The 114,593-nt window shown below is 72.3% G+C and carries 93 protein-coding genes, 4 tRNA genes and 1 pseudogene (2 of these 98 cut by a window edge); 53 read left to right on the top strand and 45 right to left on the bottom strand.

Annotation, left to right across the window (positions count from 1 at the left end; all coding sequences use genetic code 11):
• The 3 genes from ACH4S8_RS12810 to ACH4S8_RS12820 form a co-directional block, all read left to right on the top strand.
• Window positions 1–478, top strand: partial view of a LacI family DNA-binding transcriptional regulator gene (locus ACH4S8_RS12810; RefSeq protein WP_398392937.1) — the 3' end only. 572 nt of this gene lie to the left of the window's left edge; only the last 478 of its 1,050 coding nucleotides appear in the window; its start codon lies off the left edge, out of view; its stop codon occupies window positions 476–478.
• A 523-nt stretch (window positions 479–1,001) separates the two neighbouring features.
• A complete protein-coding gene (locus ACH4S8_RS12815) occupies window positions 1,002–1,937 on the top strand; it encodes a GNAT family N-acetyltransferase (protein WP_398392939.1) in 936 nt (311 codons plus the stop codon).
• Between the two features lie 322 nt (window positions 1,938–2,259).
• On the top strand, window positions 2,260–3,162 hold the full coding sequence (locus ACH4S8_RS12820; RefSeq protein WP_398392941.1) for an MHYT domain-containing protein: 903 nt from the start codon (window positions 2,260–2,262) through the stop codon (window positions 3,160–3,162).
• Here ACH4S8_RS12820 and ACH4S8_RS12825 read toward each other — a convergent pair.
• From ACH4S8_RS12825 to ACH4S8_RS12840, 4 genes are all read right to left on the bottom strand, one after another.
• The gene (locus ACH4S8_RS12825) at window positions 3,143–3,772 is read right to left on the bottom strand and encodes an RBBP9/YdeN family alpha/beta hydrolase (RefSeq protein ID WP_398392943.1); all 630 of its coding nucleotides are present in this window, start codon (window positions 3,770–3,772) and stop codon (window positions 3,143–3,145) included. The genes ACH4S8_RS12820 and ACH4S8_RS12825 overlap by 20 nt on opposite strands.
• Window positions 3,773–3,934: 162 nt before the next feature.
• Complete coding sequence (locus tag ACH4S8_RS12830; protein WP_398392945.1) at window positions 3,935–5,194, bottom strand: Gfo/Idh/MocA family protein; 1,260 nt, start codon at window positions 5,192–5,194, stop codon at window positions 3,935–3,937.
• Window positions 5,195–5,303: 109 nt separating this feature from the next.
• Complete coding sequence (gene aroA / locus ACH4S8_RS12835) at window positions 5,304–6,542, bottom strand: 3-phosphoshikimate 1-carboxyvinyltransferase (protein WP_398392947.1); 1,239 nt, start codon at window positions 6,540–6,542, stop codon at window positions 5,304–5,306.
• A 4-nt stretch (window positions 6,543–6,546) separates the two neighbouring features.
• The gene (locus ACH4S8_RS12840) at window positions 6,547–7,452 is read right to left on the bottom strand and encodes an EamA family transporter (RefSeq protein WP_398392949.1); all 906 of its coding nucleotides are present in this window, start codon (window positions 7,450–7,452) and stop codon (window positions 6,547–6,549) included.
• A 122-nt stretch (window positions 7,453–7,574) separates the two neighbouring features.
• On the opposite strand from ACH4S8_RS12840, the gene ACH4S8_RS12845 reads away from it, so the two are divergent.
• Together ACH4S8_RS12845 and ACH4S8_RS12850 are read left to right on the top strand one after the other, a co-directional pair.
• On the top strand, window positions 7,575–8,486 hold the full coding sequence (locus ACH4S8_RS12845) for a LysR family transcriptional regulator (RefSeq protein ID WP_398392951.1): 912 nt from the start codon (window positions 7,575–7,577) through the stop codon (window positions 8,484–8,486).
• Window positions 8,487–8,815: 329 nt separating this feature from the next.
• Window positions 8,816–10,693 carry a glycoside hydrolase family 3 protein gene (locus ACH4S8_RS12850; protein ID WP_398392953.1) on the top strand — a complete coding sequence of 626 codons (1,878 nt, stop codon included), beginning with the start codon at window positions 8,816–8,818 and terminating at the stop codon, window positions 10,691–10,693.
• Between the two features lie 93 nt (window positions 10,694–10,786).
• On the opposite strand, the gene ACH4S8_RS12855 is transcribed toward ACH4S8_RS12850, so the two are convergent.
• The gene (locus ACH4S8_RS12855; RefSeq protein ID WP_398392955.1) at window positions 10,787–12,259 is read right to left on the bottom strand and encodes a S28 family serine protease; all 1,473 of its coding nucleotides are present in this window, start codon (window positions 12,257–12,259) and stop codon (window positions 10,787–10,789) included.
• Between the two features lie 87 nt (window positions 12,260–12,346).
• A complete protein-coding gene (locus tag ACH4S8_RS12860) occupies window positions 12,347–12,736 on the bottom strand; it encodes a hypothetical protein (protein ID WP_398392957.1) in 390 nt (129 codons plus the stop codon).
• A 184-nt stretch (window positions 12,737–12,920) separates the two neighbouring features.
• On the opposite strand from ACH4S8_RS12860, the gene ACH4S8_RS12865 reads away from it, so the two are divergent.
• On the top strand, window positions 12,921–13,397 hold the full coding sequence (locus tag ACH4S8_RS12865; protein WP_398392959.1) for a hypothetical protein: 477 nt from the start codon (window positions 12,921–12,923) through the stop codon (window positions 13,395–13,397).
• Here ACH4S8_RS12865 and ACH4S8_RS12870 read toward each other — a convergent pair.
• Together ACH4S8_RS12870 and ACH4S8_RS12875 are read right to left on the bottom strand one after the other, a co-directional pair.
• Window positions 13,381–17,109, bottom strand: coding sequence for an ABC transporter ATP-binding protein (locus ACH4S8_RS12870; RefSeq protein WP_398392961.1), 3,729 nt, complete (start codon window positions 17,107–17,109; stop codon window positions 13,381–13,383). The two genes, ACH4S8_RS12865 and ACH4S8_RS12870, sit on opposite strands and share 17 nt — an antisense overlap.
• Window positions 17,110–17,288: 179 nt before the next feature.
• On the bottom strand, window positions 17,289–18,212 hold the full coding sequence (locus tag ACH4S8_RS12875) for a serine hydrolase (RefSeq protein ID WP_398392963.1): 924 nt from the start codon (window positions 18,210–18,212) through the stop codon (window positions 17,289–17,291).
• A gap of 188 nt (window positions 18,213–18,400) precedes the next feature.
• Here ACH4S8_RS12875 and ACH4S8_RS12880 point away from each other — a divergent pair, with 188 nt between their 5' ends.
• Window positions 18,401–20,701, top strand: a complete 2,301-nt coding sequence (locus tag ACH4S8_RS12880) for a glycosyltransferase family 39 protein (RefSeq protein ID WP_398392965.1) — start codon at window positions 18,401–18,403, stop codon at window positions 20,699–20,701.
• 200 nt (window positions 20,702–20,901) lie between these two features.
• Window positions 20,902–21,705, top strand: coding sequence for an endonuclease I family protein (locus ACH4S8_RS12885; RefSeq protein WP_398392967.1), 804 nt, complete (start codon window positions 20,902–20,904; stop codon window positions 21,703–21,705).
• A gap of 58 nt (window positions 21,706–21,763) precedes the next feature.
• Here the strand turns inward: ACH4S8_RS12885 and ACH4S8_RS12890 are convergent, their stop codons facing one another.
• Together ACH4S8_RS12890 and speB are read right to left on the bottom strand one after the other, a co-directional pair.
• Window positions 21,764–23,449, bottom strand: a complete 1,686-nt coding sequence (locus ACH4S8_RS12890) for a thiamine pyrophosphate-binding protein (RefSeq protein WP_398392969.1) — start codon at window positions 23,447–23,449, stop codon at window positions 21,764–21,766.
• A complete protein-coding gene (gene speB / locus ACH4S8_RS12895; protein WP_398392971.1) occupies window positions 23,446–24,414 on the bottom strand; it encodes an agmatinase in 969 nt (322 codons plus the stop codon). The genes ACH4S8_RS12890 and speB overlap by 4 nt, the downstream gene beginning before the upstream one ends.
• A gap of 268 nt (window positions 24,415–24,682) precedes the next feature.
• Between speB and ACH4S8_RS12900 the strand changes: the two genes are divergently transcribed.
• The gene (locus ACH4S8_RS12900) at window positions 24,683–26,380 is read left to right on the top strand and encodes a PucR family transcriptional regulator (protein WP_398392973.1); all 1,698 of its coding nucleotides are present in this window, start codon (window positions 24,683–24,685) and stop codon (window positions 26,378–26,380) included.
• A 107-nt stretch (window positions 26,381–26,487) separates the two neighbouring features.
• The gene (locus tag ACH4S8_RS12905; RefSeq protein ID WP_398392975.1) at window positions 26,488–27,276 is read left to right on the top strand and encodes a phosphatase; all 789 of its coding nucleotides are present in this window, start codon (window positions 26,488–26,490) and stop codon (window positions 27,274–27,276) included.
• Between the two features lie 134 nt (window positions 27,277–27,410).
• Here the strand turns inward: ACH4S8_RS12905 and ACH4S8_RS12910 are convergent, their stop codons facing one another.
• The 4 genes from ACH4S8_RS12910 to ACH4S8_RS12925 all read right to left on the bottom strand — a co-directional run bounded on the left by ACH4S8_RS12910 (window position 27,411) and on the right by ACH4S8_RS12925 (window position 31,207).
• On the bottom strand, window positions 27,411–28,382 hold the full coding sequence (locus tag ACH4S8_RS12910; protein WP_398392977.1) for a cation diffusion facilitator family transporter: 972 nt from the start codon (window positions 28,380–28,382) through the stop codon (window positions 27,411–27,413).
• Between the two features lie 23 nt (window positions 28,383–28,405).
• Window positions 28,406–29,278, bottom strand: a complete 873-nt coding sequence (gene tesB / locus ACH4S8_RS12915; protein ID WP_398392979.1) for an acyl-CoA thioesterase II — start codon at window positions 29,276–29,278, stop codon at window positions 28,406–28,408.
• Window positions 29,279–29,313: 35 nt separating this feature from the next.
• Window positions 29,314–30,471 (bottom strand): acyl-CoA dehydrogenase family protein, encoded by a 1,158-nt coding sequence (locus tag ACH4S8_RS12920; RefSeq protein ID WP_351861650.1) that lies wholly within the window; start codon window positions 30,469–30,471, stop codon window positions 29,314–29,316.
• A gap of 109 nt (window positions 30,472–30,580) precedes the next feature.
• Entirely contained in the window at window positions 30,581–31,207 is a 627-nt protein-coding gene (locus tag ACH4S8_RS12925; RefSeq protein WP_398392982.1) for a TetR/AcrR family transcriptional regulator, read from the bottom strand.
• Window positions 31,208–31,303: 96 nt separating this feature from the next.
• Here ACH4S8_RS12925 and ACH4S8_RS12930 point away from each other — a divergent pair, with 96 nt between their 5' ends.
• The 8 genes from ACH4S8_RS12930 to ACH4S8_RS12965 all read left to right on the top strand — a co-directional run bounded on the left by ACH4S8_RS12930 (window position 31,304) and on the right by ACH4S8_RS12965 (window position 42,221).
• A complete protein-coding gene (locus tag ACH4S8_RS12930) occupies window positions 31,304–32,920 on the top strand; it encodes a carboxyl transferase domain-containing protein (RefSeq protein WP_398392984.1) in 1,617 nt (538 codons plus the stop codon).
• Window positions 32,921–32,928: 8 nt separating this feature from the next.
• Window positions 32,929–34,857: an acetyl/propionyl/methylcrotonyl-CoA carboxylase subunit alpha gene (locus ACH4S8_RS12935; protein ID WP_398392986.1), complete on the top strand. Its 1,929-nt coding sequence runs from the start codon at window positions 32,929–32,931 to the stop codon at window positions 34,855–34,857.
• Entirely contained in the window at window positions 34,854–35,813 is a 960-nt protein-coding gene (locus ACH4S8_RS12940; RefSeq protein ID WP_398392988.1) for a hydroxymethylglutaryl-CoA lyase, read from the top strand. Before ACH4S8_RS12935 ends, ACH4S8_RS12940 begins: the two co-directional genes overlap by 4 nt.
• A gap of 11 nt (window positions 35,814–35,824) precedes the next feature.
• Window positions 35,825–36,985, top strand: a complete 1,161-nt coding sequence (locus ACH4S8_RS12945) for an acyl-CoA dehydrogenase family protein (RefSeq protein WP_398393180.1) — start codon at window positions 35,825–35,827, stop codon at window positions 36,983–36,985.
• A gap of 323 nt (window positions 36,986–37,308) precedes the next feature.
• Window positions 37,309–38,358 carry an ABC transporter substrate-binding protein gene (locus tag ACH4S8_RS12950; RefSeq protein ID WP_398392990.1) on the top strand — a complete coding sequence of 350 codons (1,050 nt, stop codon included), beginning with the start codon at window positions 37,309–37,311 and terminating at the stop codon, window positions 38,356–38,358.
• 39 nt (window positions 38,359–38,397) lie between these two features.
• Window positions 38,398–39,300: a siderophore-interacting protein gene (locus ACH4S8_RS12955; protein WP_398392992.1), complete on the top strand. Its 903-nt coding sequence runs from the start codon at window positions 38,398–38,400 to the stop codon at window positions 39,298–39,300.
• A gap of 178 nt (window positions 39,301–39,478) precedes the next feature.
• Window positions 39,479–40,945: a lysine decarboxylase DesA gene (desA, locus tag ACH4S8_RS12960; RefSeq protein WP_398392994.1), complete on the top strand. Its 1,467-nt coding sequence runs from the start codon at window positions 39,479–39,481 to the stop codon at window positions 40,943–40,945.
• Window positions 40,929–42,221 (top strand): lysine N(6)-hydroxylase/L-ornithine N(5)-oxygenase family protein, encoded by a 1,293-nt coding sequence (locus tag ACH4S8_RS12965; RefSeq protein ID WP_398392996.1) that lies wholly within the window; start codon window positions 40,929–40,931, stop codon window positions 42,219–42,221. Before desA ends, ACH4S8_RS12965 begins: the two co-directional genes overlap by 17 nt.
• 50 nt (window positions 42,222–42,271) lie before the next feature.
• Here the strand turns inward: ACH4S8_RS12965 and ACH4S8_RS12970 are convergent.
• Window positions 42,272–43,448 (bottom strand): annotated as a pseudogene (locus tag ACH4S8_RS12970) (RNA-guided endonuclease InsQ/TnpB family protein); the annotation flags it as partial.
• 121 nt (window positions 43,449–43,569) lie between these two features.
• On the opposite strand from ACH4S8_RS12970, the gene ACH4S8_RS12975 reads away from it, so the two are divergent.
• On the top strand, window positions 43,570–44,115 hold the full coding sequence (locus ACH4S8_RS12975) for a GNAT family N-acetyltransferase (RefSeq protein ID WP_398392998.1): 546 nt from the start codon (window positions 43,570–43,572) through the stop codon (window positions 44,113–44,115).
• A complete protein-coding gene (locus ACH4S8_RS12980; protein ID WP_398393000.1) occupies window positions 44,112–45,884 on the top strand; it encodes an IucA/IucC family protein in 1,773 nt (590 codons plus the stop codon). Before ACH4S8_RS12975 ends, ACH4S8_RS12980 begins: the two co-directional genes overlap by 4 nt.
• Before the next feature lie 324 nt (window positions 45,885–46,208).
• Here the strand turns inward: ACH4S8_RS12980 and ACH4S8_RS12985 are convergent, their stop codons facing one another.
• Window positions 46,209–47,795: a beta-N-acetylhexosaminidase gene (locus ACH4S8_RS12985; protein WP_398393002.1), complete on the bottom strand. Its 1,587-nt coding sequence runs from the start codon at window positions 47,793–47,795 to the stop codon at window positions 46,209–46,211.
• A gap of 149 nt (window positions 47,796–47,944) precedes the next feature.
• Here ACH4S8_RS12985 and ACH4S8_RS12990 point away from each other — a divergent pair, with 149 nt between their 5' ends.
• Window positions 47,945–48,826 carry a DUF4429 domain-containing protein gene (locus tag ACH4S8_RS12990; protein ID WP_398393004.1) on the top strand — a complete coding sequence of 294 codons (882 nt, stop codon included), beginning with the start codon at window positions 47,945–47,947 and terminating at the stop codon, window positions 48,824–48,826.
• A 120-nt stretch (window positions 48,827–48,946) separates the two neighbouring features.
• Here ACH4S8_RS12990 and ACH4S8_RS12995 read toward each other — a convergent pair whose 3' ends face one another.
• On the bottom strand, window positions 48,947–50,515 hold the full coding sequence (locus ACH4S8_RS12995) for a purple acid phosphatase family protein (RefSeq protein ID WP_398393006.1): 1,569 nt from the start codon (window positions 50,513–50,515) through the stop codon (window positions 48,947–48,949).
• Window positions 50,516–50,679: 164 nt separating this feature from the next.
• Between ACH4S8_RS12995 and ACH4S8_RS13000 the strand changes: the two genes are divergently transcribed.
• Both ACH4S8_RS13000 and glmS read left to right on the top strand, forming a co-directional pair.
• Entirely contained in the window at window positions 50,680–50,937 is a 258-nt protein-coding gene (locus tag ACH4S8_RS13000) for a hypothetical protein (protein WP_398393008.1), read from the top strand.
• A gap of 14 nt (window positions 50,938–50,951) precedes the next feature.
• Window positions 50,952–52,769 carry a glutamine--fructose-6-phosphate transaminase (isomerizing) gene (gene glmS / locus ACH4S8_RS13005; protein ID WP_398393010.1) on the top strand — a complete coding sequence of 606 codons (1,818 nt, stop codon included), beginning with the start codon at window positions 50,952–50,954 and terminating at the stop codon, window positions 52,767–52,769.
• A gap of 150 nt (window positions 52,770–52,919) precedes the next feature.
• On the opposite strand, the gene ACH4S8_RS13010 is transcribed toward glmS, so the two are convergent.
• A complete protein-coding gene (locus ACH4S8_RS13010; RefSeq protein WP_398393012.1) occupies window positions 52,920–53,483 on the bottom strand; it encodes a GPR1/FUN34/YaaH family transporter in 564 nt (187 codons plus the stop codon).
• A 231-nt stretch (window positions 53,484–53,714) separates the two neighbouring features.
• Window positions 53,715–54,242: a universal stress protein gene (locus ACH4S8_RS13015; RefSeq protein WP_398393014.1), complete on the bottom strand. Its 528-nt coding sequence runs from the start codon at window positions 54,240–54,242 to the stop codon at window positions 53,715–53,717.
• A gap of 1,360 nt (window positions 54,243–55,602) precedes the next feature.
• Between ACH4S8_RS13015 and ACH4S8_RS13020 the strand changes: the two genes are divergently transcribed.
• The 4 genes from ACH4S8_RS13020 (at window position 55,603) to ACH4S8_RS13035 (ending at window position 58,373) form a co-directional block, all read left to right on the top strand.
• A complete protein-coding gene (locus ACH4S8_RS13020) occupies window positions 55,603–56,844 on the top strand; it encodes a helix-turn-helix domain-containing protein (RefSeq protein ID WP_398393016.1) in 1,242 nt (413 codons plus the stop codon).
• Window positions 56,845–56,999: 155 nt separating this feature from the next.
• Window positions 57,000–57,602 carry an oligoribonuclease gene (orn, locus tag ACH4S8_RS13025; protein ID WP_398393019.1) on the top strand — a complete coding sequence of 201 codons (603 nt, stop codon included), beginning with the start codon at window positions 57,000–57,002 and terminating at the stop codon, window positions 57,600–57,602.
• Between the two features lie 110 nt (window positions 57,603–57,712).
• Window positions 57,713–57,785: transfer RNA gene (locus tag ACH4S8_RS13030), tRNA-His, on the top strand.
• Between the two features lie 81 nt (window positions 57,786–57,866).
• Window positions 57,867–58,373 (top strand): GNAT family N-acetyltransferase, encoded by a 507-nt coding sequence (locus ACH4S8_RS13035; RefSeq protein WP_398393021.1) that lies wholly within the window; start codon window positions 57,867–57,869, stop codon window positions 58,371–58,373.
• Window positions 58,374–58,741: 368 nt separating this feature from the next.
• Here the strand turns inward: ACH4S8_RS13035 and ACH4S8_RS13040 are convergent, their stop codons facing one another.
• Window positions 58,742–59,797 (bottom strand): LacI family DNA-binding transcriptional regulator, encoded by a 1,056-nt coding sequence (locus ACH4S8_RS13040; protein WP_398393023.1) that lies wholly within the window; start codon window positions 59,795–59,797, stop codon window positions 58,742–58,744.
• 388 nt (window positions 59,798–60,185) lie between these two features.
• Here ACH4S8_RS13040 and ACH4S8_RS13045 point away from each other — a divergent pair, with 388 nt between their 5' ends.
• From ACH4S8_RS13045 to ACH4S8_RS13060, 4 genes are all read left to right on the top strand, one after another.
• Complete coding sequence (locus ACH4S8_RS13045) at window positions 60,186–61,508, top strand: ABC transporter substrate-binding protein (protein ID WP_398393025.1); 1,323 nt, start codon at window positions 60,186–60,188, stop codon at window positions 61,506–61,508.
• On the top strand, window positions 61,505–62,533 hold the full coding sequence (locus ACH4S8_RS13050; RefSeq protein ID WP_398393027.1) for a carbohydrate ABC transporter permease: 1,029 nt from the start codon (window positions 61,505–61,507) through the stop codon (window positions 62,531–62,533). The genes ACH4S8_RS13045 and ACH4S8_RS13050 overlap by 4 nt, the downstream gene beginning before the upstream one ends.
• Window positions 62,530–63,441 carry a carbohydrate ABC transporter permease gene (locus ACH4S8_RS13055; RefSeq protein ID WP_398393029.1) on the top strand — a complete coding sequence of 304 codons (912 nt, stop codon included), beginning with the start codon at window positions 62,530–62,532 and terminating at the stop codon, window positions 63,439–63,441. The genes ACH4S8_RS13050 and ACH4S8_RS13055 overlap by 4 nt, the downstream gene beginning before the upstream one ends.
• Before the next feature lie 107 nt (window positions 63,442–63,548).
• The gene (locus ACH4S8_RS13060) at window positions 63,549–64,979 is read left to right on the top strand and encodes a GH1 family beta-glucosidase (protein ID WP_398393031.1); all 1,431 of its coding nucleotides are present in this window, start codon (window positions 63,549–63,551) and stop codon (window positions 64,977–64,979) included.
• Between the two features lie 285 nt (window positions 64,980–65,264).
• On the opposite strand, the gene ACH4S8_RS13065 is transcribed toward ACH4S8_RS13060, so the two are convergent.
• From ACH4S8_RS13065 to ACH4S8_RS13075, 3 genes are all read right to left on the bottom strand, one after another.
• Window positions 65,265–66,749 (bottom strand): cellulose binding domain-containing protein, encoded by a 1,485-nt coding sequence (locus ACH4S8_RS13065; RefSeq protein WP_398393033.1) that lies wholly within the window; start codon window positions 66,747–66,749, stop codon window positions 65,265–65,267.
• A 225-nt stretch (window positions 66,750–66,974) separates the two neighbouring features.
• The gene (locus ACH4S8_RS13070) at window positions 66,975–68,351 is read right to left on the bottom strand and encodes a sensor histidine kinase (RefSeq protein WP_398393035.1); all 1,377 of its coding nucleotides are present in this window, start codon (window positions 68,349–68,351) and stop codon (window positions 66,975–66,977) included.
• Window positions 68,348–69,052: a response regulator transcription factor gene (locus ACH4S8_RS13075; RefSeq protein ID WP_398393037.1), complete on the bottom strand. Its 705-nt coding sequence runs from the start codon at window positions 69,050–69,052 to the stop codon at window positions 68,348–68,350. The genes ACH4S8_RS13070 and ACH4S8_RS13075 overlap by 4 nt, the downstream gene beginning before the upstream one ends.
• Window positions 69,053–69,208: 156 nt before the next feature.
• On the opposite strand from ACH4S8_RS13075, the gene ACH4S8_RS13080 reads away from it, so the two are divergent.
• Entirely contained in the window at window positions 69,209–69,754 is a 546-nt protein-coding gene (locus ACH4S8_RS13080; protein WP_398393039.1) for a hypothetical protein, read from the top strand.
• Window positions 69,755–69,853: 99 nt separating this feature from the next.
• On the opposite strand, the gene ACH4S8_RS13085 is transcribed toward ACH4S8_RS13080, so the two are convergent.
• Together ACH4S8_RS13085 and ACH4S8_RS13090 are read right to left on the bottom strand one after the other, a co-directional pair.
• Complete coding sequence (locus ACH4S8_RS13085) at window positions 69,854–70,759, bottom strand: spermidine synthase (protein ID WP_398393041.1); 906 nt, start codon at window positions 70,757–70,759, stop codon at window positions 69,854–69,856.
• 65 nt (window positions 70,760–70,824) lie between these two features.
• Window positions 70,825–71,259: a hypothetical protein gene (locus tag ACH4S8_RS13090; RefSeq protein ID WP_398393043.1), complete on the bottom strand. Its 435-nt coding sequence runs from the start codon at window positions 71,257–71,259 to the stop codon at window positions 70,825–70,827.
• 299 nt (window positions 71,260–71,558) lie between these two features.
• Here ACH4S8_RS13090 and ACH4S8_RS13095 point away from each other — a divergent pair, with 299 nt between their 5' ends.
• On the top strand, window positions 71,559–73,124 hold the full coding sequence (locus ACH4S8_RS13095) for a hypothetical protein (protein WP_398393045.1): 1,566 nt from the start codon (window positions 71,559–71,561) through the stop codon (window positions 73,122–73,124).
• A gap of 19 nt (window positions 73,125–73,143) precedes the next feature.
• Here the strand turns inward: ACH4S8_RS13095 and ACH4S8_RS13100 are convergent, their stop codons facing one another.
• Complete coding sequence (locus ACH4S8_RS13100) at window positions 73,144–73,740, bottom strand: histidine phosphatase family protein (RefSeq protein ID WP_398393047.1); 597 nt, start codon at window positions 73,738–73,740, stop codon at window positions 73,144–73,146.
• Between the two features lie 244 nt (window positions 73,741–73,984).
• Between ACH4S8_RS13100 and ACH4S8_RS13105 the strand changes: the two genes are divergently transcribed.
• The 7 genes from ACH4S8_RS13105 (at window position 73,985) to ACH4S8_RS13135 (ending at window position 80,772) form a co-directional block, all read left to right on the top strand.
• Entirely contained in the window at window positions 73,985–74,986 is a 1,002-nt protein-coding gene (locus ACH4S8_RS13105) for a phosphatase PAP2 family protein (RefSeq protein WP_398393182.1), read from the top strand.
• Window positions 74,937–76,133 (top strand): hypothetical protein, encoded by a 1,197-nt coding sequence (locus ACH4S8_RS13110; protein WP_398393049.1) that lies wholly within the window; start codon window positions 74,937–74,939, stop codon window positions 76,131–76,133. Before ACH4S8_RS13105 ends, ACH4S8_RS13110 begins: the two co-directional genes overlap by 50 nt.
• Window positions 76,124–77,716 carry a hypothetical protein gene (locus tag ACH4S8_RS13115; RefSeq protein ID WP_398393051.1) on the top strand — a complete coding sequence of 531 codons (1,593 nt, stop codon included), beginning with the start codon at window positions 76,124–76,126 and terminating at the stop codon, window positions 77,714–77,716. The genes ACH4S8_RS13110 and ACH4S8_RS13115 overlap by 10 nt, the downstream gene beginning before the upstream one ends.
• On the top strand, window positions 77,713–79,047 hold the full coding sequence (locus tag ACH4S8_RS13120) for an AAA family ATPase (protein WP_398393053.1): 1,335 nt from the start codon (window positions 77,713–77,715) through the stop codon (window positions 79,045–79,047). Before ACH4S8_RS13115 ends, ACH4S8_RS13120 begins: the two co-directional genes overlap by 4 nt.
• Window positions 79,048–79,202: 155 nt before the next feature.
• Window positions 79,203–79,580: a hypothetical protein gene (locus ACH4S8_RS13125; RefSeq protein ID WP_398393055.1), complete on the top strand. Its 378-nt coding sequence runs from the start codon at window positions 79,203–79,205 to the stop codon at window positions 79,578–79,580.
• 327 nt (window positions 79,581–79,907) lie between these two features.
• Complete coding sequence (locus ACH4S8_RS13130) at window positions 79,908–80,708, top strand: hypothetical protein (RefSeq protein WP_398393057.1); 801 nt, start codon at window positions 79,908–79,910, stop codon at window positions 80,706–80,708.
• Window positions 80,699–80,772, top strand: a tRNA-Lys gene (locus ACH4S8_RS13135). Before ACH4S8_RS13130 ends, ACH4S8_RS13135 begins: the two co-directional genes overlap by 10 nt.
• A 126-nt stretch (window positions 80,773–80,898) precedes the next feature.
• Here the strand turns inward: ACH4S8_RS13135 and ACH4S8_RS13140 are convergent.
• Window positions 80,899–82,512 carry a M6 family metalloprotease domain-containing protein gene (locus tag ACH4S8_RS13140; protein ID WP_398393059.1) on the bottom strand — a complete coding sequence of 538 codons (1,614 nt, stop codon included), beginning with the start codon at window positions 82,510–82,512 and terminating at the stop codon, window positions 80,899–80,901.
• Window positions 82,513–82,865: 353 nt separating this feature from the next.
• Here ACH4S8_RS13140 and ACH4S8_RS13145 point away from each other — a divergent pair, with 353 nt between their 5' ends.
• Window positions 82,866–84,794 (top strand): putative bifunctional diguanylate cyclase/phosphodiesterase, encoded by a 1,929-nt coding sequence (locus tag ACH4S8_RS13145; RefSeq protein WP_398393061.1) that lies wholly within the window; start codon window positions 82,866–82,868, stop codon window positions 84,792–84,794.
• Here the strand turns inward: ACH4S8_RS13145 and ACH4S8_RS13150 are convergent.
• Window positions 84,785–85,900 (bottom strand): LLM class flavin-dependent oxidoreductase, encoded by a 1,116-nt coding sequence (locus ACH4S8_RS13150; protein WP_398393063.1) that lies wholly within the window; start codon window positions 85,898–85,900, stop codon window positions 84,785–84,787. The two genes, ACH4S8_RS13145 and ACH4S8_RS13150, sit on opposite strands and share 10 nt — an antisense overlap.
• A 289-nt stretch (window positions 85,901–86,189) precedes the next feature.
• Complete coding sequence (locus tag ACH4S8_RS13155; protein ID WP_398393065.1) at window positions 86,190–86,945, bottom strand: decarboxylase; 756 nt, start codon at window positions 86,943–86,945, stop codon at window positions 86,190–86,192.
• Window positions 86,946–87,189: 244 nt separating this feature from the next.
• On the opposite strand from ACH4S8_RS13155, the gene ACH4S8_RS13160 reads away from it, so the two are divergent.
• From ACH4S8_RS13160 to ACH4S8_RS13190, 7 genes are all read left to right on the top strand, one after another.
• Window positions 87,190–88,173, top strand: coding sequence for a D-2-hydroxyacid dehydrogenase (locus ACH4S8_RS13160; protein WP_398393067.1), 984 nt, complete (start codon window positions 87,190–87,192; stop codon window positions 88,171–88,173).
• Between the two features lie 85 nt (window positions 88,174–88,258).
• Complete coding sequence (gene ehuB / locus ACH4S8_RS13165) at window positions 88,259–89,200, top strand: ectoine/hydroxyectoine ABC transporter substrate-binding protein EhuB (protein ID WP_398393069.1); 942 nt, start codon at window positions 88,259–88,261, stop codon at window positions 89,198–89,200.
• Complete coding sequence (ehuC, locus tag ACH4S8_RS13170; RefSeq protein WP_398393072.1) at window positions 89,197–89,865, top strand: ectoine/hydroxyectoine ABC transporter permease subunit EhuC; 669 nt, start codon at window positions 89,197–89,199, stop codon at window positions 89,863–89,865. The genes ehuB and ehuC overlap by 4 nt, the downstream gene beginning before the upstream one ends.
• On the top strand, window positions 89,862–90,512 hold the full coding sequence (gene ehuD / locus ACH4S8_RS13175) for an ectoine/hydroxyectoine ABC transporter permease subunit EhuD (protein ID WP_398393074.1): 651 nt from the start codon (window positions 89,862–89,864) through the stop codon (window positions 90,510–90,512). Before ehuC ends, ehuD begins: the two co-directional genes overlap by 4 nt.
• Window positions 90,502–91,302, top strand: a complete 801-nt coding sequence (locus ACH4S8_RS13180; protein ID WP_398393076.1) for an amino acid ABC transporter ATP-binding protein — start codon at window positions 90,502–90,504, stop codon at window positions 91,300–91,302. The genes ehuD and ACH4S8_RS13180 overlap by 11 nt, the downstream gene beginning before the upstream one ends.
• Window positions 91,303–91,555: 253 nt before the next feature.
• On the top strand, window positions 91,556–92,314 hold the full coding sequence (locus ACH4S8_RS13185) for an IclR family transcriptional regulator (RefSeq protein ID WP_398393078.1): 759 nt from the start codon (window positions 91,556–91,558) through the stop codon (window positions 92,312–92,314).
• Between the two features lie 100 nt (window positions 92,315–92,414).
• Window positions 92,415–92,488, top strand: a tRNA-Lys gene (locus ACH4S8_RS13190).
• Between the two features lie 95 nt (window positions 92,489–92,583).
• Here ACH4S8_RS13190 and ACH4S8_RS13195 read toward each other — a convergent pair.
• The 6 genes from ACH4S8_RS13195 to ACH4S8_RS13220 form a co-directional block, all read right to left on the bottom strand.
• Window positions 92,584–93,894 (bottom strand): M18 family aminopeptidase, encoded by a 1,311-nt coding sequence (locus tag ACH4S8_RS13195; protein ID WP_398393080.1) that lies wholly within the window; start codon window positions 93,892–93,894, stop codon window positions 92,584–92,586.
• 787 nt (window positions 93,895–94,681) lie between these two features.
• Window positions 94,682–96,361, bottom strand: a complete 1,680-nt coding sequence (locus tag ACH4S8_RS13200; RefSeq protein WP_398393082.1) for an AMP-binding protein — start codon at window positions 96,359–96,361, stop codon at window positions 94,682–94,684.
• Between the two features lie 111 nt (window positions 96,362–96,472).
• Window positions 96,473–96,982, bottom strand: coding sequence for a DUF3592 domain-containing protein (locus tag ACH4S8_RS13205; RefSeq protein ID WP_398393084.1), 510 nt, complete (start codon window positions 96,980–96,982; stop codon window positions 96,473–96,475).
• A gap of 119 nt (window positions 96,983–97,101) precedes the next feature.
• On the bottom strand, window positions 97,102–97,755 hold the full coding sequence (locus tag ACH4S8_RS13210) for a lytic polysaccharide monooxygenase (RefSeq protein ID WP_398393086.1): 654 nt from the start codon (window positions 97,753–97,755) through the stop codon (window positions 97,102–97,104).
• 229 nt (window positions 97,756–97,984) lie between these two features.
• Entirely contained in the window at window positions 97,985–99,172 is a 1,188-nt protein-coding gene (locus ACH4S8_RS13215) for an SPFH domain-containing protein (RefSeq protein ID WP_398393088.1), read from the bottom strand.
• A 60-nt stretch (window positions 99,173–99,232) separates the two neighbouring features.
• Window positions 99,233–100,573 carry a peptidoglycan-binding protein gene (locus ACH4S8_RS13220; RefSeq protein ID WP_398393090.1) on the bottom strand — a complete coding sequence of 447 codons (1,341 nt, stop codon included), beginning with the start codon at window positions 100,571–100,573 and terminating at the stop codon, window positions 99,233–99,235.
• 182 nt (window positions 100,574–100,755) lie between these two features.
• Between ACH4S8_RS13220 and ACH4S8_RS13225 the strand changes: the two genes are divergently transcribed.
• Window positions 100,756–100,829: transfer RNA gene (locus tag ACH4S8_RS13225), tRNA-Lys, on the top strand.
• A 475-nt stretch (window positions 100,830–101,304) separates the two neighbouring features.
• Here the strand turns inward: ACH4S8_RS13225 and ACH4S8_RS13230 are convergent.
• The 5 genes from ACH4S8_RS13230 to ACH4S8_RS13250 all read right to left on the bottom strand — a co-directional run bounded on the left by ACH4S8_RS13230 (window position 101,305) and on the right by ACH4S8_RS13250 (window position 106,290).
• Window positions 101,305–101,970, bottom strand: a complete 666-nt coding sequence (locus tag ACH4S8_RS13230; RefSeq protein ID WP_398393092.1) for a class F sortase — start codon at window positions 101,968–101,970, stop codon at window positions 101,305–101,307.
• 1 nt (window position 101,971) lies between these two features.
• Window positions 101,972–102,541, bottom strand: coding sequence for a hypothetical protein (locus tag ACH4S8_RS13235; protein ID WP_398393094.1), 570 nt, complete (start codon window positions 102,539–102,541; stop codon window positions 101,972–101,974).
• A 135-nt stretch (window positions 102,542–102,676) separates the two neighbouring features.
• A complete protein-coding gene (locus ACH4S8_RS13240) occupies window positions 102,677–103,456 on the bottom strand; it encodes an HAD-IIA family hydrolase (RefSeq protein ID WP_398393096.1) in 780 nt (259 codons plus the stop codon).
• Between the two features lie 207 nt (window positions 103,457–103,663).
• On the bottom strand, window positions 103,664–104,623 hold the full coding sequence (locus ACH4S8_RS13245; protein ID WP_398393098.1) for a hypothetical protein: 960 nt from the start codon (window positions 104,621–104,623) through the stop codon (window positions 103,664–103,666).
• A gap of 416 nt (window positions 104,624–105,039) precedes the next feature.
• Entirely contained in the window at window positions 105,040–106,290 is a 1,251-nt protein-coding gene (locus ACH4S8_RS13250) for an ROK family protein (protein ID WP_398393100.1), read from the bottom strand.
• Between the two features lie 87 nt (window positions 106,291–106,377).
• Between ACH4S8_RS13250 and ACH4S8_RS13255 the strand changes: the two genes are divergently transcribed.
• On the top strand, window positions 106,378–107,469 hold the full coding sequence (locus tag ACH4S8_RS13255; protein ID WP_398393102.1) for a Gfo/Idh/MocA family oxidoreductase: 1,092 nt from the start codon (window positions 106,378–106,380) through the stop codon (window positions 107,467–107,469).
• Window positions 107,466–107,939 carry a heme-degrading domain-containing protein gene (locus tag ACH4S8_RS13260; RefSeq protein ID WP_398393104.1) on the top strand — a complete coding sequence of 158 codons (474 nt, stop codon included), beginning with the start codon at window positions 107,466–107,468 and terminating at the stop codon, window positions 107,937–107,939. Before ACH4S8_RS13255 ends, ACH4S8_RS13260 begins: the two co-directional genes overlap by 4 nt.
• A gap of 142 nt (window positions 107,940–108,081) precedes the next feature.
• Here ACH4S8_RS13260 and ACH4S8_RS13265 read toward each other — a convergent pair whose 3' ends face one another.
• The 4 genes from ACH4S8_RS13265 to ACH4S8_RS13280 all read right to left on the bottom strand — a co-directional run bounded on the left by ACH4S8_RS13265 (window position 108,082) and on the right by ACH4S8_RS13280 (window position 111,011).
• Window positions 108,082–108,939 carry a fumarylacetoacetate hydrolase family protein gene (locus ACH4S8_RS13265; RefSeq protein ID WP_398393106.1) on the bottom strand — a complete coding sequence of 286 codons (858 nt, stop codon included), beginning with the start codon at window positions 108,937–108,939 and terminating at the stop codon, window positions 108,082–108,084.
• A 147-nt stretch (window positions 108,940–109,086) separates the two neighbouring features.
• Entirely contained in the window at window positions 109,087–109,854 is a 768-nt protein-coding gene (locus ACH4S8_RS13270; RefSeq protein ID WP_398393184.1) for a YidC/Oxa1 family membrane protein insertase, read from the bottom strand.
• 194 nt (window positions 109,855–110,048) lie between these two features.
• Window positions 110,049–110,357 (bottom strand): DUF6412 domain-containing protein, encoded by a 309-nt coding sequence (locus ACH4S8_RS13275; protein ID WP_398393108.1) that lies wholly within the window; start codon window positions 110,355–110,357, stop codon window positions 110,049–110,051.
• A gap of 66 nt (window positions 110,358–110,423) precedes the next feature.
• A complete protein-coding gene (locus ACH4S8_RS13280; protein ID WP_398393110.1) occupies window positions 110,424–111,011 on the bottom strand; it encodes a winged helix-turn-helix transcriptional regulator in 588 nt (195 codons plus the stop codon).
• Window positions 111,012–111,161: 150 nt separating this feature from the next.
• Between ACH4S8_RS13280 and ACH4S8_RS13285 the strand changes: the two genes are divergently transcribed.
• Window positions 111,162–112,610 carry an MFS transporter gene (locus ACH4S8_RS13285; RefSeq protein WP_398393112.1) on the top strand — a complete coding sequence of 483 codons (1,449 nt, stop codon included), beginning with the start codon at window positions 111,162–111,164 and terminating at the stop codon, window positions 112,608–112,610.
• A gap of 80 nt (window positions 112,611–112,690) precedes the next feature.
• Here the strand turns inward: ACH4S8_RS13285 and ACH4S8_RS13290 are convergent, their stop codons facing one another.
• Window positions 112,691–113,497, bottom strand: a complete 807-nt coding sequence (locus ACH4S8_RS13290) for a class E sortase (RefSeq protein ID WP_398393114.1) — start codon at window positions 113,495–113,497, stop codon at window positions 112,691–112,693.
• A 318-nt stretch (window positions 113,498–113,815) separates the two neighbouring features.
• Between ACH4S8_RS13290 and ACH4S8_RS13295 the strand changes: the two genes are divergently transcribed.
• On the top strand, window positions 113,816–114,593 hold the 5' portion of the coding sequence (locus ACH4S8_RS13295; protein WP_398393116.1) for a beta-1,6-galactanase. The gene runs 698 nt beyond the window's last position; the window shows 778 of its 1,476 coding nt (coding positions 1–778); it begins with the start codon at window positions 113,816–113,818; its stop codon lies off the right edge, out of view.

Raw genomic sequence — 114,593 nt, forward strand, 5'->3', positions numbered from 1 at the left:
CGGGCACCGGCGGCTCGGATACATCGCGGGCCCCGAGGAACGCACGACGACCCGGCACCGGCTGGAGGGCCACCGGGCCGCGCTGGACGCCCACGGCGTCGAGGACGACCCCCGGTGCACCGTGCACGGCCGCTACGACCGCCGGTCCGGTTACGAGGCGACGCTCGAACTCCTGCGCCGCGAACCGTCCTTGACGGCCGTCGTCGCCGCGAACGACACCGTGGCACTGGGCGCCTGTGCCGCCCTGCGCGACTCCGGGCTGCGCATCCCGGGCGACGTGTCCGTGGCGGGCTTCGACGACCTGCCGTTCAGCATCGACGCGGTGCCCGCCCTCACGACCGTACGGCTGCCGCTCTCCGAGGCGGGCGCCCGTGCCGGCCGGATCGCCATGGGCCGCGAGGAGCCGCCGCCGGGCGGGATCGCGACGGTGCGCGGCGAGTTGATGGTACGAGGGTCCACCGGGGTCCCCCGCACCTGAGATCCGCTGCCCCGAGGGGCCCCGGGGCCGGGTTCCCGGGGCTTCCCAGCTCCGAGGCCCGGGTTTCTTGGGCTCCCGGGGCCTCAACCATTTTTTCGCCCCCTCCGCCCCTACCCGTCCCGTACCTGGGGCTCCGCCCCAGACCCCGCTCCTCAAACGCCGGAGGGGCTGAATTTTCCCGGGCTGAAACGTCACGCCCGCGAGGGACGGCACCCAAGCCACGACGCACCCGCAGCCGGGTACGCGCGGGAGGGGCCGTGCCGGTACATCAGATGCCCGCAGGCCGGACGGATCGTCACCCACGCCCACTTCGCGACGCCGGTGGGATCCGTCCGGATGCGGGCGGATGTACCGGCACGGCCCCGCCCCACCCACCGGACCCGACCCGCACCCACCGCAACGGAAAGGTAGGCGCGGGAGTCCCGGCGGTTCTATGCTCGGGGTGGCGATATATCTGACTGAGTCAGCTATCGAGGCCGAGCAGGCCACCGCGACCGCGTACAGCCGACCTCCGGGACCGATCATGACCGTCCAGGACATCCGCTCCTTCAACCGCTTCTACACGAACGTCATCGGCGCGCTCGACTACGGCCGCCACCTCTACGCGCCGTACACGCTGACCGAATCCCGTGTCCTCTACGAACTGGCGCACACGCCGCAGGCGGACGCCGCCGACCTGCGCACCGAACTCTCGCTGGACTCGGGCTACCTGAGCCGGATCCTGAACAAGTTCGAGCAGGACGGACTGGTCGAGCGCACCGCCTCCGACAAGGACCCGCGGCGCCGCCGGATCACGCTCACCGCACGCGGCCGGGACGCCGCCGCACTGCTGGACGAGCGGGCGCGCGAGACCGTGGGCACGCTGCTGGCGACCGTGCCGCCCGCCGACCGGCCCCGGCTCGCGGAGGCGATGCGCACGGTACGCACGCTCCTGGGCGGCGGCCGGACCGGGCCGCGCCCCGAGGACGTCCTCCTGCGCGAGCCGGGCCCCGGCGACCTCGGCTGGATCGTGCAGCGCAACGCCGCGCTGTACGCCGCCGAGTACGGCTGGAACGCCGACTACGAGGGCCTGGTCGCACGGATCGTCGCCGACTTCGCCGAGGACCACGACCCCCACCTGGAGCGGGTGTGGATCGCCGAGCTCGAGGGGCGGCCCGTCGGCTGCGTGATGTGCGTACGGGACGACGCTCCCGGGACCGCCCGCCTGCGGCTGCTGCTGGTCGAACCGGAGACGCGCGGGCTCGGCATCGGGGACCGTCTCGTCGGAGCCGTCACCGAGTTCGCGCGCGGCGTCGGGTATCACGATCTCGTCCTGTGGACCAACGACGTCCTGGCCGCCGCCCGGCGCATCTATCAGCGCCACGGCTTCGTCCTGGTCGCGGAGAAGCCGCACCGGTCCTTCGGCGCGGACCTGACGGGCCAGGACTGGCGGCTGGACCTGCGCACCGATCCGGACTGACACTGGCCACATGGGTCACACTGCTCGCGCCGGGCACTCGCCGGAACTCGAAGGGCGCCCGCCGGAGCCCACAGGAGCACCCGCAAGAACCCGTAGGGGCACTCGCCGGACCCCGAAAGGGGCACCCGCCAGGCCCCGCAGGAACGCCCGCCAGAACCCGAACGGGCGTCCGCCTGTCCGGAGTTCGGACAACCCGTCCGCGCGCTGAACGAAGCCGCATCGCAGAGTTAACTCAAATACCAACCGGAAGGAACCGCTCGCGCAACCTGGGTGCGGGACCTTACTCCCCCAAGCAACCCGTTTCCAGGGGGAGTTGGCATATATGCAAGGCACCGTGGACGACTTCGCGTTCGGGGCGGTGACTCCGGCGGCCTCCTACCTCGTCGCCGGCGTGAGCAGCGCCCTGGGGCTGCGCTGCGTCGTCCGTTCTCTGATCAACCGCCAGTCTTGGAAGCCCGGTTGGCTGGCCCTCGGGGCGGCGACCATCGGCTGCGGCATCTGGACCATGCACTTCGTCGCGATGGTCGGCTTCAGGATCCAGGGGATCCCGATCGACTACGACTCCCGCCTGACCTCGCTCAGCCTCGTCGTGGCGATCGTGACGGCCGGTGCCGGCGTCTTCGTCGTGGGATACCGCGGAGCAACCCCCGTCACACTGACCGCGGCCGGCGTCCTCACCGGGCTCGCCGTGGTGGCCACGCACTACACCGGCATGGCCGCGCTCGAACTGAACGGGTCCCTGGAGTACGACTCGCTCACGGTCACGGCCTCCGTCCTGATCGCCGTCACCGCCGCCACCGCGGCCCTGTGGACCGCCGCCTCCTACCGGGGTTTCCCGGCCGCCCTCGGCGCCGGTCTCCTCATGGGCGTCGCCCTGACCGGAACCCACTACATCGGCATGTCCGCCCTGGCCGTGCATCTGCGCGGCGCGACCGACGCGTCGTACATGACCGGGCTGTACGGCAACAGCTCACCGGCCTCGATCCTGCTGCCCCTGCTCATCGGGCCGGTGGTCTTCCTGATCCTGGCCGGAGTGATCGTGATGTTCGACCCCCAGCTCGTCCTCGGCGGCGGGGACCGGAGCCTGGCCACCCCCCGCCGGCGCCGGGCCACGGCCGTCGCGCCCGAGCGCCCCGCGCATCCTCCGCAGACCGCGCAGACCGCCTCCCTCTTCGAGCCCCGGGACCAGCCGGTGGGCCGGCACGCTAGCCCGCGCGGGCGGTGAGCCGCGCCGTCCCGTCCAGACACCACTCCAGCACGGCGGGCCAGGGACCGTACCCGGCGTCCATGCCGAGGTGCCCGGCCCCGGACAGGATCTGTGTCGGTACGCCCAGCGGGTCGCCGTAGACGGTGCCGGCGCCCTCGGGGCAGTACGGGTCGTCGTCGCCGGCGACCAGCCGGGTGGGCCCGGGGAGGGTGAAGTCCGTTTTCTCCAGGGCGAATCCGGCGATCTCCGACAGTCCCGCGAGGACGGACGCGGACGGCGGGGCGACGAGCAGCACCCGGTCGACACCGGTCGTGCCCGGCAGCGCGCGGGCGGCGGCGTGGAACCACAGCACGGCCGAGAGGCTGTGGGCGACGACCACGCGCTCGGACCCGCGCAGGGCGTCCAGGTGGCGGGTCAGCTCCGCCAGCCACACCTCCAGGTCCGGGTCGTCGGGGTCCGGGAGCTGCGGATAGACGACGTGCTGCCCCAGTTCCCCGAGCCGTCCGGCGAGCCAGCGCTGCCAGTGGCCCTCCGGACGGTGGTTCTGCCAGCCGTGCAGGATCAGGAAGGACCGCGGGGCCGACGCGGGGCCGCCGTCCCCGAGGTCATCGGTGTCATACGTGCTCATGACACCGATCGTTCCCGATCACCGGCCCCCGGTCCAGTGACTCCGGCGATCCGTCCCGCACGGCGGCCTCGAAGTCTGCCGGCAGCCCGACGCCGCCCCCGCGTCCGTGCGCCGGACCGATCACGTCCGCCGCGATTCCCGCGGGGGGCCCGTGTCCGGAGGTCATACGTCCTCGACGGTGCCCGCACGCCGGGCGCGTTCGGCGGCCAGGACGGTGAGATGGCTGGTGAGGGACTCCCGGGGGCCGGACTTCACGAGGCCGGGATTCCCGGTGGCGACGGCGGCGACGAAGGCGTCCATCAGGGCGGCGTCGCCTCCGCCGTGGCCGCCCGCCGCGTCCATGGCGCCCGTGGCGGTCAGGTCGACGGCCTCCTCGGTCCGGGTCAGGAAGTCGTAGACGCTCAGGCTCCCGCCGTCGCCGCGCAGTTCGCCGCGGGTCCCGAAGATCCGGGTCCGGCGGTCGGCCTGTTCGGTGAAGGCGGTCATGGTGAAGGTGGCGGTGGCCCCGGAGGCGAACTCCATCGACACCACCTGGTGGTCGACCACGTCGTTGTCGCAGGCGTACACGCACCGCCCGTACGGGCCCTCGCGCAGGGCGGTCTCCAGGGCCTCGGGGGTGAAGTCGTCGACCACCACGCTCAGCGGCCAGTGGTGGGCGCCCCGGGCGAGCCGGTCGCCGTACTCGCGCCGGGCGGAGTAGGGGCAGGTCTTCTCCACCGAACAGTCGAGGCAGCGGTCGGCGGCGCCCTCGGGCCTGTTCTCGGGCCGGAAGTGCGAGAGGCGTCCGAAACTGGAGACGCGGACGGGAGGTTGTCCGAGGACGTACTGCAACCAGTCGATGTCGTGGCAGGACTTGGCCATCAGCATGGTCGTGGACCGGTCCGTGCGGCCCCAGTTGCCGCGGACGAAGGAGTGGGCCTGGTGCCAGAAGCCGACGGGTTCCAGGTGCTGGACGTTGACGACGTCACCGAGCCGGCCGGAGTCCACGACCTCCTTCACGGCGCGGGTGTACCGGGTGTAGCGCAGGACGTGTCCGACCGCGAGGATCACCCCGGCCTTCTCCACCGCGTCGACGATCCGCCGGCACTCGTCCTCGGTCAGGGCCATCGGCTTCTCCAGCAGGATGTGGTAGCCGAGGGCCGCGAACTCCAGGACCGGTTCGAGGTGTTCGCGGTCGAGGGTGCAGATCAGCACGGCGTCGGCGATCCGGCCGCGGGCGGCCAGCACCCGCCAGTCGTCCACCGCGGCGTCCGGTTCCAGGCCGTGGGCGGCCGCAAGGCGCTCGCGCCGGGTCCGCCGGGGTTCGGCGACGGCCACCACCCGGGCCCGTTCCGGGTGGTCGAGGGCCCAGCGCGCGTGACCGGTCCCCCGGTCCCCGGCACCGACGACGGCGAGTGTGACAACGGAGGCGACGGAGTGCATCTTGGACCGCTTTCCCAGTCGGGTCGCAGGCGCGGTTGGCGCCGTCCGCCGGGAAGCTATCCGTCCCGGGTGCCCGCGACAAGACGGCCGCAGGGCTCCTCGTGCCCGCTCAGCGGTCCCCTCCGGCCGCGGCCCAGGCCTCGAACACCTTGTGGAAGGCCGGGAACGTCTTGCGGACGCATCCGGGATCGTCGAAGCCGATGCCCGGAGCGCGCAGCGAGGTCACCGCGAAGGCCATGACGATGCGGTGGTCACCGTACGTCCTGATCTGGGTGGCGGCGGGGACGCCCGGGTGGATCTCGATCCAGTCGGGGCCGGTCTCCACCCGGACGCCGAGCGCCCGGAGGTTCTCCGCGCAGGCCTCCAGGCGGTCGCACTCCTTGACCCGCGTGTTGGCGACGTCCTCGATGCGGACCGGCCCCGAGGCGAAGGGCGCGATCGCGGCGAGCGTCGGCATGGTGTCGGAGATGTCCCGCATGTTGACGGTGAGGCCGCGCAGTTCGCCGGTGCCCCGCACCGTCGTGCGGTCGGGTCCTCTCTCCACGTGCGCGCCCATCCGGCCGAGGACGTCCACGAAGGCGAGGTCGCCCTGGAGCGCCCCCGCGCCGAGGCCGTGCACGGTGACCTCGCGGCCGGTCAGGGCGGCCGCCGCGAAGAAGTAGCTCGCGGTGGAGGCGTCGGGTTCGACGGGGTAGGTGGTGGCCCGGTAGCCGCCGGGCGCCACCTCGAAGACGTCTCCGTCCACCGTCACGTCCGCTCCGAAGGCGCGCATCATCGCGAGGGTGATGCCGATGTACGGGGCGGAGACCAGGTCGGTGACCTCGATGCGCAGGCCCGTGCGGGTCAGCGGGCCGAGCAGGAGCAGTGCGGTGAGGTACTGGGAGGACTGGCCGGCGTCGAGGGTGACCGTGCCGCCCTCCACCCCGGACGCCACGATGCTCAGCGGATGGTGGCCCTCCGCCTCCTCGTGCCTGAGGTCCACGCCCAGGTCGCGCAGCGCCCGCGACAGGGGTCCGAGCGGCCGCCGGCGCATCTGGGCGGAGGCGTCGAAGCGGTAGGTGCCGTGGCCGGCGGCGGCGAGCGTCGGCAGGAAGCGGGCCGTGGTCGCGCCGTCCCGGCAGTACACGTCGGCCCGCGCCGCCGCCGGACCCTGCGGACGGCCGTCGATGTGCCAGCTGTCCGGGGTCCGGCCGACGCGGTAGCCGAGCCGGGTCAGGCCCTCCGCGAAGCCCTCGGTGTCGTCCGAGCGGAGCGGGCGGACGAGACGGGTGACCCCGTCCGCCGCCGCGGCCAGGAAGAGCGCGCGGGCGGTGATGGACTTGGAACCGGGAATGTCGACGACGGCCATGGGGTCATGCTGGCGCCCCGGCCCGTTCCGGCGCCGGAACGTCCGCCGACTGGACCTTCCGTGGCATCCGCGAGGTGAGCGCCACCCCGCCCACCAGCAGGGCCGCCGCCGCCCACCGCAGCGGACCGACCGACTCGTGCAGGAACAGCGCCGCCGACGACATCCCGAAGACCGGGACGAGCAGCGAGAAGGGGGCGACGGTGGACGCGGGGTGCCGGTGCAGCAGCCAGCCCCAGGCGCCGAAGCCGAAGACGGTCGTGATCCAGGCGACGTAGACGACGACTCCGGCGCCCTGGAGGTCCAGGTTCTCGAGCGCGTCGAGGTCGCGGGAGGGCCCCTCGGTGAGCAGGGACAGGCCGAGCAGCGGCAGGACGGGGACGGTGCTCACCCACACCATGAAGTTCAGCGGATCGGGCGGGGACGCCTTGCGGGTGAGGACGTTGGACACTCCCCAGCAGGCCGCCGCCGCGACGACCAGGCCGAAGGCGCCGAGGGGGCCGGACGTGCCCTCGTCGACGGCGGCCAGGCCCACACCGGCGAGGGCCACCGCCATGCCGTACAGCCTGACGCGGCCGGGGCGCTCACCGAGGAAGGCGAAGGCGAAGACCGCGGTGAAGACCGCCTGGATCTGGATCACGAGGGAGGAGAGTCCGGCGGGCATCCCCGCGTCCATGGCGATGAACAGCAGCCCGAACTTCGCGACGCCGAGGGCGAGTCCCACCCCCACGATCCACTTCCAGGCCACCTTGGGGCGGCCCACGAAGAACACGGCGGGCACGGCCGCCGCCAGGAAGCGCAGGGCCGAGAAGAGCAGGGGCGGGAAGTGGTCGAGTCCGACCTCGATGACGGTGAAGTTCACGCCCCAGACGGCGGCGACGAGGACGGCGAGGCTGATGTGTACGGGTCGCATGTGACGAGCATCGGATGCCACCACCATGTAGCACCAGCGCGAATGTCTGCAGGGATGGATGAAGCAACGCTTACGTAAACTGGGGGGGCGGCCGAGCCCGCACCGAGAACCGGGAGGCATCCATGCTCGATCTCCAGCGGCTGCGCGCCCTGCACGCCGTCGCGGTGCACGGCACGGTCGGCGCCGCCGCGGCGGCCCTCGGCTACACCCCGTCCGCCGTGTCCCAGCAGATCGCGAAACTGGAGCGGGAGACCAGGACCGTCCTGCTGGAACGGCGCGGGCGTGGCGTCCGGCTCACCGAGCAGGCCGAACAACTCGCCTCCACCGCACAGGAGTTGCTGGCGATCGTGGAGCGGGCGGAGACCGAACTGGAGGAGCGCCGGGGAATGCCGGCGGGGCGGCTGACGGTGGCCGCGTTCGCCTCGGCGGCCCGCGGCCTCATGCCCGCGGTCCTGGCCGATCTGGCCGCCCGGCACCCGGCCCTGGACACCCGGCTGACGGAGATCGACCCGCACCTGTCGGTCGACCTGGTCGCCAGGGGCGCGGTCGACCTGGCCGTGGCGCACGACTGGGACATCTCCCCGCTGCCCGCCCCGCCGGGAGTGGAGCAGGCGGTGATCGGGGACGACCTGTGCGATCTGCTCGTCCCGGCCGGACACCCCTTCACCGGGCGGGCGTCGGTACGGCGCGAGGACCTGGGCGGCCAGCGGTGGATCTGCCAGCCGCCCGGCCGGGTCTGCCACGACTGGCTGGTGCGCACCCTGCGCGCGGCGGGCAGCGAGCCGGACATCGTCCACCAGGCCGAGGAGAACCCGACCCTCATCGCCCTCGTGGCGGCCGGTCTCGGCGTCGCCCTCATCCCGCGCCTCGGCCGCGGACCCCTTCCCGAAGGGGTGGTGGAGGTGCCGCTCGACCCGCTGCCGGTCCGCCGGCTGTACGCGCTGTGGCGCGCGGGCGCGGCCCGCAGGCCCGCCATCGCCGAGACGGTCCGCACGCTCCGGTCGCACTGGCCCGCGGTGGCGGAGCGCCCCTGACACCCGCAGCCGGGATACAACGCGAGGGGCCGTGCCGGTACATCGATGCCCGTCGCCACCGACGCCCACACCTCACCCGACAGCGACGGGCTGATGCACCGGCACGGCCCCGGCCCACCCACCGGACCGGAGCCGAACCCGCGACGGTCGGCGCAGCGGACCCGCCCCGCCCCCGGAACACGACCGACGGCACACCGTCACCGGCGCGCCCCCTCCGACCGCGCCGGCGACGGCCCCTTCCCGGAGTACTGTGCACACTCTTGACTGGAAGAAACTTCCCGGATAATCGTGATTCCTCGGAAGTTTCCTTCACGAGGGAAGGAGCGCTTGTGCGCGACTCCAGCACGGGAAGCACCGCAAGACCGTCCGGACCGCCGGATCCGGACAGACCGTCAAGGCCCTCCCGGCGTACGGTTCTCGCCGCCACGGCGGGCATCACCGCCGCGCTGGCCGCCGGCCCCCGCGCCCACGCGGCGGGCGCGACGGACGCCCGCCCGGCCTCCGACAGGGCCCTGCGCGCCCTGATCTCCCGTATGACACTGGAGGAGAAGGTCGGCCAGCTCTTCGTCATGCGGGTGTACGGCCATTCGGCCACCGCGCCCGATCAGGCCGACATCGACGCCAACCTCAAGGAGATCGGCGTCCGCACGGCCGCCGATCTGATCGCCAAGTACCGCGTCGGCGGCATCATCTACTTCGCCTGGGCGCACAACACCCGCGATCCGCACCAGATCGCCGCGCTGTCGAACGGGATCCAGCGGGCCTCGCTGGAGCAGCCGCGCGGGCTGCCGGTGCTGATCTCCACCGACCAGGAACACGGGATAGTGGCCCGGGTGGGCAAGCCCGCGACGCTGTTCCCCGGCGCGATGGCGCTGGGCGCGGGCGGTTCGCGGGCCGACGCCCGGACGGTGGGCCGTATCGGCGGGGCCGAACTGCGCGCGATCGGCATCCGCCAGGACTACTCCCCCGACGCCGACGTGAACGTCAACCCGGCCAACCCGGTGATCGGCGTCCGCTCCTTCGGCGCCGATCCGGACGCGGTGGCGGGCCTGGTGGCGGCCGAGGTGAAGGGGTACCAGAGCTCGGGGGTCGCGGCCACGGCCAAGCATTTCCCCGGCCACGGCGACACCGCCGTGGACAGCCACTTCGGCTTCCCCGTCATCACCCACAGCCGCGAGCTGTGGTCACAGCTCGACGCGGTGCCGTTCCGGGCCGCGATCCGCGCCGGCATCGACTCGATCATGACCGCGCACATCATGGTCCCGGCGCTCGATCCCGCCGGCGACCCCGCCACCCTCTCCCACCCGATCCTGACCGGCATCCTGCGCGGTGAACTCGGCTACGACGGCGTCGTGGTGACGGACGCGCTCGGCATGGAGGGCGTGCGGACGAAGTACGGCGACGACCGCGTCCCCGTCCTCGCGCTCAAGGCCGGTGTCGACCAGCTCCTCAACCCGCCCGACCTGGGCGTCGCGTGGAACGCGGTGCTGAACGCGGTGCGCGGCGGCGAGCTGACCGAGACCCGGCTCGACGAATCGATCCTGCGCGTCCTGCGGCTCAAGGCGAAGCACGGACTGCTGAGCGACCCGTACGTCTGCGAGGCGGACGTCGACCGGGTGGTCGGCGTCCCGGCGCACCTCAGGGCCGCCGACCGGATCGCCGAGCGGACCACGACCCTGCTGGTCAACAAGGAGGGGCTGCTCCCGCTGTCCCGGCGGCGCACCCCGAGGGTGCTGGTGGTGGGCGCCGACCCCGCCTCGCCGTCGCTGTCCGACGGGCCGCCCACCACCGTCATGGCCGCAGCCCTGACCGGGCTGGGCTTCACGGCGACGGCCCTGTCCACCGGCACGGCGCCGTCGGCCGCCGCGATCGACAAGGCCGTCGCCGCGGCGGCCGGCGCGGACGCGGTGGTCGCCCTGACGTACAACCTGACGGCTGCCGGGTCCCAGAGGACCCTGGTCGAACGGCTGGTCGCCACGGGCGTCCCGGTGACCGCCGTGGCCGTCCGCAACCCGTACGACGTCGCCCAGGTCCCGGGCGTCGGCGCCTGTCTGGCCTCCTACTCCTGGACCGACGTCGAAGTGCGCGCCGCCGCCCGGGTGATCGCCGGCCGGGTGCACCCGCGCGGCCGGCTGCCGGTGGCGGTGCAGCGGGCGGACGACCCGGCGCAGGTGCTGTATCCGATCGGGTACGGGCTGAGGTACTAGGGCCTGTCCGACGATTCCCGTGCGCGTGCCCGGCGGAAGGCCGGTGGGCCGCGCCCGCCCGTGTGAACGCGGGCGGGCGCGGCCCCGGTCCGGTCACGGGCGCAGGGTCATGTCCCGTTCGGTGTCACGGCGGTCCAGCTTCGCGTCGAACCGCGCGAGCGGCCGAGCCACCGACGGGTTCGCCCGGACCGCCGCGGGGGCGACCCCCGCCCAGTCGAGGATGCGGGCGGTGGCGAGCGCCTTCTCGTCGGCGACGAGCCCGGCGACATTGGCGCCGTGGTTCAGGCCCGGGGCCGTGAAGACGTAGGAGTCGCGCGCCCCGGAGCCGAGACGGAACCGTTCGGCCCCCCACGGGTCGTTCTGGCCGTAGACGAACAGCATGTGGTGGGCGTGCCGGCGGACCCAGCCGTCCACGTCACGCATCGCCGACGGCCGGAACTTCATCGGGATGGAGCGCGGCACGAAGGTGCGCGGCGACTGGTAGCCGTAGCGGACGTACTTCTTCTCGATGGACGGGAAGTGGATGGTGGGCGCGCCCAGTTGGGTGCCCGCCTGGTAGTAGTACGGGGTGTACGGCTCCAGTCCCTGGTCCGTGTAGAACGAGAAGCCGGAGATGGTGTCGACGGAGTTCCAGATGTCGTCGTCGCTCGCGTGGGCGGCGTCCGCCGGGATCGTGTCGCAGTCCTTCAGCAGGCTGTACTGCCAAAAGCCCCACACGTAGTCGAGCACGACCGCCTCGTACGCCTTGTCCAGGCTGCCGACCGTGGTGAAGGTGTAGCCGTTGTCGGCGGCGTACGCGGCGTACTTCTTCTCCAGGGGCTCCCGGCGCACCAGGGCCTCGCGCTGCACGGCGTTCAGCCGGTCGCGGCACTCCTTGGTGCCGACCTGCGCGAAGAAGCGGTCGTACGCCGAGTCCTCGTCGTTCACGACGTCGTTCGGCGCGACGTAGGCGACGACGCCGTCCATGTCGCGGGGGTAGAAGCGCTCGTAGTACGTGGCGGTCATGCCGCCCTTGGAGCCGCCGGTGGAGATCCACTTCTGGCCGTAGATCGGCTTCAGCGCCTGGAAGATGCGGTGCTGGTCGCTCGCGGCCTGCCAGATGTCGAGCTTCGACCAGTCGGCCGGTTCGGGCCGGGACGGCGTGAAGTAGCGGTACTCCATGGAGACTTGATTGCCGTCCACGATCTGGGTCGGCTCGCGCCGGCTCGGTGTGGTCGAGACGTTGTAGCCGCCGGTGTAGAAGACCGTCGGGCGCGCGGTGTCCTTGTGCAGCACGGTGATCCGCTGCTGGAACGTGCCCTTGGACGGGTGCCGGTGGTCCACGGGCTGGGTGTAGTTCAGGACGAAGAAGCGGTAGCCGGTGTACGGCTTCTCCTGGACGAGGCTCATGCCCGGGACCGCGAGAAGCCGGTCCAGGATGTCCTTGCTGTCGTCGGCCGTGCCCGTGGTGCCGGTGGTTCCTGTGGTGCCGTGGGCCTCCGGCTGGACGGCGGTGGCCGTCCCGGCCGTGCTCAGCGTGCCGATGAGCACCGTGAGCACGAGCAGCCCTCTGAGCGCCTTGCGCATGCACCCTCCCCTGGGAATACGCAGCTGTCCGCCGGAACCTAACGGAGCAACTCCCGTGACACCAGGGGGTCTTGGGTCATCCGTGGTTCAGCACAGGATCCAGCCGGAACTCACCGATCCCGAGCCGACCGAGCCCTTGATACGGACACAGCGGTGGCCCGCGTACAGGGTCACCGGGCCCGCGTGATGCGCGAAGTGCCCGGAGTCCATCACCGGCCGGCCGCCGCGGGCCTGCACGCTGACGGACATCCGCTTGCGCGAGCCGTGCGCCTCGGGGAAGGTCACGGCGCAGACATAGCCGCTGCGCTTGTACACCCGCACGGAGCCGGTCGTGAAGGACAGGGTGCGGACCTTGTGTCCCGAGCAGGAGCCGGAGGCGGCCTGGGCGCTGCCCGGACTCATGAAGGCGAGCAGTCCGGCCGAGGCCAGCACGGCCAGGCCGAGCGCCAGGCGTCGGCGTATCGCACCACTGTCCACTGTCGTCCCTCCCGCAGCAATCAGCGTACTGGTGTACGGACGCAGAACACGCGGCGGATGGTTGCGTACCGCTACGACTTCGCTGTCGGGCGCGTCTCACCCATGCGATGTTTTTTCCTTTTCGGACACAACCGTGCCCGTTTCTCCTCGGTCCAACGAAGCAGGAAACGAAAGGCGGTTACTCATGTCCGGCATCAAGTCCTCGTCCACGACCGGCCGCGCGGCCATCGCCGCGGCCCTTCTGATCGCCGTCGGCGCCTCGGTGCCGGCCGTCGCGAGTTCCACCGCGGCGCCGCCCGCCCGCAGCGGCAGCAACGGTCCCGCCTACGACCGCGTGGCCGACTTCTACGGCGCCTACATCGACGCCGTGACCGACGGGGGCTCCGGCACCCTGAGCACCCGGCTGCGGACCTTCTACCTGACCCCGGCGCTGCGCACCCAGCTGGCCGGCTGGGAGCACCGGCAGCACGCCGACGGGGTGCTGCGCGCCCAGGACGTGCCGAACGCCTGGAAGGTGACGGCGGGCGACAGCGGCGCCGGGCACACCTGGTCGACGGTCCGGCTGACCTGGGGCTCCGCCGCGCACCCGACGTACACCTATCTGACGGTGCAGTCGGACCTGGCGACGAAGAAGATCTCCGGCATCAAGCCGAGGAGCTGACGGGCTCCTCGGGCTCGGGGGAGCCCACGAAGGTCCGCCACAGCGCCGCGTAACGGCCGCCCAGGCGGAGCAGTTCCTCGTGGGTGCCGTCCTCGGCGACCCGGCCGCGGTCCATGACCACGACCCGGTCGGCGCGGGCGGCCGTCGTCAGCCGGTGGGCGACCACCAGCGTCGTACGGCGGCCCGCCAGCCGGTCGGTGGCCTGGTTGACCAGGGCCTCGGTCGCCAGGTCCAGGGCCGCCGTCGCCTCGTCGAGCAGGAGCACGTCCGGGTCGACCAGTTCGGCGCGGGCCAGCGCGATCAGCTGGCGCTGGCCGGCGGAGAGGTTGCGGCCGCGCTCGGCGACCTCGTGGAGATAGCCGCCGTCCAGCGTGGCGATCATGTCGTGCGCTCCGACCGCGCGGGCGGCGGCCTCCACCTCGGCGTCGCCCGCGCCCGGACGGCCGTAGGCGATGGCGTCGCGGACGGTCCCCGGGAAGAGGTAGGCCTCCTGGGGGACGACACCGAGCCGGTGCCGGTAGGAGGTGATGTCCAGGTCGCGCAGATCCGTGCCGTCGACCGTCACCCGTCCGGCCGTCGGGTCGTAGAACCGGGCGACGAGCTTCACGAGCGTCGACTTGCCCGCGCCGGTCTCGCCGACGAAGGCGACGGTCTGCCCGGCGGGGATGCGCAGCGACACCGCGCTGAGCGCCTCCTCGGCGTCGTCCTCGCGGCCGTACGCGAAGCCGACGTCCTCGAACGCGACCTCGCCCCGCAGCGACGCGACCTGCCGCGGCTCGGCGGCGGACTTCGTCGAGGCCGGTTCGCGCAGCAGTTCCTGGATGCGGCCGAGCGAGACGGTGGCCTGCTGGTAGCCGTCGAACACCTGCGAGAGCTGCTGCACGGGCGCGAAGAACAGGTCGATGTAGAGGAGGTAGGCGACCAGGGCGCCGGTCGTGAGCGTGCCGGAGTCGATCCGGTGGGCGCCCACGATCAGCACGGCCGCCGCGGCCCCCGACGCCAGCAGCTGGACGAACGGGAAGTAGACGGAGATCAGCCACTGGCCGCGGATGCGCGCCCTGCGGTAGCTGTCGCTGCCCTCCGCGAACCGCCGTCCGCTGCTCTCCTCGCGCCGGAACGCCTGGAGGATCCGCAGCCCGGACACCGACTCCTGGAGGTCGGCGTTGACCACCGAGACCCGCTCGCGGGCCAGCTCGTACGCCTTGACGCTCGCGCGGCGGAAGAAGAAGGTGCCGATGACGAGCGGCGGCAGGGTCACGAAGACGACCAGTGCCAGCTGTACGTCGATCACCAGCAGGGCGGCCATGATGCCGAAGAAGGTGACGACGGAGACGAACGCGGTGACGAGTCCGGTCTGCAGGAACGTCGACAGGGCGTCGACGTCGGTCGTCATCCGGGTCATGATCCGGCCGGTGAGCTCGCGCTCGTAGTAGTCGAGTCCCAGGCGCTGGAGCTGCGCGAAGATCTTCAGGCGCAGCGCGTACAGGACCCGCTCGCCGGTGCGGCCGGTCATCCGGGTCTCGCCGATCTGCGCGGCCCACTGGACGAGGACGGTGACCAGCGCGAGGGCCGCCGCCGCCCAGACCGCGCCGAGCGCGAGGCGGGTGACGCCCTGGTCGATGCCGTGCCGGATCAGGATCGGCAGCAGCAGGGTCATCACGGCGTCGACGGCGACCAGCGCGAGGCTGATGAGCAGCGGGGCGCCGAAGCCGCGCAGCAGCCGGCGCAGTCCGTAGGAGTCCTCGGCCCCGACCGCGCGGGCCTCGTCGACGTCCGGCACGTCGGTGGCCGGGGGCAGCGCCTCGACCTGGGCGAGGAGTCCGGGGGTGGCGGGCATGCCGTCGAGCGCGTTGTCGCGGGGCTCGCGGTCGCCGGTCCACAGGTGCGGGGTCACTCCGCGCTCGGCGTCGAACTCGGCGTCCAGCTCCTCGCGTACGGAGGTGTCCTCCCGCGGCGCCGCCGGCAGGGCGTGTCCCGGGGAGACGCCGCCCAGTTCGTCGGGGTCGGTGAGCAGCCGCCGGTAGAGCGCCGAGCGGGCCTGGAGCTCCTCGTGGGTGCCGATGTCGGCGAGCCGCCCGCCGTCCAGGACGGCGATGCGGTCGGCGAGGTTGAGGGTGGAGCGGCGGTGCGCGATCAGCAGGGTCGTACGGCCCTCCATGACCTGTCCGAGCGCCTCGTGGATCTCGTGCTCGACCTGGGCGTCGACGGCGGAGGTGGCGTCGTCGAGGACGAGCAGCCGCGGGTCGGTGAGGATGGCGCGGGCGAGCGCGACGCGCTGGCGCTGGCCTCCGGAGAGGGTGAGGCCGTGCTCGCCGACCTTGGTGTCGTAGCCGGCGGGCAGCTCGGCGATGAAGCGGTGCGCCTGGGCGGCGCGGGCGGCGGTCTCTATCTCGTCCTGGGTGGCGTCCGGGCGGCCGTAGGCGATGTTCGCGCGGACGGTGTCGGAGAAGAGGAAGGAGTCCTCGGGGACGAGCCCGATCGCGGCGCGCAGGGACTCCGCCGTCAGCTCGCGGACGTCGTGCCCGCCGATGAGGACGGCGCCGTGCGTCACGTCGTAGAAGCGGGGCAGCAGCAGCGAGACGGTCGACTTGCCGGAGCCGGAGGAGCCGACGACGGCGAGGGTCTCGCCGGGCCGGATCTCGAAGCTCAGCCCGTCCAGGACGGGCCGGTCCTTCGCGTATCCGAAGGACACGTCGTCGAACTCGACGGTGGCGGGCGCGTCGGCCGGCAGGGTCTTGGTGCCGTCCTTGATCGACGGCTCGGTGTCGATGAGCTCCAGCACGCGCTCGGCGCCGGCGCGGGCCTGCTGTCCGACGGTCAGCACGACGGCCAGCATCCGCACCGGTCCGACGAGCTGCGCGAGGTAGGTGGAGAACGCCACGAACGTGCCCAGCGTGATCTGGCCGCGCACGGCCAGCCAGCCGCCGAGGGCGAGCATCGCGACCTGGCCGAGCGCGGGGACGGCCTGGAGGGCCGGGGTGTACTTCGCGTTGAGCCGGATGGTGCGCAGCCGGCCCGCGAAGAGCCGCCGTCCGACCTCGCGCAGTTTGCCGGTCTCCTGCTCCTCCTGGCCGAAGCCCTTCACCACGCGGACGCCGCTGACGGCGCCGTCGACGACACCGGCCACGGCGGCGGCCTGCGCCTGCGCGTACCAGGTCGCGGGGTGCAGCCGGGAGCGGCTGCGCTTGGCGACGAACCACAGGGCCGGGGCGACGGCCAGCGCGACCAGGGTGAGGGGCAGGGAGAGCGCCGCCATGATCGCGAGGGAGATCAGGAAGAGCAGGACGTTCCCGATGGTCATCGGGAGCATGAACAGCAGGCCCTGGATCAGCTGGAGGTCGCTGGTCGCGCGGCCCACGACCTGCCCGGTGGACAGTTCGTCCTGGCGCCGTCCGTCGAGCCGGGTGATCGTCTCGTACATGTCGGTACGGAGATCGTGCTGGACGTCGAGGGCGAGTCGGCCGCCGTAGTAGCGGCGGACGAAGGTGAGGGCGTAGACGAGGACGGCGGCGCCGAGCAGCACTCCCGCCCAGGGCGCCATGCCCCGGCTGTGGTCACCGATGACGTCGTCGATGATCACCTTGGTGACCAGCGGGACGACCGCCATCAGCGCCATGCCGCCCAGCGAGGAGCCGAGCGCGAGCACCACGTCCTTCGGATACCGCCAGGCGTACCCGGCGAGCCGCCGTGCCCATCCCCGTTCCGTCGCCACCGCGGCACCTTCCGTAGATCTCACTCCGCCGGAAGGCACCAACACCGAGCGAAGCGGATTTCATCCCTCCGCAACAATTCGTCCGTCCGTCCCCGCGACGAACGTCCGCCCGCCGGGCACGGTGGCCGGGCGGGCGGACGGGAAAGCACGGGCGTTCGGACGCCGGGGGACGGCCCCGGTCAGCCCGCCGGGACGGCCGGGATGGCCTCCGCCGGCTGCGAGGTCGGCGTGAACCGCTGGGGTGCGACGGTGGTCGGCACGAGGTCCTTGTGGATGGCCTTGGCGACGGCCTGGATGGTGGCGACGCCGTAGTCCATGGTGCTGCTGCCGACGGTGAGCACCGACATCATGTAGTCGTGGCCGCCGCCGTTGAAGGTGCCGAGGCTGTGCACCCGCCACGCGTTCGTGGAGCGCGAGAGCCAGCCGTTCTTGACGTGCACGGCGACCGTCGAGGGCGCCCCGGCCGGTGTCCCCCAGCGCTGCGAGGAGATGACCTGGCCCATGAGCTTGAGGATGTAGGCGCGCGAGCTGTCGCTCAGCACCGTGTTCTTGGCGGTGACGAGCTTGAGCAGCTTCTGCTCGTCGGTGACGTTGATCTGTGTCAGGCCCCAGTAGCCGCCGGTGCCCGGTGTGGTCTTCGTCATCCCGGCCGCGGTCAGGAAGCCCTTGATCTTCGTCAGACCGAGCTGGTTCCACAGCTTGGTCGTCGAGGCGTTGTCCGACTGGGTGATCATCTTGGTGGCGAGCGACGTCTCGGTGCTCGTCAGATAGCGGTTGTGCTTCTTCGCGTCCCACAGCAGCGTGGCGAGGACGGTGACCTTCACCGTGCTGGCCGAGTCGAACGAGGTGGTGGCGCGGAGCGTGCAGGTGGTGTTGGTGGAACGGTCGTACAGACCGACCGCGACGGTGCCCCTGCGGTTGGCGAGCGCCGCGGTGATGTCCGTCTGCAGCTTGGCGGCCAGACCCGCCTTGCTCGACGTGCAGCTGACCGTCGGCGCCGGCGCGGCGCCGGCCGGGGCCGCGGCGATCGCGATCGGCAGGATCACCGCGGCGCCGAGGCTCGTCGCGAGCACACGGGCAGCCCGGGATATCCGGTGAGTCATTGGAGGCTTCCCATCCCCTTGAGCGATAGGAACGCGCCAAGGGCGCGCTCGCCTCACATGACTCACAGGGGTGCCCGATGGTTGTACACGTGTTCCGGGTACGGGAGTTCGGGTGCGAGGCCCGGATGCACAGGTCACGCCCAGGCGGGCCACAGTCCGCGCCCATCACCGGGCGACAGGGTGCGATGGTGACGTCTGCCACTGACCCATCGCCCGACGCCCCCACGACTTCCCCCGCCCCGCCGCCGGTCCCGCTGCCGGCGGGGTCCGCGGAGCGGGCGCCGGCCGCACCCCGCTGGTCGCCGCCCGCACTGCTCGCGATCCTCGTACTGGCCGCGGTGCTCTACTCCTGGAACCTGTCGGCCTCCGGCCTCAACAGCTTCTACAGCGCTGCGGTGCTCAGCGGCACCCAGAGCTGGAAGGCCTGGTTCTTCGGTTCGCTCGACGCGGGCAACTTCATCACCGTCGACAAGCCGCCGTTCGCGCTCATGACCATGAGCCTGTCCTGCCGGGTGTTCGGCTTCGGCACCTGGCAGATGATGGCGCCCGTGGTCGCCGCCGCGCTCGGCACGATCTGGATCCTGCACGCGAGCGTGAAGCGGTACTTCGGGCACGCGGCCGCCGCCGTCGCGGCGCTCGTCCTCGCCCTCACGCCGATCACGGTCGCCATCGACCGGGACAACAACCCCGACACGCTGCTGGTGTTCCTCATGGTGGCGGGCGCGGCCCTCGCCCTGCGGGCCACCCGCGACGGCAGGCTGCCCGCGCTGCTCGGCTCGGCGGTGTGCTTCGGGCTCGCGTTCAACACCAAGATGCTCCAGGGGTACATCGCCCTGCCCGCCGTCTTCGCCGTGTACGTGTACGCCTCCCGGCTTCCGTGGGCGAGGAAGGTCCGCGACCTGGCGCTCGCCGCCGTGGCCCTGGCCGTCGCGAGCTTCTGGTGGGCGGCGGCCGTCTCACTCGTGCCGGCCGCCGACCGCCCGTACATCGGCGGCTCCACGGACGGCTCCGCCTGGGACCTGATCATGGGCTACAACGGCCTGGGCCGGGTGCTGGGCGGCGAGGGCAACGGCGGCGGGGGCGGCATGGGCGGCGGCTTCTCCGGAACCGCGGGCCTCGGCCGGATGTTCAACGACATCCTCGGCGGCCAGATCTCCTGGCTGCTCCCCTTCGCCGCCATCGCCCTCGTGGGCGGTCTGGTGCTGTGCGGACGCGCGCCGCGCACCGACCCGACGCGCGCCGCACTGCTGCTGTGGGGCGGCTGGACCGTCCTGCACTACCTGACGTTCAGCATGGCCGAGGGCACCATGCACCCGTACTACACGACCGCGCTCGCCCCCGGCATCGCGGCGCTGACCGGCGCGGGCGGTGTCATGCTGCTGCGCGCCCTGCGCGGACCGGACACCCGCTGGGTGTGGGTGCTGCCCGCCGGGCTCGTGGTCACCGCCGTCTGGGCGATCGTGCTGCTGCGCCGGGCCGCCGACTGGAACGGCTGGCTGTGGCCGGCCGTCGCGGTGGTCATGGCACTGTCCGTCGCGGGGCTGGTCGTCTTCCGCTCCGGCAACCGCGCCCGGCTGTTCACCGCCTCCGTGGCCGCGGCGGTCGTCGCGGCCCTCGCCGGTCCGGCGGCGTACGCCGTCTCCGAGCCCGTGTCCGCCGGCAGTGGTGCGGGCGGTGGCATGGGGGGCTCCAACCCGACCGCGGGGCCGACCACGGGCGGCGGTCTCGGTGGCGGTCCCGGTGGCGGTCCCGGCGGCGGCCGGGGCGGTTTCCCCGGAGGCGGTCAAGCACCCGGCGGCAACGGCGAACTCCCGCAGGGCGGTTTCCCGGTCGGCGGTCAGGCACCCGGCGGGAACGGCGAACCGCCCGAGGGGGGCTTCCCCGGCGGCGGCCAGAACGCGGGCGGACCGGGCGGCACGAACGGGGAGCTCCCCGGCGGCGGCCAGGCGGCCGGCGGCAACGGCGAACCGTCCCAGGGCGGTACGGGTGACCGGCCGGGCGGCGCGGGCGGCTTCGGCGCAGGCGGCATGGGCGGCACCGCGAGCAGCGCGATGGTCTCCTATCTGGAGAAGCACCAGGACGGCGCCAAGTGGCTGCTGGCCGTGTCCAATTCACAGAGTGCGGCCCAGCTGATCGTCGGCACCGGCAAACCCGTCATCTCCATGTTCGGCTTCACCGGCTCCGACCGGGCCATGACCCTCGCCAAGCTCGAGGAGCTGGTGCTCAAGGGCGAGTTGCACTACATCCAGCTCGGCGGCGGCATGGGCGGCGGGACGGGCGGGAACAACACGCTCAACACGCAGATCACCGCCTGGGTGGAGAAGAACGGCACGGCGGTGAAGCAGAGCGCCTACGACAAGTCGGCTTCGTCCGGCTCCACTTCGACGTCCGGATCGGCCACCGGGTCCAACTCCGGCTCCGGGTCCTCCGCGAAGAACGGCGCCCAGTCCTCGACGCTCTACCGACTGGACCCGTCCGACCTGGACTGACCGCGCATCCGGCCCGCCCGACGGCCCCCGACCCCACCGGTCGGGGGCCCTGTCCGTTCCGTCGTCTCCCGCCCGGAACAGCCGAGTTGTTGAATCCCGACACAGAATCAACACCTCCCCTTAACCCGCCGAACCTCATGTCCATGTCACCCTCCCGATTACCCGCTCCATTCAACCCGCGTAGAACGGACACCCCCACGATGCCCGCCACGCACACGCACCGCTGGAAGACCCTGGCGCTGAGCACCTCCGCGGTCCTCGTCGGCCTCACCCTGCCGACGATGACCGCGACCCCCGCGAGCGCGACCACGACCGCGTACGACAGCACGTACTACAAGAACGCGATCGGCAAGACCGGCACAAGCCTGAAGTCCTCGCTGCACACCATCATCAGCAGCCAGACCAAGATCTCGTACTCCGCCGTCTGGAACGCGCTGATGGCCACCGACCAGGACCCGAACAACAGCAACAACGTGATCCTGCTGTACAGCGGCGTCTCGCGCGCCAAGTCCCTCAACGGCGGTGACGTCGGCGACTGGAACCGCGAGCACACCTGGGCCAAGTCCCACGGCGACTTCGGCGAGGTGACCGGCCCCGGCACCGACCTGCACCATCTGCGCCCGGCGGACGTCCAGGTCAACAGCATCCGGGGCAACCTGGACTTCGACAACGGCGGCAGCGCGGTCACCAACGGCGGCGGCAGCAAGGTCGACTCCGACTCCTTCGAGCCGCGCGACGCCGACAAGGGCGACGTGGCCCGCATGATCCTCTACATGGCGGTCCGCTACGAGGGCGACGACGGCTTCGCGAACCTGGAGCCCGACGAGAAGGTCAACAACGGCAGCGCCCCGTACATCGGCAAGCTGTCCGTGCTCAAGGCGTGGAACGAGGCGGACCCGCCCAGCGCCTTCGAGGAGAAGCGCAACCAGGTCATCTACGACTCCTACCAGCACAACCGCAACCCGTTCATCGACCACCCGGAGTGGGTCGAGGCGATCTGGTAGACGGCGCGGTCCGGCCACCGGCCCGGGCGGACCGGTGGCCGGACCCGACGGCCGACCCTCAGTCCAGGTGGGTCGGCGCGAACATCCGCAGCAGGGCCGGCAGGACGACCACCGATGGGCCGGGAGTGGCCAGCGCCTCGGCCAGGTCCTTCTCCAGCGTCCCGGGGGTCGTACGCACCCCCGGGACGCCGAAGGACTCGGCCAGGGCCACGAAGTCGGGGCGGTCCAGCTCCGTCGCCGTGGCCTCGCCGAACGCGTCGGTCATGTACGTGCGCAGGATGCCGTAGCCGCCGTCGTCGACGATCAGCCAGGTGACGTTCAGGCCGTGCTGCCGGGCGGTGGCGAGTTCGGCGACCGAGTACAGCGCGCCGCCGTCGCCGGAGACCGCGAGGACGGGCTGGGAGGGGTCGGCCACCGCCGCGCCGAGCGCCGCCGGGAAGGCGTAGCCGAGGCCGCCCGCGCCCTGGGCGGAGTGCATGGTGTTCTTTCCGCGCGGGTCGAAGGCGGACCAGGCCCAGTACGCCAGGATCGTCATGTCCCAGAAGGACGGCGAGGCGGTCGGCAGGGCACGGCGGACGGAGGCCAGCACCCCCTGTTCCAGGGTGAGTTCCTGTGCGTCGAGGCGCTGTGCCACCCGCGCGAGGACCGCGCTCACGCGGTCCGCCGCCGCGGGGTCGGGGCGTTCCTCCACCGTCTCCAGGAGGGCGGACAGCGCGAGGCGCGCGTCCGCGTGGATGCCGATCGCCGGGTGGTTGGACTCCAGCTTGCCGAGGTCGGCCTCGATCTGGATCACCCGGCCGCGGGGCTTGAACGTGTGGTAGTTCGAGGACAGTTCACCGAGGCCGGAGCCGACGACCAGCAGGACGTCCGCGTCCTCCAGGAAGTCCGTGGTGTGCCGGTCCTCCAGCCAGGACTGCAGCGAGAGCGGGTGGGTCCAGGGGAAGGCGCCCTTGCCGCCGAAGGTGGTGACGACCGGCGCGTTCAGCTTCTGGGCCAGCGACCTCAGCTTGCCGGACGCGTCCGCCCGGACGACACCGCCGCCCGCGATGATCGCCGGGCGGGCCGCGGTGGACAGCAAGTGGGCCGCCAGCGCGGTCAGTTCGGGGCGCGGGACGACGTCCTCCGGGGTGGCGTCCATCGCCGTGACCGGCGGCAGGTGCGTCTCGGCGAGCAGGACGTCCTGCGGGATCTCCACCCAGACCGGGCCGTGCGGGGCGGTCAGCGCCGACTCCCAGGCCGCCGCGATGGCGGAGGGGATCTGCGACTGCGTACGGACCGTGTGGACGGACTTCACGACACCCTTGAACGACGCCTGCTGGTCGGGGAGTTCGTGGAGATAGCCGTGCCGGCCGCCGCCGAGTCCCGCGGTCGGGATCTGGCTGCTGATGGCGAGGACGGGCGCCGAGGCGGCGCGCGCCTCCTGGAGCGCGGCGAGCGAGGTCAGCGCTCCGGGGCCGGTGGAGAGCAGCAGCGGGGCGGCCTCGCCGGTGATCCGGCCGTAGGCGTCCGCCGCGAAGCCCGCGTTGTTCTCGACGCGCAGTCCGACGTACCTCAGCGAGGAGCGGCGCAGCGCGTCGAACATGCCGAGCGCGTGCTGGCCCGGCAGCCCGAAGACGGTCGTCGCGCCGAGGCCGGAGAGGGTCTCCACGACCAGGTCTCCGCCGTTGCGGCCGGGAGGCGGGTTGAGCGCGGCCTCCGTCTGCGCCGCCGTCGGGCGGAGAACCAGGTCGTGGTCGTGGGTCACTTGCCCCGGGCCTCCGCGATCTGGCGGGACATGATCGTGGTCAGTTCGTACGCGGTGTGGGAGGCGGCCACCGCGGTGATCTCGGCGTGGTCGTAGGCCGGGGCGACCTCGACGACGTCGGCCGAGACGAGGTTGCAGGACGACAGTCCGCGCAGGATCTCCAGGAGCTCGCGGGAGGTCATGCCGCCCGCCTCCGGGGTGCCGGTGCCGGGCGCGTGCGCCGGGTCGAGGCAGTCGATGTCGATGGAGATGTAGAGCGGGCGGTTCCCGATGCGCTGGCGCAGCTGGTCGGCGACCTCGTCGGCGCCACGGCGGTAGATGTCCGCCGAGGTGACGATGCCGAAGCCCATCTTCTCGTCGTCGGTGAGGTCCTGCTTGCCGTACAGCGGGCCGCGGGTGCCGACGTGGGAGAGCGCCGAGGTGTCGAGGATGCCCTCCTCGACGGCGCGGCGGAACGGGGTGCCGTGGGTGTACTCGGCGCCGAAGTAGGTGTCCCAGGTGTCGAGGTGCGCGTCGAAGTGGAGCAGCGCGACCGGGCCGTGCTTCTTGGCGACGGAGCGCAGCAGGGGCAGCGCGATGGTGTGGTCGCCGCCGAGCGTCATCAGGCGGGCGCCGGTGCCGAGCAGCTCGTCGGCGGCGGCCTCCACCGTCTCCACGGCCTCGTTGATGTTGAACGGGTTCGCCGCGATGTCACCGGCGTCCGCGACCTGCGCGAGGGCGAACGGGGAGGCGTCCTGCGCCGGGTTGTAGGGGCGCAGCAGGCGGGAGGCCTCGCGGATCGCGTTGCCGCCGAAGCGGGCGCCGGGCCGGTACGAGACGCCGGAGTCGAACGGCACACCGACGACGGCGACGTCGGCGGTGCCGACCTCGTCGAGGCGGGGCAGCCGGGCGAAGGTCGCGGGACCGGCGTACCGCGGGACGCGGGAGGAGTCGACGGGGCCGCGGGGCGTCTCGTTGCTGCTCATGGGGTATTGCCTTCTTTCCTACGCCTGATCACACAAGTATGACCGGGTACGAGTGACACGACTCTCCCGACGAAGTCCGGGACCGGTCAGGACCGGAGCTCGCGGGTGGGCGACGACGTGCCGTGCGGGGACGCGGGGGCGAGCCGGCGACTGGTCACGAGGACAACCGCCGACGGCCGTCCGCACCCGCGACTGCGGGGTCGACACGACCCTAGGTGGCCGGAGAGCGACTGCGAAGTGTACGTTTCATCCATTCGACCCGCACGGGATGGAGGATCTGTCCACCATGCCGGACTCACCGTCACCGTCCGCCCCGGCCGTGTCCGCCCCGGCCGTGCCGCCGACCCCTCCGGTGCCGCTGTCGGCGCTGCTGGCCCGCGAGGACCTGGGCCTGCGTCTGATCGCCGGGTCCGCGGAGCCCGGCACGGTGATCCACTGGGCGCACACCTCGGAGATGGCCGACCCCTATCCGTACCTGCTGGGCGGCGAGCTGCTGCTGACGGCGGGGGTCCACGTGCCCGCGACGGCCGGCCGCGACGGGGGCTCCCCCGGCCCGGACGACTACTTCGACGGCTACGTCTCCCGGATCGTCGCGGCGGGCGGCGCGGCCCTGGGGTTCGGCCTGGCGCCGGTCCACGACACGGTCCCGCCCGCCCTCGTCGCGGCCTGCGACGCCTACGGGCTGCCCCTGCTGGAGGTCCCGCCCCGGACCACGTTCTCCGGGGTCGCCCGCGCGGTGTGGCAGCTCATGGCCCAGGCCCGGCTGGCCGAGCTGCGCCGGGTGACCGAGGCCCAGCAGAGTCTGGCGGCCGCCGCCGCCCGCCCCGATCCGGTTCCGGCGGTCCTGCGGCAGCTGGCCCGGCGGGTGAGCGGCTGGGCGGCCCTGTACGGCCCGGAGGGAACGGAACTGGCCCATGCGGGGCGACTCCCGCCCCCGGGCGGGCCGGGCCCGGCCCGCCCGGCGCGGGCGGCGGCGACCCACCCCCCGGAGCCACCCCGTCCGACCGACGCGGCCCGCCCGCCGGGCGCGGCAGAACCGGCGGACGCGGGCCGCGCGGGAGAAACGGGCCGCGCGGGAGACGCCGGGTCTCCCGAAGAGGCCCTTGCCCGGCTCGCCGGGATCGTACGGCCCCGGGGGGCCCAGGGGCCCGGCCCGGCCTCCGCCACCGACACCGTGGGCGATGTCCATCTCGCGGCCTACGCCCTCGGCAGCGGCCAGGGCTTCGTCCTGGGCGTCGCGGCTCCGCGCCGCGACCCCGGCGACCACACGATCGCCTCCGTCGCGTCCGTACTGCTCTCCCTCCTCACCGGGGAGCACCAGAGCGCCACCGGGGCCGCGCGGTCGGCGGCCCTGGTGCGGCTGCTGCTCGGGGCGGCGCCCGAGGCGGTGGCACCGCTGCTCGGCGGCGAACAGTGGGTGGTCGTGCACGCGCGCCCCGCCGGGGACGGCCCCTCCCCGGACGCCGTCTCCGCGTCCGCGCTGGCGGCCGCGCTGGGCTCCGCGCTGGTGGACGCGGGCGGCGACGTCGTCCGCGTCCTGGTCCCCGGCGACCGCGCGCCCGCCGCGCAGCCGGGCTGGATCTGCGGGGTCAGCGCGCCCACGGGCCCGCACGGGTGGGCGGCGGCCGACACCCAGGCGGCCCGCGCGCTGGCCCGCGCCCGCGCCACCCGGGCGGCCCTGGTCCGGCACGGCGACCGTCCCGCGCTCGCCGACCTCGTCCCCCCGGCGGACGCCGAGGACCACGCCCGGGCCCTTCTCGCCCCGGTCGCCGGGACCCCGGCACTGACCGAGACCCTGCGCACCTGGCTTTCCCTGCACGGCAGTTGGGACCGCACGGCGGTGGCCCTGTCCGTCCACCGCAACACCGTCCGCCAACGCATCTCCCGCTGCGCCGCGTTGCTGGACACCGACCTCGACGACCCCGACGTACGCATGGAGTTGTGGTTCGCGCTCAGGGACGGCTGAACGCGGGACGCGCGGACCGGCCCCGGCGCCCGCCGGCCCGAGTGACGCGCGTCCCAGCGACGGGGACAGCCGCGCCTTCGGCTCGAAGGCACCGGCACAATGGTGCTATGCCGATACCCGGGACGCCCAGCCGCGCCGAACTCGTCGACCATCTCGTGAAGACCCGTATCGCGGGCGATGTCGCCACACCCCGCGAGAACAACCTGTCCCACTACCGCAAGCTGGCGAACGGCGAGCGCAACTGGTGGCTCGGCCTGGAACTCGGCGACCGCTGGAGCGACGAGCAGGACGTGCTCGCGGTGATGGCGGAGCGGGTCGGTGTCAACGACGACCCCGAATACCGCTACGGCCAGGACACCATCGACCCCGAGCTGACCGTGGAGGCGCTGGACCGTCTCGCGGCCCGGCTGCGCAAGGCGGCCGAGGACCGGCAGCGGGTGCTGTTCGCGACCGGCCACCCCGGCGGGCTGCTGGACGTGCACCGGGCCACGGCGGCCGCCCTGCGCGCCGCCGGCTGCGAGATCGTGGTGATCCCGGACGGACTGCAGACGGACGAGGGGTACGTCATGCAGTTCGCGGACGTGGCGGTCCTGGAGCACGGTGCCACGCTGTGGCACACCCACTCGGGCGAGCCGATGCGCGCGATCCTGACCGCGCTGGAGCGGGAGGGCCGCCCGCTGCCCGACCTGGTCGTGGCCGACCACGGCTGGGCCGGCTTCGCGGGGCAGCACGGGGTGGACTCGGTGGGCTACGCCGACAGCAACGACCCGGCGCTCTTCCTCGCCGAGTCGGAGGGCACGCTCCAGGTCGTGGTCCCGCTCGACGACCACGTCCTCAGCCCGCGCCACTACGACCCGATGACGGCGTACCTGCTCGCGGAGGCGGGCCTGGCCTGAGCCACGCCCCACCGCCCCCGGTCCCGGCGGCGGACCCGGGGGCGCGCCCGGCACGGGCGGCCCCCCGGCCGGCGTCCGCCCTCCCGCGCCCCCGAACCGCCTCGCCCGCCCCGGTCGCCGGGCCCGCCCGCCTCTCACGGCCAGGGATTCAGCCCCTCGGACCGCCGCTGGACATAACCCGGTGTCGGGTCCAGGTACACCCGGCTCACCGAGGGGACCACCGACCGGATCCGGTCCTCGGCCCGCTCGCAGGCCCACTCGATCTGGGCGGCGGTCGACGCGTCCCGGAAGTCGACCTTGGCGGCGACGAGCGCCTCGCGCGGCCCCTGCACGAGCGTGATCAGTTCCAGTACGGCCTCGACGTGCTCCAGCTCCAGCAGCTCCGCCCGGATCCGCTCCCGTACGGGCCGGGGCAGCGGCCGTCCGATCAGCAGCTCGGCGTTGGAACGGCCGAGCACCCAGGCGACGTAGAGCAGCAGGAGCCCGATGAGCAGCGAGGCGATGCCGTCGAAGACGCCCGATCCGGTGAGCTGGCCGCCGAGCAGGCCGCCCGCGGCGAGCAGCAGTCCGACGAGCGCGGCCGAGTCCTCCATGACGACGGCCTTGACCGCGGTGTCGGGGGTGCGCCGGAGGTAGGTCCGGAAGGGGGCGTCGAGGCGGGCGGCCTCGCCGCGCGCCTGCCGCAGTCCCGTCCGCAGGGAGAAGCCCTCCAGGCAGAAGGCGACGGCCAGCACGATGTACGACACGAGCGGGTCGCCGGGCTCCTCCCCTGCGACCAGGGTGTGGAGGCCGTCGTAGATGGAGAAGACCGCTCCGCCGACGAAGGTGGCGACGGCGGCGAGCAGCGCCCAGATGTAGCGCTCGGGGCCGTAGCCGAGGGGGTGGTCCTCGTCGGCCGGTTTCTCGCTGCGTTTGAGCGCGGTGAGCAGCAGCAGTTCCGTGACGGTGTCGGCGACGGAGTGGGCGGCCTCCGACAGCATCGCGCTGGAGCCGCTGATGACGCCGGCGACCGCCTTGGCGAGGGCGATCCCCAGGTTGGCGGCGGCGGCGACGATCACCGTGGAGACGCTCTCGCCGCTGCCGGTGTCCTGTGCTGCGTCGGTCATGCCCCAGTCTTACCGGGGAACGCCTACCGCGGGACGCGGACCACGCCCTCCTGGATCACCGAGATGGCCAGCCGGCCGTCCTGGGTGTAGATCCGGGCCTGGCCGAGGCCCCGGCCGCCCGACGCGGACGGCGACTCCTGGTCGTAGAGCAGCCATTCGTCGGCGCGGAACGGGCGGTGGAACCACATCGCGTGGTCGAGCGAGGCGCCGACGACGTCGCCGGTCACCCAGCCGCCGCGCCCGTGCGCGAGCAGGATGGAGTCGAGGAGCGTCATGTCCGAGACGTAGGTGGCGAGGACGACGTGCAGCAGCGGGTCGTCCGCGAGCTTGCCGTTGGTGCGGAACCACACCTGGGAGCGCGGCTCGCGGGGCTCGCCGACGGTGCCGTACGGCGGCGGGTCGACATAGCGCAGGTCGACGGACTCACGGGCCTCCAGGATGCGCTCCACGACGTCGGCGTCGGTGAAGACGTCGGCGTACAGCGGGAGCAGCTCGGCGGCCGTGGGCAGCGTCTCCGGGTCGGGCGCGGGCGGCATCGGGGCCTGGTGCTCCATGCCCTCCTCGTACGCCTGGAAGGACGCGGAGAGGTGGAAGATCGGCTGTCCGTGCTGGACCGCGACCACCCGGCGGGTGGTGAAGGAGCGGCCGTCGCGGATGCGGTCCACCGAGTACACGATGGGTGCGCCGGGGTCGCCGATCCGCAGGAAGTACGCGTGCAGGGAGTGGGCGAGCCGGTCCTCGGGGACCGTTCGCCCGGCGGCCACGAGGGCCTGTGCCGCGACCTGTCCGCCGAAGACCCGTGGGACGACGGCGGACCGGGAACGGCCGCGGAAGATGTTCTCCTCGATCCGCTCGAGGTCGAGCAGATCGAGGAGGGACTGAAGTGCCTCGTTCATAAGGCAGTTGTACCGCGCAGCCTTTTTTCGTGGACCTACAGGCCCATGTCCTTGGCGATGATCGTCTTCATGATCTCGCTGGTGCCGCCGTAGATGCGGTTGACCCGGTTGTCCGCGTACAGGCGGGCGATCGGGTACTCGTTCATGAAGCCGTAGCCGCCGTGCAGCTGGAGGCAGCGGTCGATGACGCGGTGCGCGACCTCGGTGCAGAACAGCTTGGCGCTGGCGGCCTCGGCCGGGGTCAGCTCACCGGCGTCGAGGGCCTCCAGGGCGCGGTCGACGACGGCCTCGGCCGCGTCCACCTCGGACTGGCAGGCGGCCAGCTCGAACTTGGTGTTCTGGAAGTGGGCGACCGGCTTGCCGAAGACGGTGCGCTCCTGGACGTACTCCTTGGCGAACCGGACCGCGGCCTTGGCCTGCGCGTAGGCGCCGAAGGCGATGCCCCAGCGCTCGGAGGCGAGGTTGTGGCCGAGATAGTAGAAGCCCTTGTTCTCCTCGCCGAGCAGGTCCTCGACGGGCACCTTCACGTCGACGAACGCCAGCTCGGCGGTGTCGGAGGTCTTCAGGCCGAGCTTGTCGAGCTTGCGGCCGATGGAGTAGCCCTCGGACTTGGTGTCCACGGCGAACAGCGAGATGCCGTGGCGGCGGTCCTCGGCGGTGGGCGCGGAGGTGCGGGCGCAGACGATCACGCGGTCGGCGTGAACGCCGCCGGTGATGAAGGTCTTGGCACCGTTGAGGACGTAGTGCGTGCCGTCCTCGGAGAGCTTGGCGGTGGTCTTCATGCCCGCGAGGTCGGAGCCGGTGCCCGGCTCGGTCATCGCGAGGGCCCACATCTCCTCACCGGAGACGAACTTCGGCAGGAACCGCTTCTTCTGCTCGTCGCTGGCGAGCATCTTGATGTAGGGCAGGCCGAGCAGCACGTGCACGCCGGAGCCGCCGAAGGTGATGCCCGCGCGGGCGGTCTCCTCGTACACGATGGCTTCGAACTTGTACGAGTCGATGCCGGCGCCGTCGTACTCCTCGTCGACGCGGATGCCGAAGACGCCGAGCTCGGCGAGCTTGTAGTAGAAGTCGCGCGGCGCCTGACCGGCGGCGAGCCACTCGTCGTAGACCGGGACGACCTCGGCCTCGATGAAGGCGCGCAGGGTCTCCCGGAACGCCTCGTGGTCCTCGTTGAACACAGTACGGCGCACCGCCGCCACCTCCGCCTGGATACCTGGTGTTATGTCTAAGCGCTTGCTCAGATATGAGGTTACCCGCCGGTCACGAGCGCCGTCCAGGGGTCACCCCCCGAGACGCTCGTCACGCACCGGGAGTCACAGCGGCCGCTCCGAACGCCCCCCGCGCCATCCGGTGCAGCAGCTCGGCCGTGCCCGCGCGCCCGGGGAGCACGCCCGGCCGCCCCAGGTGCGGGGTCGAGTTCAGCAGGCCGAAGACCGAGTGCACGGCCGAGCGGGCGGCGGGCTCGGTCAGTTCCGGATAGACCTCGCGGACCACCTCCACCCACAGTTCCACGTACTGGCGCTGGAGCTGGCGCACGAGCTTGCGGTCGCTGTCCCGCAGGCGGTCCAGCTCACGGTCGTGCAGGGTGATCAGAGGGCGGTCGTCGAGCGCGAAGTCGATGTGCCCCTCGATGAGCGAGTCGAGGAGGCCCTCGGCGCCCCGCTCGGCGCCTCCCTCGGAGTCCGTCCGGGCCTCCGCCACCCTGCGCCGGCCGCCCGTGAGCAGCTGTCCGCTGATCCCCACCAGCAGCTCGGCGAGCATCGCGTCCTTGCCGGCGAAGTGCCGGTAGAGACCGGGGCCGCTGATACCGACCGCCGCTCCTATCTCGTCCACTCCCACGCCGTGGAAACCGCGTTCGGCGAACAGCCGCGCGGCCTCCCTGAGGATCTGCTCGCGCCGGGTGGGGGCGTCGGTTCTGGTGGCCATGAAAACAATTCTAGACATCGCGGTTAGCGGTCGTTAACCTGAAGGAGTTGCGTTAACGCTCATTAACTAGTGGACCACTGGTGAGGGGACCGCAGGATGCAAGAGGCACCGGAGCTGACGAGCGCGGCGGACCCCGCGTCGGAGGCCTGGAGGGCCAACGAGGCGGCGCACCGCGCGCTGGGCGAGGAGCTGCGCCGAAAGCTGGCCGCGGCTCGGCTCGGCGGCGGTGAGAAGGCACGCGCGCGGCACACCGCGCGCGGCAAGCTGCTGCCCCGCGACCGGGTGGACGCCCTGCTCGACCCCGGCTCCCCGTTCCTGGAACTGGCCCCCCTCGCCGCCGACGGGATGTACGACGGAGCGGCCCCGGCCGCCGGTGTCATCGCCGGGATCGGCCGGGTGAGCGGGCGCGAGTGCGTGATCGTCGCGAACGACGCCACCGTCAAGGGCGGCACGTACTACCCGATGACGGTCAAGAAGCACCTGCGCGCCCAGGAGGTGGCGCTGGAGAACCGTCTGCCGTGCGTCTACCTCGTGGACTCCGGGGGCGCCTTCCTGCCCATGCAGGACGAGGTGTTCCCCGACCGCGAGCACTTCGGGCGGATCTTCTACAACCAGGCGCGGATGTCCGGCGCCGGCATCCCGCAGATCGCGGCCGTCCTCGGCTCCTGCACGGCCGGCGGCGCCTACGTCCCGGCGATGAGCGACGAGGCCGTGATCGTGCGCAACCAGGGCACGATCTTCCTGGGCGGTCCGCCGCTGGTGAAGGCCGCCACCGGTGAGGTCGTCACGGCCGAGGAGCTGGGCGGCGGCGAGGTCCACTCGCGCGTGTCGGGCGTCACCGACCACCTCGCCGAGGACGACGCGCACGCGCTGCGGATCGTGCGGAACATCGTCGCCACGCTCCCCGCGCGCGGAAAGCTGCCCTGGGAGGTCACCGCGGCCACCGAGCCCAAGGTGGACCCGCTCGGGCTGTACGGCGCGGTGCCGGTCGACTCCCGCACCCCCTACGACGTGCGCGAGGTCATCGCGCGCGTGGTCGACGGCTCGCGCTTCTCCGAGTTCAAGGCCGAGTTCGGGCAGACCCTGGTCACCGGCTTCGCGCGGATCCACGGCCACCCGGTCGGGATCGTCGCCAACAACGGCATCCTGTTCTCCGAGTCGGCCCAGAAGGGCGCCCACTTCATCGAGCTGTGCGACCAGCGCGGCATCCCGCTGGTGTTCCTGCAGAACATCTCCGGGTTCATGGTGGGCCGCCAGTACGAGGCGGGCGGCATCGCCAAGCACGGCGCGAAGATGGTGACGGCCGTCGCCTGCACCCGCGTGCCGAAGCTGACCGTCGTGATCGGCGGTTCGTACGGCGCGGGCAACTACTCGATGTGCGGCCGGGCCTATTCGCCGCGCTTCCTGTGGATGTGGCCCGGGGCCAAGATCTCCGTGATGGGCGGTGAGCAGGCCGCCTCTGTCCTCGCCACCGTCAAGCGCGACCAGATCGAGGCGCGCGGCGAGTCCTGGCCGGCCGCGGACGAGGAGGACTTCAAGGACCCGATCCGCCGCCAGTACGAGCAGCAGGGCAACGCCTACTACGCGAGCGCCCGGCTCTGGGACGACGGTGTGATCGACCCGACGGAGACCCGGCAGGTCCTCGGACTCGCCTTGACCGCCTGCGCCAACGCGCCCCTGGGTGACCCCCAGTTCGGCGTCTTCCGGATGTGAGGGGACCCATGTTCGACACAGTGCTCGTGGCCAACCGGGGCGAGATCGCCGTACGGGTCATCCGTACCCTGCGCGCGCTCGGCGTGCGCTCGGTGGCCGTCTTCTCGGACGCCGACGCCGACGCCCGGCACGTCCGGGAGGCCGACACCGCGGTGCGGATCGGACCGGCGCCCGCGTCGGAGAGCTATCTGTCGGTGGAGGCGCTGCTGGAGGCGGCGGCCCGCACCGGCGCCCAGGCGGTCCACCCGGGGTACGGCTTCCTCGCCGAGAACGCCGGTTTCGCGCGGGCCTGCGCCGAGGCCGGACTGGTCTTCATCGGCCCGTCCGCCGAGGCGATCTCCCTGATGGGCGACAAGATCCGCGCCAAGGAGACGGTGAAGGCGGCCGGTGTCCCGGTCGTCCCCGGCTCCTCGGGCAGCGGTCTGACGGACGCGGAGCTGATCGCGGCCGCCCGCGAGATCGGCGTCCCGGTGCTCCTGAAGCCGAGCGCGGGCGGCGGCGGCAAGGGCATGCGTCTGGTGCGCGACACCGGGGTCCTGGCCGACGAGATCGCCGCCGCCCGGCGCGAGGCGCGGGCCTCGTTCGGCGACGACACGCTGCTCGTCGAGCGCTGGGTCGACCGGCCCCGGCACATCGAGATCCAGGTCCTGGCGGACGGGCACGGCAACGTCGTGCACCTGGGCGAGCGCGAGTGCTCCCTCCAGCGCCGCCACCAGAAGATCATCGAGGAGGCGCCCAGCGTCCTCCTCGACGAGGCCACGCGCGCCGCGATGGGAGAGGCGGCCGTCCAGGCGGCCCGCTCCTGCGGCTACCGGGGCGCGGGCACGGTGGAGTTCATCGTCCCCGGCGGCGACCCGTCCTCGTACTACTTCATGGAGATGAACACCCGTCTCCAGGTGGAGCACCCGGTCACCGAGCTGGTCACCGGCCTCGACCTCGTCGAATGGCAGCTGCGGGTCGCCGCCGGCGAGCACCTGCCGTACGCGCAGGAGGACATCACCCTCACCGGCCACGCGGTGGAGGCCCGGATCTGCGCCGAGGACCCGGCGCGCGGCTTCCTCCCCTCGGGCGGCACCGTGCTCGCCCTGCACGAGCCCCAGGGCGACGGGGTGCGCACCGACTCGGGCCTGACGGAGGGCACCGAGGTCGGCAGCCTCTACGACCCGATGCTCTCCAAGGTCATCGCGTACGGCCCCGACCGCCCGACGGCGCTGCGCCGGCTCCGGGCCGCCCTCGCCGAGACGGTCACGCTCGGCGTCCAGACGAACGCGGGCTTCCTGCGCCGGCTGCTGGCCCACCCGGACGTGGTGGCCGGCGACCTGGACACCGGTCTGGTCGAGCGGGAGGCGGACGGCCTGGTCCCGGACGGGGTGCCGGAGGAGGTGTACGAGGCGGCGGCGGCCGTCCGGCTCGCCGCGCTGGCCCCGGCGGCCGAGGGCTGGCAGGACCCGTTCTCGGTGCCGAGCGGCTGGCGGCTCGGCGGCACCCCGAAGCCGGTGGGCTTCTGTCTGCGGGTCCTGGACCCCGTGGAGTACACCCCGCGCGGCACCCACACGGTCACCGCCGACCGGGTCGCGGTGACGCTCGACGGGGTGCGGCACACCTTCCACCGCGCGGCCGACTGGATCGGCCGCGACGGCGACGCCTGGCACGTGCGCGACCACGACCCGGTGGCCGCGTCGCTCACCGGTTCCGCGCACGCCGGTGCCGACTCGCTGACCGCGCCCATGCCCGGCACGGTGACCGTCGTGAAGGTCGCCGTCGGCGACGAGGTGGCGGCCGGACAGAGCCTGCTCGTGGTCGAGGCGATGAAGATGGAGCACGTCATCTCCGCGCCGCACGCCGGGACGGTCAGCGAGCTGGACGTCACACCGGGCACGACGGTCGCCATGGACCAGGTCCTCGCGGTCATCACCCCCGCGGAGGAGACGGCGTGAACACCTCCGAACTCGGCCTGCCGATGGCCGTACCGACCCAGGACCTGCCCGCCCGGGTACGGATCTACGAGGTCGGCGCGCGCGACGGGCTCCAGAACGAGAAGGCGACCGTACCGACCGAGGTGAAGGCGGAGTTCATCCGGCGCCTCGCGGACGCGGGCCTGAGCACGATCGAGGCCACCAGCTTCGTCCACCCCAAGTGGGTTCCCCAACTGGCTGACGCGGAACAGCTTTTCCCGCAGGTGGCCGATCTGCCGGTGGAGCTTCCGGTGCTGGTGCCCAACGAGCGCGGGCTGGAGCGCGCGCTCGCGCTCGGCGCCCGGCACGTGGCGGTCTTCGCCAGCGCGACGGAGTCCTTCGCGAAGGCCAACCTCAACCGCACGGTCGACGAGTCGCTCGCCATGTTCGAGCCGGTGGTGAACCGCGCGAAGGAGGCGCGGCTCTCCGTGCGCGGCTATGTCTCGATGTGCTTCGGCGACCCGTGGGAGGGGCCCGTCCCGGTCCACCAGGTCGTCCGCGTCTGCAAGGCGCTCACGGACATGGGCTGCGACGAGCTGAGCCTCGGCGACACGATCGGGGTGGCGACACCGGGCCACGTGCAGACCCTGCTCGCCGAACTGAACGAGGAGGGCGTGCCCACCAGCGCGCTCGGCGTGCACTTCCACGACACCTACGGCCAGGCGCTCTCCAACACCCTGGCCGCCCTCCAGCACGGCGTCGCCACCGTCGACGCCTCCGCGGGCGGCCTCGGCGGCTGCCCGTACGCGAAGTCCGCGACGGGCAACCTCGCGACGGAAGACCTCGTATGGATGCTCCAGGGCCTCGGTATCGACACCGGGGTGGACCTCGGCCGCCTCACCGCCACAAGCGTGTGGATGGCCGGACAACTGGGCCGACCCAGCCCTTCCCGCACCGTCAAAGCACTCGGTAAAACGACTCAGTCCCACCAGGAGTGAACACCATGTCCCTGGACCACCGCCTCTCCCCCGAGCTCGAGGAACTCCGCCGCACGGTGGAGGAGTTCGCCCACGACGTCGTCGCACCGAAGATCGGCGACTTCTACGAGCGGCACGAGTTCCCGTACGAGATCGTGCGGGAGATGGGCCGCATGGGCCTGTTCGGACTGCCGTTCCCCGAGGAGTACGGCGGCATGGGCGGCGACTACCTCGCCCTCGGCATCGCCCTGGAGGAGCTGGCCCGCGTCGACTCGTCCGTGGCCATCACCCTGGAGGCCGGCGTCTCGCTGGGCGCCATGCCGATCCACCTCTTCGGCACCGAGGAGCAGAAGCGTCAGTGGCTGCCGCGGCTGTGCTCCGGCGAGATCCTGGGCGCCTTCGGTCTGACCGAGCCGGACGGCGGCTCGGACGCGGGAGCGACCCGCACGACGGCCCGTCTCGACCCCGAGACGAACGAATGGGTCATCAACGGCAGCAAGTGCTTCATCACCAACTCCGGCACGGACATCACGGGTCTGGTGACCGTCACCGCGGTGACCGGACGCAAGCCGGACGGCAAGCCGCTGATCTCCGCGATCATCGTGCCCTCGGGCACCCCCGGCTTCACGGTCGCGGCCCCGTACTCGAAGGTCGGCTGGAACGCCTCCGACACCCGTGAGCTGTCCTTCGCCGACGTGCGCGTCCCGGCGGCCAACCTGCTCGGCGAGGAGGGCCGCGGCTACGCGCAGTTCCTGCGCATCCTGGACGAGGGCCGCATCGCCATCGCGGCGCTGGCCACGGGTCTGGCACAGGGGTGCGTCGACGAGTCGGTCAAGTACGCCAAGGAGCGGCACGCGTTCGGACGGCCGATCGGCGCCAACCAGGCGATCCAGTTCAAGATCGCCGACATGGAGATGAAGGCCCACATGGCCCGCGTGGGCTGGCGCGACGCCGCGTCCCGCCTGGTGGCGGGCGAGCCCTTCAAGAAGGAGGCGGCGGTCGCCAAGCTGTACTCCTCCACGATCGCCGTCGACAACGCCCGTGACGCCACCCAGGTCCACGGCGGCTACGGCTTCATGAACGAGTACCCGGTCGCCCGCATGTGGCGCGACTCCAAGATCCTGGAGATCGGTGAGGGCACGAGCGAGGTCCAGCGCATGCTGATCGCCCGGGAGCTGGGGCTCACGGGCTGAGCCTCGCGCACGACCGGCAGAACCGCGGCCACCGGCCGGGCACCCGCCCACCGGTGGCCGCGGCACGTCCGGCACCACCCGCGGGAGGCGACCCGGCCTAGGCCTCACGGCGCCCGGCGGCGGAGCGGGGACGGCCATGTCTCCGCGTCAGCGGGCGTACCACGCAGGCGGATCGGGGACTCCGGGAGTTTCCGCCCCCGCCGCGGCCGCACCGCCGGCCGGGTGCGGCACCCACCCTCTGGACAACTAGTGAGGTTAGGCTAACCTACCTTTGAACTCGTCCGGCGGGTGCTTCCCGCCCCGTGCCGAAAGCAGCCACACTCATGCCCAACGCCCGTGCCACCCACCTCACCCGTCGCGGAATCCTCGCCGCGGGCGGCGCCCTCGGCCTCGGGGCCGTCCTCGCCGCCTGCGGCGACGGCAACGACTCGAAAAGCGGTGGCCCGGAGTCGACGAAGGCCGCCGACAAGTCCGGCCCCTGGACCTTCAAGGACGACCGCGGCACGACCGTGAAGCTGGACAAGGTCCCGGCGAACATCGTCGCCTTCACCGGTGTCGCCGCCGCCCTGTTCGACTACGGCGTCGAGGTCAAGGGCGTGTTCGGCCCGACGACGACCAAGGACGGCAAGGCCGACGTCCAGGCCGGCGACATGGACGTCAGCAAGCTGACGGTCCTCGGCAACGAGTGGGGCCAGTTCAACATCGAGAAGTACGCGGGCCTCGCCCCCGACGTCCTGATCTCGACGATGTTCGACACCTCGGGCACCCTCTGGTACGTCCCCGAGGAGTCCAAGGACAAGATCCTCAAGCTCGCCCCGAGCGTCGGCATCTCCGTCTACGACCGCCAGATGCCCGCGTCGCTGGAGCGCATGTACGCGCTCGCCGGGTCGCTGGGCGCCGACCTGAAGTCCGCGAAGATCGCCGAGGCGAAGAAGAAGTTCGAGACGGCCGCCGAGCGGCTGCGCAAGGCCGCCAAGGCCCGTCCGGAGATCAAGGTGCTCGCCGGCAGCGCGAGCCAGGACATCTTCTACGTCTCCGGCTCCAACCTCTCCATCGACCTGGAGTACTTCAAGGCGCTCGGCGTAAACATCGTCGAGCCCCCCGCCAAGGCCCTGAAGGCCAGCGGCGGCTGGTTCGAGAACCTGAGCTGGGAGAACGTCGACAAGTACCCGGCCGACATCATCATCATGGACGACCGCAGCGCGACCATCCAGCCGGCCGACATCACCGAGGCCACCTGGAAGAAGCTGCCCGCCGTCAAGGCCGGCCAGGTCATCGCCCGGACGCCCGAGGCGATCCTGTCGTACGACAAGTGCGCCCCGATCCTCGACAAGCTCGCCGAGGCCATCGAGAACGCGAAGAAGGTCGCCTGACCCCCTCCGTGACCGCCTGACGCCACCTCAGGAGCACTCATGACGACGGCCGTGGCCGCCCCGTTCCGTTTCTTCTCCCTCAGGGTCGTGACGGCGAGGCGGCTCGGTCCGTCTCTGGTCCGGGTGACCTTCGCGGGGCCCGATCTGCACGCGCTCCACTCCCACGGGCGCGACCAGTCGCTCTCGCTGTTCCTGCCGCACCCCGGCCAGAGCGAACCCGCCGTGCCCTTCGAACTCGGATGGGGGTCCCCCCGCTCGAGCGAAGCCGAGAGTGGGGGAGGCTGGTGGCAGGGCTGGCGCGAACTGCCCGACGACGTGCGGGCGGTGATGCGCTCGTACACCCTGCGGGCACTGCGCCGCGACCCCGACGAGATCGACATCGACTTCGCGCTGCACGGCCTGGAGCCGGGCGCGACCGTCCCCGCGGGGCCCGCCTCGCGGTGGGCGTCCCGCGCGCGGGCCGGTGACCGCGTGGTGCTGCTCGGACCCGCCGTCGAGGACAACCGCGCCATCCGCTTCCGGCCGCCCGCGGGCACCGACCTCGTGGTCCTGTGGGGCGACGAGACGGCCGTCCCCGCCGTCTCCGCCATCCTCGAGACCCTGCCGGCCGGCCTGCGCGTCCGGGCCTGGCTGGAGGTGCACCACGCCGCCGACATCCAGGACCTGGCGACGGCGGCCGACGCGGAGATCACCTGGCTCGTCCGGGACGAGCGCTCCGGCGCGGGCTCCCCCGGCGCTCCCTTGGCCCTCGACGCACTGCGGGCCGCCCGGCTCCCGCCCGCCGAGGCCCCGTACGCCTGGATCGCGGGCGAGTCCGGCCGCGTGAGGGAGCTGCGCCGCCATCTCGTGCGGGAGCGCGGCATCGACCGCCGGCAGGTCACCTTCGTGGGCTACTGGCGGCAGGGGCTGAGCGAGGAGCAACTGCGGGAGCGGGGAGAGTAGTTCGCGAAAATCCGGCGCGCTTTCCGGAAACCTCCGCGGAGCGAGACGTGGATCACGAAAGGCGCAGGTGGGGCGGGGTCGCCGTTCAACTTAGGTTAGGCTAACCTAAGTTGAACGCCGCGGCTTCGCCCCTTCTTCTTGTCCCGCTCGGACTCTCCCCCGCACGGAGGACCCCCACATGCGCTCGCACCTGCTCAACGACACCACCGCGGACCGGTACCGCCGCTCCGTGACCGAAGGCGTCGAGCGGGTGGCGGCCAGACTCGCCACCACCGACCGCCCGTTCACGGGTGTCGCGGTCGACGACCTCGCTCCCCGCATCGAGCGGATCGACCTCGACAAGCCCCTGCACGACACCACGGCCGTCCTCGACGAGCTGGAGGAGGTCTACCTCCAGGACGCGGTCTACTTCCACCACCCCCGCTACCTCGCCCACCTCAACTGCCCGGTCGTCATCCCGGCCGTGCTCGGCGAGGCCGTCCTGTCCGCCGTCAACTCCTCGCTGGACACCTGGGACCAGTCGGCCGGCGGCACCCTCATCGAGCGCCGGCTCGTCGACTGGACCAACGAGCGGATCGGTCTCGGCCCGGCCGCCGACGGGGTGTTCACCAGCGGCGGCAGCCAGTCCAACCTCCAGGCCCTGCTGCTGGCCCGCGAGGAGGCGAAACTCGGCGGAGAGGACGGGCAGGCCGCCGCCAACCTCGGCCGACTGCGCGTCTTCGCCTCCGAGGTCAGTCACTTCAGCGTCAAGAAGTCCGCCAAACTCCTCGGCCTCGCCCCCGACGCGGTCGTCTCGGTCCCCGTCGACCACGACAAGCGCATGCAGACCGTCGCCCTCGCCCGCGAGCTCGAGCGCTGCCGGCAGGACGGTCTCGTCCCCATGGCCGTCGTCGCCACCGCGGGCACCACCGACTTCGGCTCCATCGACCCGCTGCCCGAGATCGCCGAACTGTGCTCGCAGTTCGGCGCCTGGATGCACGTGGACGCGGCCTACGGCTGCGGACTGCTCACCTCGCTGAAGAACCGGGACCGCCTCGACGGCATCGAGCGGGCCGACTCCGTCACCGTGGACTACCACAAGTCCTTCTTCCAGCCCGTGAGTTCCTCGGCCGTGCTGGTCAAGGACGCCTCGACGCTGCGCCACGCCACCTACCACGCGGACTACCTCAACCCGCGCCGCATGGTCACCGAGCGCATCCCGAACCAGGTCGACAAGTCCCTCCAGACCACCCGCCGCTTCGACGCGCTGAAGCTGTGGATGACGCTGCGCACGATGGGCGCCGACGGCATCGGCGAACTCTTCGACGAGGTCTGCGACCTGGCCGTCGAGGGCTGGAAACTGCTCGCCGCCGACCCGCGCTTCGACGTCGTCGTCCAGCCCTCGCTGTCCACCCTCGTCTTCCGGTACATCCCGGCCGCCGTCACCGACCCGGCCGAGATCGACCGCGCCAACCTCTACGCCCGCAAGGCCCTGTTCGCCTCCGGCGACGCCGTCGTCGCGGGCACCAAGGTCGGCGGACGCCACTACCTGAAGTTCACCCTGCTCAACCCCGAGACCACGACGGACGACATCACCGCCGTCCTCGGCCTGATCGCCGGCCACGCCGAGCAGTACCTGGGAGAGTCCCTTGACCGCGCTTGCTGAATCCACGCACCCGACCCACGACTTCGTGGGGATAGGGCTCGGGCCCTTCAATCTCGGCCTCGCCTGCCTCACCGAGCCGATCGCCGAACTCAGCGGTGTCTTCCTGGAGTCGAAGCCCCACTTCGAGTGGCACTCCGGCATGTTCCTGGACGGCGCGCACCTGCAGACCCCGTTCATGTCGGACCTGGTCACCCTCGCCGACCCGACCTCCCCGTACTCCTTCCTCAACTACCTGAAGGAATCGGGCCGCCTGTACGCGTTCTACATCCGCGAGAACTTCTACCCGCTGCGGGTCGAGTACGACGACTACTGCCGCTGGGCCGCGGGCAAGCTGAGCAGCGTCCGCTTCGGGACGACGGTCACGGAGGTGACGTACGACGAGAGTGAGGAGCTATACGTCGTACGGACGCGAGGAGGCGACACTTACCGCGGCCGGCGGCTCGTCCTCGGCACCGGCACCGTGCCCTTCGTCCCGGAGGCCTGCCAGGACCTCGGCGGCGACTTCTTCCACAACGCGCAGTACATGCAGCGCAAGGCGGAGCTCACCGGGAAGAAGTCGATCACGATCGTCGGCAGCGGTCAGAGCGCCGCGGAGATCTACTACGAGCTGCTCTCCGAGATCGACATCCACGGCTACCAGCTCAACTGGGTCACCCGCTCCCCGCGGTTCTTCCCGCTGGAGTACACCAAGCTGACCTTGGAGATGACGTCCCCGGACTACATCGACTACTTCAGCGCGCTGCCCGAGAACACCCGCTACCGGCTGGAGAAGCAGCAGAAGGGCCTGTTCAAGGGCATCAACGGCGACCTCATCGACTCGATCTTCGACCTGCTGTACCAGAAGAACGTCGAGAGCGGCGACCGCCCGGTCCCCACCCGGCTGCTCACCAACTCCACGCTGCGCAGCGCCCGTCACGAGAACGGCACCTACCGGCTGGACCTGCGCCAGGACGAGCAGGGCAAGGACTACGGGATCGACACCGAGGGCCTGATCCTGGCCACCGGCTACCACTACGAGGCCCCAGCCTTCCTGGAACCGGTCAAGGACCGTATCCGCCTCGACGGCCACGGCCGCTACGACGTGGCCCGCAACTACTCCATCGACATCACCGGCCGCGGCATCTTCCTCCAGAACGCCGGTGTGCACACCCACAGCATCACGTCCCCGGACCTGGGCATGGGCCCGTACCGCAACAGCTACATCATCCGCGAGCTGCTCGGCACCGAGTACTACCCGGTCGAGAAGACCATCGCGTTCCAGGAGTTCGCCGTTTGACATCTCCCCGTCCCGTGGAACGGGGACTCCCACAGCTCACGCCATGAGCTTTCCTGCTTCGTCGCCGAATGCCCGCCCGGAAGGATTCCGTTGAGGTCTTACACCGGCTCCACAGGCCGACACCGCCTGCCCGGCGGCCAGAATGTTCTGCGCGGCGTTGTGGTCCCGGTCATGACGGGTACAACACCCGTCACAGCTCCACTCACGGACATCCAAAGCCACCGGACCACGTACGAGACCACAGGCCGAGCACATTCTGCTGGACGGAAAGAAGCGATCCACGACGACAAGTTCCCGCCCATACCAAGCACACTTGTATTCCAGCATGCCACGCAAGTCCGCCCACGATGCATCGGCAATGGACCGGGCCAGCGATCGATTACCCATCAGATTCCGTACAGGCAGGTCCTCGATCACGACCAGTTGGTTCTCCTGGACGAGTCGAGTCGAAAGTTTGTGGAGAAAATCGCGTCTCCAGTCAGCGATTCGCGCATGAATCACGGCCACCTTCCGGCGGGCCTTGGCCTGGTTACTGGATCCCTTCTCCTTGCGGGCCAGCTCTCGCTGCGCCCGCGCCAGGCGACCGGAGTCACTCCTCCCGAACTTGGGGTGGGTCACCTTTTCGCCGGTGGACAAAGTCACGAGGTTGTGGAGTCCCACATCGATCCCCACCGCCACATCGGTGGTCCGGTTTCGCAGGGGTTGGTCCTCGACCAGGACACAGACGAACCAGCGTCCAGCCGCGTCACGCGACACTGTCACGGTGGTCGGCTGGGCATCCAGGGGCAAGGAACGCGACCAACGAATGTCCAACGGCGCTTCCATTTCCGCAAGGGTCAGCTCGCCGTTTCGCCACCTGAAGGCGGACCGCGTGTACTCCGCCGACGTTCGGGATCGCTTCCGGGACTTGAAACGCGGGTAGCCGGAACGCTTGGCGAAGAAGCCTTCGAAGGCCGACTGCAAGTGACGCGGAGCCTGCTGGAGCGGAACCGAGGACACGTCACGAAGGTAGGAGAACTCGCCGCACTTCTTCCATTCGGTCAGCATCACGGAAGTCTCCGGATAGCGGACGTGGCGATGCTCCTCGATCCAAGCACGACTGCGCGCCTCCAGTGCCATGTTGTAGACCTTGCGTACACATCCGAAGGTCTGCTCCAACTGCTCGGCTTGGTCCGGCGTCGGATAGAAGCGGTACTTGAACGCTCGCTTGACTCGTTGTTCCCCCACCTCTCGAAAGCTAGCCTCCGGCTGAAATCCGCGACGCAGCTTTCCTCAATCTGACACCCGAACTGATGAACGCGCACGCCCTCCCCTCCACAGTAGAGAACATGCGCTCAAGGAGTTTCCAATGAGCACCGCAGCCGAGCTCGGCACCTTCACCGTCCGCCCCCTCGACCCCGTCGGGGACGCGCCGCTGCTGCACGGGTGGGTGACGCATCCCAAGGCCGCCTTCTGGATGATGCAGGGGGCGAAACTGCACGACGTGGAGCGCGAGTACATGGCCATCGCGGCGAGCGAGCACCATGAGGCGTTCCTCGGACTCCTGGACGGCGAGCCCGTGTTCCTGATGGAGCGCTACGACCCGCGGTACGTCGAACTCGTCGGCCTGTACGAGCCGGAGCCGGGCGACGTCGGCATGCACTTCCTGGTCGCCCCGAGCGACACGCCCGTGCACGGCTTCACCCGGGCCGTGATCACCGCGGTGATGGAGCACCTGTTCGCCGACCCCGCGACCGAGCGCGTCGTCGTCGAGCCCGACGTGGGCAACACGGCCGTGCACGCCCTCAACGAGACCGTCGGCTTCGTGCCCGTACGGGAGATCCAGAAGCCGGAGAAGAAGGCCCTGCTGAGCTTCTGCACCCGGGAGCGGTTCGCGAAGGCGGTGGCCGCGTGAGCCTCGCCGAGAACGTCGCCCACCTCTCCCCCGAGCGCTGGGCGAGGGCCGAGCGCCTCCTCGTCCGCAAGGCGCTCGCCGAGTTCGCCCACGAGCGGCTGATCACGCCGCGGAGCCTGCCGGACGGCCGCTACGAGGTCACCGGCGACGACGGGCTGACGAGCTACCGGTTCACCGCGACCCGGCGCCTGCTCGACCACTGGCAGGTGGCCGCCGAGTCCATCACCCGGCACCGGGACGGCACCGAACTCCCGCTGTCGGCGCTGGACTTCTTCATCGAGCTGAAGGAGTCGCTCGGCCTGAGCGACGAGATCCTGCCGGTCTACCTGGAGGAGATCTCCTCCACCCTCGCGGGCACCTGCTACAAGCTCACCAAGCCGCAGGTCCCGGTCCGCGAGCTGGCCGGCTCCGGTTTCCAGGCCATCGAGACCGGCATGACCGAGGGGCACCCCTGCTTCGTCGCCAACAACGGGCGGCTGGGCTTCGGTGTGCACGACTATCTCGCCTACGCTCCCGAGACCGCGAGCCCGGTCCGGCTGGTGTGGCTGGCGGCGCACCGCTCCCGGGCCGCCTTCACGGCGGGCGTCGGCATCGCGTACGAGTCCTTCGTGCAGGGCGAGCTGGGCGCGGAGACGGTCGAGCGGTTCGACGCGGTCCTGCGCGGGCAGGGGCTCGACCCCGGGGACTACCTCCTCATACCCGTCCACCCCTGGCAGTGGCACAACAAGCTGTCCGTGACGTTCGCCGCCGAGGTCGCCCAGCGACGCCTGGTCTGTCTCGGCGAGGGCGACGACGAGTACCTGGCCCAGCAGTCCATCCGGACGTTCTTCAACGCCGGCAGCCCGCACAAGCACTACGTGAAGACGGCGCTGAGCGTCCTCAACATGGGCTTCATGCGCGGTCTGTCCGCCGCCTACATGGAGGCGACCCCGGCCATCAACGACTGGCTGGCCCAGCTGGTGGAGAGCGACCCGGTGCTGAAGTCCACCGGTCTGTCGGTCATCCGGGAGCGGGCGGCCGTCGGCTACCGGCACCTGGAGTACGAGGCGGCCACCGACCGGTACTCCCCGTACCGCAAGATGCTGGCCGCGCTGTGGCGCGAGAGCCCGGTCCCCTCGCTCCAGGAGGGCGAGTCCCTGGCGACGATGGCCTCCCTCGTCCATGTCGACCACGAGGGCGCCTCGTTCACCGGCGCGCTGATCGAGCGGTCGGGCCTGACACCGGTGGAGTGGCTGCGCCGCTATCTGCACGCCTACCTCACCCCGCTCCTGCACAGCTTCTACGCCTACGACCTGGCCTACATGCCGCACGGTGAGAACGTCATCCTGGTCCTGGAGGACGGGGTCGTGCGGCGGGCGGTCTACAAGGACATCGCCGAGGAGATCGTGGTGATGGACCCGCAGGCGGTGCTGCCGCCCGCGGTCGAGCGGATCCGGGCCGACGTCCCCGAGGACACGAAGCTGCTGTCGATCTTCACGGACGTCTTCGACTGCTTCTTCCGCTTCCTGGCGGCCCAGCTCGCGGACGAGGGGATCCTCGGCGAGGAGGACTTCTGGCGGACGGTCGCCGAGTCGGTGCGCACGTACCAGGAGGCGAATCCCGAACTCGACGACAAGTTCCGGCAGTACGACCTGTTCGCGCCCGAGTTCGCGCTGTCCTGCCTCAACCGGCTCCAGCTGCGCGACAACCGGCAGATGGTCGACCTGGCGGACCCCTCGGGCGCCCTGCAGCTGGTCGGCACCCTGAGGAACCCGATCGCCGGGTTCTGAGCGGCGGGCTCGGCGAGGGGCTGTCGTTTGGATCAGGCGGCGTCGAGCTGTGATGACCTCTCGACTGGGCCGAGCGGGGCAGGGTGCGTGCAGCTGCAAGGCGGAGGAGGGCGACGACGCGGTGGGGGCACCTCCCGGCCGAAGGCTGGGGGACGTCGGCAACCGACGACAACGCCGCTGGGGGTCCCCCTGCTCGAAGAGCTCGGGGGAGTGCGTGCCCTGCCCCGCGTCCCGCCGCATGATCCAAACGGCAGGCCCTGGGAGCCCCGAAGACGGGCGGGCGCCCCGGAGACGGTCCTCCGGGGGCGCCCGTCGGCTTTCCGCCTAGCTCGCGGGCCAGGGGACCTGGGGCGAGCGGTAGTACGCGATGCCGAGCGCGTCCCAGCGGGGCGCCTGGGCGGCGAGGCGCACCTTGTAGGTGTCCCAGTCGTGCGTGGAGGCGGGGGACCAGCCGAGTTCGGCGGCCCCGGGCAGCCTCGGGAAGGCCATGACGTCGATGTCGGCGGAGTTTCGAATCGTCTCCGTCCACAGCGGCGCCTCGACGCCCTTGACGGCCGAGGCCGGCACCCCGGGGAGGTAGTTCCCCGGGTCCCAGTCGTAGGCCCGCCGCACCTCCACGAGACCGGCCCAGTCCTGGCCGAGCGGGGTGTCGGCGGTGTACTTCATGTCCAGGTAGAGCCGGTCCGCGGGCGACAGCACGAGCCCGGTCCCGTTCCGCGCGGCCGCGGCGACCTGCGCCTTCTCCTCGGCGCTCGTGTCGTCGAGCCCCCAGTACTGCGCGAGGGCGCCCTTCGCCGGGGTGGCCCCGGTCAGCTGGTGCCAGCCCATCACCTTCTTGCCGTACTTGGTGACGATCGGCTGGACCTTGTCCATGAAGGTCACGTAGTCGGCGTGGCTGGTGGAGTGCGCCTCGTCGCCGCCGATGTGGAGGTACGCGCCGGGGGTGATCGCCGCCAGCTCGCGGACGACGTCCTCCACGAAGGTGTACGTCACCGGCTTGCCGACGCACAGCGAGCTGAAACCGACGTCGGTGCCGGTGTAGAGCGGCGGCGCGACGCCGTCGCAGTTCAGCCCGGCGTACGAGGACAGGGCCGCGTTGGTGTGTCCGGGCATGTCGATCTCCGGGACGACCTCCAGATAGCGCGAGGCGGCGTACCGGACGATCGCGCGGTAGTCGGCCTCGGTGTAGAAGCCGCCGTGTCCGCCGCCGACCTCGGTGGAACCGCCGTGGGCCGCCAGCTTCGGCCAGGAGTCGACGGCGATGCGCCAGCCCTGGTCGTCGCTCAGGTGCAGATGCAGCTTGTTGACCTTGTACAGGGCCAGTTCGTCGATGTAGCGCTCGACCTGGGCGACCGTGAAGAAGTGCCGGGAGACGTCGAGCATGGCCCCGCGGTAGGCGTAGCGCGGAGTGTCCTCGACGGTGCCGCCGGCGATCAGCCAGGGGCCGCGCTGGACGGACTTCTTCTCGACGGCGGCGGGCAGCAGCTGACGCAGGGTCTGGACGCCGTGGAAGAGGCCCGCGGGCCGGCCGGCCGTGATGGTGACGCCCGAGGCCCCGCTGTGGAGCCGGTAGCCCTCGTCGCCCAGTCCCTTGCCGCCGAGGCGGAGGCTGATCCCTCCCGCTCCGTGCGGGTCCACCGGCAGCCGGTAGCCGGTGGAGGGCCGCAGGATGCCCGCGAGGTAGGCGCCGACCGCGCGGGCCCCGGGCGAGCCGTCGACGCGGATGCGGGTGCCGGCCGTGATGCGGTACGGGGCTCCGCCCGGGACGGCGGAGACGGGGGCCGGGACGACGCGGCCCAGCGGAACGGCGGCGGCCCGGGTGTGCGGTGCCGCGCCGACGAGAGAGAGGCCGGCCGCCGCCACGAGCAGCAGCGTTCCGAGAAGGCGGGGCGTTCTGTGGTGCTGTCTCACATGCGCTCCCTTCGGTGCCCGGCGAAGACCTCCCGGCCCGTCCTCGGCCGCTGCCTCCGCCGTGCACTTCGATCCGGTCAAGGCGTCCGACGGGTACGCCTGATTGGTCGAGACCACTCTGCCGCAGACACGGTGGAACAATCCTCTCCATGGCGGAAATCATCCAGCGGGACGGCACATGGATCTTCGACGGGGACGCGCTGCGGCTGGCCCCGGGTCGGGACAAGAACGTCAGCCTGCTGCGCCGCACGCTGGGTGAACTCACCGTGCCGCTGGGCGCGTTGGCGGGCATATCGCTGGAACAGGGCAGGAGGGCGGGGCGGCTCAGACTCCGGCTGCGCGACGGCGCCGACCCGCTGCTCCAGGCGACCGGGGGCAAGCTCGCGGAGCCGAACGACCCGTATCAGCTGACGGTGGAGGCCGACCGGCTCGGCGTCGCCGAGTACTTCGCGGACGAGGTCCGGGGCGCGTTGCTGCTCGACCAGGTTCCCTCCGGTCCGGTCGACCGCTATCTGCTGCCCGGCCCGGCGGTACCGCTGTCCGCGTCCGCGGGGGACGGCACGGCGAGCTTCGACGGTGAGCGCGTACGCCTGGAGTGGAACTGGAAGACGGAGGACGCGAAGTCCGCGTCGGGCGCCCGCACCCTGGCCCTCGGGAACATAGCGGCCGTCGAGTGGCGGCCCGCGGCCGGGCTGGAGAACGGCTGTCTGCGCTTCACGGTGCGCGGCGGCGACGCCCAGGCGCCGCCGAAGTACGACCCCAACTCCGTGGAGCTGTGGGGCTTCAAGAGGGACCCGCTGATGGCGCTGGTCGCGGCGGCCGTGCAGGCGAGGCTGCCGCATCCGGCGGCGGGCGGCGCCCGGCCCGCCGAGGAGCCGGCCGGGGCGGCGGCGGTCCCGGGGCCGGGCCCCGAGGCCGACCACGACGCCCTCCTGCGCAGGCTGCGCGAACTGGGCGAGCTGCACAAGGAGGGCGTCCTGACGGACGAGGAGTTCACACTGGCCAAACAGGCGGTCCTCAAGCGCCTCTAGGAACGGGCGGACGGCGCTCGCGGGAGCCGGCCCGGAGGCGGTGCGCCCCGCCTTCCGGGCGTACCCGGCGCCTGCCGGGCCGGCCGTATCCCGCGCGCCCGGCCGTCCGGGCCCGGGGAACTACTTGGCCCGGCGCGCGATCGTGAAGCGGTCGACCTCGGCACCGGTCTCGGCGATGCCGCGGACCGTCAGGGTGGCCAGGCGTCCCTTGGACGCCGGCTGGACGTCGACGCGCAGGAACGAGTAGTTGAGGTAGCGCACGCGCGACCAGGTGACCGTCTCGTTCTGCTTGCCGTCCTTGAGGTTGACGAAGGAGGCGACGGACTCGACCTCGTTCTCCTTGCCCTCGTAGGACTCGGGGGCGGTGAACGCGTAGAGGCTGCGGCCGGCCGCGCCCGCCGTCACGTACACGACACCCTCGGTCTCGGTGTACGCCGTGCCGCCGATCGGCAGCTTCTTGGTGACCGCGTTCCCCTTGATGACGTCCGTGCGCTCGTACTGGTGGTTGTGGCCGTTGATCACCAGGTCGACGGTGTACTTCTCGAACAGCGGCACCCACTCCTGTCGCACGCCCCCCTCCGAGGCGTGCGCCGTGGAGGTGCAGTACGCGCAGTGGTGGAAGAAGACCACGACGAAGTCCACGTCCTTCGAGGCGCGGAACTTCTTGAGCTGGGCCTCCAGCCACTTGGTCTGGGTGCCGCCGGAGATGCCGAGGTTGGCCGGGATCTCGAAGGAGATGTCGTTGGCGTCCAGCGAGATGATCGCCGTGTTGCCGTGGACGAAGGAGTAGACGCCGGGCAGGTTGGCCTTGTCGGGGCCGTTGTCCGGAAGCGTCCAGCGGGCCTCCTCGCCGCCGTAGCCGTTGGGCGAGTACCAGGCCTCCATGTCGTGGTTGCCGTACGCCGGCATCCACGGCACCTGCTTGGCGACCGTCTCGGTCTGGGCGAGGAACTGGTCCCAGATGCGCGAGTCGAAGCCGGTGTCGGCGGTCTTGCCCGCGCCGGACGGGTCCGCGTACGCGATGTCGCCGGCGTGCAGGTGGAAGGCGGGGTTCTGGGCGAGCAGCAGGGCGTCGTTGGCGAGGCCGTGGTAGCCGACGCCCTCGTCGCCGAAGGCGGTGAAGGTGAACAGCTCGGCGTGCGCGGGCGCGGTGGTGAAGGTGCCGAGCGTGCCGAGGAGGTGCGGGGCGGCCGGGTCGAAGCCGGCGTGGCCGACGCCGTAGTAGTAGGTCCTGCCGGGGCGCAGGTGGGTGAGCTTGGCGTGCAGGTAGTACTGGGTGTGGTCGCCGCTCGCGCCCACGCCGGCCGGGGTGTAGAGGGTGCGCACCTCGGCCTCGATCTTGCGCGAGAGGTCCCAGGGGTGGGCGCCGATGCGGATGTAGGGCTTGCCGACCGCGGCCGGCACCTGCCAGGAGACGGTCATCTCGGTGCGCGGGTCGTTGCCGAAGGCGAGGTGGCGGCCGAAGGGGGCGACGAGCGCGCCGTCGACCTTCTCGGCCGCGGCCGGGGCGGCCGTCCGCTGCGCCGGGACGGCGGCTTGTGCGGCGCCGGGCACGAAGGCCCCGCCCGCGACGGCGCCGATGGTCACGGCGCCGCCTCTGATCATGTTGCGCCGGGAGAACTTGGCGCGAAGGTACTCGTACTGCTCGGCCATGGTCATCTTCTCGGCGAGCTGCTCGGGTACGCCCATGCGTGGAGTGTCCATGGCTCCAGAAGTTGCTCTCGGCAATCGACGCGGCGCAAGACGCCGGATGGACAGCCTGTAAACAGCGACCCATAAGAGATTCAACACCCGCTTGCCCGATATCGGGCAAGATTCTTGCGAATCGTCTCCGGGTGCCCCAGGATCAACGGGTGCACGACGAACTCGTTGATCATTTGACGCGGTCGACCCCCCTGAACCGGGGTGAGGCGCTGCGGGTGATCCAGGACGTTCTCGCCTATTTCGACGAGACGGCCCAGGAGTTCGTCCGCCGCCGCCACCGCGAACTCCAGGCCCAGGGCCTGGTGAACGCGTCGATCTTCGAACGGATCGAGGCGGACCTGAAATATCGCGCGGTCGCGCCGCCGGAGCTCACCCTCAGGCAGCTGCGCCGCATCGTTTACGGCTGAGGGACTTTACCTGTATGTGCGGAATCGTCGGATACATCGGCAGGCGTGATGTGACCCCGCTGCTCCTCGAGGGCCTGCAGCGCCTCGAGTACCGCGGCTACGACTCGGCGGGCATAGTCGTGACCTCCCCGAAGTCGGCCGGCCTGAAGATGGTCAAGGCGAAGGGCCGGGTCCGCGACCTGGAGGCCAAGGTCCCCAAGCGCTTCGCCGGCACCACCGGTATCGCCCACACCCGCTGGGCCACGCACGGTGCCCCCTCCGACGTGAACGCGCACCCGCACATGTCCGCCGACAGCAAGGTCGCGGTCGTCCACAACGGCATCATCGACAACGCCTCCGACCTGCGTAAGAAGCTCGAGGCGGACGGCGTCGAGTTCCTCTCCGAGACCGACACCGAGGTCCTCACCCACCTGGTCGCCCGCTCCCAGCACGACAAGCTGGAGGACAAGGTCCGCGAGGCGCTGCGGGTCATCGAGGGCACGTACGGCATCGCGGTGATGCACGCCGATTTCCCCGACCGCATCGTGGTGGCGCGAAACGGCTCCCCCGTCGTGCTCGGCATCGGCGAGAAGGAGATGTTCGTCGCCTCGGACATAGCCGCCCTGGTCACCCACACCCGCCAGATCGTCACGCTGGACGACGGCGAGATGGCCACGCTCAAGGCCGACGACTTCCGGACGTACACCACCGAGGGCACCCGGACGACGTCCGAGCCGACCACCGTCGAGTGGGAGGCCGCGTCGTACGACATGGGCGGCCACGACACGTACATGCACAAGGAGATCCACGAGCAGGTCGAGGCCGTGGACCGCGTACTGCGCGGCCGGATCGACGACCGGTTCTCCACGGTCCACCTCGGCGGTCTGAACCTGGACGCCCGTGACGCGCGCGCCGTGCGCCGCGTGAAGATCCTCGGCTGCGGCACCTCGTACCACGCGGGCATGATCGGCGCCCAGATGATCGAGGAGCTGGCCCGTATCCCCGCGGACGCCGAGCCGGCCTCCGAGTTCCGCTACCGCAACGCGGTCGTCGACCCCGACACCCTCTACATCGCGGTCTCCCAGTCCGGTGAGACGTACGACGTCCTGGCCGCGGTCCAGGAGCTCAAGCGCAAGGGCGCGCGGGTCCTCGGTGTGGTCAACGTCGTCGGCTCCGCGATCGCCCGTGAGGCGGACGGCGGCATGTACGTGCACGCGGGCCCCGAGGTCTGCGTCGTCTCGACGAAGTGCTTCACCAACACCACCGTCGCCTTCGCGCTGCTCGCCCTGCACCTCGGCCGCACCCGCGACCTGTCGGTCCGCGACGGCAAGCGGATCATCGAGGGCCTGCGCAGGCTCCCCGCCCAGATCGCCGAGATCCTGGAGCAGGAGGACGAGATCAAGAAGCTGGCCGAGCAGTACGCCGAGGCCCGCTCGATGCTCTTCATCGGCCGCGTCCGGGGCTACCCGGTGGCCCGTGAGGCCTCCCTCAAGCTCAAGGAGGTCTCGTACATCCACGCCGAGGCGTACCCGGCCTCCGAGCTCAAGCACGGCCCGCTGGCGCTCATCGAGCCGGCGCTCCCGACCGTCGCGATCGTCCCCGACGACGACCTGCTGGAGAAGAACCGCGCCGCCCTGGAGGAGATCAAGGCCCGCAGCGGCCAGATCCTCGCCGTCGCGCACCAGCACCAGGAGAAGGCCGACCAGACGATCATCGTCCCGAAGAACGAGGACGAGCTCGACCCGATCCTGATGGGCATCCCGCTCCAGCTCCTCGCGTACCACACCGCGCTGGCGCTCGGCCGGGACATCGACAAGCCGCGCAACCTCGCCAAGTCGGTCACCGTCGAGTAGCCACCGCCGGGCGGTCGTCCGCCGCCCCTTCGCCGTCGCGCAACTCCCTTGCGGGCGGCCGGACATGAACGGTCCCCGTGCGCACCACCCGCGCACGGGGACCGTTCTTCGAGGGGCCGGAGCCGCCCAATACCCCGGCCCGCGCCGAGGTCAGCCGGTGGCCGTCACCCCCCGGCCGGCGGCGCGTCGCGGAAGTGCGGTGGGCCAGTGGGCGAGGGCCGCGGTCGCCGCGTACCAGACGACCGCGCCGGCCGCGACGGAGAACCAGCCGCCGGCCTTGCCCAGACCGCTGCTGTCCGCGAAGCGGCCGATGGCGAGAAGCAGCAGGGAGACGAAGAACAGTCCGTAGGCGCCCTGGCCGAGGGTGTCCCCGCCCGCGAGGGCGAGCGAGAGCACGACGAGCGCGAAGAGCAGCAGGAAGAGTCCCGCCGCGTTGTCGGAGGCCTGGCCGCCGGCCGAGACGGCCCAGGTGAACCAGAAGGCGCCGAGTCCCGTGAAGGCCGTACCGCTTGCCGTGTCACGGTCACGGAAGGCGAGCAGACCGGCGACGAAGAGCGCAACGCCGCCTACGTAGTGGGCCAGTGACACGGCGTCGGCCGCCGTCACTCCGTCGATCAAGTCGGTGTACCCGAGGCCGAAAGCCAGCAGGGTGACACCGAGCGCGAGTCTTCCGACGATCGTGGTGGTGCTTCCCGCAGAGACGTCGTTGTCCACGGCGGGCTCCCTTCATGCCTGTGCAGTTGTGCTGCGCCGTACCGGTCGCCGCGTAGGACCGGCGTCCGGATATATGCCCTTCACAAAGGCACAAACACCTCTACGCGCCAGTAGGTTCACTCACCGAACAGAGAATGCCGGCCGGGCGCCGGACCGGCCCCGGCGGGCGCGCAGGGCGTCGCGCCACCGCGTCCCACCGGGACTTACGGGGCGCCGGGGAAGAACGGGTCGTCAGGGAATGACGATGACCGGGCGCTTGGCGCGCTTGGCGAGCCGTCCCGCGACCGAGCCGAAGATGCGCCCGACGATGCCGTGCGTGGAACCCACGACTATCGCGTCCGCCTCGTACTCCCGGCCCACTTCCTCGAGTTCGTGGCAGATGTCGCCGCCGCGCTCGACCAGGATCCAGGGCACTTCGGAGAGGTACTCGGCACAGGCGAGTTCGAGACCCAGCACTTCGGTGCGGTGGTCGGGAACGTCGACGAAGACAGGTGGCTCGCAGCCCGCCCACACCGTGGTGGGCAGCCGGTTGGCCACATGGACGATGATCAGGCCCGAGCCCGAACGGTGGGCCATCCCGATCGCGTAGGCGAGAGCACGCTCGCTGGACGTCGAGCCGTCGAAACCGACGACGACGCCGTGCTTGAAGGCGGGATCGCAGGAATGGCGGGGCTCATCCGCCGCCAAGGGCTCGGCCGCCGTGGGATCGGCGAGCGGGCGCTTGCGGTCCGCGGGATCGAAGAATTCGTGACCGGCCATGGGTGTCTCGGCGTTTGGATCCTCGTGGTGGGGACGACAACGAACGGCAGAGCTGTGTCTGGGAAACATCTTCCCAACCCCATACCCCCAAGGGTACGGCGGCACGCCTCCTCTGCCCAGATCCCGCGCGCCTTACGCGGCATTCCAGGGAGCATGCACGAGAGGATGCCCGCAACGCAATGGTTGCTGCCCCGTACAGGCGGTTTGCGCAGGGCTCCCGGTGAATTTGCACCGGCACCCGCGATCAAGGGATTCCGTCGCCGTACGGGACCGGGCGCCCCCCTTTCGGACACGCGCCCCACCGGCCGGGCAGTGACCGGCGGGCCGAACGCGCGTTGAACCGTCCGCGGCCGCCGCGGACACGGCACGCCGCGGAGATCAGCCGCGCGGACGGCACGGAGAACACCGGAGTACTAGGGAGCAGCACGTGCCCGGACCCGACACCGCCCCCCGCTCCCGCACACCCTCCGCACCCTCCGCCCCGCCGGCCCGCCCCGCCGCCCGCCCTTCGTGCGCGGCGCCTCCCGGATCGCACTCCGGATCGCGATCGGGAACATGCACCGCCGCACACCCCTCCGCGCCCGCCGCGGCGGACACGGTCGGCGACGTGGTCCGCTGGGCGGCCTTCAGCTGCGTCCTGGTCCCCGCGGTCCTCCTCTGGTGCGGCAGCTCGCTCGCCGGCGCGGCCGGTACGGCCCTCGGTCTCGCCGCTGTGACCGGAGTCTGTGTGATCCTGCTGCGCCGGTCCGAACGGGGGGCGGCGCTCCTGGCCGACGAGCGGCGGGGCACGCCGGGCTCACGGGCGCACCGGCGCGCCGCTCGGCAGCGGGGACGGCACGGGAGGAGCGACCCGGGGAACACGGGCGGCGGGGGGTTCGCGGGGCGCGGGAGCGGAGCGGGGCCGCGGCTCGGCCCATGGGGCGGGAACGGCACGGGAGTTCACCGAGGCGGACGTCACACCGGGGGGAACAAGCCGGTCGACTGACCGGTTTGCGCGTACACCTACGCTGGTTTTCAGCCAACTTCCGGCAGTGGCGCATCCCTTGCTCGAACGACCCCTCAACCCCCGTTCGACCTGCACCTAAAGGGGTACCGGGGGCGCGCGCACCCTACGTGGATTGGCCACCGCCACGAGGCGCACTTCCCTGCGGCGCCCACGAGTGCAACGCTTCGTGATCGAATGCTTCACGCCAAGTTGCCATGTCGACATTCTGCGGAGTACCGAACTGGTCACCTTGGCGTCACGGGACACAGTAGATTCGATCTTGTCTTACGGCGGGGGAACTCGTGCAGGACCGAGGGGAAACGTGCAGGAGCGACACGACCGAGGAGCCGCGACCACCGAGGGGGGCTTAGCAGGATGAGCCACGACTCCACTGCCGCGCCGGAAACCGCGGCCCGGAAACTGTCCGGGCGACGCCGCAAGGAGATCGTCGCGGTGCTGCTGTTCAGCGGCGGCCCCATTTTCGAGAGTTCCATTCCGCTGTCGGTGTTCGGGATTGACCGCCAGGACGCCGGCGTGCCGCGCTACCGCCTTTTGGTGTGTGCCGGCGAGGAAGGCCCGCTGCGGACCACAGGGGGCCTGGAACTCACCGCACCACATGGCCTGGAAGCGATCTCCAGGGCCGGCACGGTCGTCGTGCCCGCCTGGCGGTCGATCACCTCGCCACCACCGGAGGAGGCGCTCGACGCACTGCGCCGCGCTCATGAGGAAGGCGCCCGCATAGTCGGGCTGTGCACCGGTGCCTTCGTGCTCGCGGCGGCCGGGTTACTGGACGGCCGTCCGGCGACCACCCACTGGATGTACGCGCCGACGCTGGCCAAGCGCTACCCGTCGGTGCACGTCGATCCCCGCGAGCTCTTCGTGGACGACGGCGACGTGCTGACATCGGCGGGTACGGCCGCCGGGATCGACCTCTGTCTGCACATCGTGCGGACGGACCACGGCAACGAGGCGGCCGGCGCGCTCGCCCGGCGTCTGGTCGTCCCACCGCGGCGCAGCGGAGGCCAGGAGCGCTATCTCGACCGGTCACTGCCGGAGGAGATCGGCGCCGACCCCCTCGCGGAGGTCGTCGCCTGGGCGCTGGAGCATCTCCACGAGCAGTTCGACGTCGAGACACTGGCGGCTCGCGCCTACATGAGCCGCCGCACGTTCGACCGCCGGTTCCGCTCGCTCACCGGAAGCGCTCCCCTGCAGTGGCTGATCACTCAGCGCGTCCTGCAGGCGCAGCGTCTCCTGGAGACGTCCGACTACTCGGTGGACGAGGTCGCGGGCCGCTGCGGCTTCCGTTCGCCGGTCGCGCTGCGGGGTCACTTCCGGCGGCAGCTGGGGTCGTCCCCGGCCGCGTACCGGGCGGCGTACCGAGCCCGCAGGCCGCAGGCCGACCGGTCCACGGATCCGGACGGCCCGACGGGTCCGATCGGACCGCCGCCGTCCCTGCACCAGGAGCACTCGGGGCCGGTCCCGATGCAGACCCGCCGCACGGCGACGGCCGGCGCGCTGGGCGCGGCGGCGTCGCTCTCCGCGGAGGCGATGCGGGAGCGGGCGGAGCTGTACGCCGCGGGCAGGCCGAGCCTGCCCGGACAGCGCAGCGCGCCGTAGTCCGGCACCGAGGAACACGCGGGTGAAGAACGCGCGGGGCCCGCACCTTCGGGTGCGGGCCCCTTCGCATGCGGGCCACGGCCCGGCGCGATCCGCCGCCCCGGCGGGACGCACGGGCGGGTCCACGGAAGGGGGCGGGCCGTAGGGTGAGACACATGAACGATCGCATGGTGTGGATCGACTGCGAGATGACCGGACTCTCGCTGTCGGATGACGCGCTCATCGAAGTGGCCGCGCTGGTCACCGACTCTGAGCTGAACGTGCTCGGCGAAGGGGTGGACATCGTGGTCCGCCCGCCGGACGCGGCCCTGGAGACGATGCCGGACGTGGTGCGCCAGATGCACACGGCCTCCGGTCTGCTGGAGGAGCTCGCCGGGGGCACGACCCTGGCGGACGCCGAGGAGCAGGTCCTCTCCTACGTACGTGAGCACGTCAAGGAGCCGGGCAAGGCCCCGCTCTGCGGGAACTCCGTCGGAACGGACCGCGGCTTCCTGCTGCGCGACATGCCGACGCTGGAGGACTACCTCCACTACCGCATCGTGGACGTGTCCTCGATCAAGGAGCTGGCCCGCCGCTGGTACCCCCGGGCGTACTTCAACAGCCCGGAGAAGAACGGCAACCACCGCGCGCTGGCCGACATCCGCGAGTCGATCGCCGAGCTCCGCTACTACCGCGAGGCGATCTTCGTCCCGCAGCCCGGCCCCGACTCGGACACCGCCCGCACCATCGCGGCCAAGCACGTCCTGCCCACCGAATAGGCCTTTGACGGGGCCCTGGTGGGCCCCGCAAAAAGGTGTGCGCGAGCACCCCTCAGAACCCTGTACACTTTTTCTCGGCCGGTCAGGGAAAACTCCGAAGACCGGACATGGTGGGTGTAGCTCAGTTGGTAGAGCACCTGGTTGTGGTCCAGGTGGCCGCGGGTTCAAGTCCCGTCACTCACCCTGAGTGATCAGCCGGTGACCTGGTGAACAGGTCACCGGCTGATTGCGTTTCCGGGCCCTGCGGCCCCTACGCTCCCCCTCGTGACCTGGCCCACAGAACCTTCCGCCACCGCCCGGCTCGAACTCCTCCCGCTGCGGGTCGGGCACGCCGACGAGATGGCCGGGGTGCTGTCGGATCCGGCGCTGCACGCGTTCACCGGCGGGGCGCCGGACACTCCCGAGGCACTGCGGGCCCGGTACGAGCGCCTGGTCGCGGGCTCGCCCGACCCCGGCGTCCTGTGGTGCAACTGGGTGCTGCGGGAGCGTGCGACGGGATCGCTCGTGGGGACGGTCCAGGCGACCGTCTCGGGAGAGACTGCCGAGGTCGCCTGGGTCGTGGGCACGCCCTGGCAGGGCCGGGGGTACGCGGTGGAGGCGGCGCGGTCACTGGTCCGGCACGTGATCCGGGCGTACCCGGTCCGCACGGTCGTGGCCCATGTGCACCCCGGCCACCACGCGTCCGCCGCCGTCGCCGCGGCGGCGGGACTCACCGCGACCGGCGAGCTCCACGACGGCGAGATCCGCTGGGAACTGACGGTACGACGGTGAACGCGCCGGTCCCGGCGCGCCGGCCGGGCCGAACCGCCCCGCCCCGCCCGGCACCGCACCACCGCCCTCCGGGCGAGGAGGACCGCCCTCCGGACGAGAACGGCAAACGACAGCGGACCGGCCGAGGCGGACGGCGAACCCGCCGAGAACGACAACCGGCCGAACGGCAACCACAGCCGACCGCCCGAGGACAGCAGCCGACCGGACGGCAGCGGCGGGCCACCGGCCGAGAACGACGACGGCAGGCGACCGGCAGGCGACCGGCCCGCGACAGCAGCCGACCGGCCGAAGGCGGCAGGCGACCGGCGACCGGCCGGGGACGGCGGCGGTTCTCCGGTCCGGTGCCCGGCGGACGCCGTGCGTGAGCCTCAGGAGGAGGCCCGCACCACCAGTTCCGCCGGCAGCACCAGCTGCCGCTTCTCCAGCCCCCGGGAGGCCGCCGGGCGGCGGTCCGCGATCTCGCCGAGGAGGAGGTCGATCATGGCCCGGCCCATCTCCTCGATGGGCTGGCGGACGCTGGTCAGGGGCGGGTCCATGTGACGGGCTATGGCGGAGTCGTCGTAGCCGATGAGCGCCACGTCGTCCGGGATGCGCCGGCCGCTCTCGCGCAGCACCTGGCGGGCACCCGCCGCCATGACGTCGGAGCCGGCGAAGACCGCGTCGATGTCGGGGAAGCGCTCGAGGAGCAGGGTCATCGCCCGCCGCCCCCCTTCCTCGGTGAAGTCGCCGGGGACGATCAGCCGGTCGTCCACCTCCCGGCCCGCGTCCCGCAGACCCTGGCGGTAGCCGTCGACGCGCCGCTGGGCGCCGTAGACGTCCATGCGGCCGGCGAGGTGGCCGATTCTGCCGCGCCCCCGGGAGACGAGGTGTTCCACGGCCGCGCGCCCGCCGCCGTAGTTGTCGGAGTCCACCGACGGAAGCGTCTCCTCCGCCGAGCGCCGGCCGCTGATCACGGCCGGGATCTCCAGCTGGGAGAGCAGGTCGGGCAGCGGGTCGTCGGCGTGCACCGAGACCAGCAGGACACCGTCCACGCGGTGCGCCGCCAGGTACTGGGCCAGGCGCTGCCGCTCCCGGTCGCTGCCCGCGAATATCAGCAGCAACTGCATCTCGGTCTCGGAGAGTTCCGCTCCGACACCGCGCAGCATGTCCGAGAAGTACGGTTCCGCGAAGAAACGCGTCTCCGGTTCGGGGACGACGAGGGCGATCGCGTCCGTGCGGTTGGCCGCGAGGGCGCGGGCCGCCGTGTTCGGGACATATCCGAGCTCCGCGACCGCGGCCTCGACCGCGGCCCGGGTCGCGTCACTGACCCGTGGGGATCCGTTGATCACCCGGGAGACCGTGCCGCGACCCACACCCGCGCGCGCGGCCACCTCTTCGAGGGTCGGCCGCCCACCGCTGCGGCCCCGCGCTCCGTGGCCTGCCATGGCCTCCGCCTCCCGTCGACACCAAGTTGGCCTGGAATCTAACAGCCTCGTCCGGCGAAGCTCGCGTCGCTGGGCCGCAGCCCGGCGATCATCACCTCGCGGGCGGCCCCTCCCCGGACGCCGGACGGGTCATGAGACGCTTCCGGCCATGTGGCGGAATGACATCTTCAGCTAACAGGCCGATAACTGAACGCATCTCTCCGCTCCCCCACCCTTGACACCCCCGCCCGAACCAGCGACTCTTCAACACATCACTGGTGGGAGCGCTCCCACAGTACCTGACACATACACAACCCGCACGTTCCCCGCCCGAGCCGCAGCGAGAAACAACGGGCGCCACCAATGCAGTTGGCCGGGGGGTCGGCACGTCAGGCAACAGGAGGACGCAATGCGTACGAGTACCCGCCGGTCCCGCAGACTGGCGGCCATAGCGGCCGTCGCAGCGATGACCGCAGGGCTGCTGGCCGGCTGCTCGAAGGACTCGAACGACGGCACGTCGGACTCGAACGGCGGAGGCGGCGGCGGCAAGACGCAGCTGACCATCGGCACGTTCGGTGTCTTCGGCTACAAGCAGGCCGGTCTCTACGACGAGTACATGAAGCTGCACCCGAACATCTCGATCAAGGAGAACGTCACCACTCGTACCGACGTCTACTGGCCCAAGACGCTCACCCGTCTGCAGGCCGGCTCCGGCACCGACGACATCCAGGCGATCGAGGTCGGCAACATCACCGAGGCCGTCCAGACCCAGGCCGACAAGTTCGTCGACCTCGGCAAGGAGGTCGACAAGTCGCAGTGGCTGCCTTGGAAGCTCTCCCAGGCCACCACCAAGGACGGCAAGACGATCGCGCTCGGCACCGACATCGGCCCGATGGCGATCTGCTACCGCAAGGACCTGTTCGCGAAGGCCGGTCTGGAGACGGACCGCACCAAGCTCGCCGCGCAGTGGAAGGGCGACTGGTCCAAGTACGTCGCCGTCGGCAAGGACTACATGAAGAAGGCGCCCAGCGGCACCAAGTTCGTGGACTCCGCCTCCTCGGTCTACAACGCCGCCCTCGGCGGCGAGAGCCAGCGGTACTACGACAAGGACGGCAACGTCATCTGGGACAAGTCCACGGGCGTGAAGAAGTCCTGGAACGCCGCGATGGATGTGGCGACCAGCAACATGTCGGCGAAGCTCAAGCAGTTCGACCCGACGTGGGACCAGGGCTTCGCCAAGGGCTCGTTCGCGACCGTCGCCTGTCCCGCGTGGATGATCGGCTACATCGAGCAGAAGTCCGGTGACTCGGGCAAGGGCAAGTGGGACGTGGCGGCCGCGCCGACCGCGGCCAACTGGGGCGGTTCGTTCATCGGCGTGCCGACGGCGGGCAAGCACCAGAAGGAGGCCGTCGCCCTGGCCAAGTGGCTGACCGCGCCCGAGCAGCAGGCGAAGGTCTTCGCCAAGCAGGCGAGCTTCCCGTCGACCCCGTCGGCGTACGCGAACCTGACGCCGGCCGCCGACACCACGGCCTACTTCTCCAACGCGCCGATCACGCAGATCTTCGGCGACTCGGCGAAGACCATCCCGGTCCAGTACTTCGGTACCAAGGACCAGCCGATCGGCACCGCGATCACCGACGTCGGCATCCTCCAGGTCGAGCAGAAGGGCAAGACCCCGGCCCAGGGCTGGGACGCGGCAAAGGCTGAGATCAAGGACGTGCTCGGCCAGTGACCAGCTCCAAGCAGGCTCTCGCGCAACCCGCGACGAGCGCCGACGCCGCGCCCGGCTCTCAGCCGGGCGCGGCCCGGGGCGCTCAGGGTCGCGGTACGCCGGCGTCCGGCCCGGGTTCCTGGCGCAGCCGGCTCTACCGCTGGGACATGAAGGCGTCGCCGTACGCATTCATCTCCCCCTTCTTCATCATCTTCGGGGCCTTCGGCCTCTTCCCGCTGCTCTACACGGCCTGGTACTCGCTGCACAATGTGCAGCTTTCCGGCCTGGACCACCAGACCTGGGCCGGTCTGGACAACTACAAGAAACTGCTGTCCTCGGAGTTCTTCTGGAACGCCCTGGGGAACACCTTCACCATCGGCGTGATCTCCACGGTGCCGCAGCTGCTCATGGCCCTCGGGCTCGCCCACCTGCTCAACTACCGGCTGCGCGGCTCGACCGTGTGGCGGGTCGTGATGCTCACCCCGTACGCCACCTCGGTGGCGGCGGCAACGCTCGTCTTCACGCTGCTGTACTCGTGGGACGGCGGCATGGTCAACTGGCTGCTGCACTTCGTCGGGGTCCACCCGATCAACTGGCGCGAGTCCGACTGGGGCGGTCAGTTCGCCGTCTCCTCGATCGTCATCTGGCGCTGGACCGGCTACAACGCGCTGATCTACCTCGCGGCGATGCAGGCGATCCCCACGGACCTGTACGAGTCGGCCGCGCTCGACGGTGCCGGCCGCTGGCAGCAGTTCCGCCACGTGACGATCCCCATGCTGCGGCCGACGATCCTGTTCACGGTGGTCGTCTCCACGATCGGCGCGACCCAGCTCTTCGGTGAACCGCTCCTGTTCGGCGGGGTCAGCGGCTCCAAGGGCGGCTCCGCGCACCAGTACCAGACGCTCGGCCTCTACATGTACGACCAGGGCTGGGGCATCGGCAACCTCGGCAAGGCCTCGGCGATCGCATGGACGATGTTCCTGATCCTGCTGATCATCGCCGCGATCAACCTGCTGATCACCCGACGGCTGAGGAAATCCCAATGACCACGACTGAACTGACCGCCACGCCGGAGGACGCGAAGCCGACCCCGGACAAGCGCGAGCCCGGACGCCGCCGGGTGCTCGGCGCGGGCAAGCAGCTGCACGCGGGTCCGGTCACCTACGTCGTCCTGACCGTCTTCGCGCTGGTCTCGCTCGCCCCGCTGGTCTGGACGGCCGTCGCAGCCTCGCGCAACAACGAGCGGCTGGCGCAGAGCCCGCCGCCGCTGTGGTTCGGCGCGAACCTGTTCTCGAACCTCCAGGCCGCGTGGGACCAGGCCGGGCTCGGCACCGCGATGGTCAACTCCACGATCGTCGCCGGGACCATCACGCTGGGCACCGTCGTGTTCTCCACGCTCGCCGGGTTCGCCTTCGCCAAGCTGAAGTTCAGGTTCTCCGGACTCCTGCTGCTGCTGACCATCGGCACGATGATGATCCCGCCGCAGCTGGCCGTCGTACCGCTGTACCTGTGGATGAGCGACCTGGGCTGGTCCAACCAGCTGCAGACGGTCATCCTGCCCACCCTGGTGAGCGCCTTCGGCACGTTCTTCATGCGGCAGTACCTGCTGCAGGCCCTGCCCTCCGAGCTGATCGAGGCGGCGCGGGTGGACGGCGCGAACAGTCTGCGCGTGGTGTGGCACGTCGTCTTCCCGGCGGCACGCCCGGCGATGGCGGTGCTCGGTCTGCTGACGTTCGTGATGGCCTGGAACGACTTCCTGTGGCCGATCATCGCCCTGAACCAGCAGGAGCCGACGGTGCAGGTCGCCCTCAACGCGCTGGGCACCGGCTACATCCCCGACCAGGCCGTCATCATGGCGGGCGCGCTGCTCGGCACACTGCCGCTGCTCATCGCCTTCCTCCTGTTCGGCAAGCAGATCGTGGGCGGAATCATGCAGGGCGCGATCAAGGGCTGACCCGCCCGTCCAGGGGCCGGGCCACCGTCGCCTCGGCCCCTCACGTCCCGCCTTCCCTTCCCCACCTCCAACTCGTCGGTCTTCACGACCCCCTTGGGAGCGCTTCCATGCCTGAGTCCGCAACACCCGTGACTTTCCCTCCGGCCTTCCTCTGGGGTGCGGCTACCTCCGCCTACCAGATCGAGGGTGCCGTGCGGGAGGACGGCCGGACGCCGTCCATCTGGGACACCTTCAGCCATACCCCTGGCAAGACGGCCGGCGGTGAGCACGGTGACATCGCTGTCGACCACTACCACCGCTACCGCGACGACGTGGCCCTGATGGCGGACCTGGGCCTCGGCGCGTACCGCTTCTCCGTGTCCTGGTCGCGGGTGCAGCCCACCGGCCGGGGCCCCGCCGTCCAGCGCGGCCTGGACTTCTACCGGCGTCTGGTCGACGAGCTGCTGGCGAAGGGCATCAAGCCGGCCGTCACCCTCTACCACTGGGACCTGCCGCAGGAGCTGGAGGACGCGGGCGGCTGGCCCGAGCGCGAGACCGCGCTGCGTTTCGCCGAGTATGCGCAGATCGTGGGCGAGGCACTGGGTGACCGGGTCGAACAGTGGATCACGCTGAACGAGCCCTGGTGCAGCGCCTTCCTCGGCTACGGCTCCGGGGTGCACGCCCCCGGCCGGACGGACCCGGCGGCGGCGCTGCGCGCGGCGCACCATCTGAACCTCGCGCACGGGCTCGGCACGTCGGCGCTGCGTTCCGTGATGCCGTCCCGCAACTCGGTCGCGGTGAGCCTCAACTCCTGCCCGGTGCGGCCGGTCTCGCAGGAACCGGCGGACCTGGACGCGGCCCAGCGCATCGACGACCTGGCCAACGGTGTCTTCCACGGCCCGATGCTGCACGGCGCCTACCCCCAGACCCTGTTCGCCGCGACCCGGTCGATCACCGACTGGTCGTACGTCCAGGACGGCGATCTCGCGCTGATCCACCAGCCGCTGGACGCCCTCGGCCTCAACTACTACACGCCGACGCTGGTTTCGGCCGCCGCCGCGCCCACGGACGGTCCGCGCGCGGACGGCCACGGCTCCAGCGCGCACTCCCCCTGGCCGGGCGCGGACGACGTCATGTTCCACCAGACCCCGGGCGACCGCACGGAGATGGGCTGGACGATCGACCCGACGGGGCTGCACGAGCTGATCATGCGGTACACCCGTGAGGCTCCGGGCCTGCCCCTGTACATCACGGAGAACGGCGCGGCCTACGACGACAAGCCGGACCCGGACGGCCGCGTCCACGACCCCGAGCGCGTCGCCTACCTGCACGGCCACCTGTCCGCCGTGCACCGCGCGATCGCCGACGGGGCCGACGTCCGCGGCTACTACCTGTGGTCCCTGCTGGACAACTTCGAGTGGGCCTACGGCTACGAGAAGCGCTTCGGCGCGGTCTACGTCGACTACGCGACCTTGGCCCGCACGCCGAAGTCGAGCGCCCACTGGTACGGCAAGGCGGCCCGCACGGGCACGCTGGCGCCGGTGGCGCCCGCCGAGTAGGCGGGCGCGACCCGAAGGCACGGGGGACACGGGGGACATGGGGCGCGGCGCCCGAGGGGGGTGCCGCGCCCCGGTCCGTCCGCACCGCCCGACGCGTCCCTGCCGCCGCCGCGTGTCCGCGGCGGCACGGGAGAAGCGGCGGCACGGGAGAAAGGGCCTGGGCCCTGTCCGGAAGATCACCGGACAGGGCCCAGGCCCTTCGCGCGTCGTCGCGCCGCCCCGGCCGGGTGGGGGGTGGAAGGTGGAGAAGACCGGCCGGGGCGCGCGACCCCCGTTTCGCGATGGCTACTTGAAGGCGGCGAACGCCTTGGAGAAGGCACCGTCGCTCTGGACGATGGAGCTGCAGGTGGCGTCCGCGGTGCTCTTGGCACCGCCGGCGCACTGCTTGTCACGGGCGCCGGACCACATCGAGAGCCCGCCGATGCCCTTGGACTGCGCGAAGGAGACCAGCTGCGAGGCGTCGTCGACCTTGAAGATCTCCGAGGACACGTCGTTGACGCCGATCATCGGGGTGATCGCGACGGTCTTCCAGGCGGTGCTGTCCGAGAGGCCGAGGACGCTCTTGATCTGGGCCTGCGTGGCCGTGGCCGCCTGCTGCGCGAGGTCACCCATGTCACCGTTGAACGCCGGGCCGTAGTCCATCGCCATGATGTTCACGGTGCTGATCTTCACGCCGTTGGACTTGGCGTCGGCGAGCAGGTTCACGCCGTCCTGGGTGAGGCCCTGGGGCAGGACCGGCAGGGTGTAGGAGACGTCCAGGCCCGGGTGCTGCTGCTGGAGCTTGGCGATGGCCTGCGCGCGCTTGGTGTTCGCGGCCGTGTTGGGCAGCGCGCCGCCCTCGACGTCGAAGTCGACCTTCGTGAGCTTGTAGGCGTCGACCGCCTTGCCGTACGCCGCCGCCAGCGCGTCGGCCGAGGAGCAGGTGGTGGCCAGTTCCGAGCCGGAGGCCCCGCCGAAGGAGACCCGGACGTCGCCGCCCTTGGCGCGCAGCGCGCCGATCTGCGCCGCCACCGCGTCACTGGCGAGGTCGCTGACGCCGCCCCACTTCGGCGTGCAGCCGCCGCCGTCGGTGACGAACGCGAGGTTGTAGTTCTTCACGCCGGTGGAGTCGGCCGCCTTGAGCAGGTCGAAGGCCGGGAAGAGGGAGGTGTCGACGTAGGGCGCGAAGCCGGCGGTCGTCGTGGTGCCGCCGCCCGAGGTCTGCGTGGGGGTCGGGGTGGGCGTGGCGGTCGCGGTGGCGGTCGGCTTCGGGGTGGCGGTCTGCGTCGCGCTCGCGGTCGGGGTGGGCGCGGCCGTGGGGGTCGCGGTCTGGGTCGGGCGGCCGCTCGGCTCGGGCGTCGCCCCGTCCACCGAACACTTGGTGCCGTCGATGACACAGCCGGTGGGGTTCGCGGTGCCGTTCACGACGAAGCCGACGGTGACGGACTCGCCGGCCGCCAGACCGTCCTTGTCCCAGGACGGGGGCGTCACGGTGACGTGCTGGCCGCTCACCGAGGAGGTCGCGTCCCACAGCGAGCTGAGCTTGGAGCCCGCGGGCAGGTCGAACTCCAGCTTCCAGTCCGGCTTCCGCTGGGCCGTGTCGTTGGAGACGACGTACTGCGCGGTGTACCCCGTGGACCATTCGCTGGTCCTGGTGTACGCGGCGCCGACGCTCGACGCGTTCGCGATACCGGTGAACAGGAAGGCGCCACCGCCGGCCACGGCCGCCGCGACGATGCCGCCTATCGCCTTGTTCCTGCCACTGACCTTGCGCCGGTGCGTGCTGCTCATCGCGTGTGCCTGCCTTCGCGGAATCACGGGGGGGGTTCGCTGGGGTGTCCCAGTGGGCTTGGGGTGTCCCAGTGGGGTGCGGGCATCACGCTAGCGATCCGGAATCGGTCAAACCGCTTGATCCGGACGTCGGTTGAGGATCTTAGGGTCCGCTTAAGGAAGGCATCGGGAGCCGTTAAAGGTCGAGACCAATGTGAGCGGTTCGGCGGCTCCCACAGGTACCTCTCAGGCCACGCCCGCGCGGCGTCGGCGGCGCCGCACGCTGCCCCGGTGCCCGCTGCGGACCGGGGCCCTGCCGTCCAGCTGGATCCAGATGCGCACCTCGGTTCCGCCCAGCACGGAGGAACCGATCCGTACGTCCCCGCCCGTCGACTCCGCGAGCCTGCGCACGATGTCGAGGCCGAGGCCCGTGGACCCGTCGTTGCCCGAGCCCCGTCCGCGCGCCATCGCCGCCTCGGGGTCCACGATGCCGGCGCCCGCGTCCGACACCAGCACGATCACGGCGTCCTCGGCGTTGTGCACGTCGACCGCGAAGGCCGTGCCCTCGGGGGTGTGGCGGAAGACGTTGCCGAGGAGGGCGTCGAGCGCGGCGGCGAGGTCGGCGCGGGCCACGGGTATGCGGCACGGCCGGTCCACGCCGGCCACCCGCACCTTGCGTCCCTCGTCCTCGGCGAGCGCCGACCAGAAGTCCATGCGCTCACGGACGACTTCGGACGCGTCGCACCCGGCGCCGACGCCGATCGCCGCGGTCTGCGGCTTGGCCTCCCGGGCCGTCCTGATGATCGTGTCGACCTCGCGCTCCAGCTGCTCCACGGCGGCCCGGGTCTGGTCGGCGGCCGGTCCGTCGCCGAGCGAGGCGGCGTTGAGACGGAGCACGGTCAGCGGTGTGCGCAGGCGGTGCGAGAGGTCGGCGGCGAGCTCGCGCTCGTTGGCGAGCAGCTGGACGACCTGGTCGGCCATGGAGTTGAACGCGACTGCGGCCAGCCGCAGTTCCGTCGGCCCTTCCTCGGGCACGCGGGAGCCCAGCTTCCCCTCGCCCAGTTCGTGCGCGCTCTCGGCGAGGTGCTGCGCGGGCTGCACCATCCGCACGCCCAGCCGGTCGGCGACCGCGACGGAGCCGATGACGAGGGCGACGCCGACCGCGGCGAGGACCGCCCAGGCGGTGCCGACGCCGTTGCTGACCTCGGCCTCGGGGACGTACACCTCGATGACCGCGATCTCGCCGGAGCTGAGCGCGATGGGCTGGAGCAGCGTGGAGCCGCCGGGCACCTCCGCGGTGGAGGCCCGGCCCAGCCGCCGGGTCATGGTGACGTCCTTGCCGACGGCCCGCTGCCGGCCGATCTCGACCGCCGGCTTTCCGTCGCCGGCGGGGATGTGCACGGCTATCCCCGCGTCCGAGCCGGCCGAGGCGACGACGCGTTCCAGCTCGTCCCGGTCGGTGGTGATGGAAAGCGCGGGCGCGATGGCCGCGGCCTGCCGCTCGGCGTTCGAGAACGCCCGGTCGCGCGCCATCTCCTTGATCACCAGGCCGAGCGGGACCGCGAAGGCGACGACGACCATCGTCGTCACCGCCACGCACACCTTGACCAGTGCCCACCTCACAGCGGCCGCTCCGCTCTCGGCGGTTCCAGCTTCACGCCGACGCCCCGCAGGGTGTGCAGATAGCGCGGCCGGGCCGCCGTCTCCCCCAGCTTCCGGCGCAGCCAGGAGAGATGGACGTCTATGGTCTGGTCGTCGCCGTAGGCCTGCTGCCACACCTCGGCGAGCAGTTCCCTGCGGGGCACGACGACACCGGGGCGCCCGGCGAGGAAGGCGAGCAGGTCGAACTCGCGCCGGGTGAGGTCGAGTCGTACGCCGTCCAGTTCCGCCTGGCGGCGCAGCGGGTCGATGGCGAGCCCGCCGACCCGGATGACCGTCGGCACGGGGGCCTCGCCCACGGTGGTGCGCGAACGGCGCAGCACCGCCGCCATGCGCGCGGACAGGTGCTCGACCGAGAACGGCTTGGTCAGATAGTCGTCCGCGCCGGCGTTCAGCAGCCGGACGATCTCCGCCTCGTCGTCCCGCGCTGTGGCGATGATCACCGGGACGTCGGTGATCCCGCGCAGCATCTTCAGGGCCTCGGACCCGTCCAGATCGGGCAGTCCGAGGTCGAGGATCACGACGTCGAAGGGAAAATGGGCGACCTCGCGCAGCGCCTCCAGGGCGGTGCCGACACTGCGCACGATGTGCGCGGCCTCGGTCAGATGCCGGATGAGCGCCGAGCGTACGAACTGGTCGTCCTCGACAACGAGCACACTTGCCATGGGCGGCACCGTACGCCATCCGGAAGCGGCCGTCCGGTGCCTGTGGACAACCCTCATCAGGCAGTTGGGGACAATCCAGGCCCGCCGCACGGGGACTTCCCGGATCTTGGCAGGGCCGGGAGACACCCGTGGTGCTCGTGGTGCAGTATGGCGGCGATGCGCAGAGGACTCGTACACGTACTCGCGTGGTCGCTCGCCACGGGCGCGGCGGTCACGCTGTCGTGGTGGGGTGTCCACACCGTCATGACGGGGACGGCCTACGACCCGCCGCGGGCGCTGCCCATCACGGTGGCGGGCGCGACGGCGAAGGAGACGAGACCGCTCGCGTCCTCGACCCGGCGGGCCGAGCCGTCGGGGAGCAGCGCTCCGGGCAGGCCGTCCGCGAGCCCGAGGCCGAGCGCGGCCCCCTCGAAGTCCGCGCCGGCGAGCGGTGGTCCGTCACCGGCGCCGTCCGCCCCCGCGGCGTCCCCTTCCGCCACCGGACAGGTCAAGAGCTACGACTCCGACGGCGGCCGGGTGGTCTTCGACATCACCGCCACGTACGGGACCCTGGTGTCGGCGACGCCGAACACCGGCTGGTCGATGCAGGTGTGGAAGACCGAGACGTGGATCCGCGTGGAGTTCAGCTCGGGCGCCGACCGGGTGTCGGTGTTCTGCGACTGGCACGACGGACCCCCGCACGTGGACATCGGGACGTACTGAACCGACGGGTGCGGCGGGCGCGTACGGACCTCCGCGGCCGGGGCGGGCGCGCGGTCGCGCTCGGCGGGGACACCGTGACCGGGATGTGCTGACGCCGGGTCAGCGGAACACGGACGGCGGCGGCGCCGGTGAGGCGACCGCGACGGCGTCCGTGACCGGTGCCGCGCCGCCCGTGAAGTCGATGAGCTCCTTGCCGTGCTCGACCCGGGCGGGATGCGGGTCGGAGGCGGCGCGGCGGGTCAGTTCGGCGATGGGCAGCGGCCGGCCGGAGGCGACGAGGACGGCGTTCCCGAAGCGTTTGCCGCGCAGCACCGTCGGGTCGGCGACCAGGGCGAGTTCGGGGAAGACGGAGGCGACGGTGGCGATCTGGCCGCGGAGATGGGCGAGCGGGGGCCCGTCGGCGAGGTTCGCGGCGTAGACCCCGGAGTCCTTCACCGCCCGGCGGACCTCCGTGACGAACTCGGCGGACGTCAGATGGGCCGGTGTGCGCGCGCCGCTGAAGACATCGGCGATGACCAGGTCCGCCCAGCCGTCGGGCACCTTGGCGAGACCCTCCCTGGCGTCCACGGAACGCACCCTGATCCGGGCGTTCGGATCCAGCGGCAGTTCGCGGCGCACCAGTTGGACGAGGGCCGCGTCGCGTTCGACGACCTGCTGGGTGGACCGGGGGCGGGTGGCCGCCGTGTAGCGGGCCAGGCTGAGGGCGCCGCCGCCGAGGTGGACGACCTGCACGGGCTTGCCGGGCGGGGCGACGAGGTCGATGACGTGACCGAGGCGCCGCTGGTACTCGAAGCTCAGGTACGAGGGGTCGTCGAGGTCGACGTGGGACTGCGGGGCGCCGTCGATGAGCAGGGTCCAGGCGCGCGCCCGGTCGCGGTCGGGCAGCAGCTCGGCGAGTCCGCCGTCGACGGCCTCCACGACCGCCTCGGCCGCGGCCTGCCCCCGCCGTCCGCCCCGCCCGCCGTCGCGGCCCTCGTCCGCCCGCTGATTCCTCGCCCGTGCCATCTGGCCATTATCGGGGCGCGCGGGCGGGTCGGCTCAGCGACCGGTCGCCGGGGTGCCCGGCCCGCTCACCGGCAGCCGTCCGCCGCCTCGATCAGCCGCGCGGCCTCGCCCAGCGCGGCCCGCAGGACCGCCGGATCGGTCGCGAGGTCCGCGTCACCGGGCGGGAGCAGCCAGTCCGAGCCCTCGACCGGGGGTTCGGGGGCCGGCCGCAGGCCGCGGCCGTCGGTCTGCGTACAGGTGCTGCCGGGCACGTCCCAGGCGTCGGCGGTGCCGGGCGGCACCAGGAAGCCGAGGGTGTCGCCGCCGTCGTGCAGGACGGGCCCCACGAGGTCGGCCGCGCCCCGGCGCAGGATGTCGACCGCTTCCAGCCCCTGGCGGGCCGGGACGGTCACCAGGTCGCACCCGGCGGCCGGCCGCGGTGGGACGCCGCGCTCCGGGGACGGCCTGTGCTGCGCTGTCGACGGCGGCGTACGGAACTCGGTGCTCTGCGTGATCTGCATCCCGGCCTCCAACGGAACCCCTCCTCATGACGAGTGGGTCGGGAGTTCGGGCGGCTCCCGGTCCATCCGGTTCAACGCGCCAGGACGTCAACGGCTACGGCGAAACTCCGCCGCAAAGGATGGCAGTTCATGGCAGATCGTGGATGAGATATCCGGTTTGTAGCCAAACCCAGCGTGGCGACGTTGTCACACCAGGTACGTTCTTGCACCGCCGGAAGCAGGGAACCTACCGGGCACAACCCGGTCAACTCGGTCCCTGTTCCGGCGTGGTTCGACGGTTCGCAAGAGAGGGCCCGGCCATGACGTCGTCATCGGTGACCTCGTCCCCGTCCCCCCGGCCGGCACGGCCGAATCTCGCCTTCCGGCGGTTGCGCGGACAGCGCTCCCCGGGCGAGTTCGCCGCGCTGGTGCGGAGGGCCGCGCGCGAGATCGGCGAGCGGGTCAGCTGCGACGCGCGCTACATCGGGCGCGTCGAAGCGGGCGAGATCCGCTGTCCCAACTACGCGTACGAGCGGGTGTTCCTGCACATGTTTCCCGGCCGCACGTTGACGGACCTCGGTTTCACGCCCCGCTCATGGGTGCGCGGACGCGGGGCGCGCGACCCGGGCGAGCCCCCTCTCGCGCCCTTCACGAACCCTCCGCACGCCCCGCATGAGACGGACGGGGTGCCCGAGACGTACGAGACACCGGGTCTGCTCCACGTCCCGGCCCCGTACGACCCGCGCACCGCGCACCACACGGACAGCCCGCACGATCCGCACAGCCCGCACGGTCCGTACGACCCGCACCACTCGTGCGATCCGTACGACCCGTACGAGAAACGCGATCAGAACCACGAGGAGAGCGACGTGCAGCGTCGCGCATTCATGACCGGAGGCACCGCCACCGTGGCGGCCTCGCTCGGCCCCTTCGCGGGCGCCTTCGGCGGCACCGCCACCGCCTGCGAACGACGCGTCCACCGGGCGGGTACGTCCGAGGCGGGCGCCCTCGAAGAGGCCGTCCGCAGGATCCGGCTGCTCGACGACAGACACGGGGCCGACGGGCTCTACCGGCGCGCGGCGGCACCGCTGCGGACGGCGTACGCGCTGCTCGACGCGGGCACCACCCGGCAGACCACCGCCGACCGGCTGTACTCCGGGGCCGGCGAACTGGCCATCTCGGTGGGCTGGCTGGCCCACGACTCCGGGCGCTTCGACGACGCGCGCTCGCACTACGCGGAGGCCCTCGCGACCGCGCGGATGGCGGGTGACGCGGGCCTGGAGGCCCACGCCTTCTGCAACACGGCGTTCCTCGCCCGCGACGCGGGGCGCCCGCGCGAGGCCGTACGCGCGGCCCAGGCGGCCCAGCGCGCCGCACGGCCCCTGGGATCCCCCCGGCTGCTCTCCCTGCTCGCGCTGCGCGAGGCGGGCGGCTGGGCCGGGCTCGCCGACCGCCGGGGATGCGAGCAGGCGATGGCCCGCGCGCAGGCCCTCTACGGACGCGGCCCCGCGGAGACCGACCCCGAGTGGATGACCTTCTACGGAGAGGCCGAACTGGAAGGGCTCGAGGCGCAGTGCTGGTCCATGCTGGGCGACTGGCCCCGGGCGGCCCGCCACGCACGCCGCGCCGCCCATCTGCAGGACCCGCACTTCACCCGCAACATCGCCCTCTACACCGCCGAGCTCGCCGACGACCTGGCCCGCGGCGGCCGCCCCGACGAGGCCGCCGTCGCCGGTCTGCGCGTCCTGGACCTGCTGAACGAGGTCCAGTCCTCCCGCATCCAGACCATGCTGGCGGGAACGGCCCGCGTGCTGCTCCCGCACCGCAGGGCCTCGGGCGTCTCGGCGTTCCTCGACCGCCACGCGAGCCTGCCCCGCACGGCGTGAGAGCCGCCGGGGGCGCCGGTCAGGCGCTCAGGTGCCCGCAGTCGTTCCACACCTCGACCGCCGGCTCCCCGTAGGCCCAGCCGAGCACCGACAGCGAGGTCGGGTTGAGGCGGATGCGGGCCGCGAAGTCCAGCGGGAGGCCCAGCCAACGGGCGCCTATGGAACGCAGGATGTGCCCGTGGGCGAAGACCAGGAGATCGCGGTCCTCGGAGCGGGCCCACCCGACGACCTCGTCCGCGCGCGCGGTGACCTGTTCCAGGGTCTCCCCCTCGGGAACGCCGTCGCGCCAGATGAACCAGCCGGGACGGATGTCCTGGATCTCGGCCGGGGTCATGCCCTCGTAGGCGCCGTAGTCCCATTCCATGAGCGCGTCCCAGGTGGTCGCCCGCTCCCCGAAACCGGCGAGCTCGCACGTGTCGCTCGCCCGCGAGAGCGGGCTGGTGCGCACCTCGACGCCGGGCAGCGCGTCGAACGGCGGCCGGTGCAGCCGCTCGCCCAGCAGCTTGGCGCCGCGCCGCCCCTCCTCCAGGAGCGGGACGTCGGTCCTGCCGGTGTGCTTTCCGGACAGCGACCATTCGGTCTGTCCGTGCCGGGCCAGCAGGATGCGCGGTGCCATGACGAGGAGCCTTTCCGGGACGGCGGCACGAATGAGAGGGTCGGCTCACTCGTGGACGACTGAGGAGTGGGTCACTCCATCATCGCTCACCTGCGCTCCGGGCAACCCGGGGGGCGACCTCCGCGTCTTTGAGATCCGGGGCGCCCCTCGGGGGCCTTCGGCCGCCCCGTAAAATCCCGGGGTGACCATGGACCGCCTGGTCATCACGAGCAGGGGACACGAGCAGATGGGGGAGGGCGATCGGATGCCGCAGACCGATGCACCGCGTACCGAAGCGGCACCGCACGCCCGGTCGGGCCGGTGGGGCGGGCTGCGCTCGTCCGCCGCGTCGAAGGTCCGTCTGCGCTGGTGGACCGAGGTCCCGCTGATCATCCTCGTGTACGCGGTGTACACCGCGGGCCGGCTGCTCGCCCGGGGCGACACGAGCGGTGCCGTAGATCACGGCCTGGAGATCCTGAGGGTCGAGAAGGTCCTCCACCTCAACGCCGAACACCCGCTGAACCGGCTGTTCACGCGGGAGGCCTGGCTGGGCATACCCGCCGACTTCTGGTACGCCTCGCTGCACTACGTGGTGACACCGGCGATCCTCATATGGCTGTTCCGCTCCCGGGCCGTGCGCTACCGCGCGGCCCGCACCTGGCTGATGACCTCCACGCTCATCGGCCTGATCGGCTTCACCCTGCTGCCGACCTGCCCGCCCCGGCTGCTGGCGCCCGAGCACGGTTTCGTCGACACGATGGCCCAGTACAGCGGCTACGGCTGGTGGGGTGCCGAGGCGAGCGCTCCGCGCGGCATGGGCGGCATGACGAACCAGTACGCGGCGATGCCGAGCCTGCACGTGGGCTGGGCACTGTGGTGCGGGGTGATGCTGTGGCGCCACGGCCGTACGCCCGCGGCCAAGGTCGCCGCCGTCGTCTATCCGCTGTTCACCACGATCGTCGTGATGGGCACCGCCAACCACTACTTCCTGGACGCCGTCGCGGGCGTCGCGGTGATGGGGACCGGCCTGTTGCTGACCCCGTTCGTGATGCGGGCGGCGGACCGGCTGCGGACGCTGCTGCAGCTCCGTGCCCCGTGGGTCCGGGGTGCCTCGCGGGGCGAGGGGTCCGCGGTTGTCAGTGCGGGGTGCCAGACTTCCACGGGTGAACGAATTCCCCGACAGCGCGAGTCCCGAACCGGGCCGGGAGTTGAGCCGGGTGCCTCTCCCACGGACACGGGGGACAGCGCTGCGACAGCAGCTCGCTGAGCTGCGCGGTCCGGACACCGCGCCCAAGGCGCTGGACGCGCGCGCCCTCGCGGCGCTCGCCGCCAATCCCGGGTGCGACCGGCGCGCCCTGCTGGACGGCGTGGGCGTCGACAAGGCGAAGCTGGCCGACGCGATCGGCTCGCCGTCCGCGTTCGGGATGTCCCAGTTCGCCTTCATGCGGGGCAACGCGTTCGAGGCACGGGTCAAGGCCGACGGCGGCGCCGAGTTGCTGCGGCTGGTGCACGAGAGGCTGGACCCCGGCGCCGAGCCGCCCGGCGCCGGGGCCGCGCCCGACCTGTCCGCGATCGGCCCCGAGGGACGCACGGCCCGTACGGAACTGGCGTTGCGGGAGGCCACCGGGGCCGGTGTCTGGACCCTGCTCGACCACCCCATGCTCGCCCTGGACGTCGCGGGGTCCCCGGCCTTCCTGGAGCCGGACGCCGTGGTCGTGCACCCCGACGGCGACTGGACGGTCGTCGAGATCAAGTCGTTCCCGATGCTGGACGGTTCGGCCGACCCGGCCAAGGTGGGCGCCGCCGCCCGGCAGTCCGCGGTGTACGTCCTGGCCCTGGAGGAGGTCGCCGCCCGCCTCGACCCCGCTCCCGAGGTCCACCACCGGATCCTGCTGGTCTGCCCGAAGGACTTCTCCAACCTCCCGGCCGCCTCGGCCGTCGACGTGCGCAAGCAGCGCGCGGTCACCCGCCGCCAGCTCGCCCGGCTCACCCGTGTCGAGGACATCGCCGCCGCCCTCCCCGAGGGCATCTGTTTCTCCCCCGGACTTCCCGCCGAGGAACTGATCACGGCCGTCGAGGCGGTCCCCGCGACCTACGCCCCCGAGTGCCTGTCCGCCTGCGAACTGGCCTTCCACTGCCGGGCCCGCTCACGCGCCGAGGGCGCGGTCACCTCGCTCGGCCGCTCGCTGCGCGCGGAGCTCGGCTCCCTGACGACCGTCCCGGACGTCCTGGCCGCGGCGCGCGGGAAGGCGGGCGACCCCGAGGACCCCGCCGTCGCGGCCCTCAGGCGAGCGGCGCTGCTGCGGGCGGAGGCCCTGCGCGGCACGGCCGCGACGCCCCTCGCCCCGGCCGGGGAGCCCCGGGTGCCGGCCGCCGCGGTCTCGGACGGCCGGGAGGCGGGCGCATGTCGCTGATCACCGCCCTCGCCCGGCTGGAGGCCGTCGAGAGCGGCCGGGCGCAGCCCGCCGCCACCGTGCTCCACCGTCATCTCGCCGAACGGCCGCTGGTGTTCGTGCCGCTGACCACCGCGGGCGAGGCGGGAGCCCCGCTGGGCGCGCTCGTCGGCACGGACCGGGACGCGCCCCGGCTGCTGGTCGTGCCGCAGCCCCGCGACCGCGACCTGCGGTTCGCCTTCCTCGCCGAGCTGGCGGACGTCGTCCTGCCCTACATCGACACCTACGCGGACGTGGTCGAGGCGGCCGAGCGCAGCGAGACCGACCCGGAGACCGGCAAGCGCGTCAAGGTCGAGGTCGAGCTGTGCGCGGACGCTCCGCAGCTGATCGTGCCGGGCCGGGCCGGCATCGAGTTCGTCCGCCTCCTCGGCCGCTCCACCCGTTTTCGCCGCACCGCCGAGCAGGATCCCGAGACACCGCACCCGGCGCCGCCCCGGGTGCCGTTGTTCGGACGCTGGCTGACCCACTTCGGGGAGCGCGCCCGGGTGCCGGGCTCCGCCCTGCTCCTCGCCCTCACCGACGTGCTGTCGCGGCACTGGGCCACCGGGCAGAGCAGCCTGGAGGACCAGCATCTCGGCGCGCTGCTCGCCTGGCTCGACCCGCCTGAGGGCGAGCCGGGCGCCGAGGCCGCGGTGCGGGCCGAGCTCCAGCGGGACGCGCGCGGCCAGCTCGTCTGCCCGCCCGCGGGACCGGCCACCGACCCGGCCTTCGACAACCAGCTGCTGGCCCCCGCGATCGAACGCTACGACCGCGCGCGGACGGCGCTGGCCGCCGCCGAGGACGGCATCGAGGCGGACGACCGGCTCGGTGAACTCACCGCGGCGGAGCGGGAGATCCGCGACCTGGTCGCGAGCGTCACCCGGCCCACCTGGGACGCCGTCTGGCGCGGGCTCGACCTGCTGCGGACGCTGCCGGAGGGGGCGCACGCCGCCGACCGGTGGACCCGCGACCGCTGGTCGTTCACCGGGCACCGCGACCGGGTCGTGGCGGGCGAGCCGCCGCAGCCGCGCCGCGACGACGCGGTCACCGCCGCGAACAAGCTGGCCACGCGCGAACGGGAACAGGCCCGGCTGGAGGCGCAGGAGGCCCTCGACGACCCGCTGGTCATGGCCGGCCGGCGGCTCGCCGGAGAGGCGTTCGCCGGGGAGGTCACCGAGGTCGTGATGGCGTACAGCGAGGGCAGGCGGCCGAGCCCCCGCCCGCTGGTGACCGTCCGCACGGACGACCGCCCGCACCTGGGGGAACGGGCCAAGGTCTACCGCTCGCTCGGCGGGAAGCCGCAGGCGGCCGAGTTCGTCGGGTACGACGACGAGGGCGCCCTGGTGCTGCGGATCGTCGACAAGATGGGGCGCGGCAAGGAACCCGAGGCCGGTTCGCTGCCGGAGAAGGGGGACCTCGTCTGCTTCACCGCCTTCGAGCACGAGCAGCGCGGCGGCGCCAAGCTGCCCGATCCGGAGGAGACGCCGTGGACGCACGGGGGGCCGCCGGGCGAGCCCGACGCCCTGCCGCTTCCGGACCCGGTGACCGAGGAGGACGTCCTGTGACCGCCGTCTTCGACCCGGGCGCCGAGGCCGCCCGTGCCACCGACGCGATCCTGCGCGACACCCTGCACGGCACCGACCGCGGTGTCGTCGTCGACTCCCCGCCGGGCGCCGGCAAGTCCACGCTCGTCGTCCGCGCCGCCCTCGAACTTGCTTCCGCCGGGCGCCCGTTGATGGTCATCGCACAGACCAACGCACAGGTCGACGACCTGGTGCTGCGGCTCGCGGAGAAGGCCCCGGACCTGCCCGTGGGGCGGCTGCACAGCAGCGACTCGGACCCGTACGACAAGGCGCTCGACGGTCTGGACCGGGTCCGCAAGTCCACGAAGGCGGCCGATCTGGCGGGCCTTGACGTCGTCGTCTCCACCGCCGCGAAGTGGGCCCACGTCAAGGGCGTCGAGCCCTGGCGGCACGCGATCGTCGACGAGGCGTACCAGATGCGCTCGGACGCGCTCCTCGCCGTCGCCGGGCTCTTCGAGCGGGCGCTGTTCGTGGGCGACCCCGGGCAGTTGGACCCGTTCTCGATCGTCGGCTCCGAGCAGTGGGCGGGGCTGTCCTACGATCCGTCCGCGTCCGCGGTGAGCACGCTGCTCGCGCACAATCCGCACCTGCCGCAGCACCGGCTGCCGGTGTCCTGGCGGCTGCCCGCGTCGGCCGCGCCCCTGGTCTCGGGGGCCTTCTACCCGTACACGCCGTTCCGCAGCGGCACCGGCCACGGCGACCGGCGGCTGAACTTCGGTGTGCCGTCGAACGGTTCGGGCACCGACAGGGTCATCGACGAGGCCGCGGAGTCCGGTTGGGGGCTGCTGGAACTGCCGGCCCGGCACACTCCGCGGACGGACCCGGAAGCGGTCCACGCGGTGGCCGGGGTGGTGCGGCGGCTGCTGGACCGGGGCGGCGCGGCCACGTCGGAGCGGGCGGAGGATCCGGTGCCGCTGACGGCCGACCGGATCGCGGTGGGCACGGCGCACCGCGACCAGGCCGCGGCCGTGCGGGCGGCGCTGGCGGGTTTCGGCGTCGCGGACGTCACCGTGGACACGGCGAACCGGCTCCAGGGACGGGAGTTCGACGTCACGGTCGTCCTGCACCCGCTGTCGGGACGGCCGGACGCCACGGCCTTCCATCTGGAGACCGGACGTCTGTGCGTCCTCGCTTCCCGGCACCGGCACGCGTGCATCGTGATCTGCCGGGAAGGAATCACGGAGTTGCTGGACGACCACCCGTCGACCGAGCCCGTACAGCTGGGAGTGACCGTGAAGTTTCCGGATGGCTGGGAGGCCAATCATTCGGTGCTGTCGCATCTGGCCGAGCACCGGGTGGCCTGGCGGTCCTGAGCCCGGCTCCGGCATCCCGCTCCGCCGGCCTCCGGGTCCCGGCGGGGTGCGGGTCCCCGGGGGGCCGACCCTTCGGGCCCACTTGCGCGGGCGCGAGACAATGGACGGTGGCCCTTTTCCGAGAGGGGCCCCGAACCGCATGAGGAGGAGAAGACATGGCGGAGCCCACGCCGCGTCGGAACGAACCGCGGCTACGCCCCGCGCCCCTGCTCTTCGAGCCCGCGGAGGCCGCCGGGGATCCGGAGCATTTCTTCGACCTGGAGTCGATCGACGATCCACGCGCGCTGCTCGACCGGTCCACGGAGCTGGCGCTCGCGTTCCGCGCCGCCGCCGACCGGGCCGTCGAGTTCCAGGCCATCGCCGCCGCGCAGCTCGCCGATCCGCGCCGTTTCGACCGGCTGACCACGGCCTCGATCGCCGAGCGGGCCGAATGGACCGAGGACTACGCGAAGAAGATGGTCGAGTTCGGCCAGGACCTGCTGCGGGGCACGGAGGGCAACGGACACGGTCACGGGGTGACCGACCCGCTCTGACCCGCACACCCGGGCCGGGCTCGCCCCCTGGACGGGACCGCACCCCGAACGGGCTCGCGCTCGGGCGGGTCCGGTCACCGGCTGCGGCACGATCCGGCCACCGACCAGCCACCGCCCAGCGGCACCGGCCACCGCGTATCGGTCGGCGACCGCGGGCACGCTCAGGATCCCGTGACCGGCGGAAGGGACCGGCAGGCGGCCGACCGTCTCCGTCCGCCGTTTCCTGGCATATGCCAGCCGGGCAACTTACTCCACCTCACACCCTCCTGTCCCGGTTTCCGACAACTCTCCGGGACGGGAAGCTCACTGCCGGTAGATGTGTCCGACATGAGCAGCACACGGAACCCGCCGATCAGCAGCCCGTACGGCACCGGTGCGAGGTCGCCCGAGCGACTGGACGTCTCGGGCGTCACGGCCGAGGGCGCCGCCTGGCTCGCCTCGGCGGGAGCGTATCCACGCAGCACGCTCACCCTCTGGCGCGAACGGCCCGGCGCCCCGGTCGTCCTGCTCTGCGGCAGCGCGTTCGACGTCGTCAGCGCCTCGGCCCTCTTCGGGCGGCGGATGCTCGACCGGCTCTGGGACGAGGGGCCGGGCTCGGGACCGGTGGCGGCGTACCGCGGTCGGATCCTGCTGTTCGCCGCGCCCGGCACCGCCCAGCGGCTGCCCTCGCTCATGGAGTGGGAGGAGTGGGGCGCGGGCGCCTCACCGGGGCACGAGGGCGCCGCGGAGCACGGCGGGCGGCGGCCGGGGGCCGAAGCCGTCGCGGAGGCCGGCGGACGTACGGGTTCCGCGGGCGCGGTGCACGGCGGGAACCCGGGTTCCGCCGCCGGGTCCGGCGGGTCCGCGGGACGCTGCCGGGAGGTGCCGCCGCTGCTCTGCCACGGCACGGGAGACGCGGTCACCGTGCCTTCGCCGCACCCCGGAGGCGGCGGACCGGAGGCCGCCCGGACCGATTCCCGCTGGCTGGTCGCCCCCGACACGCGGCGGCCCTGGCTTCCCGGGCCCGAGATCCTGCTCTGGGCGGCCGTCCGGGCGGCCCGCGCCGCGGCCTCGGCGGCGGTACGGATATCGATTTTTCCTCGCGGCGATCAGGATGCTAAGGTCTACGACGTCAGCAGGCGCCGCTAGCTCAGTTGGTTAGAGCAGCTGACTCTTAATCAGCGGGTCCGGGGTTCGAGTCCCTGGCGGCGCACGCCAACGAGAGCGGGATGATTCGCGGAAACGCGAGCATCCCGCTCTCGTCGTTTCCGGGACCGCTCGTTCCCGGGACCACCCGCCTCGGCCTCCCGCCGCTTCCGCCACCTCGGACCGGGCCCGCTCAGCCCGTCGTGATCCTCACCGTCCAGGCCCCCGAAGCCGTCCGGTCCTCCACCTGGACCCGGATGTCCGCGCCCGGCACCTCGAAGCTCTCCCCGAGGCGCACCGGGGCGTCGGCGAGGGGCGGGTACACCGAGTCCTCCCAGCAGGACTCGGTGCGGGGGTGGGCGTCGAGGACCTGGATGGGGCCGCTGCCCGACTCGGTCCCGCTGCGGACGCGGTAGACGAGGACACCCTGCTCGCACGTCGAGCCGTCATTGCCCGCCGATCCACGCGCCTCGAGGGCGATCGCGCTGTCCGGGCCCGTGGGGACCACCGCCAGCTTGGTGCCCCGGCCGACTCCGAAGGGCTGCGAGCCGGGCGGAGCCGCCACACCCAGCGCGTTCGGGGACGCGGCCGGCGCGCCCGAACCGCGCGCCGACGCCCGCGGTCCGCCCGAGGGCGCCCGCGGCCCCTGCCAGCCCGCCTCCGCCCCGCTCGCCCTGCTCGCCCCGGCCTCCCCGGTCGCCCCACTCGACCCGTTCGACCCGTTCGACGAGGCCGACCCACCCGACGAAGCCGCCGCGGCCGATGCCGCTGCCGGCGCGGCCGCCCCGCTCGCCGCCGAACCGGCGGGGCCGGTCGCCAGCACCCCGGTACCGCCGGCTCCCCCGGTGCTCGCGCCGACCGCGCCGGCCGCGGCCCCGGCGGGTCCGGCCTCCAGCGGTTCCAGCGTCAGCCGGGTGGTGCCGGAGCCCAGGACGCAGGCCACCTGGTGCGGTTCCAGCCATCCCAGCCGCCACTTGTGCCAGCCGAAGAGGTCGGGAGCGAGGCCGAACTGGCTGCCCATGAGGTCCCAGTCGCCCACGTACGTGTCCCAGTCGCCCTTGCCGTCGGTGGGACGGTGGTAGAGGTCGGGCAGGTCGAAGACATGGCCGGTCTCGTGCGCGAGGACGAGACGGTCCGGCGGGTGCTTCTCGAAGACCGTGACGACGCGCCGGATGTCCTTGCCGTCCGCGCGCAGCGGTGTGTCCAGGTTGACGACCTTCGTGGCGTCCGAGTCGACGCCCGGCGCGTCCGGGTCCGCGATGAAGTAGACGACGTCGTAGCGCGAGAAGTCGACCTGCGGGTCGGCCACGGAGAGGGCGTCGCGCAGGTAGGCGGCGCGGTCCCCGGCGTTCCAGTCGCGCCGTATGGCGTACGACGTGGAGGGATGCGGCATCCGGATCCAGGCACGCCGGGGATGCGGCCGGACCGTGAACTTGCCGTACGAGGCCTGTTGGAAGAAGCGGCTGGTGGCCGGGAAGTAGTCGCCCGTCAGTTCCGCGGGCGTGGTGCGCGGGGTGGAGTCGGGGAAGGACAGGAAGACCATCACCGCGTCGAGGGGGCGGGTGGGGCGCTCGTAGGAGGCGTTCCAGGTGTCCACGCCCTCCGAGTGGTGCGCTCCGGTCCGCGTCAGGGCGCAGGGGGAGGCGAGGGGTTCGGCGAGCGCGTGGCCCGGCCCCAGGGAGGTCGCCGCGAGCGCGGTCATCGAGGTGAACAGGGCCGCACCGCTGCGCCAGCGGGGTGCCCCGCCGCGGGCGCGACCGCGCAGGGCCCCGCGAGCGAGAACCCTCAGGGGGAGCGGACGCGGCACGTCGACCTCCGGATGCGGTTTCGGGACACCGCACCCAGCCTTATTTAATTTGTACTACTTCGCCCCGTTTGTCTGCACCAGAAGGGTGAGAGGACCGACGGACCGACACCCCCGGACATGCACAGAACGTCACCTGTGGTCGACACGCGAGGGAACCGTCCGGATAACAGGCAGAAACGATCTGTCAGAACAGCTGGTTGTTCCTGGACACTGGACAGTGGCTGCACCGTTTCGGGGGCAGCCTCTATGATCGGCACACTTTCCTGCACCGACACGGCTTGTGCGGCAGCCCATCACCGGCCGACCGCCCCGAGAGACCCATACGAAGAACGAGTGCACTGCGGGAGCGAGCGGTGAGCGGAACGTCCGAAGGGCCGGCGCCCGCGGGAGACCTCGTCCGGCCGGCCGTCACAGAACGTCACGTCGACACGTCTTCTCGTACGTCGGCCGGGACCTCTCCCGGCCCATTCATCCCCTCCGTACCGTCCGTGGCGCCGGGGGCGCCTTCCGGGACACCCGCGCCGACGGCGATTCCCGACGGAACGTCACTCCGTACCTTCCACGCGGCCTTCGCCACCGCCCCCCTCGCGATGGCCGTCGTCGACCGCGAGGGTCTCGTCGTCACCGCGAACGAGGCGCTGGGCACGCTGCTCGGTGCCGCGGCGGGGACGTTCGTCGGGCGGGCCGCCGCCGACCTGGTGGACCTGGCCTCCGACATCCGCACCTGGCACGCGTACCGCGAGATGCTCGGCGGCAGCCAGGCCCGGCTGCGCTGCACCCGCCGGCTCAAGCACCCCGACGGCCAGGTGATCTGGGCGCAGGTCACGATCGCGCCGCTGCCCCCGCAGGAGAGGGCGGTCCTGATCTCGGTCACCGACGTCGGCGCGCGGCGTGAACTCCAGGCGCGGCTGCGTCACTTGCAGATGCACGACCCGGTGACCCGGCTGCCCAACCGGACGCTGTTCTTCGAGCGCCTGTCCGCGGCGCTGGAGGCGGAGGCGTACGAGGAGCGCGGCACCGGCCGGATCGGGCTCTGCTATCTGGACCTGGACGGGTTCAAGGCGGTCAACGACACGCTCGGCCACCGGGTCGGGGACCGGCTGCTCGCGGCCGTCGCGGAGCGGCTGACGCGCTGCGCCGAGGAGGCCGGCCTCACACGGGCGGCGGCCCCCCTGGTGGCGCGGCTGGGAGGGGACGAGTTCGCACTGCTCGTCGAGGACTCCACGGGCACCGACCAGCTGGCGGACCTCGCCGAGTCCGCGCTGAAGTCGCTCCAGGCGCCGTTCGACCTGTCGGGGCAGCGGCTGTCGCTGTCGGCGTCCATCGGGGTCGTCGAGCGGCGCGGCGCCGGCACCACCGCGACCGCTCTGATGCAGGCCGCGGACACCACGCTGTACTGGGCGAAGGCGGACGGCAAGGGCCGCTGGACGCTCTTCGACCCGGAGCGCAACGCGCACCGCATGACCCGCCAGGCCCTGTCGTCGACCCTGCGCGCGGCCGTCGACCGGGGTGAATTCGCCCTGGAGTACCAGCCGTTGGTGGGCATGGAGGACGGTGGTGTGCACGGGGTCGAGGCGCTCGTCCGCTGGAACCACCCGAGGTTCGGGACGCTCACCCCGAACCGGTTCATCGGACTGGCCGAGGAGAACGGATCGATCGTCCAGCTCGGCCGCTGGGTGCTGGCCACCGCCTGCCGTCAGGCGCGCCGCTGGCAGCTGGACCGCCCGGACGCGCCACCGATCTTCGTCAGCGTCAACGTCGCCGTACGCCAGGTCTGGGACTCCGACCTGGTGGCGGACGTGGCGAAGATCCTGGCGGAGACCGGACTGGCCCCGCACCTGCTGCAGCTGGAGCTGACGGAGTCGGCGGTGATGGGCTCGGCGGGCCGGCCGCTCCAGGCGCTGCAGGCCCTCAGCGACATGGGGGTCCGCATCGCCATCGACGACTTCGGCACCGGCTACTCCAACCTCGCCTATCTGAGCCGGCTCCCGGTGTCCGTGCTGAAGCTGGACGGCGCCTTCGTCCGCGGCTTCCAGTACGAGAACGCCGACGGTTCGCCCGGCCGTCCCAACCCGGCGGACGAGGTGATCGTCGAGGCGCTCATCCAGCTCGCCCACCGGCTCGGCCTGACGGTCACCGCCGAATGCGTGGAGACCGCCTCGCAGGCGGCACGGCTGCGCGGGATCGGCTGCGACACCGGCCAGGGCTGGCTGTACTCCCGGCCGGTGGCGCCGGAGCGCATCTCCGCGCTCCTGATGTCGGCGACCTGTCCTCAGGCCTGAACGTCCTTCTTCCCCGGCAACCCGTAGGCGTCGGCGATCAGTTCGTACGAGCGCAGCCGTACGGCACCGCTGTGCGCGTTGCCCGTGATCATCAACTCGTCGGCCCCGGTGCGCTTCTGGAGGTCGTCGAGGCCGGCGCGTACCTCGTCGGCGGTTCCGTGGACGACGTTGGCGTTCCAGGAGCCGATGAACTCCCGCTCCATCGGGCTGAATTCGTAGGCCTCCGCCTCCTCCGGCGTCGGCACCAGACCCGGACGCCCGGTGCGCAGCCGGACCATGTTCAGGGCGGTGGCCAGCACCTGCCGGCGGGCCTCCTTCTCCTCGTCCGCGGCGAGGGCGGCGACACCGATGAGGGCGTACGGGGCGTCGAGGACCGCACTCGGCCGGAAGGACGCGCGGTAGAGGTCGAGCGCCGGGATCGTGTTCTGCGCCGAGAAGTGGTGCGCGAAGGCGAACGGGAGACCGAGGGTTCCGGCGAGGCGGGCGCTGAAGCCGGAGGAGCCGAGCAGCCAGACCGGGGGCCGGTGCGGGGACTGGACACCGCCCGGCGAGGTCGCCTGGACCGGCCCGGGAACGGCGTGGATCCGGGCGTAGGGGTGGCCGTCGGGGAAGTCGTCGTCCAGGAAGCGGACGAGTTCCGCGAGCTGTTCGGGGAAGTCGTCGGCGCCCTCGCCCAGGCGCTCGGTGCGGCGCAGCGCGGCGGCCGTCGCGCCGTCGGTGCCCGGGGCCCTGCCGAGGCCCAGGTCGATACGGCCCGGGGCCATCGCCTCCAGCGTGCCGAACTGCTCCGCGATCACCAGCGGGGCGTGGTTGGGGAGCATCACTCCGCCGGAGCCCAGCCGGATGCGGTCCGTGTGGGCGGCCAGGTGGGCGAGGATCACCGCGGGCGAGGAGCTGGCCACGCCGGGCATCGAGTGGTGTTCGGCCACCCAGTAGCGGTGGAAGCCGCGGGACTCCGCGAGGCGGGCCATCTCGACGCTGGTGCGCAGGGCGTCGGTCGCGGTGCGGCCCGAGCCCACGGTGACGAGGTCCAGTACGGACAGGGGTACGGGGGCGGTGCCCTGTGCCGTGCCGCGGATCTCGTCCTTCTCGGGCGTCTCGTCCACCGGGGTGCCTCCTGTTGCGTATCTGATGCTGTCCTCGCGTCAGTAACAGGAGGCTGTCTCCGCTTATTCCCCCGGACGGGGTGCGGAACGTGCCCTCGGGCGGGGCCGGGGGCTTTGTTCCGCCCCCTCCGCCCCTGCCCTCCCCCAAGGTCTCGGCTTCGCTCGACCAGGGGGGACCCCCATCGCACCCGGGGGCTCCACCCCCGGACCCCCGCTCCTCGAACGCCGGAGGGGCTGGATCTTCACGCCGGCCGAGCTGGAGTTCCAGGCGTTCGGAGAGGCCGGGTCTTCACGCCCCAGGACCGGGATCCGCCTGGACGATCGGTTCCCTGGTGAAGAGGGCGCCCAGGGACGGGGCGTTGACGCGGCGGTCCGTCAGGCGCAGGGCCTCCCAGACCGCGACCTGGTGGGCGGTGAGGACCGGTTTGGCCAGGTCGTCCTCCAGGGCCGTCAGGTGGGAGGCGGTGTGCAGGGCCGTGTCGGGCAGGAGGACCGCGTCGGCGTCCGGGTGGTCCGCCTCCCGGGCCAGCGCGAGGACCTGGCCGTAGTCCCAGCCGGCCGCCTCGGCGGGGGTCACGACGCCGGGACCGCGCACGGCGACCGCCTCCGTGCCGGTCTCCTTCAGGAACTCCGCGAAGAGCGCGGCCACGTCGCCGGGGTAGGTCGCGCCGATCGCGACCCGCCGCGCCCCGATCTCCCGTGCCGCGTGCGCGAAGGCGAAGGACGTCGAGGAGGCGGGCAGGCCGGCCGCCCGGGCGAGCCCGCGGACCTGCTCGTGGGCGCCCCGCACCCCGTGCACGAAGCTGCCGCTCGCACACGCCCAGACGACGGCCTCCGCGCCGGACCGGCGCAGTTCCTCGACGCCCGCCGCGAGGCGGTCCGCCGAGCCCATGCGAAGGAGCGCGTCCACGCGGTGGGTGTCCTCCCCCTCCCCCGTCTCCGTGTGGACGACGGTCAGGCGGACGTCGCTGCCGAGCAGCTGCTCGATGCGCGGGTAGTCGTCCTCGGCCGAGTGGCCCGGGTGGAGGAATCCGAGTGCGGTCATGCCCAGCCTTCCTGTTCATCGGGAAGTACGGTCCCCGCCGGGCGGCCCGGTCAATCAGCCGTCGGCGAGGGCCCACCACCCGGGTACCCGGTTGGCGCAGCGTCGCCCCTTTCTCCACCTGGTTGGCCGAGACCGCCCCCTCCGCGGTTCCGCCTCCGACCCGCGGATGACGTCGTACGTCGGTGTTGACGACCGCTGGTTCGGGTGCGAGCGTGGTCGATCCCCTTGCGAAAGGGTTTCCCCGATGAACGCCCGTACGTCCCCCGGCGCGTCCCGGCCGCCGGCCCCGGCCACCCTGCTCGTGCTGGGCGCCGACCCGCTCCCCCGGCTGGGCCGGCTCACCGGCCGCGTGCGGATCGAGTACGCCGACGATTCCACGCTCGCGGAGCGGCTGCCGCACGCGGACGTGCTGCTGGTGTGGGACCTCGCCTCGCAGGCCGTGCGCCGCGCCTGGCCCGGCGAGGGGCCGCGGCCCCGCTGGGTGCACGCCGCCAGCGCCGGCGTGGACCATGTGCTGTGTCCCGAGCTCGCCGCCTCCGACACGGTGGTGACCAACGCGCGGGGCGTCTTCGACCGGCCGATCGCCGAGTACGTGGCCGCTCTGGTCCTCGGCATGGCGAAGGATCTTCCGCGCACCCTGGAGCTGCAACGGCAGCACGAGTGGCGGCACCGCGAGTCGCAGCGGGTGGCCGGGACCCGCGCCTGTGTGGTCGGGTCGGGGCCGATCGGGCGGGCGATCGTCCGTACCCTCAAGGCGCTCGATGTCACCACGGCGCTGGTGGGGCGTGTCCCGCGCACCGGGATCCACGGCCCCCGGGAGCTGGACCGGCTGATGGCGCGCGCCGACTGGGTGGTGTCCGCGGCGCCGCTCACCCCGGAGACCCGCGGCATGTTCGACGCCCGGCGCTTCGGGATGATGCAGCCCTCAGCCCGCTTCATCAACGTCGGGCGCGGTCAGCTCGTCGTCGAGGAGGCGCTCGCCGAGGCGCTGTCGAAACGGTGGATCACGGGTGCGGCCCTGGATGTCTTCCAGCACGAACCGCTCGGCCGTGACAGTCCGTTGTGGGACGTCCCGGGTCTGATCGTGTCGCCGCACATGAGCGGGGACACGGCCGGCTGGCAGGACGAACTGAGCGCACAGTTCGTGGAGTTGTACGAACGCCGGGCCGCGGGCAAGCCGCTGTCGAACGTGGTCGACAAGAAGCGCGGGTACGTGCCCGGACACTGAACCGCCCGGCAAGGGGCCGCGCGGGACGTGTGCGGGTGCTGAACCGGTCCGCATACAACGTATGGACCCGGGTAGCCGGGCGGCCATGGCTCCACCACTTGGCAACGCACATGCGAAGGAACGCGGGAACGAGCGCGGAAAGGACGGACACCCGTCCGGAACCACCCGCCGGTCGCTGCTCGCGGGGATCACGGCGCTCGGCGCGCTCGGCGCCGCCGGCTGCAGCCGCGTCGCCCCGGCGGCGTCGGCGGACGGCGGCGATCTCCTCGACCGGCTGAAGGCGCAGGGTGTCGTCCGCCTCGGCATCGCGGGCGAGGTCCCCTTCGGCTACATCGACAAGGACGGCCGGCTCACCGGAGAGGCACCGGAACTCGCCAAGGCCGTGTTCGAGCGGCTGGGCGTCGGCCGGGTCCAGCCGGTGCCGACCGAGTTCGGCTCGCTCATACCCGGGCTCGACTCCCAGCAGTTCGACGTCGTCTCGGCCGGGATGTACATCAACGCCGAGCGCTGCGAGCAGGTCATCTTCGCCGACCCCGACTACCGGATGCTCGACGCGTTCATCGTGCGCAAGGGCAATCCGAAGGGGCTGCACGACTACAAGGACGTCGTGGCGAAGAAGGCCCGGTTCGCGACCGGGACCGGCTACGCGGAGATCCGGTACGCGGTCGAGGCCGGGTACGAGGAGAGCGACATCCTGATCGTGCCCGACCAGGTGGCCGGGCTGAACGCGGTCGAGGCGGGCCGCGCCGACGTCTTCGCGGGGACCGCGCTGACCGTCCACGAGGTGGTGAGGAAGTCGGCCGCGGCCGAGAGCACGAAACCCTTCGCGCCGCTGGTCGGGGGCGAACCGCACGTCGACGGCGGCGGCTTCGCGTTCCGCTCGCCGGAGACACGGCTGCGGGACGCCTTCAACACCGAGCTGCGGAAGATGAAGGAGAGCGGTGAAGTCTTCCGCATCCTGAGGCCGTTCGGCTTCACCAGAGCCGAGATGACCGGCATGACGGCGAAGGAGCTGTGCCGCGGATGACATCGGGGCTCTGGAAACTCGTCCTCGAAGGGATCTGGGTCACCGTCCAACTGCTGTTCCTCAGCGCACTGTTGGCCGGAGCCATGTCCTTCCTGGCAGGAATCGCGCGTACGTCGCGGCGGTGGGCCGTCCGCTTTCTCGCGGGCCTCTACACCGAGGTGTTCCGCGGCACCTCCGCGCTGATCATGATCTTCTGGGTGTACTTCGTGCTGCCGCTCGCCCTCGGCTGGCAGCTCGTCCCGCTGTGGGCGGGCACGCTGGCGCTGGGGCTGACGTACGGGGCGTACGGCTCCGAGATCGTGCGCGGCGCGCTGAACGCGGTCGACCCGGCGCAGCGCGAGGGCGGGATCGCCCTCGGTTTCACGCCCTGGCAGCGGATGCGGCTGATCCTGCTGCCGCAGGCGGTACCGGAGATGATCCCGCCGTTCTCCAACCTGCTGGTCGAACTGCTCAAGGGCACGGCGCTCGTCTCCGTGATGGGGATGGGTGATCTGACGTTCAGCGCCACCCTGGTGCGGCTCGCGCTGCAGCAGAGCGTGGAGGTCTACACGTACGTCCTGCTCATCTACTTCGCCATCGCCTTCCTGCTCACCCGGCTGATGCGCGGCCTGGAGAAGCGGCTGAAGGCCGGGGTCGGCGGGACGACGACCGGTGGTGCCTCATGACGTGGGACTGGAACACCGTCGGCGACTTCATGCCGCACCTCCGGGACGGCCTGCTGGTCACCCTGCGGACGCTGGCCCTCGGCTCGGTGATCTCGTTCGTCCTCGGCCTGGTGTGGGCGCTGCTGACGCGCGCCCCGACGCGCTGGGTGCGCTGGCCGGTCGGGGCGGCCACCGAGTTCGTGCGCAACACCCCGCTGCTGGTGCAGCTGTTCTTCCTCTTCTACGTGCTGCCCGAGTGGAACATCACGTTCTCCGCGCCGACCACCGGTGTGATCGCGATCGGGCTGCACTACTCGACGTACACGATGCAGGTCTACCGGGCCGGTATCGAGGGCGTGCCCGCCGGCCAGTGGGAGGCGGCGACGGCGCTCGGCCTGCCGGCGCGACGCACCTGGACGGCGGTGATCCTGCCGCAGGCGGTCCGCCGTGTGGTGCCGGCGCTCGGCAACTACGTCATCGCGATGCTCAAGGACACCCCGATGCTGATGACGATCACCGTGCTGGAGATGCTCGGCGGGGCGCGGCTGTACTCGCAGCAGCACTTCCGGTTCACGGAGCCGCTCACGGTCGTCGGGGTGGCCTTCATCCTCATTTCCTGTCCGGCCTCCCTGCTGCTGCGAGCCCTGGAGCGACGCCTTGTCCGCTGACACGAACACCGAGACCAGCCCCCTGGACGACCTCGCCGGTCCCCCGGTGGACGGCCGCGAGCTGATCCGCTTCGACAAGGTCACCAAGCGCTTCGGGGACACCACCGTCCTCGACGGGCTCGACTTCCGCGTCGACTCCGGCAGGCACGTCACGCTGATCGGCCCGTCCGGTTCCGGCAAGACGACGATCCTGCGGCTGCTGATGACCCTGGCCCGGCCGGACGAGGGCACGATCACGGTCGCCGGGGACCGGCTCTTCCCGGCGGAGGGGAAGCAGGTCCGCGAGGTCCGCAAGAAGATCGGGATGGTCTTCCAGCAGTTCAACCTGTTCCCGAACATGAGCGTGCTGCGGAACGTCACCGAGGCGCCCGTGACCGTCCTCGGCCTGTCCCGGGACGAGGCCGAGGAGCGGGCCCGCGGGCTGCTGGACCTGGTCGGTCTCGCGGACAGGTGCGACGAACGGCCGGGCCGGCTGTCCGGCGGCCAGCAGCAGCGCGTGGCCATCGCCCGCGCGCTGGCGATGCGACCGCAGGTGCTGCTGCTGGACGAGGTGACCTCCGCGCTCGACCCCGAACTGGTCGCGGGCGTCCTCGACGTCCTGCGCGACATCGCCCGCACCACGGACATCACGATGCTCTGTGTGACCCATGAGATGAATTTCGCCAGGGACATCTCGGATCAGGTCCTCATGTTCGATTCTGGCCAGGTCATCGAGTCCGGGCCGCCGGAGAAGATCTTCGGCGACCCGGAGCACGAGCGGACCAGGGAATTCCTCGGCGCGGTCCTCTGACGCCGGTGGGCGAACGAGGGCCGGAGAGGGAGCCCGCCCGGGAAGGCGCGAGGTCCGGCCCCTGGGGCATGCCCGGGGAGTCTTGCCTTTGGCATATGCCAGCGTGGCGCGCTCCTGCTGAGAGGCATGGAGCGCGCCACCAATCTCGTCAACAGACCGCCACAGATGGCGCCTTGACCGTTATCGTGTAAGGAGCCCAGCTGTCCGGGCCGACGTCATTTTTGAGCCGGGCCATGAAGCGCAGGGGGAAACCGTGGCGCTGAAGAACGAGCCGACCGCGCCGTACCACTCGGCCCAGGACGCGCTGCGCGTCCTGGAGACGATCTCGCACCACTCGACCGGCGTCACCGGGACCGAGCTCGCCCGCCGGTCCGGCATCGGCGCCGACCGACTGACCGCACTGCTGCGCATGCTGCGCCGGGAGGGCTACGTCGAGCAGGTCACGGACGGCGCGTACGTCACCGGCGCCGCCCTCGGCCGGCTCGGTTCCGCCCACGGCCGCGAGCAGGCGCTGCGCGACAAGCTCCAGCACACGATCGACCGGCTCCGCGACTCGGTCGGCGCCGCGATCTACATCAGCCGCTACATCGACGGCGAGGTGCACGTCACCCAGTACGCGGAGAGCCCGTCCACCCCCGCGGTCAACGAATGGGTCGACTTCCGCTCCTCCGCGCACGCCAGCGCGGTCGGCAAGAGCCTTCTCGGCCAGCTCGACCACAACGGCCGCCGCGACCACCTCGCCCGCCACAAGATGGCCCGGCTCACCTCGCGGACCATCACCAGCGAGCGGCTCCTGCTGTCCCGTCTCGACTCCCAGCCGGCCACCGTGCCCGTGCTCGACCTCCAGGAGTACGCGATCGGCACGGTCTGCGCGGCCGTCCCGATCACCGCCGGCTCCTCGGTCGGCTGCCTCGCCCTCTCCCTCCCGGTCGAACACGCCCACCGGCTCCGCCGCGCCGCGGACACGCTGAACCGCGGAGCGACCCCGGTGCTCCTCTCCCTCGCGATCTGACAGCCGACGCACCGGGTCCGCGCGGGTGGTCGGAAGCACCCCCGCGGACCAGGTAGTATTTCCTCTGTCGCCGACCGCAGCAGCGGAAGGCGGGAGTCATGCGCCGCTAGCTCAGTTGGTTAGAGCAGCTGACTCTTAATCAGCGGGTCCGGGGTTCGAGTCCCTGGCGGCGCACCTTGGTGAAGGCCCTCCACGACTGTGGGGGGCCTTCACGCATGTCCGGGAGGGTCACCCGCCCGACGGGTCGGACCCCGGCCGGCCGCCCCCGGTCATCCGGCCCGCTCCGCCGTGACGAACTCGGTCAGCACCCGCGCCAGCAGCTCCGGGTCCCGTGCCCCGCACAGTTCGCGCGCCGAGTGCATCGACAGCCCCGCCACCCCCACGTCGACCGTCGTCACACCGAGGCGGGCCGCGGTGATCGGACCGATCGACGTCCCGCACGGCATCGCGTTGTGGGACACGAACGGCTGCCACGGCACCCCGGCCCGTTCGCACGCGGCGGCGAAGGCGGCGGCGCCGATGCCGTCGGTGGCGTACCGCTGGTTGACGTTGACCTTGATCACGGGGCCGCCGTTGGGCAGGGGACGGTGGTCCGGATCGTGGCGCTCGGCGTAGTTGGGGTGCACCGCGTGGGTCATGTCGGAGGAGACGCACACGGCGCCGGCGAGGGCGCGGTCGAAGTCCTCCGGCCCGCCGCCCCTGGCGGTCACGGACCGGCCCAGTATCCGTTCCAGGAAGGGCCCCTGGGCGCCGGAGTCCGACCCGCTGCCGACCTCCTCGTGGTCGAAGGCGGCGAGCACCGGCACGCAGACGGGCGGCCGTTCCGAGCTGGCCGCGGCGACCAGGGCGGTGACCCCCGCGTGCACCGAGATCTGGTTGTCGAGCCGCGGCGCGACGATGAACTCCTCGTCCGCGCCCAGGTATCCGGGCGGCTGGATGTCGTGCAGCATGAGGTCCCAGCCGAGGACGTCGGCGGCGTCGGTGCCCGCCTCGTCCGCGATCCGGGCGAGCAGGGCTCCGGAGCTGGGGCCGCCGAGCGCCCACAGCGGGGTCATGTGCCGCTGCCGGTCCAGGGCGAGCCCCTCGTTGACGGTCCGGTCGAGGTGGATGGCGAGCTGCGGCACCCGCAGCAGCGGTTTGTCGACGCGGACCAGCCGGGTCGAACCGTCGCGCAGGACCAGCCGCCCCGAGACGCCGAGATCCCGGTCGAGCCAGGTGTTGAGCGGCACTCCGCCGTAGACCTCCACCCCGATCTGCCGCCACCCCGCCGAACCGGTGTCCGGCGCGGGCTTGACCCGCAGGTTCGGTGAGTCGGTGTGGGTGCCGACGATCCGGAACGGGGTGCGGGCCGGGGCGCCGGGCGGGACGTACCAGGCGAGCAGCGCTCCCCCGCGCACGACATAGCGGCCTCCCTCGGCTCCGGCCGTCCAGTCGTCCCGCTCCCGCAGCTCCGCGAAACCCGCCTTCTCCAGACGCTGCGCCGCGCTCGCCACCACGTGGTACGGCGAGGGGCTGGCCCTGACGAAGCCGAGCAGGTCGTCGTTGTGTCCGCGGTCGCGCGTGTCATGTGTGGGGGACATGAGTGCCTTTCGGGTGCCGTCGTGGGGTGGGGGTGGGTGGAGCTCGCCGGACCGTCTCCCGCCGGATGCACGGTCCGGCCGCGGCGGGGGTCCTCCCGCCGGGCACATGGTCAGGCCGGGGCGAGGGTCCTCCCGGGGCTCACGGTTCGGCCGGGGCGGCAGCCGTCCCGGGAGGCGCCCTGGAGTGCAGGGGCATGACAAGTTGCCGACCGGCCTCCGGCTCCGGCGCGGTTGACACCACCGACGCCACCGGCGCGGGCGTGAGCCGGGGCGGCATCGCCCCGGGGCTTCCGTGTCCGCGACCCGGATCAGGCAACGCGACGCCCTTCTTCCCTCGGCGAGGGCCTCTGGCGCAGGGCCCCTCGGCACATGTGCCCGGATATCCTCCCCGCGGAAGGCGGCGAGGATGCCTCGAGTCGCCACCGTTCGAAAGCCGCCGCCCGACGTACCCGCCCGCGGGGGGGCCCCCGGGGGGGGGCCCCCCCCCCCCCCCCCGGCCCCCCGGGGGGGGGCCCCGGGGAAAACCCCCCGGCGGGCCCGGGGGCCCGGGCCGGGGGTACAACCGACCGCCACCCCCCCCCCCCCCCCGGCCGAACCCCGCGCCCGGCCGACCCCGCCGGCGCGCCCCCCGGGGCGGCCCCCCCCCCGCCCGCCCCCGGGGTCCGCGCGGGCGGGCCAGGGGGCAAACCCCCTGGCCGGGCACGTGGCCAGGGCCAGGTCTTCCTCGCTACGGACCAGCCGCCCCCGGCGCGCCCCCGGGGCACCGGCCCGCCGCCCGTCCCGGCGGCTACCGCGTCAGCAGTTCCTCCCGCCCGTGCGCCCGGTACCGGGCCACCAGCCCGGCCAGGTCCGCCGCCGCCAGTCTCCGGTACGCCGGCTCGCCCGGGGGCCGCCACCACACCGGGTCGGCGCAGCGGAAGCCCTCGCGCCTCAGGGCCACCCGGTGGATCTTGTTGGTGGCGGTGACCGGCATCCGCTCCACGATCCGCAGGAACCGGGGCGCCATCTTCGTGCCCAGGTCCGGCTGGGCGAGCAGGAACGCGGCGAAGGACGCGGGACGAAAGCGGGCGCCCGCCTTCAGAGCGAGCGCCGCCATCACCTGGTCGCCCGCCACCGGATCCGGCACGGCGTACACCGCGACGGCGGCGGCGTCCTCGTACCGCGCGAGGATGTTCTCGATCATCGCGGCGGCGAGGTTCTCGCTGTCGACCCGCAGCCGGTCGTCGCTTCGTCCGGCGAAGTAGAGGAACCCGTCGGCGTCGCGGTAGAAGAGGTCACCGGTCCAGTACCAGCCCTCCCCCGGCCGGGACGACGTCCCCCTGCGCCGGGCCGCCTCGGCCTCGGGGTTGCGCCAGTACCCCTCGAAGAGGCTGGTGCCCCGGTTCACCAACTCCCCTATCGCGTCACCGCCGTTGAGCAGGCGCCCGTCCCCGGCGAACACGGCCGGCGGGCACTCGCGCCGGGTGGCCGGGTCGATCACCGCGAGGTCGTCCGAGGGTGCCGCCCGGCCGATCGCCCCGGCCGGGGTGCCGGGCACGCGCTGGACGGCGGCGCCGCCCTCGGAGGAGCCGTAGCCCTCGACGAGCCGCGCCCCGAAGCGCTCCTCGAAGGCGGCCGCGTCGACCGCGCCGGCCTCCGTCCCGAATCCCAGGCGCAGCGGATTGTCGCGGTCGTCGGGGCGGGCGGGCGTGGCCAGCAGGTACTGCACGGCACGGCCGACATAGGTGAAGTACGTGGCCCCGCAGGCCCGTACGTCGGGCAGGAACCCGGAGGCCGAGAAGCGGCGCCGCAGCGCGATCCCCGCACCGGCCGCCAGCGCCGGGGCCCAGTCGGCGATCACCGCGTTGCCGTGGAACATCGGCATGCAGATGTAGTGGGTGTCGTCCGCGCGCACCCCGAAGTGGTCGACGAGCGAGCGCCCGGCGGCGGCGATCCTGGCCTGGGTGCAGATCGCGGCCTTGGGCGCGCCGGTCGAACCGGACGTGAAGAGCAGCAGGAAGCGGCTGTCCGCGCGTGCCGCGGTGTCGTCCGGCTTCGCGCCCTCGTAGGCCCTCAGGAGGTCGGTGTAGGCGTCCGTGTCGGTCACCAGGACGCGTACGCCGGGGAGTTCGAGTCCGTCGAGGAGCGGCAGGTGGGCCCGCTCGGTGACCAGGACGCGGCACTCGGTGTGGAGGATGTCCCGGGCCAGTTCGGGTCCGCGCCGGGTCGGATTGATCCCCGCGACGGCGGCACCGGCGAGGGCTGCCGCGCTCAACCACAGGGGATATTCCGGGGTGTTGTCGAGCAGCACCCCGACGTGCGGTTCCGCGCCGGACGGCAGCGTGTCGGCGAGCAGTGCCGCGCGCGCCGCCGCGCCCGCCGCGACGCGGTGGTGGCTGACGACCCGGCCCTCGAACCACAGCCCCGGCCGGTGGTCGCCCCACCGCTCCCGCACCAGCTCCCCGACGGTACGCCTCCTGGAGTCCATGGCGACGTAAGATAATTGACGTTCCGTCAGATAGGGAGCCCTGTGCGGGCCCCGCTCCGGCGCTCCGCGTCTGCGGCATGATCCGCCGGGGGGGGCCAAAGCGGACGCGCTCTAGCCCTCGAAGAAGCTGTCCGAGCCCCCGAAGAACCCGCCAGAACTCCCGAAGAACCCGTCGACGCTCGAGAGGGCCTCGTGGTACGTGATCATGAAGCCGATGCAGAAGCTGACGATCACGCCGCAGAACACCAGCATGCCGAGGGTGCCCGCCGCCGCCCTGGCCTGGCTCGGCGCCTGGGCCGTGGCCTTCTCGGGGTGCTGGGCGGTGTAGTACGCGGGGACGATGTCGCCCTCGACGACCGTCGAGCGGCCGTTCGCCTCCTCGAAGCGGATCAGGCGGCCGTCGCGCGTCGTGAACTCGTAGACGTGGTGCAGGGTCGTGGTGACGGACGTGTCGTTGGCTCCCCCGCTGACCGTCGTGTACGAACGCAGACAGCGCGCCTCCGCGGTCAGTCCGCTGTTCCAGGCGCTGCGCAGCTCCAGCGAGCGGCGCACGGTCCTGGCCGCCATGAACAGCACGGCGACGATGATCAGACTGGGCAGGGCATAGAAGAACACACTCATGACGGTCCCCCGGTGATCGGATGATGCTCCCCGCGCGTCGACGCGGTCATGTCGACGTGCGGGGAACATACCCGCGTCCGGCCCGTCAGCGCCTCAAGGGAGGCTCAGAACTCGGGCCTTCAGAACGTGACGTCCGCGCAGGAGTAGAACGCGTTCGTCGTGTCCGCGACCGTCCACACCCCGAGGATGACGTGATGCCCGGTCCTGCCGCCGGGCAGCGTGCCGGTGTGCGTGAGCGTGGCCGGGGGGCGCTGTCCGTTGTAGGGGACCGTCAGGAACGGGGTGGTCTCCAGGTCCGCGCGGGTCAGCGCGTGGTTCTGGTTCCAGCCGGTCCTGGTGATGAAGTACTTGAAGTCGGTCGTCGCGTGCATCGCGGTGAACTGCCAGCGGAAGGTGTAGGACGCTCCCGCGGTGACCTTGGTCGTCGGCCAGGCCGCGCCCGCCGGAGTCCTCGGCTGGTCGAGCTGGGCGAAGTTGGCGTGCCCGGCGGAGCAGATACTGCCGTCGGCCGGACCCGCCGCCGGGAAGCCCTTGAGGCCCTCGACGCTCTGCGGCTCCCACTGGATGTCACCGCAGCCGGTCACGATGCCGCCGTTCGCGGCGCACATCTTCTGCCGGCTGAGGGGCTGGTCGGTGTAGCCGTGGGCGCTGGCTCCGCCCGTGGAGAGCACGAAGGTGCCCGCCGTGGCGAGACCGAGCGCCGCCGCGTACACCTTCGCTTTCCTGCCGGTGCGGGACCGGCCCGTGAGGTTCTGGTTCGTCCGTGTGCGCATGCTGCCGCTCCTGAAGGACGTGGGGGATGTTCCCGTGGGGCGCCCGCGCGAGGTTCAGGTCTAGACCAAGTGTCAGATTATTGCGGGTAGTTGAACATGTCCATACCAATGGCCGACCCGGCTGCCCCCGCGCCGACGACCGACCCGGCCGCCCTCGTACCCATGGCCGCCCCGGCCGTTCCGGCCACCCCCGTCCACGCCGCCCCGCGCTCCACGAGGACCACCGGTCTCACGACGGCATCTCCCCGCGCCCCGTGCAGAACGCCACCGTCAGGTCCTTCACCAGAGCCTTGCGTTCGTAGTCGTCCAGTTCGACCAGCCCCCGCAGGGTCAGCCGGGTCACCGTGTCCTCCACCGAGTCGACGACCGAGCCGAGCACGCTGTCGCGGTGCTGGGCGTCCAGGGCCGCGATCCGGCGGCGCTGCATCACGGCGGCGATCTCCGGCGCGTACTCGATCCGGGTCGGCTGCGCGGAGAACACCTCCAGGCCGACCGGGGCCGTGTCCGCCGCGACCATCCGGGTCAACGCCTCGCCGACCGCGTCCGTGTTGCGCAGGGTCAGGTCCCGGACCACGGCGGGCGGCAGCTCGGCCGGCAACTGGGACAGCACCCGCGAGAGGGCGGCCTCCACGCACTCGCGCAGATACGCCCGGTGGTCGTCGACCGCGAGCGTGGCCCGCGCGGTGTCCTTGACGCGCCACACGACGAGCACGACCACCCGCAGCTCGACCCCGTTCGCGTCGACCACGGACATCGGCTCGCTGCGCCAGTGCCGCAGCCGTACGTCGACCCGGCGGCGCAGCACCAGCGGATTGACCCACATCAGCCCGGTGCGCCGGACCGTGCCCCGGTAGCGCCCGAACAGACCGAGCACCCAGGCCCGCCCGGTCCGGCCGCGGGCCAGACCGCCGAAGCCGAACAGACCGAGGGCCCCCGCCCCGGCGTACGCGGCCCACTGGGCCGGCCCGAGCCCGGCGCCCGCGTGCCCGTGCAGCTCCAGTGCCGCCAGGACGGAGGGCGGCACGACGCCGGCCCACCAGGAGGTGAGGGCGCATCCGGCCACACCGCACGCCCCGGCCAGCACACCCGCCGCGCCGGGCAGGACCCGTGCCGGCCGTTCGACCAGCTCCGGATCGGCCTCCGGCACCGGGCGCGGAGGCCTGCCGGGCGCGGGCCGCCGGATCCTCGGCTGCTCCCCGGTACCGCGCCGACGGCCCACGACCGCGGGCGCGAGCGGCACGGACACCGGGTCGGGGTCGTCGCGGAAGAGCAGATGAACGGGGATCTCGGTGGTGGTCTCGTTGTGGATGAGCCGGGCGGAGCGGTGGCCGCCGCCGCAGTCGGCCGCCGTGTCGGACCGGGGTTCCGCCCGGGGTGCCCCCTCGGACTCGGGGGTGTCTGACGTCGTCGCACTCATAGCTGCCTCCATGCCTCCGCGCCTGGAAGTGTGTTCACGAGCCGTGGGGAAGCGGTCCGCTCAGGAGAAGAGCCGCCGCCAGGTCTCCGGCCCCGGGTAGCCGTCCGCCGCCCCGCCGCGCCAGCCCTGGGCCCGCTGGAACGCCTCGACGTTGCGCCGGTCCGCCTCGCCCCAGCGCGGCCCCGGACCGGACGTGTAGTACCTGCCGAACCCCTTCTCGACCAGCCGCTTCCCCAGCCGGGTCACCTGGGCGTCGCTCACCCCGGGCCGGAACACCGCACGTCCCGGATAGCCGGGAGCGGCGTGCGAGGAACCGGGGCCGGCCGTCACGGCGGGGATGTTCCTGCCCTTCCCGCCGACCAGGTACGCCCAGGTCCTGGGCCCCGGCAGCCCGTCGGCGTCGGCTCCCTTCCAGCCCTGCGCGCGCTGGAACGCCTGGGTGGCCCGCCGGTCCGCGGCCGACCAGCGCGGCCCCGGCCCCTTGGAGTAGAAGCGGCGCCCGCCCCGGTCCGCCAGGAGCCGCCCGAGCTGGGTGACGTACGCGTTGTTCGCGCCGGTCCCGAAGTACGCGGCCCCCGGGTAGCGGGTCGACGTGGAGGGCGGCGAACCGCCCGCGCCCTCCATGACCCCCCGGTAGCGGTAGGGCACGTAGCGGTCGGAGTTCGTCCAGTACGCGTACGGGGTGGGCTGCTTCCTGGCGTGCGGCGGGGCCTGCTCGTAGGCGACGTACTCGCTGTGCGTGGAGTCCGTCCAGCCGCCGAAGATGACGACGTGCGAGCCCTTGTCGGGGTTGTCGGCGTTGTGGAAGAGCAGGATGTCGCCCGGCTGGAGCCGGTCCCGGGTGATCCGCACCCCGAAGCTGTCGAGGCTGCCGGTCCATTCGTTGCCCGGCAGGTTCCAGGCCATCGAGACGAAGCCGGAGCAGTCCTGCCGGTACCCGTCCCGCCAGTAGTCGTCCATGCTGTACGGCACCTGCGCGTCGATCCACGCCGAGGCCCGGCCCATGATCGCGGCCCGCGTGGTGGCGGGCGCCCGGACCGTGCCGCCCGGCCTGGCGGGCAGCGCCGGCTTCCCCGCCGGGCCGTGCAGCGGCGCCCTGCGGCCCTGCGGGGTGTCGCCCTGTCCGCCGGCCGGGGGAACTCCGGGCCGGGCGGGTCCGTGCACGGCGGCGACCGCCGGCACCGCGCCGAGGACGGTCCCCGCCGTGGCGGCCAGCGCGAGCGCCATGGGGGTTCGCGCCACCCCCGCGAGGCCGAGGAGATGGGTGCGGGACGCCGGACGGCCCAGGGCGCCCGGTGGTCCGAGCCGCGAGGAAAGGGGCAGGTGACGCCGCCAGTGAACACATCCGGGGCAGTCGCAGTCGCTGGCGGGATCGACTTCCTCGAACACCGGAGTCTTCATGTGACACCCCTCGCGCTCCAGATTGAAATGTCCGCAATTCTGCACGTTCGTCAGTTTCTCAACTGCCGTCCGGTGCCGCACGCTGACGGTCCGAATGATGTACGGGGCCCCCGGCCCGCCCCGGAGTCACCCGCCTGGTCGGGAGCACTCCCGCGGGTCGGGTAGAGTTTTCCCGTCAGCAGGCGCCGCTAGCTCAGTTGGTTAGAGCAGCTGACTCTTAATCAGCGGGTCCGGGGTTCGAGTCCCTGGCGGCGCACCGACCGGAGGGCCTCCTCGTGCGAACGAGGGGGCCCTTCGTCATGCCCGGAGGCCGCTCACCGAAAGACGCTCCCGGGGCCGAGGACCATCACCGGGGCCGGTGCCGCCCGTTCCGGACTTGGCGTCAAAGTGTCTATGAACCGCAGCGCTCGTCCGCTCTAGGGTGGGCTCAAGTGGCCTGCACTCCAGGTCGATCGCTCCGGCCCGACCGCGTCACCCCGGCGGGCGGGCCCCGGACCTCCCGCGTCGGCGCCGGGTTACTCCCGCAGCCCGTGCTCCCGCGGTCGAGGACCGGCCCGGTCGGCGGCTTCGGGGGGGAATCGGCCGTCGACCGGGCCTGGTGACCGCGCGGGCTCCTCGGTACCGGGGGCGTCCGGCCCCACAGCGCGCGCCGCCCGGGTCGCCCCCTCTCACGGCGCGCACCCCCGAGGGGCGCTCCGCCTCACAGCGCCCGCCGCCGGGAGCGTCCCGCCTCACAGCCCCGTCCCGGTGAGGTACGCCGAGACGACCACGTTCGCCGTGTAGCTGCCGCCGGCGCGGTCGAAGGTTCCGCCGCAGGTGATCAGCCGCAGCTCCGCCCGCCCCGGCTCCCGCACCCCGTAGGCCTGCCGGGCGTCGAAATGGTCGCGCGGCAGCACCTGGACGTCGTCCACGGTGAATTCGGCGACCGTCCCGTCGTCGCGCACGACCCGGACGGTGTCACCGGGCTTGACCGTGCTGAGCCGGTAGAACACCGCGGGCCGGGTCTCGGTGTCGACGTGCCCGACCATCAGCGCCGTCCCGGCGGCCCCCGGCTTCGCTCCCGCCGCGTACCAGCCGACGGCACCGGGCTGGTCGAACGGCGGCGGATCGGGGGCGCCCCGGCCGTCGAGCCCGCGGGCCACGACGGGGGCCTGCACCCCCATCGAGGGAATGTCGACGCGCTGCGGGCGGGCACTGCCGAGGGGCCTCAGCGCGGGAGGCAGCCGCACCTCCGGCGGCCGGCCGACGGCCGCGATGTCCCCCGTGGTCGGCGCCGACGTCCCCGGCCGCACGTCCGTCACCTCACGGCCCCACAGCCACAGCCCCAGCAGCAGCACCAGCCAGGCCACACCGGTCAGCAGCCGGCCGGTGCCGGAAGAAGGCTCCCGTTCGGCCATGTCAGTCGCGGCCGTCGTCGCCCCGGCGCGCGCTGCGGACCGCCACGGCGACCGCGGCGACGCTCGCCAGGACCAGGCCGACCACGGCCTGCTTGGTGCCGGGTCCGGCCACGTGGGCGTCGTCCGCCGCGGCGAGGCGGGCGGTTCCGCCGCCGCCCGCGTTCACGGGCGCGACCGGCGAGGCGGGGGTGGAGGCACTCGGGGAGGAGTCCGGTGCCGGGACGGTGACCGTGCCCTTGACCCGGTCGCGCCGGCCGTCGCAGTCGACCTGGATGCCGTAGCTGCCCGGCCGCAGTGCCGTCCTGACGCGGGTGTCGCCGACGAGTCCGCCGCCGCCCTCGCCGGTCAGCCGGGCGTCCGAGACGAACGCGTCCGAGACCGCGGTGCCCGTCCGTCCCGCGCAGCCCATGGCCCGCAGCCGGATGTCGCTCCCGGCGGCCGGGGACACCGGGGTCACCGAGACGCCGGCCGGTCCCGCGCCGGCCGGTCCCACGCCGACCGCGTACGTGGCCGGTGTGAACGCGGCCGCGACCACCGCCCCGGCGCAGAGAGTGAGCCGCATCGAACGCATCGTGAACCTCCAGACATCTGGAGACTCCCCCTCGGGGCGGCGGCCCGCATCTTCAGAGGGCCGCCGCTACTCCGTACGGGTCCATGCGCGGCGTCGCCGGTTTGGAACCCGCGCCCGGGCACCCGGACCGCGGGTTCAGACGCGGTCGACGAGATCCGCGATCGAGTCGACGACCTTCGAAGGCCGGTACGGGTAGCGCTCGATCTCCTCCGTCGTGGTCAGCCCGGTCAGGACGAGGAAGGTCTGCATCCCCGCCTCCAGACCGGCCAGGACGTCGGTGTCCATGCGGTCGCCGATCATCGCGCTGGACTCGGAGTGCGCGCCGATGGCGTTCAGACCGGTCCGCATCATCAGCGGGTTCGGCTTGCCCGCGAAGTACGGCTGCTTGCCGGTGGCTTTGGTGATCAGCGCGGCGACCGCCCCGGTGGCCGGCAACGGGCCCTCGGTGGACGGGCCGGTCTCGTCCGGGTTGGTGGCGATGAACCGGGCGCCGCCCTTGATCAGCCGGACCGCCTTGGTCATCGCCTCGAAGGAGTAGGTACGGGTCTCGCCGAGGACCACGTAGTCGGGTTCGTGGTCGGTCAGCACGTATCCGATGTCGTGCAGCGCGGTGGTCAGACCCGCCTCGCCGATGACGTACGCCGTGCCGCCGGGCCGCTGGTCGTCCAGGAACTTGGCGGTGGCGAGGGCGGAGGTCCAGATGTTCTCGACCGGTACGTCCAGGCCCATGCGCTTGAGCCGGGCGTGCAGGTCGCGGGCCGTGTAGATGGAGTTGTTCGTCAGGACGAGGAAGGGCTTCCCGGACTCCCGCAGTCTCTTGACGAAGGCGTCGGCGCCGGGGATGGGCACGCCTTCGTGGATGAGGACACCGTCCATGTCGGTGAGCCACGACTCGATCGGCTTGCGCTCTGACATGTGCTGGTCTCCTGCCGTCCTGGCGTACGTACGCACGTGAACCGGGGCTGCCGGAACGCCGCTGTACCGACGCGGCCAGCCTAGTCAGGACAGCGTGAGCGCGGCCGGGCCGCCCCCGGCCACCGTGCCTTCGCCCGCGATCGCTCGGCGTCCACCCGCACCGGAGCCCGCCCGCCCGGAGTCCGGCCGGATCTCCGCTCCCCGGGGTCAGCGCCGACGCGGGCGCACCCGCCGCGCCAGGGCGAACAGTCCGGCTCCGAAGGCGACGAGGGCGAGCGCGAGCGCGGCCAGCGCCGGCCGGTTCGGCCTGCCGGGTCCGGTCCTGGCCAGCTGGTCGTCGGGGGACAGCGCCGTCGTACCGGTCCCGGTGGTGGTGCCGTTACCAGTGCCAGTGCCAGTGCCAGTGCCCGTGCCCGTGCCCGTACGGGCTACGACTCCGGGGTCCGTACGGGCACGGGCCGCGTCACCCGGGTCCGTGGCACCGGGGTCCGTAGAGGCGACGGCACCCGGGCTCGCGGACGCGGACGCCGTCCCGTCCGGGTCCTCGTCCGTGCCGCTCGCCCTGCCCGCCTCCGCCTCCTTGGCCTTGACGTCGCCCTCGATCCGGAAGCGGTAGGCGTTCGACTCCCCGACCCAGTCGCCGTCGTCATCGTGTTTCTGCACGACGGCCGCGTTCGCGACGACGGCGTTCGGCGCGGTCGCGTCGGAGGTCAGCGAGAGCCGCACCTTCACCGTGAGGGTGCGCCCGGGGGCCACGGTGAATCCGGGGAAGCCGTCGTCGAACGGTCCCACGTTCTCGGCCTCGTCGCTCCGCTCGAACCTCACCGCGTGGGCCCGCTCCCCCTCGAAGAACTCCAGCCGCGCCTGCTCCGGCCGCAGCGTCCGCTCCTCGTCCACGAGGACGACGACCGGATGGATCGCTCCGCAGGGGTGCGCCGTGGTGTTGGTGAGGTCGATGTACCAGGTCGCCGAGTCCCCTCCCGCCCGGTAGGCGTCGGGACCGCCGTGGATCCGGGTCTTGATCGGGAAGTCGTGGGTGTCGGACGAGACACAGGCGGGACGGGGGTCCAGCGCGTGTGCCGGGGCCGGGGCGAGCGTCACGCACAGCGCGAGTGCGGTCGGGGCGAGGGCGGTCGGAGCGAGCGGATGGGACGTACGCAGTCGCATGAGGAGCCTTTGGCCGATCGGGAGGGGGCGGGGATCGGGAGGACCGAAAGCGTCAGTCGGTGCCGGGCAATGGCGCTCGTGACCCTGCCACGAGCCGCCCCCACTGCCCGACCGCCATCCGGGGAGTCACCCCCGTTCGGCCCCCGGAATCCCACCCGTCCGGCGGCACCCGCCCGCCCCGGACCGCCCCCGGCCGTCCCGGCACCCGGTCCCGGCCGTCCCGGCACCCGACCCGAGGTACGGGAGGGACCGTCCCCGCCCGGACCACCGCGCACGGCCGCCGCAGCCGGAACAGTGCCGTCGGAGCGGAAACGGACGCAACCGGGCTGTCGGAGCAGACGCGGGCCGAACAGAACCGTGGAAGCAGGCGCAGACGCAGGCGCCCCAGCCGTGCCGCCCCGCCCGGCCCTCGGCCCTCAGCCCTCCCCGCGCCCGAACAGCGGGGCCAGCAGCAGCTGGGCCGCGCCCTCGGCCACCCCGCGCGCTCCGCCGGGGGCCAGCCGGACCGGCACCGCCGCCCCACCGCCCTCACGCCGGGCCCGTTCCTCCAGGACGGCCCCGACCCCCCGGAGGAAGACCTCCTCGTGCGCCGCGACCGTGCGCCCGCCCAGCAGCACGAGGTCGATGTCGAGCAGCCCCACCAGGTTCGCCGCCCCGGCGCCGAGCACCCGGGCCGCCTCGGCCACGGTCCCCCGCGCCACCGCCTCCAGGCACAGCACCTCGATGCACCCGCGGTTCCCGCACTCGCACAGCGGCCCGTCCAGCTGGATGACCTGGTGTCCGAACTCCCCGGCCCCGGTACGGGCCCCCCGGTGCACGACCCCACCGATCACGAGCCCCGCGCCCAGTCCCGTCCCCAGATGCAGATAGGCGAACGACCCGCCGCCCGCGACGGGGGCGGGGCCGGGCCGGGAGCCGGTTCCCACCGCGACCCCGAGCGCCGCCGCGTTGGTGTCCTTGTCCACGACCACGGGCAGCCCGAGCCGCCCGGCCAGCGCCTCCCGCAGGGCGAACCCGTCCCACTCGGGGAAGCCCGTCACCCGGTGCAGCACCCCCAGGGTGTGGTCGAGCGGCCCCGGCAGCGCGACCCCCACGCCCAGCGGCGACACCCCGCCGAGCAGGGCCGCGACCTCCCCGGCCGCCCCTTCGACCACCGCGTCGGCCCCGGCCCCCAGGTCCAGCGGGGTGCGCCGCTCGGCCACCACGGCTCCGGTGAGATCGCAGAGCACCGCCGTCAGTTCGTCCCGGTCGAGATGCAGCCCGACCGCGTGCCCCGCCTCGGGCACGAGCCGCAGCACCGTGCGGGGCTTGCCGCCCGTGGACGCGAGGCGCCCCGCCTCCGTCGCCAGACCGTCCGCCCGCAGCCGCGCGGTGATCTTGCTGACGGCCTGCGGGGTCAGCCCGGTCCGCTCGGCGAGTTCCAGGCGGCTGATGCCGGAGGTCCCCGCCGTACGCAGCAGATCGAGCACCAGCGCGGCGTTGTGGCTGCGCAGGGCGGGCAGGTTCACCCCGGCCGTCCCGGCGCCCGCACCGGCACCGCCTCCCGGACTCCCCGGCACCCCCTGGTGCGCGAAGACCCCGGAGACACCGGCGCCCCCGGCCCCGCCCTCGTCCGCGAGAACGCCCGAGGTCCGGGGTACACCTGGATTCCCGGGGATCCTCTGCATCCCGCCCCCACCCGCATCGGTCCATTTCACATCGCCCATTGTCTCCCGCGCTTGCACTTTGGCAACAGCGTTGCGAAAGTAGGACGCATGACAGGCATGACTGGTACCGGTACGCCCCTTCGCGTGGGTCTCGTGGGCTACGGCCTCGCGGGTTCCGTCTTCCACGCCCCGCTGATCGCCACGACGGAGGGGCTCGCCCTCGACACCGTCGTCACCTCGAACCCGGAGCGCGAGGCGCAGGCCCGCGCCGAGTTCGGCGACGGACTCCGCTTCGCCGCCACCCCCGAAGAACTCCTGGCACGTGCCGACGAGCTCGACCTGATCGTCATCGCGTCCCCGAACAAGACCCACGTCCCGATCGCGACCGCCGCCCTGGAGGCCGGCCTCCCCGTGGTCGTGGACAAGCCCATCGCCGGTACGGCGGCCGAGGCCCGCGAGCTGGCCGCCCTGGCCGACGAGCGCGGTCTGCTGCTCTCCGTCTTCCAGAACCGCCGCTGGGACAACGACTTCCTGACCCTGCGCAAGCTGTTCGCCGACGGCGAGCTGGGCGACATCCAGCGCTTCGAGTCCCGTTTCGAGCGCTGGCGCCCGCAGCTGAAGGGCGGCTGGCGCGAGTCCGGCGACCCGACGGAGATCGGCGGTCTCCTCTACGACCTCGGCAGCCACCTCGTCGACCAGGCGCTCGTCCTCTTCGGCCCCGCGGCCTCGGTGTACGCGGAGTCGGACGTCCGCCGTCCGGGCGCGCTGACCGACGACGACACGTTCATCGCGATCACGCACGAGAACGGGGTCCGCTCGCACCTGTACGTCTCGGCGACGACCGCCCAGCTCGGCCCGCGCTTCCGCGTCCTCGGCTCGCAGGCGGGCTACGTCAAGTACGGCCTCGACCCGCAGGAGGCCGACCTGCGCGACGGCAGGCGTCCCGGCGCCGGCACCGAGTGGGGCGTCGAGCCGGAGGCCCTGTGGGGCCGCGTCGGCTCCGGCGAGTCCCCGCAGACCGGCGGCGGACGCCCCGAGCCGACGGTCGCGGGCGCGTACCCCGCGTACTACGCGGCCGTGGCCGCCGCGATCCGTGACGGCGGCCCGAACCCGGTCAGCGCCCACGAGGCCGCCGCCGCCCTCGACGTCCTGGAGGCCGCTCGCCGCTCCGCCCGCGAGTCCGTGGCGGTGTCCCTGTGACCACGCCCGCCGCACCGGAGATCGCCGAGCTGGAGGAGCAGGAGCGCCGGCTGACGTTCCAGCGTTTCACCCACGACGACGCCTGGGCTCTCGGCACGCTCCTCGTCGGACTCGCCCGCGAGCGCGAGGCGCCGGTGGCCGTCGACATCCGCCGCGGTGGCCAGCAGCTCTTCCACGCGGCGCTGCCGGGTTCCACCCCGGACAACGACGCCTGGATCGACCGCAAGCGCCGCGTCGTCGAGCGGTACGGCTGCTCCTCGCTGCTGGTCGGCTCGCGCTTCCGCGCCAAGGGCACGACCTTCGAGGACTCCTCGCGCCTCGACCCCGACACGTACGCGGCCCACGGCGGCGCGTTCCCGATCACCGTGACGGGCGCGGGCGTCATCGGCACCGTGGTGGTCTCGGGCCTGCCCCAGGTGGAGGACCACAAGATGGTCGTAGAGGCCCTGGAGAAGTTCCTGGCCGAGTAGCACCCCGGTTCCCCGCGCCTCACAAGGGGCGCGGGGAAGCCCCGCCAGGGGCGCGAGGAACTGCGCGAGCGACCACGACGCACCCGCGCCGAAAAGAGAACCCCGACCGGAGCGCACCCCACCCGCGAACCAAGCGGAGCGCTCACGCGTCGGCGAGTGCCTGCCGCTGCCGCCCCAGCCCGTCGATCTCCAGCTCCACGACGTCCCCCGCCCGCAGATACGGCTTCGGCTCGGGCCGCCCGAGGGCCACCCCGGCGGGCGTACCGGTGTTGATGACATCACCGGGGTAGAGCGTCATGAAGTGGCTGACGTACCGGACGACCTCGGCGACCGGGAAGATCTGCTCGGCCGTCGTCCCGTCCTGCTTCAGCTCCCCGTTCACCCAGAGCCGCAGCGGCAGCGCCTGCGGGTCGGGCACCTCGTCCGCGGTCACCAGCCACGGACCCAGCGGGTTGAACGTCTCGCAGTTCTTGCCCTTGTCCCAGGTCCCGCCGCGCTCGATCTGGAACGCGCGCTCGGAGACGTCGTGCGCCACCGCGTACCCGGCGACATGCGCGAGCGCCTCCTCGCCGGACTCCAGGTAGCGGGCGGTCCGGCCGATGACGACGGCCAGCTCGACCTCCCAGTCGGTCTTCACCGACCCGCGCGGCACGAGCACCGTGTCGTTCGGCCCGACCACGGTGTCCGCCGCCTTGAAGAAGATCACCGGCTCGGCGGGCGGCTCGGCCCCGGTCTCCCGGGCGTGGTCGTGGTAGTTCAGCCCGATGCACACGACCTTGCCGATCCGGGCCAGCGGCGGTCCGACGCGCAGTCCGTCCGGGTCCAGCGCGGGCAGCTCACCGGCCGCCTCGGCGGACCGGATCCGGCCGAGCGCCGCGTCGTCGGAGAGCAACGCCCCGTCGATGTCGGCGACGAGGCCCGACAGGTCCCGCAAGGTCCCCCCGGCGTCGAGCAGCGCGGGCCGCTCCGCCCCGGCCGTACCGACTCGCAGCAGCTTCATGGTCACCATCTCCCTCGGTGGCGGGCCGTCGACCGAGGGGTGTGGCCGTCGGAGGACCGTGCGATCCTCCAAGCTCACCGTCCAGTCCGCAAGACCCCGTTCACGGACCGGACCGCCGGCGAAGGCCGGCGAAGAGCGGCGGCGCCGTCAGGCGAGAGCCGCCGCGGCGGGCATCGCCCCCGGCATGTCCCGGTAGAGCACCGCCCGCTCCACCGCGCTCCAGGCCGCACTGGTCACCACGTACAGCGCGGCTGCCAGCGGCACCACGGCCACGGTGAACAGCGTGAAGAAGGACATGAACGGCATGATCTTGCCGACGGAGGCGAGCGCCGCCGCGGTCGCCTGCTCGCCCTCGCTCCGGTCTTCGCCCGCCACCGGCGCGGCGACGGGGGTCGTCCGCTTCGTGCGCACGTAGTTGAAACAGGCCACGACCGTGACGACCGCGAAGAGGGCCAGGTAGACGAGGCCGGCCGGCCCGAAGAGTCCGCCGTCGCCGAGCGCGTCCGCCCACCGGCCCCCGAGCGGCGCGGCGAACAGCTTGTGCCCGAGCAGGGTGTTGGCCTCGCCGCCGATCGTCGAGCTGGAGAACAGGTGGTAGAGGAGGAAGAAGGCCGGCATCTGGAACAGGCTGGGCAGGCATCCGGACAGCGGCGACACCTTCTCCTCGGCGTGCAGTTCCATCAGTGCCTTCTGGAACTTCTCGCGGTCCTTGCCGTGCTCCTTCTTCAGTTCGGCGATCCGCGGCCGAAGCGCCGCCTGGGCCCGCTGTCCGCGCGCCGCCGCCCGCGACAGGGGATGCACGAGCAGGCGTACGAGCATGGTGAACAGGACGATCGCCGCGGCGGCGGCCGAGGTGTGGAACAGCGGCTGGAGCAGGTCGGCGATGTGTTCGACCAGGTGCGCGAAAACGGACATGAACGTGGACATGCGTGAGCCCTCCGGGGGTCTCGTCGTGCCGGGAGTGGTACGGAATGCGGCATGACGACCCGCGCCGGGTCACCCGTGACGAAGTACCGCTCGGGGTGAGTCACCGGAAGTCTCGGGGTGAGTCACCAGGAGTGCGGAGCCGTCCGGGACGGTCGTCGGACCGTCACCGGGAAGGGGGTGCCCTACGCGGTCGCCGGAAGGGCGTGTCCGGGCGCCCTGGGGCGCGGCCGTCCGCTGGCGTCGGGATCGCGCTGCGGCAGGAAGGCCGTGCGGCGGTCGCGGTCGCGGATGGTCGTACGGACCCGGGTGGGCGGCACGGCGGGCGCGCAGCGCGCCACGATGAGGGAGCAGGCGACGAAGGCCGACCCGGCGGCGGCCGTCGCGGCGAACGCGACGGTGGCGGTGAGGCTGCCCGTGTCGAGCAGCGCGACCTCGAGGAGCAGGAGCAGCAGTACGGCGGCGGGGCGGGCGTCGGCCCAGGTCCGGGTCATCGACCGCTCCTCCTCTCGTACGTGGTGCGCGTCCGCTCGTACGGGGTGCGCGTCTCCCTCCGTTCGTTATACAGGATGGTTCTCCACCGGCCGCCCGGAACCGGACGCGGCATCCGCCACACCGTCCGGACCGCGATCCGTGTCGACGGGCTCCAGCAGTCGCCTCGGCGCGAGCAGGGCCCGGCTGACCGGATCCACCGGGTCCCGGTCGAGTCCGGGGCCCGGTGTCATCTCGACGTCCGGGACGGGCACGACCACGGCGCAGGCGGGGCATTCGCCGTACGGGCCGAGTTCCGTGCCGCAGACGGCGTGCCGGAAATAGCGCAGGCGGCTCTCGCCGAAGTGCTCGCGGCCCCACAGGCCGAGCGAGCGCAGGGTGGGCCACAGGGCGGTCCCGCGGTCGGTCAGGACGTACTCGTCCCGCGGCGGCGACTCCCGGTAGCGGCGCTTCTCGAGGATCCCCTCGGCGGTGAGCGCCTGGAGGCGGGCCGCGAGCACGGCCCGCGGGATGCCGAGGTGCACGAGGAAGTCGTTGTAGCGCCGTACGCCGTAGAGCGCGTCGCGGATGACGAGCAGCGTCCAGCGCTCGCCGACGACCTCCAGCGCGCGGGCGATCGAGCACTCCTGCGTCGCGTAGTCCTTGCCCAGAGCCATGGCTCCACTGTAGCCACTTTCCGACACGTCGGTTCATTGACCGAACCCGGGTGGTACGGTCTACCCGTACGCAAGGTTCAATGACTGAACCTATCCACTCTGCGGGACCGCCCGTCCGGCAGAACCGACCCAGGGAAGCGAAGGCAGGCCATGACCCGGCTCGACCGGCCCGACACCAGGACGCAGCCCGCACACACGGCCGGGAGCCGGCAGGCTTCTGCCGCGCACACGGCCGGGGCCCGGCAGGCCTCTGCCGCGCACGACGCTCCGCGGGCCACCCCGACCCTCGCCCTCACCAGTGCCGCCACCGCCGTCGCCCTGATGACGTACACGGCACCGATGGTCACGCTCCCCGACACCGCGGCCGCGCTGCACACCTCGGTCTCCGCCCAGGCCTGGCTGCTCAACGGCACCCCGCTGGGCCTGGCCGCGCTGCTCCTGGTCGCGGGCAGCCTCGCGGACGACTACGGCCGCCGCCGGATCTTCCTGGCCGGCACCGTCGCCCTCGGCCTCACCACCGCGCTCGGCGCGCTCGCGGGCTCCACCTGGCTGTTCACCCTGACCCGCATCGCGCAGGGAGCGGCGAGCGCGGCGATCCTCGCGAGCAGCCTGGGACTGATCGTGCACGCCTTCCCGTCCCCGCGCGGGCGACTGCGCGCGACGGGGGTGTGGGGCGCGTTCGTCAGCGGCGGTATCGCGGCGGGCCCGCTCCTCGCGGGCGCGATCGCCGGCTGGAACTGGCGGATGGCGTACGCCGTCCTGGGCGCCGCCGCCCTGCTCGTCGCCCTCCTCGGAACCCGCGCCCTGTCCGAGTCCCGCGCGCCGCGCGGCGGCCGGCCCGACCTCGCGGGGGCGCTGACCTTCGGCCTCGCGCTGGTGTCGCTGGTGGCCGCGCTGACGCTCGGCCGCGACGGCTGGCTGCGCGCGCCGGTGGGCCTGCTGCTGGCCGCGTTCCTCGTCCTGATGGCCGTGTTCGTCGCCGTCGAGCACCGCAGCGGGACGCCCATGATCGACCTCGGTCTGCTCCGGCACCGCCGCTTCCTCGCCTCGTCGGCGGGCGGGCTCTTCACGGGCCTCGCGGTGATCGGCCTGTTCAGCTTCCTGCCTGCGCTGCTCCAGCGGACGCTCGGGATGTCCGCCATGGACACCGCGTGGCTGTTCCTGCTGTGGTCCGGCCTCTCCTTCACCGTCGCCCTCCAGGCCCGCCGTCTCGCCGGCCGGGTCTCGCACCCCCATCAGCTCGCCCTCGGCTTCGCGCTGCACGCGGCCGGCGTCCTGACGATGCTCGGCGCGATCGGCTCCGGCTCGTGGCTCCGTCTGCTCCCGGGCTTCGTGCTCTCCGGGGTGGGCAGCGGTCTGCTGAACGCCGCGCTGCCGCTGCTGGCCGTCGAATCCGTGCCCGCGACCCGCACGGCGATGGGCTCGGGCGCCCAGCAGACCTTCCGCTACATCGGTTCATGTGCCGGGGTCGCCCTCACGATCGCCCTGGTCACCACCACCGGCGGACCGGCACACGGCGCGAACGTCGCGATCATGGTGTCGGCGGGGCTGGCCGTCCTGGGTACGGCGAGCGTCCTGGCCCTGCGGGACCGGGACTGAGCCGACGGAGGCACGGTCGCGAGACCGGGTGCCGTGCCGCACGCAGGCCGGGGCGGCACGGCGAGGCCGCCCGGCGCCCGTCAGCGGGGCCGCACGGAGGTGAGCTTCCCCCACACCGCCATGCGGTACCGGGAGGTGTACTCGGGGGTGCACGTGGTGAGCGTGATGTAGTACCCGGGCCGGCTGTACCCGTACGACGGCCGGACGGTGCTGCGCGGCACCGGACGGATCACCCCGACGTCCCGCGCGGAGGTCTGCGGAAGCGTCCGGTCGACGGTGTACGTGTACACGGCGGCCTTCGTCTCGACGGTGATGGTGTCACCGCGCCGGAGCCTCGGGAGGTACCGGAACGGCTCACCGTGCGTGTTCCGGTGCCCGGCGAGCGCGAAGTTCCCGGCCTGGCCGGGCTGTTGGGTGCCCTTGTAGTGGCCGACATAGCCCTTGTTGAGAACGCCGGTCTTGCTGACCCCCTCCGCGACCGGCACCTGCAGGGAGAGCCGCGGAATACGGAGGACGGCGTAGGCCTGGGACCAACGGGGCTGCGCCTGACCACTGCCACCCCCGGATCCGGACGCGGCCTGCCGCCCCGCCGCCTGTCCCCCGGTGGCCTTCCCGTCACCGCTCCCCCCGCCGTCCGTGCCCGAACCGGCGCTCGCGTCGGGGGCGGCGTCCCCCTGGGCCGGGGTCCCCCACTCCCGTTCCAGCGCCTGCACCTTGCGCTCGGCGCCGTGCCGCGCCTGCCGGTTGGTCCACCACAGCTGGTGCGCGACCAGGAGGAGCAGCACCACCCCGACGGTGACGAGCACCTCGGCACCGCTCCAGAGCGCTCGCCGGTACGCCGCCCGCCGTCGCCACGTGCCGTGGTGCACGACCCCCGGAGCCCGCATCCGTACGCCCCCTTCGCCGGGCGCACGATAGGCGTCACCCCGCCAACTCACCAGCCCCGCGCGGCCCCTGTCCGCACCAACCCCCTCGGACGCGCCCCGGAACCCCTCCGCCGAACCTTCCTCCACCGGTTTGAGAAAGGGCTGTCACAACCCTCGACAACCTCAGGCGCCACACCCGATGCTTCCTGATGGCATCACCGGGACAGGCAAGCGCCGGCGGGAACACCCCGGCGACCGAGTTCGAAGTCGAGTCGACAGATACGGCCAACTCCATTGCATTGAGCACGAGTTGAGCCGAGACGGACGGAGAGGCCAGCCATGATCCGACGCAGAACGCTCCTGGCCGCCGCGGGCGGTACGGTCCTCGGCGGCACCCTGGCGACCGGCACGGCCCACGCCGACGCGACGATCGCCGTCAACCCGGCGACGAAGTACGGGACATGGGAGGGGTGGGGCACCTCGCTCGCGTGGTGGGCCAATGTCTTCGGCGCCCGCGACGACTTCGCCGACCTCTTCTTCACCACCAGGTCGACGACGTACAACGGTGTTTCTCGACCCGGCCTGGGCCTGTCCATCGCCCGCTACAACCTCGGCGCGTGCAGTTGGAACAGCGTGGGCGGCGAGACCATGACCGCCTCCGCGAACATCCCCTCCTTCAAGCAGATCGAGGGCTACTGGCAGGACTGGAACAACGAGGACCCGACGTCGTCGGCCTGGAAGTGGACGGCGGACGCCACCCAGCGCGCCGCCCTCACCAAGGCGACCGCGCGCGGCGCGACGAGCGAGCTGTTCGCCAACTCCCCGATGTGGTGGATGTGCCTGAACCACAACCCGTCGGGCGCGTCCGGCGGCGGCAACAACCTCCAGTCCTGGAACTACCGCCAGCACGCCTCCCACCTCGCGGCGGTCGCCCTCTACGCGAAGACGAACTGGGGCGTGGACTTCGCCACCGTGGAGGCGTTCAACGAGCCCTCCTCCAGCTGGTGGACGTCCACCGGCACCCAGGAGGGCTGCCACATGGACGCGACCGTCCAGTCGGCCGTACTCCCTTACCTGCGCAGCGAGTTGGACAAGCGCGGTCTGACGGCCACCAGGA

The sequence above is a fragment of the Streptomyces sp. NPDC021080 genome (assembly GCF_044333225.1).
Taxonomy (GTDB): Bacteria; Actinomycetota; Actinomycetes; order Streptomycetales; family Streptomycetaceae; genus Streptomyces.

Excerpts from the sequence above, each read along its gene's own strand:
- ACH4S8_RS12815 (WP_398392939.1), top strand. The coding sequence starts at position 1,002 with ATGACCGTCCAGGACATCCGCTCCTTCAACCGCTTCTACACGAACGTC.
- ACH4S8_RS12820 (WP_398392941.1), top strand. The coding sequence starts at position 2,260 with ATGCAAGGCACCGTGGACGACTTCGCGTTCGGGGCGGTGACTCCGGCG.
- ACH4S8_RS12825 (WP_398392943.1), bottom strand. The coding sequence starts at position 3,772 with ATGAGCACGTATGACACCGATGACCTCGGGGACGGCGGCCCCGCGTCG.
- ACH4S8_RS12830 (WP_398392945.1), bottom strand. The coding sequence starts at position 5,194 with ATGCACTCCGTCGCCTCCGTTGTCACACTCGCCGTCGTCGGTGCCGGG.
- aroA (WP_398392947.1), bottom strand. The coding sequence starts at position 6,542 with ATGGCCGTCGTCGACATTCCCGGTTCCAAGTCCATCACCGCCCGCGCG.
- ACH4S8_RS12840 (WP_398392949.1), bottom strand. The coding sequence starts at position 7,452 with ATGCGACCCGTACACATCAGCCTCGCCGTCCTCGTCGCCGCCGTCTGG.
- ACH4S8_RS12845 (WP_398392951.1), top strand. The coding sequence starts at position 7,575 with ATGCTCGATCTCCAGCGGCTGCGCGCCCTGCACGCCGTCGCGGTGCAC.
- ACH4S8_RS12855 (WP_398392955.1), bottom strand. The coding sequence starts at position 12,259 with ATGCGCAAGGCGCTCAGAGGGCTGCTCGTGCTCACGGTGCTCATCGGC.
- ACH4S8_RS12865 (WP_398392959.1), top strand. The coding sequence starts at position 12,921 with ATGTCCGGCATCAAGTCCTCGTCCACGACCGGCCGCGCGGCCATCGCC.
- ACH4S8_RS12875 (WP_398392963.1), bottom strand. The coding sequence starts at position 18,212 with ATGACTCACCGGATATCCCGGGCTGCCCGTGTGCTCGCGACGAGCCTC.
- ACH4S8_RS12885 (WP_398392967.1), top strand. The coding sequence starts at position 20,902 with ATGCCCGCCACGCACACGCACCGCTGGAAGACCCTGGCGCTGAGCACC.
- speB (WP_398392971.1), bottom strand. The coding sequence starts at position 24,414 with ATGAGCAGCAACGAGACGCCCCGCGGCCCCGTCGACTCCTCCCGCGTC.
- ACH4S8_RS12900 (WP_398392973.1), top strand. The coding sequence starts at position 24,683 with ATGGAGGATCTGTCCACCATGCCGGACTCACCGTCACCGTCCGCCCCG.
- ACH4S8_RS12905 (WP_398392975.1), top strand. The coding sequence starts at position 26,488 with ATGCCGATACCCGGGACGCCCAGCCGCGCCGAACTCGTCGACCATCTC.
- ACH4S8_RS12910 (WP_398392977.1), bottom strand. The coding sequence starts at position 28,382 with ATGACCGACGCAGCACAGGACACCGGCAGCGGCGAGAGCGTCTCCACG.
- tesB (WP_398392979.1), bottom strand. The coding sequence starts at position 29,278 with ATGAACGAGGCACTTCAGTCCCTCCTCGATCTGCTCGACCTCGAGCGG.
- ACH4S8_RS12925 (WP_398392982.1), bottom strand. The coding sequence starts at position 31,207 with ATGGCCACCAGAACCGACGCCCCCACCCGGCGCGAGCAGATCCTCAGG.
- ACH4S8_RS12930 (WP_398392984.1), top strand. The coding sequence starts at position 31,304 with ATGCAAGAGGCACCGGAGCTGACGAGCGCGGCGGACCCCGCGTCGGAG.
- ACH4S8_RS12935 (WP_398392986.1), top strand. The coding sequence starts at position 32,929 with ATGTTCGACACAGTGCTCGTGGCCAACCGGGGCGAGATCGCCGTACGG.
- ACH4S8_RS12950 (WP_398392990.1), top strand. The coding sequence starts at position 37,309 with ATGCCCAACGCCCGTGCCACCCACCTCACCCGTCGCGGAATCCTCGCC.
- ACH4S8_RS12955 (WP_398392992.1), top strand. The coding sequence starts at position 38,398 with ATGACGACGGCCGTGGCCGCCCCGTTCCGTTTCTTCTCCCTCAGGGTC.
- desA (WP_398392994.1), top strand. The coding sequence starts at position 39,479 with ATGCGCTCGCACCTGCTCAACGACACCACCGCGGACCGGTACCGCCGC.
- ACH4S8_RS12975 (WP_398392998.1), top strand. The coding sequence starts at position 43,570 with ATGAGCACCGCAGCCGAGCTCGGCACCTTCACCGTCCGCCCCCTCGAC.
- ACH4S8_RS12990 (WP_398393004.1), top strand. The coding sequence starts at position 47,945 with ATGGCGGAAATCATCCAGCGGGACGGCACATGGATCTTCGACGGGGAC.
- ACH4S8_RS12995 (WP_398393006.1), bottom strand. The coding sequence starts at position 50,515 with ATGGGCGTACCCGAGCAGCTCGCCGAGAAGATGACCATGGCCGAGCAG.
- glmS (WP_398393010.1), top strand. The coding sequence starts at position 50,952 with ATGTGCGGAATCGTCGGATACATCGGCAGGCGTGATGTGACCCCGCTG.
- ACH4S8_RS13015 (WP_398393014.1), bottom strand. The coding sequence starts at position 54,242 with ATGGCCGGTCACGAATTCTTCGATCCCGCGGACCGCAAGCGCCCGCTC.
- ACH4S8_RS13020 (WP_398393016.1), top strand. The coding sequence starts at position 55,603 with ATGAGCCACGACTCCACTGCCGCGCCGGAAACCGCGGCCCGGAAACTG.
- orn (WP_398393019.1), top strand. The coding sequence starts at position 57,000 with ATGAACGATCGCATGGTGTGGATCGACTGCGAGATGACCGGACTCTCG.
- ACH4S8_RS13040 (WP_398393023.1), bottom strand. The coding sequence starts at position 59,797 with ATGGCAGGCCACGGAGCGCGGGGCCGCAGCGGTGGGCGGCCGACCCTC.
- ACH4S8_RS13045 (WP_398393025.1), top strand. The coding sequence starts at position 60,186 with ATGCGTACGAGTACCCGCCGGTCCCGCAGACTGGCGGCCATAGCGGCC.
- ACH4S8_RS13055 (WP_398393029.1), top strand. The coding sequence starts at position 62,530 with ATGACCACGACTGAACTGACCGCCACGCCGGAGGACGCGAAGCCGACC.
- ACH4S8_RS13060 (WP_398393031.1), top strand. The coding sequence starts at position 63,549 with ATGCCTGAGTCCGCAACACCCGTGACTTTCCCTCCGGCCTTCCTCTGG.
- ACH4S8_RS13065 (WP_398393033.1), bottom strand. The coding sequence starts at position 66,749 with ATGAGCAGCACGCACCGGCGCAAGGTCAGTGGCAGGAACAAGGCGATA.
- ACH4S8_RS13075 (WP_398393037.1), bottom strand. The coding sequence starts at position 69,052 with ATGGCAAGTGTGCTCGTTGTCGAGGACGACCAGTTCGTACGCTCGGCG.
- ACH4S8_RS13080 (WP_398393039.1), top strand. The coding sequence starts at position 69,209 with ATGCGCAGAGGACTCGTACACGTACTCGCGTGGTCGCTCGCCACGGGC.
- ACH4S8_RS13085 (WP_398393041.1), bottom strand. The coding sequence starts at position 70,759 with ATGGCACGGGCGAGGAATCAGCGGGCGGACGAGGGCCGCGACGGCGGG.
- ACH4S8_RS13090 (WP_398393043.1), bottom strand. The coding sequence starts at position 71,259 with ATGCAGATCACGCAGAGCACCGAGTTCCGTACGCCGCCGTCGACAGCG.
- ACH4S8_RS13095 (WP_398393045.1), top strand. The coding sequence starts at position 71,559 with ATGACGTCGTCATCGGTGACCTCGTCCCCGTCCCCCCGGCCGGCACGG.
- ACH4S8_RS13100 (WP_398393047.1), bottom strand. The coding sequence starts at position 73,740 with ATGGCACCGCGCATCCTGCTGGCCCGGCACGGACAGACCGAATGGTCG.
- ACH4S8_RS13105 (WP_398393182.1), top strand. The coding sequence starts at position 73,985 with ATGCCGCAGACCGATGCACCGCGTACCGAAGCGGCACCGCACGCCCGG.
- ACH4S8_RS13115 (WP_398393051.1), top strand. The coding sequence starts at position 76,124 with ATGTCGCTGATCACCGCCCTCGCCCGGCTGGAGGCCGTCGAGAGCGGC.
- ACH4S8_RS13125 (WP_398393055.1), top strand. The coding sequence starts at position 79,203 with ATGGCGGAGCCCACGCCGCGTCGGAACGAACCGCGGCTACGCCCCGCG.
- ACH4S8_RS13130 (WP_398393057.1), top strand. The coding sequence starts at position 79,908 with ATGAGCAGCACACGGAACCCGCCGATCAGCAGCCCGTACGGCACCGGT.
- ACH4S8_RS13155 (WP_398393065.1), bottom strand. The coding sequence starts at position 86,945 with ATGACCGCACTCGGATTCCTCCACCCGGGCCACTCGGCCGAGGACGAC.
- ACH4S8_RS13160 (WP_398393067.1), top strand. The coding sequence starts at position 87,190 with ATGAACGCCCGTACGTCCCCCGGCGCGTCCCGGCCGCCGGCCCCGGCC.
- ehuB (WP_398393069.1), top strand. The coding sequence starts at position 88,259 with ATGGCTCCACCACTTGGCAACGCACATGCGAAGGAACGCGGGAACGAG.
- ehuC (WP_398393072.1), top strand. The coding sequence starts at position 89,197 with ATGACATCGGGGCTCTGGAAACTCGTCCTCGAAGGGATCTGGGTCACC.
- ehuD (WP_398393074.1), top strand. The coding sequence starts at position 89,862 with ATGACGTGGGACTGGAACACCGTCGGCGACTTCATGCCGCACCTCCGG.
- ACH4S8_RS13195 (WP_398393080.1), bottom strand. The coding sequence starts at position 93,894 with ATGTCCCCCACACATGACACGCGCGACCGCGGACACAACGACGACCTG.
- ACH4S8_RS13200 (WP_398393082.1), bottom strand. The coding sequence starts at position 96,361 with ATGGACTCCAGGAGGCGTACCGTCGGGGAGCTGGTGCGGGAGCGGTGG.
- ACH4S8_RS13205 (WP_398393084.1), bottom strand. The coding sequence starts at position 96,982 with ATGAGTGTGTTCTTCTATGCCCTGCCCAGTCTGATCATCGTCGCCGTG.
- ACH4S8_RS13210 (WP_398393086.1), bottom strand. The coding sequence starts at position 97,755 with ATGCGCACACGGACGAACCAGAACCTCACGGGCCGGTCCCGCACCGGC.
- ACH4S8_RS13215 (WP_398393088.1), bottom strand. The coding sequence starts at position 99,172 with ATGAGTGCGACGACGTCAGACACCCCCGAGTCCGAGGGGGCACCCCGG.
- ACH4S8_RS13220 (WP_398393090.1), bottom strand. The coding sequence starts at position 100,573 with ATGAAGACTCCGGTGTTCGAGGAAGTCGATCCCGCCAGCGACTGCGAC.
- ACH4S8_RS13230 (WP_398393092.1), bottom strand. The coding sequence starts at position 101,970 with ATGGCCGAACGGGAGCCTTCTTCCGGCACCGGCCGGCTGCTGACCGGT.
- ACH4S8_RS13235 (WP_398393094.1), bottom strand. The coding sequence starts at position 102,541 with ATGCGTTCGATGCGGCTCACTCTCTGCGCCGGGGCGGTGGTCGCGGCC.
- ACH4S8_RS13240 (WP_398393096.1), bottom strand. The coding sequence starts at position 103,456 with ATGTCAGAGCGCAAGCCGATCGAGTCGTGGCTCACCGACATGGACGGT.
- ACH4S8_RS13245 (WP_398393098.1), bottom strand. The coding sequence starts at position 104,623 with ATGCGACTGCGTACGTCCCATCCGCTCGCTCCGACCGCCCTCGCCCCG.
- ACH4S8_RS13250 (WP_398393100.1), bottom strand. The coding sequence starts at position 106,290 with ATGCAGAGGATCCCCGGGAATCCAGGTGTACCCCGGACCTCGGGCGTT.
- ACH4S8_RS13255 (WP_398393102.1), top strand. The coding sequence starts at position 106,378 with ATGACAGGCATGACTGGTACCGGTACGCCCCTTCGCGTGGGTCTCGTG.
- ACH4S8_RS13265 (WP_398393106.1), bottom strand. The coding sequence starts at position 108,939 with ATGAAGCTGCTGCGAGTCGGTACGGCCGGGGCGGAGCGGCCCGCGCTG.
- ACH4S8_RS13270 (WP_398393184.1), bottom strand. The coding sequence starts at position 109,854 with ATGTCCGTTTTCGCGCACCTGGTCGAACACATCGCCGACCTGCTCCAG.
- ACH4S8_RS13275 (WP_398393108.1), bottom strand. The coding sequence starts at position 110,357 with ATGACCCGGACCTGGGCCGACGCCCGCCCCGCCGCCGTACTGCTGCTC.
- ACH4S8_RS13280 (WP_398393110.1), bottom strand. The coding sequence starts at position 111,011 with ATGGCTCTGGGCAAGGACTACGCGACGCAGGAGTGCTCGATCGCCCGC.
- ACH4S8_RS13285 (WP_398393112.1), top strand. The coding sequence starts at position 111,162 with ATGACCCGGCTCGACCGGCCCGACACCAGGACGCAGCCCGCACACACG.
- ACH4S8_RS13290 (WP_398393114.1), bottom strand. The coding sequence starts at position 113,497 with ATGCGGGCTCCGGGGGTCGTGCACCACGGCACGTGGCGACGGCGGGCG.